Origin of the sequence: Larkinella insperata (genome assembly GCF_026248825.1) — a bacterium.
GTDB classification, from domain to species: Bacteria; Bacteroidota; Bacteroidia; order Cytophagales; family Spirosomataceae; genus Larkinella; species Larkinella insperata.
In genome coordinates, this window is sequence record NZ_CP110973.1 from 5,195,004 (window position 1) to 5,310,346 (window position 115,343).

At 52.6% G+C, this 115,343-nt stretch carries 97 protein-coding genes, 4 tRNA genes and 1 riboswitch (2 of these 102 cut by a window edge); of the genes, 42 read left to right on the forward strand and 59 right to left on the reverse strand.

What is annotated here, in order from left to right:
• The 4 genes from OQ371_RS20900 to OQ371_RS20915 all read right to left on the reverse strand — a co-directional run.
• Nucleotides 1-1,853 carry the 5' portion of a TonB-dependent receptor plug domain-containing protein gene (locus tag OQ371_RS20900; RefSeq protein ID WP_265990279.1) on the reverse strand. Its footprint begins 64 nt before the window's first position, so the window shows 1,853 of its 1,917 coding nt (coding positions 1-1,853); its start codon is at nt 1,851-1,853; its stop codon lies off the left edge, out of view.
• 97 nt (nt 1,854-1,950) lie between these two features.
• A riboswitch (cobalamin riboswitch) is annotated at nt 1,951-2,151 on the reverse strand.
• A gap of 103 nt (nt 2,152-2,254) precedes the next feature.
• Complete coding sequence (locus OQ371_RS20905; RefSeq protein ID WP_265990280.1) at nt 2,255-2,887, reverse strand: FISUMP domain-containing protein; 633 nt, start codon at nt 2,885-2,887, stop codon at nt 2,255-2,257.
• Nucleotides 2,888-3,016: 129 nt separating this feature from the next.
• The gene (locus OQ371_RS20910; RefSeq protein ID WP_265990281.1) at nt 3,017-3,436 is read right to left on the reverse strand and encodes a helix-turn-helix transcriptional regulator; all 420 of its coding nucleotides are present in this window, start codon (nt 3,434-3,436) and stop codon (nt 3,017-3,019) included.
• Nucleotides 3,437-3,613: 177 nt separating this feature from the next.
• Nucleotides 3,614-4,432 carry a 2,3,4,5-tetrahydropyridine-2,6-dicarboxylate N-succinyltransferase gene (locus tag OQ371_RS20915; RefSeq protein WP_265990282.1) on the reverse strand — a complete coding sequence of 273 codons (819 nt, stop codon included), beginning with the start codon at nt 4,430-4,432 and terminating at the stop codon, nt 3,614-3,616.
• 911 nt (nt 4,433-5,343) lie between these two features.
• Between OQ371_RS20915 and gap the strand changes: the two genes are divergently transcribed.
• The gene (gene gap, locus OQ371_RS20920) at nt 5,344-6,333 is read left to right on the forward strand and encodes a type I glyceraldehyde-3-phosphate dehydrogenase (RefSeq protein ID WP_265990283.1); all 990 of its coding nucleotides are present in this window, start codon (nt 5,344-5,346) and stop codon (nt 6,331-6,333) included.
• Nucleotides 6,334-6,364: 31 nt separating this feature from the next.
• On the opposite strand, the gene trmB is transcribed toward gap, so the two are convergent.
• From trmB to OQ371_RS20950, 6 genes are all read right to left on the reverse strand, one after another.
• Complete coding sequence (trmB, locus tag OQ371_RS20925; protein ID WP_265990284.1) at nt 6,365-7,027, reverse strand: tRNA (guanosine(46)-N7)-methyltransferase TrmB; 663 nt, start codon at nt 7,025-7,027, stop codon at nt 6,365-6,367.
• 4 nt (nt 7,028-7,031) lie between these two features.
• Nucleotides 7,032-8,348 (reverse strand): bifunctional folylpolyglutamate synthase/dihydrofolate synthase, encoded by a 1,317-nt coding sequence (locus OQ371_RS20930; RefSeq protein WP_265990285.1) that lies wholly within the window; start codon nt 8,346-8,348, stop codon nt 7,032-7,034.
• 6 nt (nt 8,349-8,354) lie between these two features.
• Nucleotides 8,355-9,290, reverse strand: a complete 936-nt coding sequence (locus tag OQ371_RS20935; protein WP_265990286.1) for a hypothetical protein — start codon at nt 9,288-9,290, stop codon at nt 8,355-8,357.
• A 157-nt stretch (nt 9,291-9,447) separates the two neighbouring features.
• Nucleotides 9,448-10,545: an HU domain-containing protein gene (locus OQ371_RS20940; RefSeq protein WP_265990287.1), complete on the reverse strand. Its 1,098-nt coding sequence runs from the start codon at nt 10,543-10,545 to the stop codon at nt 9,448-9,450.
• Nucleotides 10,546-10,566: 21 nt separating this feature from the next.
• Nucleotides 10,567-12,270 (reverse strand): TonB-dependent receptor, encoded by a 1,704-nt coding sequence (locus OQ371_RS20945; RefSeq protein ID WP_265990288.1) that lies wholly within the window; start codon nt 12,268-12,270, stop codon nt 10,567-10,569.
• A gap of 71 nt (nt 12,271-12,341) precedes the next feature.
• Complete coding sequence (locus tag OQ371_RS20950; protein WP_265990289.1) at nt 12,342-15,377, reverse strand: tetratricopeptide repeat protein; 3,036 nt, start codon at nt 15,375-15,377, stop codon at nt 12,342-12,344.
• Between the two features lie 235 nt (nt 15,378-15,612).
• Between OQ371_RS20950 and OQ371_RS20955 the strand changes: the two genes are divergently transcribed.
• On the forward strand, nt 15,613-17,337 hold the full coding sequence (locus OQ371_RS20955; protein WP_310586588.1) for a M61 family metallopeptidase: 1,725 nt from the start codon (nt 15,613-15,615) through the stop codon (nt 17,335-17,337).
• On the opposite strand, the gene OQ371_RS20960 is transcribed toward OQ371_RS20955, so the two are convergent.
• The gene (locus OQ371_RS20960; protein WP_265990291.1) at nt 17,334-17,582 is read right to left on the reverse strand and encodes a hypothetical protein; all 249 of its coding nucleotides are present in this window, start codon (nt 17,580-17,582) and stop codon (nt 17,334-17,336) included. The two genes, OQ371_RS20955 and OQ371_RS20960, sit on opposite strands and share 4 nt — an antisense overlap.
• A gap of 55 nt (nt 17,583-17,637) precedes the next feature.
• On the opposite strand from OQ371_RS20960, the gene OQ371_RS20965 reads away from it, so the two are divergent.
• A complete protein-coding gene (locus tag OQ371_RS20965; protein WP_265990292.1) occupies nt 17,638-18,684 on the forward strand; it encodes a tetratricopeptide repeat protein in 1,047 nt (348 codons plus the stop codon).
• A gap of 2 nt (nt 18,685-18,686) precedes the next feature.
• On the opposite strand, the gene menD is transcribed toward OQ371_RS20965, so the two are convergent.
• The 6 genes from menD to OQ371_RS20995 all read right to left on the reverse strand — a co-directional run bounded on the left by menD (nt 18,687) and on the right by OQ371_RS20995 (nt 26,185).
• Nucleotides 18,687-20,426: a 2-succinyl-5-enolpyruvyl-6-hydroxy-3-cyclohexene-1-carboxylic-acid synthase gene (gene menD, locus OQ371_RS20970; protein ID WP_265990293.1), complete on the reverse strand. Its 1,740-nt coding sequence runs from the start codon at nt 20,424-20,426 to the stop codon at nt 18,687-18,689.
• Between the two features lie 115 nt (nt 20,427-20,541).
• A complete protein-coding gene (locus OQ371_RS20975; RefSeq protein ID WP_038118528.1) occupies nt 20,542-21,405 on the reverse strand; it encodes a sigma-70 family RNA polymerase sigma factor in 864 nt (287 codons plus the stop codon).
• A 118-nt stretch (nt 21,406-21,523) separates the two neighbouring features.
• Nucleotides 21,524-23,665, reverse strand: a complete 2,142-nt coding sequence (gene pnp / locus OQ371_RS20980) for a polyribonucleotide nucleotidyltransferase (RefSeq protein WP_265990294.1) — start codon at nt 23,663-23,665, stop codon at nt 21,524-21,526.
• 198 nt (nt 23,666-23,863) lie between these two features.
• On the reverse strand, nt 23,864-24,139 hold the full coding sequence (gene rpsO, locus OQ371_RS20985; RefSeq protein WP_111628213.1) for a 30S ribosomal protein S15: 276 nt from the start codon (nt 24,137-24,139) through the stop codon (nt 23,864-23,866).
• A 90-nt stretch (nt 24,140-24,229) separates the two neighbouring features.
• Entirely contained in the window at nt 24,230-25,786 is a 1,557-nt protein-coding gene (locus OQ371_RS20990; RefSeq protein WP_265990295.1) for an LptF/LptG family permease, read from the reverse strand.
• Between the two features lie 6 nt (nt 25,787-25,792).
• Nucleotides 25,793-26,185, reverse strand: coding sequence for an START-like domain-containing protein (locus OQ371_RS20995; RefSeq protein WP_265990296.1), 393 nt, complete (start codon nt 26,183-26,185; stop codon nt 25,793-25,795).
• A 113-nt stretch (nt 26,186-26,298) separates the two neighbouring features.
• On the opposite strand from OQ371_RS20995, the gene OQ371_RS21000 reads away from it, so the two are divergent.
• Nucleotides 26,299-26,375 (forward strand) — tRNA-Met (locus OQ371_RS21000).
• Between the two features lie 78 nt (nt 26,376-26,453).
• On the opposite strand, the gene holA is transcribed toward OQ371_RS21000, so the two are convergent.
• The 10 genes from holA to OQ371_RS21050 all read right to left on the reverse strand — a co-directional run bounded on the left by holA (nt 26,454) and on the right by OQ371_RS21050 (nt 36,349).
• Nucleotides 26,454-27,473: a DNA polymerase III subunit delta gene (gene holA / locus OQ371_RS21005; protein WP_265990297.1), complete on the reverse strand. Its 1,020-nt coding sequence runs from the start codon at nt 27,471-27,473 to the stop codon at nt 26,454-26,456.
• Between the two features lie 46 nt (nt 27,474-27,519).
• Nucleotides 27,520-28,122 carry an acyl carrier protein phosphodiesterase gene (locus OQ371_RS21010; protein WP_265990298.1) on the reverse strand — a complete coding sequence of 201 codons (603 nt, stop codon included), beginning with the start codon at nt 28,120-28,122 and terminating at the stop codon, nt 27,520-27,522.
• Nucleotides 28,123-28,130: 8 nt separating this feature from the next.
• Nucleotides 28,131-28,631: a deoxycytidylate deaminase gene (locus OQ371_RS21015; protein ID WP_265990299.1), complete on the reverse strand. Its 501-nt coding sequence runs from the start codon at nt 28,629-28,631 to the stop codon at nt 28,131-28,133.
• Nucleotides 28,632-28,693: 62 nt separating this feature from the next.
• Nucleotides 28,694-30,037 (reverse strand): ABC1 kinase family protein, encoded by a 1,344-nt coding sequence (locus OQ371_RS21020; RefSeq protein ID WP_265990300.1) that lies wholly within the window; start codon nt 30,035-30,037, stop codon nt 28,694-28,696.
• A gap of 79 nt (nt 30,038-30,116) precedes the next feature.
• The gene (locus OQ371_RS21025; RefSeq protein ID WP_265990301.1) at nt 30,117-30,785 is read right to left on the reverse strand and encodes a TetR/AcrR family transcriptional regulator; all 669 of its coding nucleotides are present in this window, start codon (nt 30,783-30,785) and stop codon (nt 30,117-30,119) included.
• Between the two features lie 31 nt (nt 30,786-30,816).
• Nucleotides 30,817-31,308, reverse strand: coding sequence for a YajQ family cyclic di-GMP-binding protein (locus OQ371_RS21030; protein WP_265990302.1), 492 nt, complete (start codon nt 31,306-31,308; stop codon nt 30,817-30,819).
• A gap of 121 nt (nt 31,309-31,429) precedes the next feature.
• Nucleotides 31,430-33,523 carry a ComEC/Rec2 family competence protein gene (locus tag OQ371_RS21035; protein ID WP_265994342.1) on the reverse strand — a complete coding sequence of 698 codons (2,094 nt, stop codon included), beginning with the start codon at nt 33,521-33,523 and terminating at the stop codon, nt 31,430-31,432.
• Complete coding sequence (locus tag OQ371_RS21040) at nt 33,523-33,972, reverse strand: GNAT family N-acetyltransferase (RefSeq protein ID WP_265990303.1); 450 nt, start codon at nt 33,970-33,972, stop codon at nt 33,523-33,525. The genes OQ371_RS21035 and OQ371_RS21040 overlap by 1 nt, the downstream gene beginning before the upstream one ends.
• A gap of 114 nt (nt 33,973-34,086) precedes the next feature.
• Nucleotides 34,087-35,421, reverse strand: coding sequence for a M43 family zinc metalloprotease (locus tag OQ371_RS21045; protein ID WP_265990304.1), 1,335 nt, complete (start codon nt 35,419-35,421; stop codon nt 34,087-34,089).
• On the reverse strand, nt 35,402-36,349 hold the full coding sequence (locus OQ371_RS21050) for a PhoH family protein (RefSeq protein ID WP_265994343.1): 948 nt from the start codon (nt 36,347-36,349) through the stop codon (nt 35,402-35,404). The genes OQ371_RS21045 and OQ371_RS21050 overlap by 20 nt, the downstream gene beginning before the upstream one ends.
• Nucleotides 36,350-36,727: 378 nt before the next feature.
• Here OQ371_RS21050 and dnaB point away from each other — a divergent pair, with 378 nt between their 5' ends.
• Nucleotides 36,728-38,374, forward strand: coding sequence for a replicative DNA helicase (gene dnaB, locus OQ371_RS21055; protein ID WP_265990305.1), 1,647 nt, complete (start codon nt 36,728-36,730; stop codon nt 38,372-38,374).
• A 70-nt stretch (nt 38,375-38,444) separates the two neighbouring features.
• Here the strand turns inward: dnaB and rlmD are convergent, their stop codons facing one another.
• Nucleotides 38,445-39,890 (reverse strand): 23S rRNA (uracil(1939)-C(5))-methyltransferase RlmD, encoded by a 1,446-nt coding sequence (gene rlmD / locus OQ371_RS21060; RefSeq protein WP_265990306.1) that lies wholly within the window; start codon nt 39,888-39,890, stop codon nt 38,445-38,447.
• A gap of 68 nt (nt 39,891-39,958) precedes the next feature.
• Between rlmD and OQ371_RS21065 the strand changes: the two genes are divergently transcribed.
• Nucleotides 39,959-42,208: a T9SS type B sorting domain-containing protein gene (locus OQ371_RS21065; RefSeq protein WP_265990307.1), complete on the forward strand. Its 2,250-nt coding sequence runs from the start codon at nt 39,959-39,961 to the stop codon at nt 42,206-42,208.
• 131 nt (nt 42,209-42,339) lie between these two features.
• Here the strand turns inward: OQ371_RS21065 and OQ371_RS21070 are convergent, their stop codons facing one another.
• A complete protein-coding gene (locus OQ371_RS21070; protein ID WP_265990308.1) occupies nt 42,340-42,828 on the reverse strand; it encodes a CHRD domain-containing protein in 489 nt (162 codons plus the stop codon).
• Nucleotides 42,829-43,008: 180 nt separating this feature from the next.
• Here OQ371_RS21070 and OQ371_RS21075 point away from each other — a divergent pair, with 180 nt between their 5' ends.
• On the forward strand, nt 43,009-43,818 hold the full coding sequence (locus OQ371_RS21075) for an SDR family oxidoreductase (protein WP_265990309.1): 810 nt from the start codon (nt 43,009-43,011) through the stop codon (nt 43,816-43,818).
• A gap of 101 nt (nt 43,819-43,919) precedes the next feature.
• Here OQ371_RS21075 and OQ371_RS21080 read toward each other — a convergent pair whose 3' ends face one another.
• Nucleotides 43,920-44,654 (reverse strand): SH3 domain-containing protein, encoded by a 735-nt coding sequence (locus OQ371_RS21080; protein WP_265990310.1) that lies wholly within the window; start codon nt 44,652-44,654, stop codon nt 43,920-43,922.
• A gap of 116 nt (nt 44,655-44,770) precedes the next feature.
• On the opposite strand from OQ371_RS21080, the gene OQ371_RS21085 reads away from it, so the two are divergent.
• From OQ371_RS21085 to OQ371_RS21095, 3 genes are all read left to right on the forward strand, one after another.
• Nucleotides 44,771-44,846 (forward strand) — tRNA-Lys (locus tag OQ371_RS21085).
• A 66-nt stretch (nt 44,847-44,912) separates the two neighbouring features.
• Nucleotides 44,913-44,988 (forward strand) — tRNA-Lys (locus OQ371_RS21090).
• 160 nt (nt 44,989-45,148) lie between these two features.
• Nucleotides 45,149-45,691 (forward strand): DUF4136 domain-containing protein, encoded by a 543-nt coding sequence (locus OQ371_RS21095; RefSeq protein WP_265990311.1) that lies wholly within the window; start codon nt 45,149-45,151, stop codon nt 45,689-45,691.
• A gap of 49 nt (nt 45,692-45,740) precedes the next feature.
• Here the strand turns inward: OQ371_RS21095 and OQ371_RS21100 are convergent, their stop codons facing one another.
• On the reverse strand, nt 45,741-46,136 hold the full coding sequence (locus OQ371_RS21100) for a DUF3127 domain-containing protein (protein ID WP_265990312.1): 396 nt from the start codon (nt 46,134-46,136) through the stop codon (nt 45,741-45,743).
• Between the two features lie 137 nt (nt 46,137-46,273).
• On the opposite strand from OQ371_RS21100, the gene elbB reads away from it, so the two are divergent.
• The 3 genes from elbB to OQ371_RS21115 all read left to right on the forward strand — a co-directional run bounded on the left by elbB (nt 46,274) and on the right by OQ371_RS21115 (nt 48,767).
• Complete coding sequence (gene elbB, locus OQ371_RS21105; protein ID WP_265990313.1) at nt 46,274-46,966, forward strand: isoprenoid biosynthesis glyoxalase ElbB; 693 nt, start codon at nt 46,274-46,276, stop codon at nt 46,964-46,966.
• A gap of 359 nt (nt 46,967-47,325) precedes the next feature.
• Nucleotides 47,326-47,408 (forward strand) — tRNA-Leu (locus OQ371_RS21110).
• A gap of 216 nt (nt 47,409-47,624) precedes the next feature.
• Complete coding sequence (locus OQ371_RS21115) at nt 47,625-48,767, forward strand: alpha/beta hydrolase (protein ID WP_265990314.1); 1,143 nt, start codon at nt 47,625-47,627, stop codon at nt 48,765-48,767.
• A gap of 79 nt (nt 48,768-48,846) precedes the next feature.
• Here OQ371_RS21115 and OQ371_RS21120 read toward each other — a convergent pair whose 3' ends face one another.
• Entirely contained in the window at nt 48,847-53,010 is a 4,164-nt protein-coding gene (locus OQ371_RS21120) for a hybrid sensor histidine kinase/response regulator (protein ID WP_265990315.1), read from the reverse strand.
• Nucleotides 53,011-53,158: 148 nt separating this feature from the next.
• On the opposite strand from OQ371_RS21120, the gene OQ371_RS21125 reads away from it, so the two are divergent.
• Nucleotides 53,159-53,785, forward strand: a complete 627-nt coding sequence (locus OQ371_RS21125) for an SOS response-associated peptidase (RefSeq protein WP_265990316.1) — start codon at nt 53,159-53,161, stop codon at nt 53,783-53,785.
• Between the two features lie 84 nt (nt 53,786-53,869).
• Here OQ371_RS21125 and OQ371_RS21130 read toward each other — a convergent pair whose 3' ends face one another.
• Complete coding sequence (locus tag OQ371_RS21130) at nt 53,870-54,475, reverse strand: deoxynucleoside kinase (protein WP_265990317.1); 606 nt, start codon at nt 54,473-54,475, stop codon at nt 53,870-53,872.
• A gap of 85 nt (nt 54,476-54,560) precedes the next feature.
• On the opposite strand from OQ371_RS21130, the gene trhO reads away from it, so the two are divergent.
• Nucleotides 54,561-55,517, forward strand: coding sequence for an oxygen-dependent tRNA uridine(34) hydroxylase TrhO (gene trhO, locus OQ371_RS21135; protein WP_265990318.1), 957 nt, complete (start codon nt 54,561-54,563; stop codon nt 55,515-55,517).
• Here trhO and OQ371_RS21140 read toward each other — a convergent pair.
• On the reverse strand, nt 55,503-56,009 hold the full coding sequence (locus tag OQ371_RS21140) for a GNAT family N-acetyltransferase (RefSeq protein ID WP_265990319.1): 507 nt from the start codon (nt 56,007-56,009) through the stop codon (nt 55,503-55,505). The genes trhO and OQ371_RS21140 overlap by 15 nt on opposite strands.
• Before the next feature lie 120 nt (nt 56,010-56,129).
• Between OQ371_RS21140 and surE the strand changes: the two genes are divergently transcribed.
• Both surE and OQ371_RS21150 read left to right on the forward strand, forming a co-directional pair.
• On the forward strand, nt 56,130-56,963 hold the full coding sequence (surE, locus tag OQ371_RS21145; RefSeq protein WP_265990320.1) for a 5'/3'-nucleotidase SurE: 834 nt from the start codon (nt 56,130-56,132) through the stop codon (nt 56,961-56,963).
• A gap of 13 nt (nt 56,964-56,976) precedes the next feature.
• Entirely contained in the window at nt 56,977-58,551 is a 1,575-nt protein-coding gene (locus OQ371_RS21150) for a GH3 family acyl-acid amido synthetase (protein ID WP_265990321.1), read from the forward strand.
• Between the two features lie 113 nt (nt 58,552-58,664).
• On the opposite strand, the gene OQ371_RS21155 is transcribed toward OQ371_RS21150, so the two are convergent.
• Nucleotides 58,665-59,300 (reverse strand): LysE family translocator, encoded by a 636-nt coding sequence (locus OQ371_RS21155; RefSeq protein ID WP_265990322.1) that lies wholly within the window; start codon nt 59,298-59,300, stop codon nt 58,665-58,667.
• A gap of 7 nt (nt 59,301-59,307) precedes the next feature.
• Entirely contained in the window at nt 59,308-59,856 is a 549-nt protein-coding gene (locus tag OQ371_RS21160; protein WP_265990323.1) for an NUDIX domain-containing protein, read from the reverse strand.
• Nucleotides 59,857-59,927: 71 nt separating this feature from the next.
• On the opposite strand from OQ371_RS21160, the gene OQ371_RS21165 reads away from it, so the two are divergent.
• Nucleotides 59,928-60,926, forward strand: coding sequence for a cation diffusion facilitator family transporter (locus tag OQ371_RS21165; protein WP_265990324.1), 999 nt, complete (start codon nt 59,928-59,930; stop codon nt 60,924-60,926).
• A 245-nt stretch (nt 60,927-61,171) separates the two neighbouring features.
• Here OQ371_RS21165 and OQ371_RS21170 read toward each other — a convergent pair whose 3' ends face one another.
• Nucleotides 61,172-62,689, reverse strand: a complete 1,518-nt coding sequence (locus OQ371_RS21170) for a DUF4832 domain-containing protein (RefSeq protein WP_265990325.1) — start codon at nt 62,687-62,689, stop codon at nt 61,172-61,174.
• Nucleotides 62,690-62,924: 235 nt separating this feature from the next.
• Between OQ371_RS21170 and OQ371_RS21175 the strand changes: the two genes are divergently transcribed.
• A complete protein-coding gene (locus OQ371_RS21175) occupies nt 62,925-63,857 on the forward strand; it encodes a TIM barrel protein (RefSeq protein ID WP_265990326.1) in 933 nt (310 codons plus the stop codon).
• Between the two features lie 90 nt (nt 63,858-63,947).
• Here OQ371_RS21175 and folE read toward each other — a convergent pair whose 3' ends face one another.
• Together folE and OQ371_RS21185 are read right to left on the reverse strand one after the other, a co-directional pair.
• Nucleotides 63,948-64,682, reverse strand: coding sequence for a GTP cyclohydrolase I FolE (gene folE, locus OQ371_RS21180; RefSeq protein ID WP_265990327.1), 735 nt, complete (start codon nt 64,680-64,682; stop codon nt 63,948-63,950).
• The gene (locus OQ371_RS21185; protein ID WP_265990328.1) at nt 64,645-65,061 is read right to left on the reverse strand and encodes a 6-pyruvoyl trahydropterin synthase family protein; all 417 of its coding nucleotides are present in this window, start codon (nt 65,059-65,061) and stop codon (nt 64,645-64,647) included. Before OQ371_RS21185 ends, folE begins: the two co-directional genes overlap by 38 nt.
• A gap of 391 nt (nt 65,062-65,452) precedes the next feature.
• Between OQ371_RS21185 and OQ371_RS21190 the strand changes: the two genes are divergently transcribed.
• From OQ371_RS21190 to OQ371_RS21220, 7 genes are all read left to right on the forward strand, one after another.
• Nucleotides 65,453-66,751: a Gfo/Idh/MocA family protein gene (locus OQ371_RS21190; protein ID WP_374761456.1), complete on the forward strand. Its 1,299-nt coding sequence runs from the start codon at nt 65,453-65,455 to the stop codon at nt 66,749-66,751.
• Nucleotides 66,752-66,868: 117 nt separating this feature from the next.
• Entirely contained in the window at nt 66,869-68,098 is a 1,230-nt protein-coding gene (locus OQ371_RS21195; protein ID WP_265990330.1) for a sugar MFS transporter, read from the forward strand.
• Entirely contained in the window at nt 68,098-69,174 is a 1,077-nt protein-coding gene (locus tag OQ371_RS21200; RefSeq protein WP_265990331.1) for a mevalonate kinase family protein, read from the forward strand. The genes OQ371_RS21195 and OQ371_RS21200 overlap by 1 nt, the downstream gene beginning before the upstream one ends.
• Nucleotides 69,175-69,326: 152 nt before the next feature.
• Nucleotides 69,327-71,348: a (E)-4-hydroxy-3-methylbut-2-enyl-diphosphate synthase gene (gene ispG, locus OQ371_RS21205; protein WP_265990332.1), complete on the forward strand. Its 2,022-nt coding sequence runs from the start codon at nt 69,327-69,329 to the stop codon at nt 71,346-71,348.
• 101 nt (nt 71,349-71,449) lie between these two features.
• The gene (locus tag OQ371_RS21210; protein ID WP_265990333.1) at nt 71,450-71,638 is read left to right on the forward strand and encodes a DUF6728 family protein; all 189 of its coding nucleotides are present in this window, start codon (nt 71,450-71,452) and stop codon (nt 71,636-71,638) included.
• The gene (locus tag OQ371_RS21215) at nt 71,635-71,988 is read left to right on the forward strand and encodes an MmcQ/YjbR family DNA-binding protein (protein WP_265990334.1); all 354 of its coding nucleotides are present in this window, start codon (nt 71,635-71,637) and stop codon (nt 71,986-71,988) included. Before OQ371_RS21210 ends, OQ371_RS21215 begins: the two co-directional genes overlap by 4 nt.
• Nucleotides 71,989-72,053: 65 nt before the next feature.
• Nucleotides 72,054-72,602: a tetratricopeptide repeat protein gene (locus tag OQ371_RS21220; RefSeq protein WP_265990335.1), complete on the forward strand. Its 549-nt coding sequence runs from the start codon at nt 72,054-72,056 to the stop codon at nt 72,600-72,602.
• A gap of 10 nt (nt 72,603-72,612) precedes the next feature.
• Here OQ371_RS21220 and OQ371_RS21225 read toward each other — a convergent pair whose 3' ends face one another.
• From OQ371_RS21225 to OQ371_RS21235, 3 genes are all read right to left on the reverse strand, one after another.
• Nucleotides 72,613-73,806 (reverse strand): thioredoxin family protein, encoded by a 1,194-nt coding sequence (locus OQ371_RS21225; RefSeq protein ID WP_265990336.1) that lies wholly within the window; start codon nt 73,804-73,806, stop codon nt 72,613-72,615.
• Between the two features lie 115 nt (nt 73,807-73,921).
• A complete protein-coding gene (gene gldC / locus OQ371_RS21230) occupies nt 73,922-74,272 on the reverse strand; it encodes a gliding motility protein GldC (protein ID WP_265990337.1) in 351 nt (116 codons plus the stop codon).
• A 137-nt stretch (nt 74,273-74,409) separates the two neighbouring features.
• Nucleotides 74,410-75,171: a DUF4197 domain-containing protein gene (locus OQ371_RS21235; protein ID WP_374761457.1), complete on the reverse strand. Its 762-nt coding sequence runs from the start codon at nt 75,169-75,171 to the stop codon at nt 74,410-74,412.
• Nucleotides 75,172-75,363: 192 nt separating this feature from the next.
• On the opposite strand from OQ371_RS21235, the gene OQ371_RS21240 reads away from it, so the two are divergent.
• The 4 genes from OQ371_RS21240 (at nt 75,364) to OQ371_RS21255 (ending at nt 79,242) form a co-directional block, all read left to right on the forward strand.
• Nucleotides 75,364-76,617: a competence/damage-inducible protein A gene (locus OQ371_RS21240; RefSeq protein ID WP_265990338.1), complete on the forward strand. Its 1,254-nt coding sequence runs from the start codon at nt 75,364-75,366 to the stop codon at nt 76,615-76,617.
• Nucleotides 76,618-76,629: 12 nt separating this feature from the next.
• A complete protein-coding gene (locus OQ371_RS21245; protein WP_265990339.1) occupies nt 76,630-77,967 on the forward strand; it encodes a dihydrolipoamide acetyltransferase family protein in 1,338 nt (445 codons plus the stop codon).
• A 133-nt stretch (nt 77,968-78,100) separates the two neighbouring features.
• Nucleotides 78,101-78,718 (forward strand): hypothetical protein, encoded by a 618-nt coding sequence (locus OQ371_RS21250; protein WP_265990340.1) that lies wholly within the window; start codon nt 78,101-78,103, stop codon nt 78,716-78,718.
• Nucleotides 78,715-79,242 carry a 5' nucleotidase, NT5C type gene (locus OQ371_RS21255; RefSeq protein WP_265990341.1) on the forward strand — a complete coding sequence of 176 codons (528 nt, stop codon included), beginning with the start codon at nt 78,715-78,717 and terminating at the stop codon, nt 79,240-79,242. The genes OQ371_RS21250 and OQ371_RS21255 overlap by 4 nt, the downstream gene beginning before the upstream one ends.
• A 75-nt stretch (nt 79,243-79,317) precedes the next feature.
• On the opposite strand, the gene OQ371_RS21260 is transcribed toward OQ371_RS21255, so the two are convergent.
• From OQ371_RS21260 to OQ371_RS21285, 6 genes are all read right to left on the reverse strand, one after another.
• A complete protein-coding gene (locus OQ371_RS21260) occupies nt 79,318-80,130 on the reverse strand; it encodes an acyl-CoA desaturase (protein WP_265990342.1) in 813 nt (270 codons plus the stop codon).
• A gap of 126 nt (nt 80,131-80,256) precedes the next feature.
• The gene (locus tag OQ371_RS21265; protein WP_374761425.1) at nt 80,257-80,934 is read right to left on the reverse strand and encodes a DUF4159 domain-containing protein; all 678 of its coding nucleotides are present in this window, start codon (nt 80,932-80,934) and stop codon (nt 80,257-80,259) included.
• Nucleotides 80,931-81,629, reverse strand: a complete 699-nt coding sequence (locus OQ371_RS21270) for a 16S rRNA (uracil(1498)-N(3))-methyltransferase (RefSeq protein WP_265990343.1) — start codon at nt 81,627-81,629, stop codon at nt 80,931-80,933. The genes OQ371_RS21265 and OQ371_RS21270 overlap by 4 nt, the downstream gene beginning before the upstream one ends.
• A 67-nt stretch (nt 81,630-81,696) precedes the next feature.
• Complete coding sequence (locus tag OQ371_RS21275) at nt 81,697-82,266, reverse strand: hypothetical protein (protein WP_265990344.1); 570 nt, start codon at nt 82,264-82,266, stop codon at nt 81,697-81,699.
• Nucleotides 82,267-82,346: 80 nt separating this feature from the next.
• Nucleotides 82,347-83,555: a M20/M25/M40 family metallo-hydrolase gene (locus OQ371_RS21280; protein ID WP_265990345.1), complete on the reverse strand. Its 1,209-nt coding sequence runs from the start codon at nt 83,553-83,555 to the stop codon at nt 82,347-82,349.
• 201 nt (nt 83,556-83,756) lie between these two features.
• On the reverse strand, nt 83,757-85,946 hold the full coding sequence (locus OQ371_RS21285; protein WP_265990346.1) for a glutamine synthetase III family protein: 2,190 nt from the start codon (nt 85,944-85,946) through the stop codon (nt 83,757-83,759).
• A gap of 469 nt (nt 85,947-86,415) precedes the next feature.
• Between OQ371_RS21285 and OQ371_RS21290 the strand changes: the two genes are divergently transcribed.
• Both OQ371_RS21290 and mtaB read left to right on the forward strand, forming a co-directional pair.
• On the forward strand, nt 86,416-88,098 hold the full coding sequence (locus tag OQ371_RS21290; RefSeq protein ID WP_265990347.1) for an LTA synthase family protein: 1,683 nt from the start codon (nt 86,416-86,418) through the stop codon (nt 88,096-88,098).
• 67 nt (nt 88,099-88,165) lie between these two features.
• The gene (mtaB, locus tag OQ371_RS21295; RefSeq protein ID WP_265990348.1) at nt 88,166-89,527 is read left to right on the forward strand and encodes a tRNA (N(6)-L-threonylcarbamoyladenosine(37)-C(2))-methylthiotransferase MtaB; all 1,362 of its coding nucleotides are present in this window, start codon (nt 88,166-88,168) and stop codon (nt 89,525-89,527) included.
• A gap of 163 nt (nt 89,528-89,690) precedes the next feature.
• Here the strand turns inward: mtaB and OQ371_RS21300 are convergent, their stop codons facing one another.
• The 3 genes from OQ371_RS21300 to OQ371_RS21310 form a co-directional block, all read right to left on the reverse strand.
• Entirely contained in the window at nt 89,691-91,019 is a 1,329-nt protein-coding gene (locus OQ371_RS21300) for an ammonium transporter (protein WP_265990349.1), read from the reverse strand.
• Between the two features lie 72 nt (nt 91,020-91,091).
• Complete coding sequence (locus OQ371_RS21305) at nt 91,092-92,306, reverse strand: porin (RefSeq protein ID WP_265990350.1); 1,215 nt, start codon at nt 92,304-92,306, stop codon at nt 91,092-91,094.
• A 360-nt stretch (nt 92,307-92,666) separates the two neighbouring features.
• On the reverse strand, nt 92,667-93,020 hold the full coding sequence (locus OQ371_RS21310; protein ID WP_038117307.1) for a 4Fe-4S dicluster domain-containing protein: 354 nt from the start codon (nt 93,018-93,020) through the stop codon (nt 92,667-92,669).
• A gap of 185 nt (nt 93,021-93,205) precedes the next feature.
• Here OQ371_RS21310 and OQ371_RS21315 point away from each other — a divergent pair, with 185 nt between their 5' ends.
• Complete coding sequence (locus OQ371_RS21315) at nt 93,206-94,225, forward strand: acyl-CoA reductase (RefSeq protein WP_265990351.1); 1,020 nt, start codon at nt 93,206-93,208, stop codon at nt 94,223-94,225.
• A 65-nt stretch (nt 94,226-94,290) separates the two neighbouring features.
• Here the strand turns inward: OQ371_RS21315 and OQ371_RS21320 are convergent, their stop codons facing one another.
• Both OQ371_RS21320 and OQ371_RS21325 read right to left on the reverse strand, forming a co-directional pair.
• Nucleotides 94,291-95,088, reverse strand: a complete 798-nt coding sequence (locus OQ371_RS21320) for a glycoside hydrolase family 16 protein (protein WP_265990352.1) — start codon at nt 95,086-95,088, stop codon at nt 94,291-94,293.
• A gap of 37 nt (nt 95,089-95,125) precedes the next feature.
• Nucleotides 95,126-95,968 carry an alpha/beta hydrolase gene (locus OQ371_RS21325; RefSeq protein WP_265990353.1) on the reverse strand — a complete coding sequence of 281 codons (843 nt, stop codon included), beginning with the start codon at nt 95,966-95,968 and terminating at the stop codon, nt 95,126-95,128.
• Nucleotides 95,969-96,124: 156 nt separating this feature from the next.
• On the opposite strand from OQ371_RS21325, the gene OQ371_RS21330 reads away from it, so the two are divergent.
• From OQ371_RS21330 to OQ371_RS21355, 6 genes are read left to right on the forward strand one after another with little or no spacing between them, the layout of a single operon-like run.
• Nucleotides 96,125-96,829, forward strand: a complete 705-nt coding sequence (locus OQ371_RS21330; protein ID WP_265994346.1) for an esterase family protein — start codon at nt 96,125-96,127, stop codon at nt 96,827-96,829.
• 2 nt (nt 96,830-96,831) lie between these two features.
• Nucleotides 96,832-97,323, forward strand: coding sequence for a DinB family protein (locus OQ371_RS21335; RefSeq protein WP_265990354.1), 492 nt, complete (start codon nt 96,832-96,834; stop codon nt 97,321-97,323).
• Nucleotides 97,324-97,378: 55 nt separating this feature from the next.
• Entirely contained in the window at nt 97,379-98,497 is a 1,119-nt protein-coding gene (locus OQ371_RS21340; protein WP_265990355.1) for an ATP-grasp domain-containing protein, read from the forward strand.
• A gap of 26 nt (nt 98,498-98,523) precedes the next feature.
• Nucleotides 98,524-99,624 carry a carboxylate-amine ligase gene (locus OQ371_RS21345; RefSeq protein ID WP_265990356.1) on the forward strand — a complete coding sequence of 367 codons (1,101 nt, stop codon included), beginning with the start codon at nt 98,524-98,526 and terminating at the stop codon, nt 99,622-99,624.
• 58 nt (nt 99,625-99,682) lie between these two features.
• On the forward strand, nt 99,683-100,492 hold the full coding sequence (locus tag OQ371_RS21350; RefSeq protein WP_265990357.1) for a type 1 glutamine amidotransferase: 810 nt from the start codon (nt 99,683-99,685) through the stop codon (nt 100,490-100,492).
• A 46-nt stretch (nt 100,493-100,538) separates the two neighbouring features.
• A complete protein-coding gene (locus tag OQ371_RS21355) occupies nt 100,539-101,729 on the forward strand; it encodes a hypothetical protein (RefSeq protein ID WP_265990358.1) in 1,191 nt (396 codons plus the stop codon).
• A gap of 96 nt (nt 101,730-101,825) precedes the next feature.
• Here OQ371_RS21355 and OQ371_RS21360 read toward each other — a convergent pair whose 3' ends face one another.
• Entirely contained in the window at nt 101,826-102,725 is a 900-nt protein-coding gene (locus OQ371_RS21360) for a hypothetical protein (protein ID WP_265990359.1), read from the reverse strand.
• Nucleotides 102,726-102,825: 100 nt separating this feature from the next.
• Here OQ371_RS21360 and OQ371_RS21365 point away from each other — a divergent pair, with 100 nt between their 5' ends.
• On the forward strand, nt 102,826-104,013 hold the full coding sequence (locus tag OQ371_RS21365; RefSeq protein ID WP_265994347.1) for an aspartate aminotransferase family protein: 1,188 nt from the start codon (nt 102,826-102,828) through the stop codon (nt 104,011-104,013).
• Between the two features lie 75 nt (nt 104,014-104,088).
• Here OQ371_RS21365 and OQ371_RS21370 read toward each other — a convergent pair whose 3' ends face one another.
• The 3 genes from OQ371_RS21370 to OQ371_RS21380 are packed head-to-tail and all read right to left on the reverse strand — an operon-like array spanning nt 104,089 to nt 109,224.
• The gene (locus OQ371_RS21370; RefSeq protein WP_265990360.1) at nt 104,089-105,210 is read right to left on the reverse strand and encodes an efflux RND transporter periplasmic adaptor subunit; all 1,122 of its coding nucleotides are present in this window, start codon (nt 105,208-105,210) and stop codon (nt 104,089-104,091) included.
• Nucleotides 105,203-108,499, reverse strand: coding sequence for an efflux RND transporter permease subunit (locus OQ371_RS21375; protein WP_265990361.1), 3,297 nt, complete (start codon nt 108,497-108,499; stop codon nt 105,203-105,205). The genes OQ371_RS21370 and OQ371_RS21375 overlap by 8 nt, the downstream gene beginning before the upstream one ends.
• Nucleotides 108,500-108,549: 50 nt before the next feature.
• Nucleotides 108,550-109,224 (reverse strand): FadR/GntR family transcriptional regulator, encoded by a 675-nt coding sequence (locus OQ371_RS21380; protein ID WP_265990362.1) that lies wholly within the window; start codon nt 109,222-109,224, stop codon nt 108,550-108,552.
• 342 nt (nt 109,225-109,566) lie between these two features.
• Between OQ371_RS21380 and OQ371_RS21385 the strand changes: the two genes are divergently transcribed.
• The gene (locus OQ371_RS21385) at nt 109,567-112,011 is read left to right on the forward strand and encodes a helix-turn-helix domain-containing protein (protein ID WP_265990363.1); all 2,445 of its coding nucleotides are present in this window, start codon (nt 109,567-109,569) and stop codon (nt 112,009-112,011) included.
• Nucleotides 112,012-112,020: 9 nt separating this feature from the next.
• Here OQ371_RS21385 and OQ371_RS21390 read toward each other — a convergent pair whose 3' ends face one another.
• Together OQ371_RS21390 and trxA are read right to left on the reverse strand one after the other, a co-directional pair.
• A complete protein-coding gene (locus tag OQ371_RS21390) occupies nt 112,021-114,210 on the reverse strand; it encodes a penicillin acylase family protein (protein ID WP_265990364.1) in 2,190 nt (729 codons plus the stop codon).
• A 229-nt stretch (nt 114,211-114,439) separates the two neighbouring features.
• The gene (gene trxA, locus OQ371_RS21395) at nt 114,440-114,784 is read right to left on the reverse strand and encodes a thioredoxin (RefSeq protein ID WP_265990365.1); all 345 of its coding nucleotides are present in this window, start codon (nt 114,782-114,784) and stop codon (nt 114,440-114,442) included.
• Nucleotides 114,785-115,067: 283 nt separating this feature from the next.
• On the opposite strand from trxA, the gene OQ371_RS21400 reads away from it, so the two are divergent.
• Nucleotides 115,068-115,343 carry the 5' portion of a hypothetical protein gene (locus OQ371_RS21400; RefSeq protein ID WP_265990366.1) on the forward strand. The gene runs 150 nt beyond the window's last position, so the window shows 276 of its 426 coding nt (coding positions 1-276); it begins with the start codon at nt 115,068-115,070; the stop codon falls past the right edge of the window.

The following is a 115,343-nucleotide window of genomic DNA, read 5'->3' on the forward strand; positions in this document are numbered from 1 at the left end:
CGCTTAACGTTGAGGTAAACGGTATCAAAAAGGTTGTTGACCTGCCCCTGAATACGGGTGGCGACCGGCCCTAGTTTTACCTGCGTTTCCAGCAGCACGTTGGTCAGCATGTACCCGCGCAGAAACTGGATGTTGTCGAATGTAATGTACTGCCGGGAATTCACCTGATTCTGGAGCGTCAGGCGCATTTTTCCGCGGGATACGTAAGCCGATAGCCGCCCGACGTGCCTGGGCACGTAAACGAGCTGTTTCCCAATGATGTCCTGGGCAAATGCATTGTAAACGCGTTCCTGGCTGGAGCGGGTCAGGGCGTAGCTTACCGATAGCCCCGACTGCCAGGCCGGACCGGTGTACGCCAGCGAACCGGTCCATTCCAGCCCGCGGGCCACCACTAATTGAAGATTCTCGACCCGGTAGCCGTATTCGGGATTCCAGTACGACCAGTCGTCGATGCGGTTACGAAAAATCGTGGCTTCCGATGAAAGCGTGAGTCGGTCGCCCGGCAGCCAGCGGGCCGCTACACCGGCTTCCAGGTTAAAACCGTTTTCCGGCCGAAGATTCGGATTCCCCAATTCGCGCCAGTAGCGTTCATTCAAGGTTGGCACCCGGTAGCTGCGTCCCAGGGAGGCTTTGGCGGTCAGGCTGGTCTTAGTCGTCTGCAGAACGGAATATTCCGCCCCCACCGAGGGGGTAACGGGCGGATCAAAGCGGGTTACGAACGCCTGGCGGACATTTGCCGAGAACAGCCATTTTGCTAACTGAATTCGTAACAGAGCGAACAGATCGGCGCGGTCTTCCTGAATAAGCGACGAACCATAGCCGTCTACACGCGTCCAGTAGTGTGACCATTCGCCCCCTATCCGCAGCGTGGCAGGGCTAAATCCGAATGGTTTTATAAATTCGCGTTCCATTCGACTGACTAGTCGATCAGTTTCGGAATGGCTCGGATTACGCAAATTCCCGCGGGCGTAGTCGATGATGTCGCGGATATAGCCCAGCCGAACCGTCAATTTATCCGTTTCATAGGTAGACAGAAACCGGTACGACTGCGAACGGGTTTGTTCCCGCACCGTCGTATCGTACGGTGAGACAATCAGATTGTTGTCGGTTAGCCAGAGATTAAAGGAAAGCTGCTGATTTTCGGCGTTACGGAAATATAAATCCTGAATTAGCCCCTTCTGGCGCGTCGTCGAATGCTCAACAAAATAATGGCCCCGTTCGCGGTATGGGTAATCGTTGTTGTAATTAGCCAGGTTCAGAAAGGTTTTCCCGGCGATTTGCCACCGTTTTCCCGGTGGCGTAACAAACCGGATACCGGTCTGGGTGCCGTAGTTGCGGAAGCTGCCCACCTGCTGGCCCGCCGACGCCGAGAAACCAGGTTGCTGCCATTTGGGATTATTCATCAAGAGAATACTGCCGCCCACCGCATCCGACCCCACGCAACTGGCCGAGGAACCGTATTGAACGGCCAGCTGATCGAAACCGACGACGGGCAGCGTGGAAAAATCGGTCTGCCCCAGGGTGGGCTGGTTGATGTTGATCCCGTTCCAGAGCACGGCGGTGTGGTTGGACGAGGTGCCGCGAAACGAAACCGTCGCGAGTTGACCCGCTCCGTACACCTTAAAAGCAAGGGGTGTCGTGTACGTCAGAACATCCGTGAGCGTTTGAAACCGGAATTGCTCGAGCGTTACCGAATCGATTCGCTGTGTTTTTTGCCCGACCGAAAACCGTTCGGGCGTCGTGCCCCGAACCGTCACCGCAGGCAACATTTGGTCAGTACCACTCGTCTGTCCGTTCGCTGCGTAAAACGAACCGATCAGGAAGGACAGGAAAACCCCGTCTCTACACCGCATACAAAAGAAATTAAGTAAAGCAAAAGAACGGCCTTGCTCCCTTCGGTGCACCGGCCTCCGATCGCGCTTCCTTTACACCCGAAAGAAACGGCGTATCCTAATAAAGCAAACATAGGCAGGTCTCCTGGCTTACCCGCTGATTTCAGCCTTCCCATCCGGATAAACCGGGACAGTGGCGCGAAGAGGAAATCAGTTTTTCCGGGTTTACAGTTGCGGGGACAGCGTTGGTCTTGCACCAACTTCCCTATTAAGCCCTCGCTGACCAACGTCAGGCGGCACCTTTGCAGGGCAAAAGTAATGGATTGTGGAGGATTTTCAACCTGAAGAAGGAAGATCGGGAAAGAAAACCGGTGGCAGGACGCCGGAATCCTGCCAATTTGGGTGGTAAGCAGGAGAAAAAATTACTTGTTTCGGACAAACCGCAGCGTAAATCGGTAACCCGGGCCATTGGTGCCGTAGAACATCATAGTATATCCTTTGCCACTGGCGCTCTCCTGAATGCTGACGGTATTGCCATCGGCCAGCCAGAATTCGCTGATGTCGCCGTCCATTGGGGCGGAATTTTGGTAGATATAACCCGCCGGTTGGGCGTTAAAACCGGAGCTATTGGTGCCCGGCATCGTGCGCCAGTTGGTTTTTGACACCAGTTTTTTAAGAGCTTCCTGGCCGGTGGCGCGTTCTCCGGTAAAAAGAACGCCCTGACTTTCGGCCAGGGCTTTGTAATCCTGCAGCGTCGGAATCCGCCAGCCGGCGGGAACGGGAACGGCTTTGGCTTCGTCAAAAGTATAATACCGTCCGTACTCCGGTTTTTCGTCCCCGGTCCGGTACGGTGATCCCCCCGGTCCCCGGTAATTTTCGGCTGACCAGAGTTGATTGCCGATGGTTACAACGGAATAAGCTTTCTCATTAATCTGAACCGATGTCACCAGCGGAGCCGGATTATCGGTTTGGCTGTTCGATTCTTTTTTGCAACCGGAAAGAGTCAGCAAGGCACTCAAAAAAACTACGGGCCAATACGGTATGGTCCTTTTCATGATGCGTTTCATTAGGATGGTTATAGTGTGGAGAAACTATTGATTTTCTTCAGTGATCCCATCCGTCAACGCAGGGTTGCAATGAATTTATAAAAGATACAAACTTTTAAACAAACGGTATTCCGTAGCTTACGACGGAGAATACTCACGGAACGTACCGTCGGTGTAGAAGACGAGAATTCGTTCTATGGTTTTTTCTTCTTTCGATTTGTCTACAACTGGGTGTGTCGGCTGTAAAGTTGATGGTTGAGGAATTGAATTTTCAACAATTTCGGGTTGTTGAACGGTTTTTCGGGAAGTGGTCGGAGCAGTTATAGAAGTTCGTTGGTTTACATTTGTCAATGACGCCTGATCATCTTCAAGGATCCAATCGTAACCCAGCTCTGGAAAACGCCGTATAATTTTCTGAATAATATCAAAGCTAGGTCGGTTACGTCCCGAGAGAATATGGGAAATGCTAGAACGTTGAACACCAATCTCATCGGCAAAGTAAGAAGGTGTCATATTCTTGTCCTTCAACACCTGTTTAATTTTGTCATTTACATTCATAAATCAATATTTTTTACAAATATAAATTATACACGCAGATAAACAAATGTAAATGAATTTAAATTGGTAAATAGTTTCTTGTTGTAAATTGTGACAAAAGTAAATAGCATGTAAACAAAAAAGACCAACTCACAAATGTAAATTGGTCTTTGAGAAAGTGTAAACAAGGGTTTACATTTATACAGTTACGTTATTATCACGAAGCGCGTCGTTCAACGACGTTTTTAAATCGGTTGATTCTTTCCGCTGACCGATGATCAGTGCGCAGGGAACCTGATAAACGCCAGCCGGGAATTCTTTAGCAATGCTACCGGGGATGACCACGGAATTGGCCGGTACATAGCCCCGGTGTTCAACGGGTGAAGATCCGGTCACATCGATAATTTTAGAACTTCCTGTAATGGTTACGCCCGCTCCAAGCACCGCCCTTTTGCCGATATGAGCGCCTTCTACAACAATGCACCGTGAGCCAATAAAAGCGCCGTCTTCAACAATTACGGGTGAAGCCTGAGGTGGTTCCAGAACCCCGCCAATGCCGACACCGCCACTCAGATGAACGTCTTTTCCAATCTGCGCACAACTGCCTACCGTAGCCCAGGTATCAACCATAGTACGTTCATCTACATACGCACCGACGTTAACGTAAGACGGCATAAGGATAGCTCCAGCAGCAATGTAAGAACCGTAGCGGGCAACGGCTGGTGGGACAACCCGAACCCCCCTGCTTTTGTAGTCTTTTTTAAGAGGAATTTTGTCGTGAAATTCGAAAATCCCAACTTCCTCGGTCTGCATGGTTTGTGAGACAAAGTACAGCAAGATTGCTTTCTTCACCCATTCGTTGACAGTCCACTTCTCCCCTTCAGCACCCGGCTCTGCGACTCGTAATATACCTTTGTCGAGTTCATCAATCACCGACTTAATGGTTTGGATGGTTTGCGAATCCTTCAATAATGAGCGGTCATTCCAGCAATCTTCAATTACCTTATTGTACTCCATAATTAAAATTTTAAACGATACAGGTAGTTTATTTTGAAAAACATAAAAATCTGATTTTGAGGATGTTATATGACTCCAAATAAATTTCTTCTTCTTGATAATTTTATATTTTATACCCTCGTACTGGGCTTTATAATTTTAGATCGTAGTTTGGGGCTCTGTCTTCTGAAAATTAGCCCTTTCACCTATATACCATTCTTGTAATTATAGATAAATATAATACAGACGTATTATATAAAAAACATTTCAGAGCTATAATTTGCTCTCCCCCAATTCCAGATTACCTCTCCATATAACTCAGCCTCTGGGTAAGAACCACCAACCAAATCTTATGCGTATGAACAGGCTCACCACCAGGGTCAAACCTTAATCTACTCGTTGTCTGAATCAGACCAGTATTACAATCTTTAACTAGTCGTTGAAGAAACTTGTTTATCAAAAAATTGAATACAGCATTTGGCCAGATCTTAGATCCAAAGGAGTACGTTTGGTAAGAAGAATTCAGCGAGGGCAAATCGAATTGATGTTAATTTCTAGACCTTATTTGTAAATTTAATTAAGTAGGTCACGCTATAAAAATAATGAATAATGATTGAATTCCTAAGGGTTATATCCCCCTCCTTTATTATTTTATCTACAATGATCTAATATTGATGTAAGTCTAGAAAACAATAAAGCATTATACTACTAAAATTAGTAAAATCTCGAGTGGAATTAGCAAAATACTAAATTCAATACTAAAACATGTGTGCTATATTAGCATGCTCATTACTAATGCTGATTATATTTACTAAAAATACTATCTTACTCATATTGTCTTCCATTTAGATAAGTGTTTTCTCTTCCCCTTTTCCTTTCGAATTGTATTGATATCTTTGCAGCGTTCATGTTAACCAATTCTATTATATACAATGGGCAAAATTAAAGTCGCCATCAATGGGTTTGGCCGGATTGGCCGCCTGTCTTTCCGAAGACTTCTTGAAAAAGAAAATGTTGAAATTGTTGCCATCAATGATTTAACTGATAATGCAACACTGGCTCATTTGCTGAAATACGATTCGGTACACGGTAAATTCCAGGGCGAAATCACGTCCGATAGCGATAGCCTGACCATCAACGGTACACGTATCCACGCTTATGCGGAACGTGATCCCAAAGCCCTACCTTGGGGTGACCTCGGAGTTGATGTTGTACTGGAATCGACAGGACGTTTCGTCGATGAAGCCGGAGCTGGCCAACACCTGACTGCCGGAGCCAAAAAAGTAGTTATCTCAGCACCGGCGAAAGGAAACATTCCTACGGTCGTTTTGGGTGTAAATGAAGATACCCTGACGGGCAGCGAAACCATTCTCTCCAACGCATCATGTACGACCAACTGCTTGGCTCCGATGGCCAAAGTCCTCGACGATGTGTTTGGAATTGAGAAAGGTTACATGACTACGATTCACGCTTACACGGCGGACCAGAATCTGCAGGATGCTCCTCACTCCGACTTACGCCGGGCACGCGCAGCCGCTCTTTCCATCGTTCCGACGTCAACGGGGGCTGCTAAAGCGGTTGGTTTAGTACTACCGCAACTGAAAGGCAAACTGGATGGCTATGCGCTTCGTGTTCCCATCCCGGACGGTTCAGTTACAGATTTGACGGCCATTCTGAAACGCGAAGCCACGAAAGAGGAAATTAACGAAGCCATGAAAGCTGCCGCCGAAGGCCCGCTGAAAGGCATTCTGGAATACTGCGTTGATGAAATCGTGTCAACTGACATCGTAGGTAACCCGAGCTCGTGTATCTTCGATTCTAAGCTGACTTCCGCCAACGGCACGTTGGTGAAAATTGTAGGTTGGTATGATAACGAATTCGGCTACTCAAGCCGGATAGCTGACCTGATCGCTAAATTGTAATATTTAAAGTCAAGTCAACAAAAAAGGCGGGTTAATATCCCGCCTTTTTGCATTTTAAGTATTTTATCGAAAATCCCTTTCGGGTGAAGATCTCTTCGTATTTTGTTTTAATGCCCAGATGCAAATGATTCATGTCTGAGCGATACAGATCGTGGGTCGTGATCAAATCGTTGAATCCGTTGGCAGGCAGCGTCTGAACACTAAAATCAAAAAAGTCATCATGATCGGTCTTCAGGTGCAGAATCCCTTCATGGGTAAGTATTTCCCGGTACAACGCCAGATAACGCGGATCGGTCAGTCGGTTTTTTACCTGACTGATTCGAGGCTGGGGATCCGGAAAGGTAATCCAGATTTCATTAACCTCCTCTTTGCCAAAAAAATCCAGCAACTTGAACACATCGGTCCGCAGAAAGGCAACATTCGTTAAGCCTTCGTTAAGCGCCTGCTTACTCCCCTGGGCAATCCGGTCGCCCTTACGATCGATACCGATAAAGTTCAGCTCCGGATAATGACGGGCCAGTCCTACGGTGTATTCCCCCCGGCCGCAGCCAATTTCCAGCACGAGGGGGTTTGAATTCAGGAAATAGCGATCGCGCCAGTTTCCTTTAATGGTTTCGTAAATCTCTTTACCCGGTTCCAGCACGAGGGGACTTTCCCGGTTATGCTCAAAGCGGGGCAGTTTCTTTCTACTCACTTTTCTACAATTGATTTAATTCAGCCACAACGTACGTGCTACCGGTCACCAGGATGCAATCCTCCGGTTGCGCCCGGCTCAGCGCCGTTTCCAGGGCAAGATTTACTTCTTTTACTATTTCACCTACCAAACCGTGTAGCCGAAATTCCTCCGCCAGCACATCAGCGTCCAGAGCCCGCGGAATATCAGGCTGACAAAAATAATACCGAGCCTCTTTGGGAAACAACCGAATGACGCGCGACAGGTCCTTGTCATTCACAAAGCCCACCACCACATGCAACTGCTGGTAGGTAACCGTCTGTAAGGATTCCATGACATTCCGGATCCCCGGTTCGTTATGCCCCGTATCACAGATGACCGTCGGATTCCGCTGCAAAAATTGCCAGCGTCCTTTCAAACCCGTCAGTCCAACCACATTGGCCAAGCCGTCCTCCACGGCATCAGGGGAAATGCGAAGTTTCTCAAAGGAAGAACCAGAGTGAGAATATAAACCCGTAAGCACGTTCAGAACGCCCAAAACGCCGGCAATATTCTTTAACTGGTAAGTACCCAGTAAACCCAATGTCAAAGCAAGACTATTTTCAGTAAGCGTCTCAACAGATATCTCCCGCCCTTTCTCGCTGACGCCAAAATTATTCACCACGAATAAATCAGAACCAAACAAAAGCTGGCTTCCACACTCCTCCGCCCGCTTCCGAAATACGGCCTGCGTCTCGGGATCGTATTCGCTGACAACGACCGGCACACCGGGCTTGATGATTCCGGCTTTTTCAAACGCTATTTGCTCCAGGCTATCGCCCAGAATATCGCTATGGTCCCAGCCAATGTTGGTGATGAGCGAGACAAGCGGGGTAATGATGTTGGTGGAATCAAGACGCCCCCCGAGACCTACCTCTACAACGGCGATATCGACGTTCTGACGGGCGAAGTAGTCAAAAGCCATACCAACGGTTACTTCAAAGAAAGAAGGCTTTAAATCCTCGATAAACGCCCGGTGCTGAACCACAAAGTCCGCTACCTCCTCCTCGGGCACGGGAAAGCCGTCAATCCGGATTCGCTCCGTGAAGGATTTGAGGTGGGGCGAGGTATACAGCCCCGTCTTGTAGCCAGCCGACTGGAGCACGGCCGCCAGCATGTGCGAAGAGCTTCCCTTACCGTTGGTACCCGCAATGTGGATACTCCGAAATTTCTCCTGAGGATTTCCTAAATAATCGCAGAGTTTGATAACGTTATCGAGACCCGGTTTAATAGCCTTCGCTCCCACCCGGTGAAAAACCGGCAACTGCGCGTACAAATAATCAATGGCTTCCGAATACGTCATTCGGTACTAGTTTGAGCGGATATTAATGGTGTAGGTACCCGTTGAAATCGGCGGAGCGGCTGAGCCTTTGGCCACCAGCTGCAACTTGTACACCTGTTGTTTATAAAATTCGGTAACGGTCGGACTCAACCGGGTTTCTTTTACCCGTACGTAAGTTACATCGCCTTTATCGTCTACTTTAATTTCGAAAACGATTTTGCCGCTCTCGCCGGAATTATCCTGCGCAATCCGGGTGCTCGCCAGTCGCCAGCCCGCCATGTTCAGCGAAACGCCCGAGCCACTACCACCCGGGGTACCGTAAAACTGCTTGGCGTTAATATTTCCGTCGGGGTTTCCTTTGTCGCCTACACCCGAAGCATCATCTCCGTTGTTATTGCCTCCTTCGCCGGATGCTTTTCCCACGGTACCGTTCGAGCCACCCGAGCTCGAGCGTTTGTAGAGGGCATTGGCATCCACCTTCTTGGGTTCGGCCACCGGCTCGGCCTTCGGAGGGGCCGGCGTCGGTTTGGGCGTCGTGGAGGTTACTTTCTTCGGCTCGGCTTTTTCGGGAACCGTCACTGGACTCTCAAGCTTGCTGGCAATATCGGGTTTCTCAGTGACAACTTTGTCGGGCTTGGCATCAACAATCTTCGGAACCGGCGAGGTCGGTGTTTTTTCCACCCGCGAAGTGGTTGTCACCTTCGGATTGGGCCGGTCTTCTTCTTTCTTGACATCTTCCGTGTTTTTGGAGTCGCTGGCCTTGTTGTAGGTTTGAATCGACCCGCTGCCAATCAGGTCCGTCCCAAAGTTCACGTCCACGTACTGAATCGGCGGGGGCTCAGGAACCGATTGCCACAATCGGATATACAGCAGCAGAAAGAACAGCAGGGCACACACAGCGAACGAGCCGGCCAGCGCCGTAACCCGGTATTCATTCTCATTATCCAGCAACACGCGACTCATGGTTCAGAAGTTTAGCCAATTAACGGAAAAACCGGTGGACAGTATTGTTCTCCTGCCGGCAAAATTAAAACGATTTCACGAATAGTTCGGTTCACCAACGCAAAAAGGCAGCTACTGGCTGCCTTTTCACTATCATTTGCCTTTCCAAAAAGGCGACTTATTCCACTTTATGAACCCAGGCGCGTGCCCCCGAGACTTTGCTCACCTGATCAATGGCCTGCAGAATCTCGTTTTTGTCCGGCGAACCCAGCGCAGCCACTTTGACGAGTTCCTTTGCTTTGCGGGGCGGCAGGATATAGGCGGTTTCGAAACCACGGCGGTGCAACTGGCGCACCAGCTTCCGGGCATTGCCCCGGCTGGCGAAGCTGCCCGCAATTGCCAGGTAATAAACCGGCGACTTTTTCGGCTCTACCAGAACCGAGGTCGATACCGGTACAATGGGTGCCGTATGCTTTTCAACCAACGATGCTGTGACGGCTTCAGCCACCGGAAGCGTCGGTTCAGCCACCGGCTCGGCGGAAGGTGTTTCCGCCAACGGGATTATATCGGTTTTTACTGCTTGGGGCTTGATCTCCTCCTGCTTATCGCCCCGGAATAGTTCGAACGGGTTCAAACTACTAACCAGCTGCGAGGAAGATTGATTCACGGTGACGATGCCCAGCGTACAGACCAGAAGCACCGCAGCCGCCCAGGCCAGATACTGGCGACGGCTATGGGTACCGGGCAGTTCAACAACGCCATCGGCGGGCACTTCTTCGGCTTCCACGGCAATCGGCGCTTCTTTCGGCATTGGAATAACCGCAACCGGTGTCACCGCTTCCTGCTCCGCCGGGCTGTTTACCAACCGGGCCGCGACGGGTTGAAAACCGTACGATTCTCCCTGGAAGTTGTGCCGGATTTCGGGATCAAACTGGAGCTTACCTTCCTCATTTTCCGAGAATAAACCCAGCCCTTCTATCGCAAAGATTTGCTGCTGCCGGACCTGCTGCTTCAACTGGTCTACAAAGTGGCGGATAACCGGAACCACCTCATCGCGGCTGCAGCCTTCGTGCAACATCATGTAGTTGATCAGCAAACCATCGTCCAGCCGTAGCGCTTCGTTGAAGGCAATCTTTTTGCGGGGCGGCATGTATAATCCGGTATTCTCCACATACATAGCCGGAATATAGTGCAAAATGAAGCCCCCCAGTTCCGGAACAACGATGCAATCGTACTGAAAAAGCAGTTTTTTGATATAATCCGAGACAGGTACCATGGACATTTCGGTTATGCAGTGTCAGAAGCTGTACGACAATCCTCCGAGAAAGTTAAGTCCTTGTTGCGGATAATACAAATAGCGCTGATAATTACGGCCTATAATGTTATTCAACGAAACAAAAGCTGAAACCTGTTTGCCTAAAAAATAGTCAATTTTCAGGTTCACATCCCAGATCGGTTGCAGGGTGACTATCTGATTGGTAACGAAATTTTTTCCCTGCATTCCCTGATAATGGTACAAATCAGCCGTGATGAATAATTTTTTGTTCACAATAAACGAGTTCGACCACGACCCCGACAGGGTCGGCCGGTGCCAGGCGGCTTCCATCCGACTCAGGGTGTAATCGTAAAAATCAGCCCGCAGGGTCGAGCGGAAAACTTCTTTGTAGGTGTAGCCAATCTGTCCCGTTACGGTCAGCACATGGGTGCGGTTGCCATCGTACACCACAAAGAATCTGGAAGTGTCCGGCCAGGTGTTGTTAAACCCGTAGAAGTTGCGATACCGGGCGTACGAAACTTTGCCCTCGTAGGAAATGCCGCTGCCCAATTCTCCTTTGCTCCCGGCGTACAAATCCCAGGTCTTCTCGGTATTGGCCAGCGTCACCTGCGGAGCCAGCCAGCGGTTTTCACTCAGAAATGTCCGCAAAGTGTTCCGGTTGATGTCGCCGTCGACGCCCGCAAAAAAGTGAATATTCCCAGTTGGAACCACATCCAGGTCAACAACCGGAAAAGCGCGCGTGCGGTTGACATTCAAGCGCTTATCGGTTTCGCTAACAGCGTTAACCCCGAATGTTGCCGTCAGAAACGAATTAGAATATTTAAAGGTTGGCTTCACCCGGAACAAATTCCGGTTGTCCACCGGTCCATCAGACCGCTGCGTGATGTAAGCGTCAGCCGCCAGCAGGGCCACGAAGTTATCCGAAATGCCCACGGAAGCTTTCAGGTTGGTGCCCCAGTCCAATTCGGTAGCCTCGTAGTTATCGGCCAGATTCGTGACGCCGGTTTTCAGTGAATAGTCAATGTTTTTATCGGGGTCCACGTTTTCAATCCCAATGCGGAACTGGGTCGTCGTCAGTTTCTGGCGAATGGTTTGCCGATCAATCTCCTGCGGACGGCGGTAGCCGTAGAAGTAAAACGCTTCGCGGTCGTAACCCAAATTAGCCGAAAGCTTGAAGGCGTCGGTCTGGTAGTTACCGTTCAGCTTAATCCGGTTTTCGCTCGTGGCCGAGTTCTTGCCATCCACCGGGCCGATCGACGACGACAGGTGTTTAAACGACCCGTCAACCGAAACGTTGTCCAGCACCTGCCCGCTGCCGAAGGCTTCCCCATAAAACGAACCATAATTACCCGCCCCGGCCTTCACGTAGTTGTTGAACAGGTTCTGCTGCTCGGCCTGGGCAGCCGGCAGCGGTAAGGCCGTCGGCGACAGTTTCGGGTCACCCACCGACAGAGGCCGGTCGTTGAATTCGTACGTCAGCTTGCGCTGGCCGGTCGACGGTTTGATGGACGGTATTTTATTGAAAAGCCGGTTGGCCGGGGGCATTTCAATTTTCCGATTCTTCTCAATGGTAATTTCCTGGTTATCGATCTCGCCTTCGCGCACGGGCGGGGCCGTCGGACGCTGGGGTTGTTGGGCCCACGCGTTTACCGTGCCAAGCAACAGACTCCCCGTGACTACAGTAATCAAGGCGAGGTGATCGATGGAGGGTTTTGATAAGAACATGCAGTTATTCGGGTTGAACCGGTGCGATTCGAATAAAAGTTAGTTGAACAAGATGATAAACCAATCCGTGATTAGTTCTTGTTGTCAATAGCCGCCAGCTTTTGTTTGGCTTCGTTGACGATCTCCTGATTTTCCGCGTTTTCGATAATGGAATTCAGAACGGCCTTCGCCTGAGCAATTTCGTTCTGGGCCACGTTGTTGTCGGCCACCAGGATGAATCCTTTGCCTTTCCAGTATTCGTGGTCGGCAAAATCGGAGTTAAACCTCAGCAGCACGTCAATGGATTCCTTGTACTTCTTGGTCCGGTATAAAATTTCCGCAATCCAGTAGTTGGCCTCTGCGCCTTGTTCGTCTTTCGCCAGGGCAATCGTTTTTTCGAACTCCGTCGTTGCCTGCTTGTAATCGCCTTTCGCGTAGGCCACTTTACCCAGCGCCAGCTGCGCCCGGTTTTGCGCCCCCGGCACCACGTTACCCATCGACAGCGCTTCCCGCGCCAGCACCTGGGTCGAATCGTAGTTGCCCGTCGCGTAATACGTATCCATCAAACCCAGCACCGCCTGCGACTGCTCGTTCTTGCTTTTCGACTGCGCCAACACCGTACGGTAGTTCCGAACCGCGCGCGGGTAGTTTTTCTGCTGCCGTTCAATATCGGCCGCCCGGGAAGCCGCCCGCGTCACAAACTCGGACTTGTTATCGCCAATTACGGTATAGTAGTACTTGAGCGCGTTGGTCAGGTCGTTGGTGCGGTAATAGGAATCGGCCAGGTAAAACCGGGCTTCGTGGATCAGCGGGCTGCTCGGATTATCATCGATAAACTGCTGCAGCGTCGTGATAGCCTGTTGATATTTCTCGTTGAAATATAGCCCTTTGGCATTCTCGAACTCAACCTTTTGTAGATCCGTACTGCCGGGGTTGTTTTTCTTGTACGACGAAAGCGTACTGCTAAACTCATCGGCCCGGCCCGCATCGCTCAGGGCGTTTTGCAAACCCAGCAGGGCACCCGAAGCCGACGGGCTACCGCCGTACTGGTCCAAAATCCGCCGGTAATCCTGGATGGCGGGTTCGTATACCTGCAGGTTGGTGCTGGCCGTGGCCCGCTTGAGCAGAGCCGCCGGAATGAGGTAGCTTTTAGGTTTGTCGTTAATCAACCGGCTGAAGCCGCGAATCGAAGCCTGGTAGGCACCCTTCTCGAAATCGACGTTGGCCATCTGGAACAGGGCGTCATCGGCATACCGGGAGTTCGGAAACTGGCTCAGCACTTTTTCAAACTGCGCTTTGGCTTCCGTATCCCGCTCCATGAACGCCAGAATCATTCCCTTCTGGTAAGCCGCGTAATCGCGGTCGATGCGGCCCTGGGCAATGGCGTTATCGTAATACCGCATGGCCTCGTTGTAATTCTTGGTTGCAAAGTAGCTATCCGCCACCCGAACCGTCGCATCTTCCAGCGCCTGCTTATCCGACGTTCCGGATTTGGCGATAAAATCCCGGAAGTAGGTGATGGCCTGCGCGTAATTTTTCTTGTTGTAAGCCGCGTACCCCAGCGCATAGAGGCTTTTACCCTGCAATTCGGCGTTCGCGGCTCCGTTGCGGGTTACCTGCTGGTAAAGCGGAATCGCGTCGTCGTAATTGCGCTGGGCCGAGAAGGTTTCGGCTTTCCAGAAAAGTGCGCTGTTTTTGAGGTCAGCGTCGACGGGGTATTTCAGGGATTTGTCGAAATTGGCCAGCGCCTGCTCATACCGTTCGGCGTTAAAATCGTTTACCGCCTGGTTATACGTGATCCGCTGGTAAGACGCATTGATGCGCGGAGTCCGCCGTCGGAGTCCCTCAATGTAGGCAATGGCCGCGCCGTAATTATTGGAAGAGAAATACGCTTCGCTGAGCAGCTCGTTTGATTCGTTTTCAAATTTGCTGTCCGGGTAGCGTTTCAGAAAATCGGTGAACTCCTTGACGGCATCGCCCCCGTTGTTCAGGTCGAGCTGGAGTTTGGCGTGGTTAAACGCCGATTCTTCCTGAATCGCTTTGTTGAAGGCCAGCCGGGCCGACTGATCGAATGCGTTCAGGGCGAAATTTGCGTTCCCGGTTTGCAGGTAGCTAATGCCCATCCGGTACGCCGAATACTGCGCCAGGGTATCTTTTCCGGCGGCCACATTTTTGAGGGTTGCAATCGCCCCCTGGTAATCCCCGGTTTTGAACAGGGCATCTCCGTAGCGGAACTGAACGGCGGGCGGAACACTACGGCCTTTGGTGTTGCTGTACTGCTTATAATACGGGATTGCCTTGGCGTAATCACCTTTTTTATAGAATACCTCCGCCGTAAACAGCGCGACTTCCGTCAGTTGCGCGGCATTTCCCCGATTGCGTTGCAGCAGGGGTTGCGCGTACGCCAGCAGATCATCGTACCGACCCGCCTTGTACATCGACTGCACAATCCAGTTCGGCACCTCGTTCTGGTACGTCGGGTTTTTCTCAATCCGGCGGAAGTCGCCGATGGCTTCCTGGTAGTTGCCCTGCCGGAAATTAATGACTCCGGCGTAATACGAAGCCGCCGGAGCCTGCTCCAGCCCCGGGTCCTGCTTGATCTGGTTCAGCAGGGGGAGCGCCTGCCGCAAATCCTGCTTGGAGTAATAGGCCATCGCCAGCAGGTATTTGCTCTCGGCCTGTCCGTACGCGTTCTGGTTGTTGCGGATGGCTTTTTCCAGAAACGTGATGGCGCGGTCGTAGTCGCCCTTGTCGAAATAATACCGGCCCAGATCACCGTACAACAGCCCGGCTTTGGGGTGTTCGCGGTGGTTCTTCACAAACCGGTCCACCTGCACCTCCGCTTCCGGAATATCCAGGTAGAGTCCCGTCAGGGCGATGTAGTATTCGGCCGATACGGCGTTTTGGTCACTGATGTTGGTGATGGGCTTTTTGCGCTCCAGGTATTGCATGAATTCCTGACGGGCAGCCGCATAATTATTTTTCTCAAACCACTCCAGTCCATTGCGGTACAGGGCATCGGGTTCGGTATAACTAAGGGTTCTTTGGGCTGATACCGGGATTGATAACACCGAGCAGGTTACTAAAACCGATAATTGGAATGCCTTTCCAAACGGGTTCGGACGCATACGTTGGGGTTAAACAGATTTTATTTATCGTGGTTTCGTTAATACTTTTGGAAGTCGTAAGAACGGGTTTCCACCATCTGAAAACGAAAGTACACGCATTTTCCGTATGAAAAAAAATCATTGGCTTTTCTTTTTGCTCTGTTTTCCCTTCTGGGGGCTTGGGGCAAATACCACACTTCAATCAACTGAAATTTCTGCCGTCGTAGCTTCTCCGTCCATTACGTATATACTATCCATGCCCGAACCGCAAACCCATTATTTTGTGGTGGAAATGCGGATATCGGGCGCAGCCGCCGGGGCCAAAACCTCATCAAACGGCTATCTGGACGTTAAAATGCCGGTCTGGACGCCGGGCTCGTATTTGATTCGGGAGTACGCCAGGAACGTGGAAGGATTCCGGGCTACGGCGGGCAGCCAACCCGTGCGCTCCGAGAAGATTCGGAAAAATACCTGGCGGGTTTATTCGACCGCCGACCAGCTCTCTATTTATTATAAGGTATACGCGTACGAACTGAGCGTACGGACCAGCTTCATCGACGCTTCCCACGGCTACCTGAACGGCGCCAGCGTTTTTATGTACTTGGATCACCTCCGCAGCCAGCCCCACCGGCTGGTGATTCAGCCCTACAAAGACTGGAAAAAGATTGCGACCGGTCTGCCCGCCGTGCCGGACCAGTCGAATACCTATGAAGCCGCCGATTACGACGTGCTGGTGGACAGCCCCGTTGAAATTGGCAACCACCACACATTTTCGTTTACGGCCGCGGGCGTGCCGCATACCGTGGCGATGTACGGCGATAACGTATACGACGACGCCAAGCTGGCCGACGACATGAAACGGGTTTGCGAGGAAACGTACCGTGTCATTGGCGAGCACCCCTGCCAGGATTATACCTTTATCATTCACCAGACGCCCACGGGCGGGGGCGGTCTCGAACACGCCAACTCCACCACGCTGCAGGTAACCCGCAACGCGTTTCTGAACGGAAAACTCTACCAGGATTTTCTGAGTCTGGTGGCCCACGAGTATTTTCATCTCTGGAACGTCAAACGGATCCGGCCCAAAGCCCTCGGTCCGTTCGATTACGAAAACGAAAATTATACGCACCTGCTGTGGGTGGCCGAAGGCATCACCAGCTTCTACCAGACCGCCATTTTACAACGCAGCGGTTTGATGACGTCCGACGCCTACCTGCGCTCGTTTACGGGCGAGATTACCGGAATTGAGAATTTGCCCGGCAACCGGGTTCAGTCCGTCGCCGAATCAAGCCTGGACGCCTGGATTAAGTATTACCGTCCCAACGAAAACTCGGTCAACAGCACGGTTTCCTACTACAGCAAGGGCAGCGTTCTGGGTGGGCTGCTCAACCTGGCGATCCTGACCAGCACCAACGGACAGAAAAAACTCGACGATGTGCTGCGCCTATTATATATTACGTATTATAAAAAGGAAAAACGCGGCTTTACGGACGACGAATTTCAGGCCGCCGTTGAGAAAATAGCGGGCAAAAAAATGGATGATTTTTTCCAGAAGTACGTATTCGGTACCGAAAAAATCGACTACAACGGTTTTCTTAACCCGGTGGGCCTGCAATTGGTCGACGCCAGTGCCAGCAAACAGGATGCGTATCTGGGCGCAATGACCCGGTTTGCTGATGGAAGACTGACGGTTACCTCCGTCCGGCGGGACTCACCGGCCTGGACTAGCGGTCTCAACGTTAACGACGAGCTTATTTCCATCGACAACCTGCGGGTTAGCAACGACCTCGACCGGATGCTGGACAATTATCACCCGGGGCAAACCATTTCCGTGCTGGTTAGCCGCAGCGGGCAGACCAAAACCTTGTCCATGCAGCTCATCGGCAACCCGCTGGCCGCGTACCGGATTCAACCCGTTGCCAGCCCCACGCCGGAGCAGATGAGTCTGTATAAAAAATGGCTCCTGGTGGCGGGGAATTAATCAAACTCATGCCGCTCAAGGGTATTCATAAAATCTTCGTGCATCTGGGCGAACCGCTCGTTCACCCGTTGCAGGAAGGTTTCATCCACCAGCCGGGTTACCTCGTCTACGGAACTAACGTCCATTTCACTGATCTTATAGGTTTGTTCGTACATTCCTGCTTCAATTTTAATCAGGTATTTGTTATTCCAGGCGTACAGGCCAACTCGGAACGACGGATGCGGAATTTCTTTTATATAGCGCATTTTGTTACCATTTAACAGTGTTAGGTTGCATTTTAGTTGCCATTCTCTTAATTCGATGAACCGATCTACCTTTCAACAACTACTGTCTTTTTTCGTCCTGATGGCTTACGGCGGGTATTTCCTGGGCTGCTCAAACTCGGATAACAGCGAGGCAGTCGTGTTTTTTCAACGGGCAAATTTAGCGTTCAAATCCGGTGAACACCGGCAGGCCATCAAGTTTTACAACGAAGCCATCGAAAAAAATCCGGACTTCGCCGATGCCTACAACAACCGGGGGCTGGCCAAATACCGGCTCGGCAATGCCGAAGAAGCGCTGGCGGATTACGACCAGGCCATCGAAAAAGACGCCGAATTCTGGCAGGCTTACTTCAACCGGGCCGAAGTCCGGGCCGACCTGAACGACCTGAAAGGCAGTGCCGACGATTTGAAGAAAATTCAGACGGTTTACCGGGATTCGTCCTATTATTACGTCCGGTTGGGCAATCTCCAGATCAAGCAGGATGCCCAGTCGGCGGCCCAGGCTTCCTACGAGAAAGCCCTGGCGCTGGATCCGAAAAACGCCGAAGCCCTGACCAACCGGGGCGTCCTGTATTTTAATCAGAAGCAGTACGATCTGGCCAGGGCCGATTTTCAGCAGGCTACCCAACTAAATCCCAAGCAGCACTTCGCTTTCAACAACCTGGGAATCATTCTGGCTCGGGAAAAAAAATACGCCGAAGCCCTGGAACTGACGGACCGGGCTTTGGCGCTACAGCCGACCCAGCCGTATTACCTGAATAACAAAGGCTACCTCCTGCTCCAGTTGAATCGGCCGGAAGAAGCGCTCCGACTCATTGAGCAGTCCCTGAAGCTGGACGATCAAAACGGCTGGGCCCACCGCAATCTGGGGTTGTACTACCTAACCCAAAAGCAGAGTAATCAGGCGGTTATAGCTTTGAAGGAAGCCGAGCGGCTTGACCCGTCCATCGAAAACGTGTACGCTTATCTGGGCGGGGCCTACCAGCAATCCGGTGATTTAGCCCTGGCGTGTCAGGCCTGGAAACGCGGGGCCAACGCTGGTGACCCGCTGGCCCAAGAAGAATTAGCGCGTAATTGCCGGTAACCTTACGGGTTTAGCTCCTTGACTAATCGTTTGTAGCGGTCAAATTCTTCGGCGTTCGTGCGTCGATCGGTTTCGATTTCCAGTAACCTGGGCCGTTCACCGGGGGCAAAAAAATCCGGCAAAACGGCTTTCAATTCGGCGTACGAGGTTACTTTTTGGTAAACCATCCCTGCATCTTTGGCGGTATTTTCCGCCGACAGCGGCTGGCTGGTTTCAAAATACGCATCGAGCTCCGGCTGCCGGGAAGGCCCGTCGATAATCCGGAAGATATTTCCGCCGTGGTTGTTGAGTACAATCACGCGCAGGTTCTTTGGTACCAGATTGTTCCAGAGCGCGTTCCGGTCGTAGAAAAAAGCCACATCCCCAATCAGGGCCGTAACGGTTTTCGAGGTTGTTAAAGCCGCGCCCACCGCCGTGCTCAAACACCCGTCGATGCCGCTGGTACCGCGGTTGGCAAACACTTCAACCAGCTGATTTTCATCCAGTCCTGACAAATTGACGTACCGCACGGGCATGCTGTTGGCGACGTGAAGCTGGCTATCGGTCGGTAGCTGATCCAGCAGCCGCTGAACAACGGCCCACTCGTGAAAGACCGTCTCGTCTCGCAGAAACTGGCTCACCATTCGCGTCGCCTGGCGGTCCAGTGTCTGCCAAGTTTGCTGGTACCCATCATCCGAATCCGCTTCGTCGTCGTTACTCACAAACCGTTGATAATCAACATCCGAAAATAGTTTTTCGAAGAAAGCCGTCGGGTCATGCGGAATCAATCGGGTCAGCGACTGGAACGGATCGGCCAGACGGGTGTGCGGCTGAACCTGCCAATGCTGCCGGGGAGGGTGGCTGCGCAGGAAAAGCTTGAACTGCTTGGAGATAAACGACTGGCCGCAGGTTATCAACAGGTCGGGCCGGAGGTCTTCCCGGATTTGCTCATCCGACAGGTTCAGAAACACGTCGAGCTGGGTAATGAATTCACCGTTGCGCGGCAGGTTGGAAATCACATCACCCACGATGGGGGTCCGCCATTCTTCACTCATTTTTTTCAGAACCGCCAGCAGGGCCGGATCGTGCGGCCCCTGACCGATTGCAATCAGTTTTCGTTCCGCCGAATCCCAGTCGTCCTGCAACCGATGCCAGGTTTCGGGCGGGAGCGCCGGCATCGCCGGCAGTTGCTCAATCACCCGGACCGGACCAAACGCAAACGTTTCGTCGGCCGACGGATACAGTGGCTCGCGCAGGGGCAGGTTGATGTGAACGGGGCCCCGCGGTTCGGTGCGCGCCAGATCAACGGCTTCGTTGGCAATCCGTTCGGCAAACCAGCGGGCGTCGGGGTGCACAAAGTCGGCGGGCCATTCAAAGGACTGCTTGACGTGCTTACCGAAAATTTCGGTTTGGTAAATGGTCTGCCCGTCCAGTTGGTGCGTCCATTCCTTCGGGCGATCGGCGGTCAGGACCAGCAATGGGATTTCCTGAAAGTAGGCTTCGGCCACGGCGGGTGCCAGGTTGTACACCGCACTACCCGACGTGCAGACAACAACAACCGGTTTCCGGATTTGCTGGGCGATACCAAGCGCGATAAAACCGGCGGACCGCTCATCGGCCACCACCCGCGTTGTCACCTGCGGGTGACGCGCCAGGGCCAGGGTTAGGGGGGCGCTGCGCGAACCGGGTGAAATAACGGCCTGTCGGATTTCCTTCCGAACACACAATTCGACTAAATCAAGTAGATGCTGATGAATGGCCACGACGGTCTACCGGTTAATAAACACGAAGGTCGTCCGAAAAACCGTGGTAGCAGATGGACACTGCATTCCCGGTATTTTTCGGACGACCCCGGCATGTACTCTAACTAATACGTTACTACCCTAGATAAGTTTTCAGCGCTTTGGAACGAGACGTGTGGCGCAGCCGGCGAATGGCTTTCTCCTTAATTTGCCGGACCCGCTCGCGCGTCAAGTTAAATTTTTCACCAATTTCTTCCAGCGTCATGGCGTGTTCGCCATTGAGACCGAAATACAGGGTGATCACATCGGCTTCCCGTTGGGTCAGCGTCGACAGCGCCCTTTGCACTTCTTTCCGCAGCGAATCATTGATCAGGCCCGAATCGGGCTTATCTTCTCCGTCGTTTTCCAGTACATCGAGCAGGCTATTTTCTTCCCCCTGCACAAACGGCGCATCCATTGAAACGTGCCGACCCGAAATTTTCAGGGTATCCACTACCTCGGCGGCCGAAATCTCGAGCACCGCGGCCAGCTCTTCCGGCGACGGCTCCCGTTCGAATTTTTGCTCCAGGTCGGAGAACGTTTTTGAAATCTTGTTCAGCGAACCTACCCGGTTGAGCGGCAGACGAACAATCCGTGACTGCTCGGCCAGGGCCTGCAGAATCGACTGGCGAATCCACCAAACGGCGTAGGAAATAAATTTAAAACCCCGGGTTTCGTCAAACCGTTGGGCGGCTTTAATCAACCCCAGGTTTCCCTCGTTGATCAAATCGCCCAGCGACAAACCCTGGTTCTGGTATTGTTTTGCCACGGAGACGACAAACCGCAGGTTGGCTTTGGTCAGACGCTCGAGCGACAACTGATCGCCCTCGCGAATTTTCTGCGCCAACTGCACTTCCTCGTCCGGCGTAAGCAGGTCCACTTTACCAATCTCCTGCAAATACTTGTCAAGAGATTGGCTCTCGCGGTTGGTAATCTGTTTGGATATTTTTAGCTGTCTCATGTACGGAATACTGCCTTCCGGCGGTCCGGTTTTATTACTACTTCATCAGGCTGAAAGCCGTCCCAAGTCCAATTAGTAACGAAATCGTAATCTGATCTTATACATTAAAAGTAACAAATCAGGCTGGATTTTTGTTCACTGGCTTGGGAAGCAAAACTTTACGCGAAAGACGGTATTTTCCGGTCTTTTTGTCGATGTCGATCAGCTTAACCCGGACTTCTTCGCCGACTTCCAGAACGCCTTCCATGGTTTCCAAACGATCCCACTTAATCTCGGAAATGTGCAACAAACCATCCTTGCCCGGCAGGAACTCGACGAATGCCCCAAACGGCATGATGGTTTTAACTTTTCCGTCGTAAATCTCACCGACTTCCGGAACGGTCGCAATGCCTTTAATCCGGGAGACAGCTTTGTCCATGCTGGTTTGATTCGTCGCAAAGATATTGACGTAACCGGCATTGTCTTTTTCTTCGATAACGATGGTGGCGCCGGATTCTTTCTGAATTTCCTGAACCACTTTACCGCCCGGCCCGATAACGGCACCAATGAATTCGCGGTCGATTTTGATCGTAACCGCGCGGGGCGCGTGGGGTTTGAGATCCGGACGGGGAGCCGACAGCGTTTTGTTCATTTCGCCCAAAATGTGCAAACGGCCCGCCCGGGCCTGTTGCAGGGCTTCGGTCAACACATCGTACGACAAACCGTCCACCTTAATGTCCATCTGGCAGGCGGTAATTCCGGCCTCGGTTCCCGTTACTTTAAAGTCCATATCGCCCAGGTGATCTTCATCGCCCAGGATGTCGGACAGAACGGCGTATTTTCCGGCATTGTCGGTAATCAAACCCATGGCAATTCCGGCGACGGGTGCTTTGATTTTGACCCCGGCATCCATCAGCGCCAGCGTTCCGGCGCAAACGGTTGCCATCGACGACGAGCCGTTGGATTCCAGAATATCGGAAACCACCCGAATGGTGTACGGATTATCAGCGTCCGGCGGCATCACTTTTTTCAGGGCGCGGTGGGCCAAATTTCCGTGACCGATTTCCCGGCGACCCGCCCCCCGGTTTGGTTTGACTTCACCCGTTGAAAAACCGGGGAAATTGTAATGCAGCAAAAACTTGGCAAAACCCTGGTGCATTGCCTGATCCACAATCTGCTCGTCCATTTTCGTACCGAGCGTTACGGTGGTCAGCGATTGCGTTTCACCGCGGGTAAAAACGGCCGAACCGTGGGCCGAAGGCAGGTAATCGACCTCCGACGTGATTGTGCGGATTTCGTCCAGCTGACGGCCGTCGAGCCGGACCCGCTCGTCGAGTACCAGCCGGCGCGAAGCTTCCCACTGCACATCGTGGAAATAGGTTTTTGCCAGCGCCAGTTTCGCCGAATCTTCTTCCCCATTCGGGAACAGAATCGTTTTAAATTCTTCGAAAACCGCTTTAAACGACTCGCTGCGAACTTTCTTGTTTTTGTTGGCCAGCCGGGCCACCGCGTATACTTTGTCGTACGTTTGCTGGTGGACAAACTGACGCAGTTCTTCGTCGTGGGTTTCGTGGCTGTACACCCGCTTCTGCTGTTTGCCAACGGCGGCTTCCAGTTCTTTCTGCGCAGCGCACTGCACTTTAATCACTTCATGAGCCGCTTTCAGAGCTTCAACCACTTCTTCTTCCGAACATTCATTCATCTGGCCTTCCACCATACAAATGTCCTTCTCGGTAGCCGCTACGATCAAATCCAGCGTCGCCCGCTCCAGATCGGACGTGGTGGGGTTGATGCGGTATTCCCCGTCGACTTTTGCCACCCGTACTTCCGAAATCGGACCGTTGAACGGAATATCGGAAACGGCAAGCGCCGACGAAGCCGCCAGAGCCGCCAGGGCATCAGGCTGAACTTCCGGATCCGCCGAAATCAGGGTGATCATTACCTGGGTATCCGCATGGTAGTCGTCCGGAAAAATCGGGCGCAGCGCCCGGTCAACCAGCCGGCTAATTAATATCTCGTGATCGCCCAACCGACCCTCCCGGCGCTGAAAGCTGCCCGGAATGCGCCCGGCTGACGCAAATTTTTCCTGATAGTCAACCGAAAGTGGCAGAAAATCTGTGCCTTCTTTCGCTTCTTTGCTCGATACCACCGTTGCCAGCAACATGGTATCGCCCAGCCGAACGACTACGGCACCATCGGCCTGGCGGGCCAGCTTGCCCGTTTCGATGGTGATCGTACGTCCGTCAGGGAGGTTAATGGAGTGTGTGATGATTTGTGACATAATGAGAGAATAATACGCACAATAGCCGCTTTTTGAACTGATTGCTTCTCCTCAAAGACCGCAATAATTTTGACTACTCGCCGACCGCTCGTTCGGACCATCCGAACGGAAAGAACTCAATAAACGAAATCTACTCAACCAGGTAAACATGAAATCAGGGAACCTGTTTGAAAGATTCCCTGACCGACACTGAAGGTTTTACTTCCGAAGCCCTAGTTCAGCAATAATGGCCCGGTAACGAGTTATGTCTTTCTTTATCAGATAGTCCAGCAACCGCCGGCGCTTACCGACTAGTTTGAGCAGGCCCAGCCGGGTGCCATAATCGTGTTTGTGAGTTTTCAGGTGCTCTGTCAGGTGGTTAATCCGGAATGTAAACAGAGCGATCTGAGATTCAGCCGACCCAGAGTCTTCCGTGGTTCTTTTGAACCCCTGAGCAGCAAAGATTTCTTGCTTTTTTTCGGTATTTAAATACATCGTCAGACAGCTAAAATTTAACAAAAAATTGAATGAAATGCAAAATTACACTTTTTTTCTGTATGGTTGGAAAATCAACCGCAGTTTTTTTCAGGCCATCTTGGCCTGAATCCGCCCCGTCCGCCAGTCCACATACCGTTTTTTCATCCGGCCCCACCAGATGATGTATACATCCTTATCAAATAAGCGCGAATCGTTACGGGCCTGTTTCATGAGGTACAACCCGATCGGCAGCAGAATAACGTTGGCCATCCAGGCCCCGGCGGGCACCCAGATTAAGCCGTCTTTGGCGTATTTATCGCCCGTCAGGGTCAGCACGTACAGCAGGATAAAGAACAGAATCGACACCAGCACCGGAACCCCGAAACCGCCTTTTTTGATGATGGCCCCCAGCGGAGCCCCGATCAGAAACATAATAAAGCAGGAAATGGCCTGCGTAAATTTATGGTGGCTTTCCAGTTCGTAGCGGTTGACGGTTTTGGCCTTTTCTTTTAAATAGGTCTGGTTCGACTCCGCGTACGAGAGCATGTTGCGGGCCTGCGAAAGGGCCATGTCCTGAATTTCCCCCTGGTACCGGGCATCTACGGGCCGGGCCAGCAACGAATCGATCCACTTGCCCGCCCGTACTGCGGTCGGAGTTGCCGGAGCTGTTACCGCTGCGGTCCCAGACGACGGAACTGACGCGGTGCCGGACGTTACGGCAGATACAACGGGTTGCTTAAACTGGTAGCTGTAGTATTGCCGGGAGGTATTGGCCGTATTGGCCAGGCTCGTCTTGAGTTCTTGCTTCAACGAATCGGTCAGCGTGGCCAGTTCGCTCAGGTTTTTCATGTATTCGTGGTACTCAAACTGCTGCTCATCCGTCCGTTTTAACCCAAACGACTCCAGACTGATTCGCAGTTTGTAATGTTCAAAGCCGTTCCGCATAAACTTGCCCAGCGAATTTTGCGAACCGTTGCTGGCGTACGAAACGTTCGACGAATTATCGGTGTACTCGGTGTAATCGTTGCCGTTGTAAAGCTCAAAAATCAGGTATTGCTTGTCGGAGGTAGTAAACATCCGGCCCGAATCAGCCAGAATGATTTCCCGGTTACCGGTTTCCAGCCCGTTTTCCTGGTGCTTGTAAATGACCAGCCCGCGCAGCGTTTCGCCGTCTTTCTTGTCGGCTTTGATGCTGTAGCCCGGCAGGTCGTTGTAAAAAATACCTTCCTTAATACTTAAGGTGGCTTTGGACGATTTGATATCCCACAATAAACTGTAGCCTTTCAGGTTGGCCCAGGGAGCAACTTTATTGTTGAACCAGAAAGAAAAGATGGCTATGCCCGTGGCAACAATCAGCAGCGGGCGCATGGCCCGGGTCAGGGAAATTCCCGCGCTTTTCAGGGCGGTCAGCTCGAAAAATTCTCCGAGGTTTCCGTAGGTCATCAGCGAAGACAGCAGGATGGCCAGCGGCAGCGCAATTGGAATGGTGATCAGGCTGAAATAAAAAATAATCTTCCCAAAAACCGCAAATTCAACGTCTTTTGATACAAACTGATCAATGTAAAACATCATCAGGCGCATCAGGAATATAAACACAACTACACAAAGCGTCAATACAAAGGGGCCCCAGAACGACTTCAGTACGAGCTTGTCAATTTTTTTCATCGGCAATCAACTTCCCACGATTTCTTTCAACTTTTCAATTAAACTGTTCCAAAGCGATTTAAGTTCGTCGGCATCGGTATTGGACGAATAATCGATGATCCGCAAAAAAGTCGATTGGGTGAGTTCGCTGACATCCACGCGGAAATCGATGTAGTTATGCTCGTCGGCCGTTCCGGTTCCATTTAAAAACTCGAAACGGACGCTTTTATTCTGCCGGATGGAAACCTGCCGGGCGAGGTGACTTTCGTTATCCCAGAAAAAATCGTACTGCTGATCCGGACGGACGTTGACCTTGTTGGCAAACCATTGAGAAAGCCCGGAAGCGGTGCTGATATAGGGAAAAAGGACTTTCGGAGAGGCCCGAAGTTCGTATTCCGCAACAAATTTATATTTTTCCATATCAGTGAGTTTTAATGGGTAACGGGGCAAAGTTAGCAGAATTTTAACACGGTGCTTAAAAAGGTGATTTGGAGTCAAAGTTTTTTTTCTTACTTTTGTGGCACGAAAAATCTGGCGGGGTAGCTCAGTTGGTTAGAGCACAGGATTCATAACCCTGAGGCCACGAGTTCAAATCTCGTCCCCGCTACCAGATAAAAAAACCGCCCGGTAAAGGCGGTTTTTTGTTTTATATCCTGACAATGACTCACTCCGTCTCAAAGGCCCCGGTCTAGTGAAGAATTTCGTACACGAGTTGTTTTAAGATGGCTCCCTCGTTTAGGGTCGGAGAATCGATGCCTTTGGAAAGCGCGTCGGCCCGGCGGATGGACTTGATGATACCGGCCACCTTCCACAACGGATACGCCCGGGCGGTTTGCAGGTAATCTTTGATAAAAAAGGTGTGAACGCCCAACAAAGCCGATAATCCCTTCTCCGACTGGTCGCGGGACGCCTGCACCATCAGGACTTTCGTAAAAAACTGGTAGAGAATGATCAGCATAGGCGGCAGCGGATTGTCCTTTGGATTGCGGCTGAAATAATCGGCGATCCGGTTGGCTTTCACCACATCCCGCAACGTGAGCGCTTTTTGAAGTTCAAACACATTGTACTCCTTGCTGATGCCCACCAGGCGCTCGACGGTATCGGCGCTGATTTCCTCACCGGCTTTGAGGTTGATCATAATTTTATCGATCTCCCCCGACAACCGCTTTAGGTCGTTGCCAATGTAGTCAAACAGCATCTGAATGGCTTTCAGGCTGATTTTAGCATTCTGGTTCCGGCAATATTCCCCGATCCAGTCGGGCACCTTGTTTTCGTAGAGCTTCTTGGAGTTCAGCAAAACTCCTTTCTGCCCGATGGATTTCGCCAGGGCCTTCCGCTCATCGAAGGCGCCGGAGTGGCACAACACCAGCACTGTCGACGATAAAGGGGTCTTACTATATTCCTCCAGCAGCGCCTGGTTGGCTTTTTCGCCCAACCCGCCCAATTGCTGGGCTTCCTTGACCAGTACCAACTGACGGTCTGCCATAAACGGATACCGCCGGGCCATATTAATCACCGCGCCCACCTGCGTATCCTTCCCAAAAACCACAAACTGATTAAAGCCCTTTTCGTGCTCGGGCACAACGGATTTTTCGATTTCTTCGGCAATCAGGTCAACAAAGTACGGTTCTTCACCGTGCAGCAAATACACCGGAGCGTAGTTTTTCTTTCGAATATCCTTCAGAATCTGATCAACAGCCGGAGTCATAACGATACCATCTATACGTCAATTCAATCAAAACAAAATACCTTAGTCAATTCCACTGGTTATCAGTCAGAAAATCACGGACGTGCTGCTGTAACGCGGGAAAAAAAAGACGGAAATACTGCTCAAAACTACGGTAATTGGCGTTTAAATCCTCAATCGCCGTATCGAGATTCGACTCGAAAACCGTCCGGCGCGCGATGCCTTTCAGGCTCCGGTCGATGCCTTCCCGAAACTGATAGCCCGTCAGCCAATCGTACTGAATCATGTAATCGCTCATGCGCCGGGCGCCGTCCGGCAACTGGTCCCGGTTGTAGCGGATGATCTGGTAGAAATTCCGGACAAAGGCGGGCAACGGCTGGCGGGCGATTTCAACAAACTGAACGGCCAGAAAATGGTCGAGAAAGACATCGATGGCCGCTCCGGCGTATTTGTGGCAACGGGGCCGCACCAGAACCCGCATCTCTTCCACCAGCGGATGCTGGTCGGTAAAGGTATCAATCTGCCGGTGCAGCCAGATGCCGCGCTGCACGGCCTCAGACAACCCGTGCCGGGGATGTGCGGGATTTCCCTTGATGAAATCGGCGATAAAATTACCAATAATCAGGCCCTCGTCGTCGCCAGCCAGGTACGCATGTGCTAGAATATTCATGGATTCGCCTACAAATGCGGGTCGCCCTGCGCAAACGCAGCTTCGAATCCTTCGCTTGGCTGGTATTGAACAGTTTCGACCCCAAATTTACGCAAAAACTCCACGCCCTCGTCGGTTGGGATTCCCTTGTAGCGGGCGTACGAATGCAGAAAAACCACCTTGGCGATTTTCATGCTGAAAATAATGCGGGCGCAGGCGATGCAGGGCGACAGCGTAACGTAGATCGTCGCTCCTTCGACTACCGCGCCGTTTTTGGCGGCATACAGAATGGCATTCTGCTCGGCGTGAAGCGCCAGGGAGCAGCTGCCTTTGGAATCACGCGGGCACCCCACGCCCGGAAACTCCTCGTCGCAGTTGTGGGTGCCGGACGGTGGTCCGTTGTAACCGATGGAAATAATCCGGGTGTCTTTCGTCAGTACCGCGCCCACCTGCGCCTTGATGCAATGCGACCGTCTGGAAAGATTAACGGCCAGTTCCATAAAAATATCGTCAAAACGCGGTTTACTCATCGAGCTAAGTGAAGCGGATACAACCTCAAAGGTACACGAAAATACCGCATCATCCGCCCTCCTTACCCCGCCTTTTGCATTTCCAACCGCAGCTTTTTCGAAACCAGCCAGTCCGGTTTGTTTGTCACTACCTTGGCTTTCAACTCATTCAGCATCGAATAAAGACCAAAATAGGTCCGGTTGATGTACAAACCATGCTGCGAGCCGCGGGCAACTTTCGAATTTTTCAACTCATCGACGTTGGCCAGATCCTCCGCAAAGGCATACACCGTATCGAAATAGGTGTTATCGCCAAAATCAAACGTCTGGGTGGCAAACGGCTTGCCGAGCAGAACAATCATTTTCTTGAACAGATCGGCAAAAAACGCCCTTTCTTTCGGCGAATCTTCGGCAACAATAAACTCCAGGTTCTGGAAAATCTCCATCGTGGCCCGGTTGTCATCAAGTGTATCGAAATTAATAAGCCGGAAGTAGTTGTCGTAGAAAAAGTCCGGAATCACCTTTACGCAGCCGAAGTCAATGACGCCCATCGTCCCGTCCGCACGCATCAGAAAATTGCCGGGATGCGGGTCGGCGTGAACCTGCCGCAGGTCGTGAATCTGGAAGTTGTAAAAGTCCCACAACGACTGTCCAATGCGGTCTCGGATCTCCTGCGACGGGTTGGTTTTCAGAAAGTCTTTCAGGTGAAAACCGTCCAGCCAATCCATCGTCAGAATGCGCTTGCTCGACAATTCCGGGTAATACGTCGGGAAAACCAGGTTGGGAATGGACGAACACCGCTCCGAAATATAAATCGAGCGGTTCAGCTCGAGTTCATAGTCGGTTTCTTCCAGCAGCTTCGACTCCACCTCGCCCATGTAGCGGTTGATGTCCTTTTCGTTCAGATTCAGCAACCGGATGGCCAGCGGTTTGGCAATTCGCAAATCGGAACTGACGCTGTCGGCCACGCCAGGGTACTGCACCTTCACGGCCAGCTTCTTGCCATCTTTCCAGGCCTGGTGGACCTGCCCGATGGAAGCCGCGTTAACGGCATTCATGTCGAACTGCTCGTAAATCTGCTGCGGAGTTTTGCCAAAATACGTACGGAACAGCTTGACTACCAGCGGTCCCGACAACGGCGGAGCCGAATACTGCGACATGGCAAACTGATCAATGTAAGCCCGGGGCAGTATGCTGCGGTCCATGCTCAGCATCTGCGCCATTTTCAGGGCGCTCCCTTTCAATTCGCTCAGCGCCTTGTAAATATCCGTCGCATTATCCTGGTGGAGTTCCTCCTTAGTTAATTCCGGGTCCAGCAGTTTTTTTCCGTAATGCTTCAGGTAATTTCCGCCCACCTTCACCCCTGCTTTGACAAACTGACTAGCCCGGGCCACTTTGCTGGTCGGAATATGGTTTTGCGTCTTCATCTATAAAGGATGAATGATGACTCAGAAACGTTGAAGGATGCGAACCGCAGCCGTTGACCGTTTCTGAGTCATCATTCCATTACCGGTTGTGATAAATAAATTTGGCCAGATCAAATAGTGAATCCAGCGGGGAGCGGCCGATCAGGTCGAATGCGGTGTTAACCGACTTTTCAATCGCCGTATCGGTCTTCTCAAAATTCTTGCTGACATCGTTGATCCAGAAACGGAGAATAAACAGGGTCTGCGTCCACAAGCCGTCGGCGTACCGGTCGGCCAGGTAAGGCCGTGGTTCCACTTCCTTGCTTTCCCGACCTTCGGCCAGTAAGTCACGAACGTAATCGTAAAAGGCTTCTTTGAACGGCTGCAACAGGCGGGGTGCTTGCCGGTTCATCCGAACTTTGGCCACGGGAGACATAGAAGCGGTTGCTTCACGCAGACGGTTGTAGCTAAAGACCGCAAAACTGCGCTGCGCTCTCAATGCCTCAATCCAGGTATAGTAAAAGGCCAGAAGCTTTTCGCGAACGGAATAGGTCTGGTAAACCGGATCCGCTTCGAGCGTGTCGAGCGCCTGCCTGAAAAAGCTCAGCCAGATGTCGGCTTCAATGGATTCGAAGGAAGTATACTCCTGGTAAAAATCTGCTTCAGAGACCTTTAACTTCTTGGCAAATTGAAAAACACTCGTCGGTGGGGCTCCGTTTTCCAGCACGAATTCGGCGTAGGCTTTCCGGATTTTTTCCTGTTTCTCCATACGTTGCAAACGTTGCGTTCAGTAAAAAAGTTTAGCTTTTCATGTTTACAAATTGCAGCGAAACATCCAGTTCGGACCGGCGGAGCATGGCAATAACGGCCTGGAGGTCATCAATTTTTTTGCTCGTTACCCGGACCTGGTCGTCCATGGCCTGAGCCGTTATCTTAGGGAAGCTGTCTTTGATCAGTTTGAGAATCTTGCGCTGCTGGTCTTTGTCGAGCCCCTGCCGAACTTTCAACTCGCGACGGAGCCGGTTTCCCGAAGGCTGGGGTTCGGCCGAAAAATCCAGGCTGCGTCCGTCAACGCCCTGCTTGACCATCCGGGCCAGCAAAATATCCTCCACCGACTTCAAGCTCATGTCGTTATCGGTTTCGATCCGTACGTTCAGGTCTTTTTTGTTCAGGTCAACGCTGGTTTTGCTGTTGCGCAAATCATAACGATTCGCAATTTCCTTGATGGCGACATTAATGGCGTTGTCCAGGGTTTGCATGTCCACTTTGCTGACTATATCGAAAGAAGCCATAGGTGCTGTCCGTTAAAATAGTAATGAATGGTGATTTTGGGGTAAATGTCGCAAAACTAAACCCATTTCCAAACCCGGTAAATTAGTTGATAAACGGCAAGACAGCGCCAGCCCGGCTGATTCAGAAGTTGAGCACGAAAGCGCCCTGCTGCCGGACGGAATGACACGGGATACCTCGTTGGCGGGCTTCGGCCAGCAACCGATCCGTCAGCGGAGTTTTGTTGGAGTCGTCAAAAATGATGCGCCGGGCGGCCAGGCGTCCTTTCAGGTCGCTCCACGACTGGACGGCATTGCGGCTGACGATGGCCACATCCACCACCGCTGGCAGGCGCCAGGGCTCCCGCTTCGGGATCCGGTTGACAATCACTACGCTTTTTCCCTGCCACGAGAGCAACGCCACGGCCGGGTTTTGGAAGAACGGAATCCTCCGGGGCATCCGGTCCGGCTGCGCGTAGGTGATCCGGCTCACCCCCAGACTGTCCCAGGTGTTGCGGACGTAGAAAGTCACTTCCCGGCTGGTGTCGTTGAACGCTTCCCGGGTCAGAAAAACCGCCGATCCGCCCTCAACCAGACTAATGGCCGACGTGTGCGGGACAAAATGCACGATAAGCAACCGCTGTTTTTTACGGTGCAGGGTGGTCCAGCCGACCGATGCGGTTAACAATAGCATACTGACTACCATGACCCGGCCATACCGCCCTTCCCGGCTGACCAGCCAGGCAATCCCGAACAGGATAACCCCGTACAGCACCAGAAGCTCCCAGGCGGTTAGCATAAGGGGTTTGACCATCGAAAACGGCAACTTTTCCGTCCATAAAATGGCTTGGTTCAGGAGCCACATCGAACCGAACAGCAGTTTTCCGACCCCGAAACCCACGTACGGGATCCACCCCACCACCAGCACGCCCATCGCCAGAATCAGCACCAGCGAAGAAAGCGGAATCACCACCGGATTGGCTAGCCAGAAGTAGGTCGGAAACTGGTGAAAGTAAAAGACGCCCAACGGAAACGTCAGCAACTGGGCCACCAGGGCTACGGCCGTGAGTTGCCAAAGCCAGTCGGACCAGCGGTAGCGGAAGGTGTAGCTCTGATAAAGGCTGCGGTGCCAGAGGATCAGACCGCACACGGCCAAGTACGAAAGCTGGAAACCGGCGGTCATAAGGGCGTACGGATCGATCAGCAGTATCAGGAACGCGGATGCCGCCAGGGTATTCAACGGGTTGTTGGCCCGGCCGATGGTTTGCCCGATCAGCAGCAGCGAAAACATGAAGGCCGAGCGCAGCACCGGGGCCGAAAAACCGGTCATCAGCGCATAAAACCAGAGTAGCCCCAGCATCAGAACCGCGAACAGAAACTTTCCGTGGCGGTTTCGCTTCAGGAAAGCCAGCGCAAAACTCAGGGCCGCAAACAAAACGCCTACGTGCAGTCCCGAAACGGATAAAACGTGCACCGCTCCCGCGGCTGAATACGCCTGCTGCAGGTCGGTATCAATCCCGTCGCGGACGCCCAAGATCATGGCTTTGACGATGGCGAACTCCGGCCCGCGCCCCAGGTGACCGGTAAAAACGCTGTCGGCCCAGTCGTTGACCCCGTAAGCCAGCGCCGTTAGCCGGTTTTCGGGGTGATACCCCACCACCACGCGGTCCGTTGATCGCAGGTATTGCTGGTGGTAAATGCCCCGGTTAGCCAGGTGCCGTTTGTAATTAAATTCGCCCGGGTTCAGAGGAGGGTCAATGGTTCGGGGCGCCCCCCGAACGAGCCAGAGGTCGCCGTACCGTGGCTTTTTAGGAACCGTCTTGTCGAGGTAGACGATCAGCCGACCGCTCGCCGGTTGCCAGGCGCTGTCGGTCAGCACGGTCTTCACCTCCAGTTCCAGCCGGAAGGTCTTCGCCCGGTTTTCGGCCTGCGAACTGACTACCGCCCGGTAAGCCCGGACCGGTTGCTGAAGGTGAATCAAATTGGTTGGCGCGTTAGCCGCCGTGTGCAACGCCGTAACCAGCCAGCCCATTCCACTCAGGATCAGCAAGCCACTTACACCCTTTATAATCGCGAACGGTTTTCTTTTCCACAAAAAGGAAATCAAAAATACATTTGTGACGACAAACAAATATAAGACTACAAAATGTCCTGACTGTGGAAATTGAAGATACGCCAGAATACCGCCCATCAGGGCAAGCACGTAGCGAACAAACGGAAATGCGTTCCAGCGGAGCATCAGGCAGGAAATGAAGAAGGTGGTAAAACCATCTTGTAGTGCTGAATGCCGCACTCGTCAAACATCGGTCCGACGGCTTTGAAACCAAATTTGGCGTACAGCGGCATGGCGGTGACCTGCGAATTCAGGTAAACGGATTCGATGGGTTCCGGCTGCTGGCTGAACACATCGTCGAGCACGGCCTGCACCAGCGCCTGCCCGACTCCTTTTCCGCGAAACGGGGCGCGCACGGCAAACCGTTCCAGCTTGATGCCGTTCGAGGTTTTGCGCCACCGGGCCGTTCCGCAGGGTGTTCCGTCGCAAAGGGCCATAAAATGACGGCTTATCGACTCGAACTCATCGTACTCATCTTCGGCCGGTACGTTCTGTTCCCGAACAAACACCTCCTCGCGAATGGCAAAGACCTGCTGCATTGCAGTCGGGTTGTTTATTTGAATAACTTCAATCATACGGCGGATAGGTTCAGTTTCACCGAATTCAGTTTACGATCTCAGCAGGTAAGCGCTCCGTTTTTCCGGCACCGCCCCCTTGCCCGAAAGGCTATATACTGACCGGTAAAAGTACTAATGAATCAGCAACCGTTTTCCAACAGTTTCTTTATCGGTATGCACTTTCACAAAATAAATACCCGGAATCAGCGTGTGCACCGGGAAGGCAATGGAAGAACTTGGGTAGTCTTTAAACTGCTGCGTGCGGATGATCCGTCCGGCCGGGTCGATCAGATCAACCTGAAACGTTTGAAAGCCGGTCAGTAAAACCTTCACCGTCAATGCCGATGCATTACTGATCGGGTTCGGCGACACGGTAACGGTCAGTGTTTCGGTCTGTGGCAACGTTTCCGTCGACCGCACCAGCCGCTGCCGCCGGGTGCTGGTTTCAATCACGGCCCGCATCCGCGCCTTTTGGTCCAGCGTAAACAGGTTCATGCAGGCGTCAGGCGTATAATCGAGGTAATTCTCGATCAGGTTGCGGGTGCGGGTGCCGCGGCAATTCGAATACTGATCCACACATTGGGTGGATTGGTTGGCTTCGGCGGTTGGTGGCGTATCGTCGCAATAGTCATCCCCGCAGTAGGTGTCGCCCCAAGTGTGGATCAACCCCAGCCAGTGCCCAACCTCGTGCGTGGTTGTCCGCCCATACCGGTAGATGGAGCTGGTTACCGCGCCGATGTCGCTGCCAAAATAACGGTAGTCGATAATGACCCCGTCCGTCCGCTCGTTTTCCTGCGGATTCAAACCGGGAATGTTGTCGGCTTCCGGGAACTGGGAATAGCCCAGGTAATCGTTTCGCAGCGTCGTTACCCAGATGTTCAGGTACTTGTCGCTGGGCCAGTAGGCAATTTCGGAGAGCAGCACATCGTCCCCGCTGTTGCCATCGTACACGTTAAAACTGGTTTTATCCGAATAATTCCGGGTAATACCGGTGGTTTGAAAACCGTCGGGGTCCACGCCGGCCAGGTAAAATTCAATTCCCGTATCGGCGCCGATGGGATCGGTGTTAAATCCCCGGGTATTGGGCAACCGGCGGTAGTCTTCGTTCAGAACCCGGATCTGGGAAGCAATCTGCTCATCGGAAATGTTGGGGTTATTCGCCCCGCCAATGAAGCCCGACGAGTTGTTATGCACTACGTGCACCACCACCGGGATGCGGTAAATCACTTCGCTGATCCGGGCCGAATTGGGTTTGTTTTTCTGGTGGCTGATAACCTCCTGAATCTGTTCGTTAAGCTTTTGGCGCCTGGCGAGCCGTTGCGGATCGCGTTGCTGGAGGATTTTCTCCCGCTGCTCAATGCCACAACGCTGGGGAAGCCCGGGCGTTTGGGCCCGGGCTTCCAGCAGCCCAAAACTAAGCCAGAGCCCCAGTGCAGCAAGCAGGGGGTTATTTTTCAGCCCGTTCATACGCCGTGATGATTTCTTTAACCAATCGGTGGCGTACCACGTCGCTGCCGTCGAGTACAACGCACTCAATTCCTTTGATATCCCGCAAAAGATCAACGGCCTCGATCAAACCCGAACGCTGGTTTTTGGGCAAGTCAATCTGCGAACGGTCGCCTGTAATCATGGCTTTTGAGTTCGGCCCCATCCGCGTCAGAAACATTTTCATCTGCATCGGCGTCGTGTTCTGCGCTTCGTCCAGCAAAATAAAAGCATTGTTGAGCGTCCGTCCGCGCATGTAGGCCAGCGGAGCAATTTCAATGGTCCGATTTTCTATGTACGTTTTCAGCTTTTCGGCCGGAATCATGTCGTCCAGGGCGTCGTAAATCGGCCGCAGATACGGATCGATTTTCTCCTTCAGATCGCCGGGCAAAAAGCCGAGGTTTTCACCGGCTTCAACGGCCGGACGGGTTATGATGATTTTTTTAACTTCCTTGTTTTTCAGGGCCCGCACCGCAATGGCCACCGCCGTGTAGGTTTTCCCCGTTCCGGCCGGACCAATCGCAAACACCAGATCAAACTTTTCGGACGCGTCCACCAGCCGTTGCTGATTGGCGGTTTTGGCCCGGACAATCACGCCTTTGGTGCCGTAAACCAGCACATTGTCATCCGGTTGCACAACTGCGGCCGGATCGCGTTCCGTATTTTTCAGAAAGCTTTTTACGTTTTCGTGGGTTAACTTGCCGTACCGCTGGTAGTGCTCAATGAGCGAATCCAGAATGTCAGTAATGCGGGAAATTTCCGGGGTCGTTCCTTTAATGCGGATTTCGTTACCACGGGAAATTATCTTGCTCATCGGAAAGGCGGCCGCAACTTCCTTAATATTGTTGTTTTCAACGCCCAGAAAGTCGATGAGCGAAACATTGTCAAGCGTTATTACTTTTTCTACCAAATCTTCCTGCATATTTTAGGGGGTGAATAATCGAATTCCCTTCTAAATTTAGAAGTTCATACGTACTAAACAACAAAAATTATCATTAATTATCTCCCAAACGTGCCAAATTTATGCAATCTCTTCATGATTAATCAGTTGCATATTTCAGCCATCTTTTTCCGGAAGATGCGCTAAAAGCAGAATTGCACATCGGACAGATTCACCGCTAACCGTACGCTAAAACGACCATCTTTTTTTCTTTTTTTTTCAGACAGGCCGTTAAGAATATGTACTTTAGAGCCAAGAACTTACTATTCCCGTTTCCCGCCACACCTTCGCTGAGGACCGACCAGTTGCCTTTTCATTCTACCAAGGATTGGCTATACTTGCAGTGCAATGGAGAACGAACGTCCTACCAACTCTAATTTCCGGAAGACCCCTTACATGGGCAATCGGCGCAGTATGTCCGATGGTGTAAACCACATGCTCACGCCCACGGGTCTGGGAAAATTGCCACCGCAGGCCGTCGATCTGGAAGAGGCTGTGCTGGGCGCCCTGATGATCGAGAAAGATGCTCTTTCCGCCGTAATTGACATCCTAAAGCCGGAAAGTTTTTACAAAGAAGCCAATCAACGAATTTATAACGCCATCGTCACGCTGTTTGGCAACGCCGAACCGGTTGATATGCTGACGGTTACGCAGCAACTGCGTAAAAATGGCGAGATCGAAATAGTTGGCGGTGGCGGTTACATTACCGACCTCACGACCCGGGTAACCTCAGCGGCCAACATCGAATACCACGCCCGCGTCATCGCGGAAGCCTCCATCAAACGGGCGCTCATTACCGTGGCCAACGAAATCCAGCGGGACGCCTACGAGGACACTACCGACGTTTTTAACCTGCTCGACCGGATTGAACAGTCGATGTTCCGAATTTCGGAGTCCAACATCCGGAAGAACTACGCCGACATGGGCACCATCATGCGGCAGGCGCTGGACGAACTGGAGCAGAAGAAAAACATGAAGGATGGCCTGACGGGAGTTCCGTCCGGCTTCAGTGCCCTCGACCGGCTAACCTCCGGCTGGCAACGTTCGGAATTGATCATTCTGGCCGCCCGTCCCGGTATGGGTAAAACGGCCTTCGTCGTCAGCGCACTCCGCAATGCCGCCGTCGATTTCGGGCAGGCCGTCGCCATTTTCTCGCTCGAGATGTCGTCGGTGCAGCTGGTCAACCGGCTTATCTCGGCCGAAGCCGAAATTGACAGCGAAAAAATCAAGAAAGGAAACCTGGCCCCGCACGAGTGGGCGCAGCTCCACCATAAAATTCAGCGGCTGACCGAAGCCCCCATCTTTATCGACGACACCCCCGCCCTTTCGATTCTGGAAATGCGGGCCAAGTGCCGCCGGTTGAAAGCCCAGCACGACATTCAGATGGTCGTTATCGACTACCTCCAGCTCATGTCGGGCGATACCTCCGGGAAGATGGGTGGAAACCGGGAGCAGGAAATTGCCTCGATTTCTCGGGCGATGAAGAACCTCGCCAAAGAACTGAACGTGCCGGTAATCGCGCTCTCGCAGTTGAGCCGGGCCGTCGAAACCCGGGGTGGCGACAAGAAACCGCAACTCTCCGACCTTCGGGAATCCGGTTCTATCGAGCAGGATGCCGACATGGTAATCTTTTTGTACCGCCCAGAATACTACGGCATTACCGCCGATGAAAACGGCAACTCGGTTTCGGGCGTGGGTGAAGTGATTATTGCGAAAAACCGGAGTGGCTCGCTGGACACCGTTCAGCTGCGCTTCGTGGGCAAATACACCAAGTTTGCCGACCTGGACTCGTTCTTTATGCCGCAACAGTCACCGGCTCCGTTCAGCGGTCCGTCGGCGGGCTTTGATCCCAAGCTTTCCGGCGCCCAATCCTTCGAAAGTCAGGGCGGCATCGTCAAGAGCAAAGCCAACAACCTCAATTCGCCCAACCCGGGCGGGGGCGGCTTCACCAACTTCGGCTTCGTCGATCCCTCCCAACAGGAAACACCGTTTTGAGTTAAGAATTAAGAGTTAAAAGTGAAGAATTGGCTGACGCATTTAACTCTTCACTTTTAACTCTTAATTCTTAATTCCTCTTTTCCAGCTTCACGACATTCTCGACGTGATGCGTGTGCGGAAACATGTCAACGGGCTGCACGGCTTTTACTTCGTACAATTCATCCAGAATGGCCAGGTCGCGGGCCTGCGTGGCGGTGTTGCAACTCACGTACACAATGCGCTGGGGAGCCGCCTGAAGCAGGTTTCGGGTGACGGCTTCGTCCATTCCGGCGCGGGGCGGGTCAGTAATCACCACATCCGGTTTGCCGTACTGATCAAACAGCGCCGGGGTCAGGATTTTCCCCATATCTCCCGCCAGAAATTCCGCGTTCTGAATGCCGTTGATCGAAGCATTGACGCGGGCATCTTCCACCGCCGACTCCACGTACTCGATACCGAGCACCTGACGGGCCTGGCGGGCCACAAACAACGCAATGGTGCCAGTGCCGGTATACAGGTCATAGACCCGCTCCGAACCCGTCAGTCCCGCCCATTCCCGCGTAATCTTGTACAGTTCGAACGCCTGGCCGGCGTTGGTCTGGTAGAACGATTTCGGCCCCACCCGAAACGTTAAGGGTTGGCCGCTGCCTGCGTCCATCTGTTCCTCGATGTAGGGTTTGCCCCAATACGGGATCACTTCCTGATCCTGGTAAGAGTCGTTCAGCTTTTGGTTCAGGATGTAATTCAGCGAGGTAATCTGCGGGAAAGTCTGTTTCAACATCTCCATCAGCCCCTTGAGTTCTTCCGGACGGTCTTCGGCCACCTGCACGTTCACCATCACCTGCCCCGTCGATGCCGTGCGAATAATCACCGTGCGCAGAAAACCGACGTGTGTGTTCAGGTTGTACATCGTCAGCCCGTGCTCAAAAGCATACGCTGCCACCGCCAGCCGAATAGCGTTCGACGGGTCGGGCTGGAGGAAACAATGCACAATGGGTAAAATTTTATCAAAACGCTTCGGAATGTGGAAGCCAACCGCCCGTTTGTCGACCGATGTACCCGAACGAATTTCATCTTCCGTAATCCAGCGGCCGTCGGCGCAGGTAAATTCGAGTTTGTTGCGGTAATACCGGGTCTCGGCGGACGCCAGCGTTGGCAGTACCGGCGGCAACTGCACCTTACCGATGCGGCTCAGGTGGTCGGCGGCCTGCTGGCCCTTGAAACGCAATTGTTCGTCGTACCGGATGTGCTGCCACTTGCAGCCTCCGCAGGTGCCAAAGTGTGGGCAGAACGGCTCGGCCCTGCTGGGTCCGTAACTGTGTATTTTTTCAACGACGGCTTCCCGGTACTGCTTTTTCTGTTTGACAATCCGCAGATCGACCACGTCGCCCGGCGCGGCTACCGGCCCACCCAGGCGACCTTCTACAAATATGACTCCTTCTTCCGTACGAACCAGACACTTTCCCTCGGCGGCAACGTCATCAATGCGAACAGCTTGCAACCGTTGTGTCTTCTTTTGGGTCTTTCCTGACATAATAAACTCTAATAAATTCTGTAAATTAAGCACCGTATTTTGGTTTCAACAACCCTATTCGTATTTGAATGAAACAGTTTTATCGGAAGACAGTCTGGTGGAGTTGGCTTGTGTGGTGCTGGTTTGGGCTGGCTTTAACGGCTTCGGCCACGCACATCGTTGGTGGAGAATTGGAGTTGAAACGGCTCACCAACCAAAATCCGTATACCCATCAAATCAACCTTAACCTCTACTTCGACGATCTGAACGGCAACCCGGGTGCCGAAGACCCTTTCGTTTCCGTCTTCATTTACCGCAAGAGCGACAATGCCTTTATCGGGGTAGTTGACCTGCCCATGGTGTCGTCGCAGTACGTCAATTACACCAAACCCGAATGCGCCCTGCCGACCCTCCGGACCCGGCTGCTGAAATATTCCGGGCTGGTGATTTTTACGTTAAACGCTTTTAACGATCCCCGCGGGTATTACATGGTCTGGGAGCGCTGCTGCCGCAACAACTCCATCAGCAACATTCAGAACCCCGGCAACGCCGGTTCTACTTTTTACCTGGAATTTCCGGCCCAGCGAACCGGCAATGGAGCCGACTTTATCAACTCATCGCCCTCCTTCCGTACCGTCCAGGGCGATTACATCTGCATCAACCAACCTTTTTCGTTTGATTTCGGAGCATCCGATGCCGATGGCGACAGCCTGGCGTACCGGCTCGTCACCCCGCTAAACGGCTTTAGCACGGCGGGCAATCCGCGCCCCCAGGTGGCCATGCCCAGTTCGGCGTATCCGGAAGTTCGCTGGACGAGCGGCCTCAACCAGGACCGGGCCATTCCGGGACCGGCCCCGTTGCGGGTCAATCCGCGAACCGGAATGCTGACGGTCACGGCGGGCGAGGTGGGCTTGTTCGCCTTTTGCGTGCTGGTGGAGGAATACCGCAAAAATGCCTCGGGCAACTGGCAGCGCATCGGGATGGTCCGGCGCGATTTCCAGCTTAAAGTTATCGACTGCCAGAAAAACAACCCGCCCGCACTGGCCATGCGGCCCACCGGTCAGGTCGATTTTTACCAAGAAGGCACGGTATTAAAAATAAACGACAAAAACGCCAACTGCCTCGACCTGTTCATCACCGACCTGGATCCGAACCAACGGGTCAAGATGTCGGTTCTGGAGGGGCCCGCGCAGGGAATCACGTTTTCACCCGCCGAAGTTCTGATCCGGTTTAAGGGGGATACCGTGAAAACCAAAGTCTGTTTCGATCAGTGCCTGGCCGACGGAAAACAGTTGAAGCTGGCCATTCTGGCCACCGACGAAGGCTGTCCGCAGGGGTTGAAAGACACCTTGACCATTACGGTGGAAATGGCCCCGGAGCTGAACCGAAAACCGGATGTGCAGACTACCCTGCCGGGCAACCAGACTGCCGTACAGACCGGAAAACCGCTTCAGTTTCGGGTTAACGGCACCGACCCGGATCAGGACATGCTTACCCTGACGGCCGTTGGGCGGGGCTTTAACCTGGCTCAGGTCGGCATGAGCTTTGCCGCCGTTTCGGGTCAGGGTTCGGTGAGTCAGGTGTTCAACTGGACCCCGCAGTGCGATCAGGTCAGAAACCAGGAGTACGTCGTTGATTTCATTGTGACCGACACCCGCTGCAACCGCAACCAGCGCGATACGGTGACGGTGCGGCTCAAGGCAACGCCGGAACCCAACCGACCTCCCACCGTCAAAACCACCCTGGATCAGCCCGTGATTGAACTTACCATGACCCACGGCGATACGCTGCCGGCCTCCGTTCGCTTTGACGTGATTGGGGAAGACCCCGACCCGGGTGTTCTGAAGCTTACGGCCGTTGGCAATAACTTTGACTGGAAAAGCCTGGGGATGCAGTTTGAAGAAAAAACCGGTCCGAGTCCGCTGACCTCATCGTTTGCCTGGCAGCCCACCTGTCCGGTTTTACAGGGCCAGGAAAAAGCCACCTACGAACTCGATTTCATTTCGCAGGACAGCAGTTGCCCAACGCAGTACGACACCACCCGCGTTACGTTCGTGGTCAAGGACATTCCCGTGGATTACAACATCACGATCACCAACGTCATTACGCCCAACGAAGACGGTAAAAACGACTTTTTCAGCGTTCCGAACCTGCCGCTGGACAATTGCGCCGACCAGTTTCGCCGGGTCGACATTATGAATCGCTGGGGCAAAGCGGTGTTTTCCTCCACCGACCGGAATTTTCAGTGGGATGCGGGGCACTATCCGCCGGGCCAATATTACTACCTGATCAAATACACGAACCGATCCTACAAAGGCCTGGTTACGGTCCTGCGGTAAGCGGTAAAAGCAACGAAACCAAAAAAGCGACCCAGTTGAGGTCGCTTTTTTGATGGTGCTTATCTGGAAGGTTAAAATGTCCTAGTAGCAGGGTTGAACCGTCCGTTAAAATCTGATCGAATGGCTCCAAATTAGTCGTTGGAAATCGGAGCGCGCATGATGTTACCCCGGATTTCACCCGCCGGATACTGCGTAGTTGTCAGGTTTACATACATCCGTTCTTCCATCAACGCGTTTTCCCAAGCCTGGGCTTGTTCCGAGCTTTGGTTTTGGGTGAAGTTAATCGTTCCGCTGATCGGACTGTTCAATGACGTAAACGTAGCGATGCTGGCCCCGTTGGTTCCCGGGCCACCGGGTGCAAGGTTTATGCTACCGCCGGTGGGCGTAATTCCTGTATAATTGATGGTATAACTCAGTGACTTAGTGACTTTATTATACGTTCCGGTAAAGGTTCCGGTCGCTGATGAACCGTTGCTGGGAAGTACCCAATTACCGGCCAATGCTCCCTCAAACTCAACGGTATCTTTCTTGTCAGGCGCATCTTTAATTGGTGAGCAGGATGTCACTGCCAGGGCCGTTGCCAGAAAAGCCGTCATCAGATACGCAAATGTTCTTTTCATAAATCGTGAATGTTGAATGGTCCAGATTGCACCGCAATAATACTAACTTTGCCGTAATTCTCTACAAAATCAGACAGGCAATAGACACATAACTTTTTTAGTAGCCAAGTTTCTTATAAAAGCAGCAAATAATCATCCAACGGTCTTTCCCGTTCTTACCAAAGCATTTTTTCGTCGTTCATGAAAGATAAAGTAGTACTGATCACCGGGGCTTCATCGGGTATTGGCCGGGCGCTGGCTTTTGCGTTTGGTCGCCAACAGGCCATTATCGTCATCTGCGCCCGGCGCGTTGAATCGCTCGAAACGGTCAGCCAGGAATTAACCCAAAGCGGTATTAAGAATGTAAGTCTCCAGGCCGACGTGAGCGTGGAAGCAGACGTCCGAGCGCTCATCGATACCACCATTCAGCGGTACGGCCGGCTGGACATTCTGATCAACAACGCGGGCATCACGATGCGCTCGATGGTGCTGGACATGGAACCCGACGTTATCCGTAAAGTGATGGATATCAACTTCATGGGAACGGTATATGCGACTCGTTACGCCCTGCCCCATATCCTGAAAACCAAGGGATCCATTGTCGGGATTTCGTCCATCGCGGGCTACCGGGGGTTACCGGTCCGGAGTGGTTACTCGGCCTCGAAGTTTGCCATGAACGGCTTTCTGGAAGCGCTCCGCACCGAAATACTGGATTCGGGGGTTCACGTGCTGGTGGCCTGTCCGGGGTTCACCACGTCAAACATCCGGTACTCGGCCCTCAACAGCGAAGGCCAGGTTGCGGGTGAAACGGTCCGTGACGAAAGCAAAATGATGAGCGCGGAAGAATGTGCCGACCACATTTTAAAAGCCGTCAGACGCCGGAAACGGGACCTTATACTGACGACCCAGGGAAAACTGGTTGTTTTCCTGAATAAACTCTTCCCCGCCTTCACCGACCGCATGGTCTACAAAACCTTGGCGAAAGAAAAAGATTCTCCGCTCAACCGGTAAAAGACGTTGGTAGCGGGATGGTTTCCGGGGTGACACGGATCGGTATCACCCCGGAAACCATCCCGTTTTTTGTCTCCTTTCAGGCCGACTCTCCGCCGATTTCAGATTTCCCAAACGGCATCCCGGCGGATGTAATACAGCCCGTCGTTCCAGAAGACGCGGAGCCAGATGTCCTGGCTGCCGAGGATGTTGACCTTATTGCCCCGCTGAATAACGTCGGCTACCGGCGCAGCGGCTGATGGGTCGCGCCGGAGCAGAACCCGGTCGCGGTTGACAATACCGGACTGATACCCTTCCGGCAGGTTGATCAGCAGCAGCAAGGCCGTCAGATACGCCAGCACAATAACCTTATGCCGACGCCGGGAAGCTTCGCGGTTGCGGTGCTTCATCCAGAATATCCCGAACGCGTACGTGCCCAGCAGGACCAGTCCGACGGTCAGGTACAGACCGTACTGCTTGTAGAAAAGGTAAAAATAGTTCAGGTCGTCGGTTTCGTAGCCCCGCAAATTGTTTTGGATGGCCACCTCGTGCATCTTTTTTAGAACGGCTTCGTCGGGCCGGCGGTCGAAATACACCTGCAGATAATAGAGCATTCTGGCCACGTCCCCCTGCTTTTCCCAGCCGTAAGCCAGCTTCAGCAGCATCGGATCGGTCGGTTTGTAGCCATTTTTTAAATGAAATTCGTACGCATTTACGGCGGGCTCATAGCGACCGGCAGCAAACAGAGAATCAGCCTGATAGAGGCTCACCGAACCCGTTCCGGCGAGGCTGGTTAGACCCCCCAGCAGGAACACCAGTGAAAAAAAATAGGCCAATTTTAGAGCAGAACCTTGCATTTTCGTATTAGAACAGGTACTTTTGCATCGCAATTTTGGGAAGCAGCTCAAAATTACAAAAGGCAAAAGTAGAAAGGTTACGGTATATATCATTTCTTTTCATCTTCTCCTTTTTCGATCTGGTAGCTCAGCTGGTAGAGCAATACACTTTTAATGTATGGGTCCTGGGTTCGAATCCCAGCCGGATCACCAAAAAATAACTGTCTGGCCATTTCTGCTGTCCTGCGTGTACCGCGCCGGACGATGGCTCCGACAACCGATCTGGTAGCTCAGCTGGTAGAGCAATACACTTTTAATGTATGGGTCCTGGGTTCGAATCCCAGCCGGATCACCAAAATAAAACCCCGTTGTAGCTTCATCCATTACACCGGCCAAGCATCAAACCCGCAGCCTTTATAGGAGCGGGATTTTTTGTTTTCAGGCCATTGCCGTACCTCCTCCAACCTTTTGCCGGCGAAACCGTTGTTGTAACGAATCATTGTGAAGCCGACTCCATGAAAATACTTCATTATCTGGGCCTGATTGGCCTGCTGCTGGCAACGGGCGGCTGCAGTTCGGTCCGGGTTGTTAAAACCGAACCTGCTCCAAATTTCACCCTAACCAATTACCGCACCTTTGCCTTTTCGGACATCGAATCGACGGGTGATATTCCGCAGAGCGGTTTTTACCGGTCGCAGATTGATGCACTTAAAAAGTCCATTGAATCCGAACTGGTGCGCAAGGGCCTCCGCCGGGTCGATACGCAGCCGGATTTAATGATGAACATCGGCATTGCCGTTGATGAGAAAACGCAAACCCGCGAAACCAACATCCGAACTGATCCGCCGTTTTACATCGGGCAACGGCGCTACAGCTGGCGCAGTCAGGAGGTTCCGGTCGGCCAGTACCGGCAGGGAACGGTGGATGTCCACCTGGTCGATCCCAAGCGGAATGAAATGGTCTGGCAGGGCGTGGTGGAGGGGATTCTTCCCAAAAAGCCGGAGAAGCTTCAGAAGGTAATCAACGAGGGCATGGCCAAGCTATTTGACCATCTATAATTCGGGCGGTTGTTCTTCCGAATCAACCGCCCGAACGGGTTTTCCGTTCTTAGAACGGCAAGGCATTATCATCATCTTCAAAGGAAGTCAGCGGCTGGCTGCTAGCGGCCGGACGGGCCGGGGCTTCCGAACGACGCGGAGCCGCCGTTGGGGCCGGCATGGCTTCTCCTCCTTCGGCCGGCTCAATCCGCCAGGCCCGCACATCGGTATACCACCGATCGTTGTATTCCCGGGATTCAATGCTAATGGCAACGCGCAGGGTGTCGCCGGGGGCAAATTGGGCCAGATCACCGGTTTTGTCGCCCCAGGCCATCAGACAGATCTGCTTGGGAAACTGATCGATGGTTTCAATTACAAATTGTTGTTTGGTCCAGGTCCCGTTCTTTCCCTGCCCCGACTGTTCGGGCAGAACTTTTAGCAGCTTCCCAGTTAATTCCAGTGCCATATTACGATTTAGCTTTCTATTAAATAAGTGTTCCGACGAATCAGTTTCGCCAAAACGAAGGTTGAAATGAATCGTTGAAGTTACAACTTTTTAGCTAAATTTCCCCCAAAAATCGACGAATTAAGATCCCCGAATCCATGAAAATTGGCGTTTTATTGCACGGCAACGGCGTTTATGACGGTACCGAAATCCACGAAGCCGTCCTGACCCTGCTGGCCCTGGCGGAAGTGGGTGCCGAAACCATTTGTTTTGCGCCGGACGTTGACCAGCACCATGTTATCAACCACCTGACGGGCGAAGAAATGCCGGAAACCCGCAATGTTCTGGTCGAATCGGCCCGGATTGCGCGCGGCAACATCCGAAACCTGGCCAGCCTAACCATCGACGAACTGGATGCGCTGGTGATGCCGGGCGGTTTTGGGACGGCCAAAAACATTACAAAGTGGGCGTTTGAGGGGCCGCAGGGCGACATTCTGGAACCCGTTAAACAACTGATTATTGACCTGGTCGAACAGAAAAAACCGATTGTCGGCCTGTGCATGAGCCCCACCACCATCGCCAAGGCGCTGGAAGGAAGCGGAATCAGCGCCACCCTGACTGTCGGCACTAACGAAGAGAACAGCCCCTACGAAATCAGCGGGATTGCGGCCGGTATTACCTCGCTGGGCCAGCGGGCCGAAATGAAAACCGTCCGGGAAATTGCGGTGGATCGCGAAAACCGGATCATTACCGCCCCCTGCTACATGATGGAAGCGTCCATTCTGGACGTTCGAGACAACATCCGCGCAGCCATTGACGAGCTGGTTGTTCTGCTGAAAGAAGAGGAATAGTCGGCCGGGGTGCGAATCAGGCAAGAGAACGGGCCGAAAAGCGGCGCTTTCGGGTCGAAAATGAGTTCTGTTCTCTTGTTGCTTCCGCTCCGTCCGTAAAAAAAACACTGGCTCCTCTGTCGGGAGAAGAGCCAGGTTCAGTGCTAACCTATGATGAACGAGCCGGTTTCTATGGACCGGAACCACGGGAAAACCAGCGTGTTACGCGCCGGGTTGTCCGCTATACGTCCATGGGTTAAAGCAAATTACCCCGGCGTCCTTACTCATGCGTTTTTTCATTTTTTAGGGAATCTGAGGACGATCTTTGTTTTTTTCGGGCAAATCTCTACTTTTGCAACCACAAAAAACGCCGTATACTTGTCCATGTGGTGGAATTGGTAGACACGCCATCTTGAGGGGGTGGTGCCGTAAAGGTGTGAGGGTTCGAATCCCTCCGTGGACACAAAAATAATCTTCCCTCATTCCAAAGTGACCCGCAACCGCCCCGCAAAGGCGGTTTCTGTTTTTTGCACCACCGGGATCAGTCGTCCGTTCAACCGCTTTTTCGTTATTTTGTTTGTTTATGGGCCATAGCCTCATTCAGCCGGATTTTTAAATCCGTCGACCGGTGCTACTACGTAGATAGGGCAAATTCAATTACAACCCGTCACAACTATCTATGAAGCGATTCACACCCTTTCTGCTGTGGTTACAAAAATCCGGAATGAACTGGAAACTCTTTTCTAAACATACCCACCCTTTTTTGGCGTACCTGCTGGTTGTGGCCCTGCTGGATTCGCTCAGCTCCTGCCTGAGAGATCACGACATTACCCCCCCGCCCGAAACACCGACGGACTGGATGGCCAAGCTTGATCCGCAAATGAAGGAAGTGATCGATGAACTGACCCTGCTGAACCCCACTCCGCTTTGGCAGCTATCGGTCGAGGAAGCCCGTAAAAAACCGACCGTAAAAGACGCGGTCCTGTCGTTGCTGGCGAAGAAAGGCCAGCAGCCGCCCATGCCCAACGTGACCACCAGCGAAATCACGGTTCCCGGTTCGGGCGCTACGCAGGTACGGGCGGTGGTTTATAAACCAGCCAACGCGGCCGGAATGTTGCCGGTGATTGTGTATTACCACGGAGGTGGCTGGGTGCTCGCCAGCCCGGAAGTGTACGAATCATCGGCCAAGGCCCTGGCGGAGAAAGTGGGCGCCCTGGTGGTTTCGGTAGATTATCACTTGTCTCCCGAAAATAAATTTGCCACGGCGCACGTGGATTGCTACAAAGCCTACGAGTGGGTACTGAACAATGCCGCTTCCATCGGCGGGGATGCATCGAGAATTGCCGTTGCGGGCGAAAGCGCCGGGGGGAATATGTCGGTGGGGGTTTGCATGATGGCCCGCAACAACGGCATTGCCCTGCCCAAACACCAGTTGCTGGTTTATCCGGTTGCCAACAACGACCTGAACACGCCTTCCTACATCGACTACGCCAACGCCAAGCCGCTGGACAAACCGCTGATCGAGTGGTTCGTGGATAAATACTTCAAAACGCCCGCGGACGGCGATACGCCCTGGATTTCGCTCGTAGATGTTGCCGATCTGAGCGGTTTACCGCCCGCTACCATCATTGCCGCAGAGATCGATCCACTGCAAACGGAAGGAAAACTGCTCTACGAAAAATTCCTGAGCGTGGGCGTAAAAGCAAAATACGAGTTTTACGCAGGCACCACCCACGAGTTTTTCGGAACGAACGCGGTGGTGCAGAAAGCCGAACAGGCGCAGAATTTTGCCGCTGCCGAGTTGAAAGAAGCCCTGAAGTAATCCGGAATCCTTTTCCCCTGATACCAAGAAAGCCGCTGATGCGTGTTGCATCAGCGGCTTTCTTGGTATCAGGACGACCTTACCGCCGGGATGCGGCCTGTTCCAGGGCGGTTTTCAACACATCCAGCCGGATGGGTTTGGAGATGTAATCGTCCATACCGGCCTGCAGACACTCTTCCCGGTCTTCGGCCATCGCGTTGGCGGTCATGGCAATGATAACCGGCTGGCGACCCGTTTGCCGACGGATGTGGCGGGTGGCATCCAACCCGTTCATTTCGGGCATCTGCACGTCCATCAGAATCGCATCGTACGGTTGCTGGCTGAGCATGGAAATCGCTTCAGCTCCATTCTGGGCTAGATGCGGCTGGTACCCCAACCGGTGCAGCACGCTGAGAATGAGCTTTTGATTGGCCGGATAATCTTCGGCAATCAGAATGTCCAGCGGATGCTGCACGGCAAACGTATTGCTCAACTGTTGCTGCGACGGGCGGGAAACCGAGGGTGGATTTTCGCCGGGGTGTTTAAGTTGCTGCTGGACCAGGTCAAAAAGCTGCTGCTGGCGGATGGGCTTGGTAACGATGGCCGAAAAGAGTCCCGGATGCGCTTTACGGGTTTCTTCACCGATGGAACTCAGCAGGATAATCGGAAGCCGGGGGTGACGACCGCGGATGTTGCGGGCCAGTTCAACACCGTTCATCTCCGGCATCTGCATATCGGTTATGACCAATTGGAAGAACGAATTTTCCGCCAGAAGGGTCAGCGCCTGCCGACCCGACGAGGCTGTAACGGGTTGCAGCTTCCACTGTTCGAGCTGCGTCTTCAAAATCACCAGATTGGTTTGATTGTCGTCGACCACCAGCACCCGCTTCCCGTCGTTATCGTTGGTATTCAACAGGATGTAATGCCGTTTTGACTGCTGGCTGATCTGGCAGCGAATGGTAAAGGAAAACGTCGTTCCCCAGCCTTCCTGGCTTTCGACGCTGATTTGCCCGCCCATTAGTTTGACCAGCCGCTCGCTGATGGCCAGCCCCAGGCCGGTGCCGCCGTACTTGCGCGTCATGGACGAATCAACTTGGGAAAAGGCCTTGAAAAGCCGCTGTATTTTGTCCTCCGAAATTCCGATACCCGTATCACGTACCTGAAACACCAGTTCCAGTTCCTGGTCGCTGATCCGCTGCTGAACGTCAACCCGGATAAAAACCTCGCCTTTATGGGTGAATTTCACCGCGTTACCCACCAGGTTGACCAGAACCTGGCGGAGCCGCAAGCCGTCGGTAACTATTTGCAACGGAACCTGGGACTCAAACTGATACACCAGATCCAGCCCGGTTTCGGCGGCTTTGCTGGCGAACAGATCAAGCACATCTTCCACGCAATGCCGCAAATCGACATCGCTCGACTCCAGTTCCATACTCCCGGATTCGATCTTTGAAAAATCAAGAATGTCGTTGATCACTCCCAGCAAATTGACCCCGCACTGGAGTATGGTTTCCACGTATTCAACCTGATCGTCGTGCAGGTCGGTTTCCTTCAACAGGTACGCCATCCCCAGCACCCCATTCATGGGCGTCCGGATCTCGTGGCTCATCGTAGCCAGAAAGACACTCTTGGCTTTGTTGGCCTTTTCAGCTTCTTCCCGGGCTTTCTGTTCCTGCACGCGTTGCTCGTGGAGTTCTTCGATCAGGGCCTGCAGGTGCTCCGATTGGGTTTGCAGTTCTTCTTTCTGAAGATGAACCTTCGCCGTCTGATTCCTGACAATTTTCTCAAGTTTCCTTTTCTGGACTTTCAACGACTGGGTCCGCAGCCGGAAAAAGGCATAGACACCCGCCACCAGGAGCCCCCCCGCCGTGATCCGGAACCACCAGGTTTGCCAGAACGGCGGCTTGATGATGATCCGGAAAACCGTCCCCTGCTCGTTCCAGATGCCGTCGTTGTTGGACGCTTTCACCCGAAAGCTGTATTCGCCCGGGTCCAGGTTGGTGTAGGTAACCGTACGTTTATGGGATTTGCTGCTCCAGTGCCGGTCGAATCCTTCCAGCTTGTAGGTGTACAGGTTTTTTTCGGGCAGGGAATAGTTTAAAGCCGCAAATTCAAACGTAACCGTCGATTGATCGTGCGCCAGCGTCATCCGACTGGACCGCAGCAGCACGGGCTGATCGAAGACCTGTAAGCTGGTAATGTACACCGGTGGGATGATTGGGTTGTCCCGGATTCGGCCGGGGTTGAAGTAATTCAGGCCGTTGATGCCACCAAAGTACAGCACCCCACGGTCGGATTGGTAAACGGCCATCCGGTTGAAAGCTCCTTCCTGCAAGCCGTCGCCTGCGTTGTAATTCCGGAACGTTTCCGTTTTCGGATTGAAACGCGATAACCCGCTGTTGGTGCTGAGCCAGATGTTGCCCTGCCCGTCGCGGCTGATGGCCTGAATGACGTCGTTGGCTAGGCCGTTCTTCTGCCGGTACGCGGTAAACAAGCGGGTTTTGGGGTCAAAGCGGTTCAAGCCGCCGTTGGTTCCAACCCACAACAGACCCTGGGGATCTTCGTAAAGACAGTTGATGAAGTTATGACTTAAGCTCTTCGGATCGGTGCGACTTTGTTTGAAGGCAGTGAAGGTGCCCGTTTCGTCGTGAAACCAGTTCAGGCCGCCCCCTTCGGTTCCAACCCACAAAATCCCGCTGCGATCGTAGCACAGCGAACTGATGTACTGCTGGCTGATGCTTCCGGGCCGCGATGGATCGGGGCGAAAATGGGTGAACTGGCCCGTTTGTTTGTCGTACCGGCTGATGCCCGCGCCCAACGTTCCGAGCCAGATCTGGCCTTTTTTCCCCTCCGTAATGGTGCAAACCGTTTCATGGCTGAGACCGTCGGCCCGGTTGGTGAGGGTAAAGTTGGTAAACCGGCCGGTTGCTTTCTGCCACCGACTGAGCCCGCCTTTGTAGGTTCCCACCCAGATGTCGCCGTCGCTGTCCTGATAAACGCTCATTACAAAGTTGCTGCCCAGGCTCCCCGGATCTGTCTGGCTGTGTTTGTAGCGAACAAATTGCCCGGTTGCTTTCATCAGGACGTTCAGGCCGCCCCCGTCGGTCCCCATCCACAGGTTTCCTTCCCGATCTTCCAGAATCGCCATCACATTTTTGTTGTTCAGGCTGTTGGGGTTGTTGATTTCCCGCTGGTAAAGGCCAAATGCATCCGGTACGCGGTCCACGAAATTGATGCCCCGGTTGTAGGTCCCAATCCACAGGTTTCCGCTGCGGTCCCGGTAGATGGCGTAAATGGATGCGTCGTTGACACCGTGCGGATTGTTTTCGTCGTACTGGTACCGCGTGAAGGTGCCGTCTGCGTGGAGAACACTGATCCCGCCATTTTCCGTACCAACCCACAGATTGCCGTTGACATCTTCGCCCAGCGAATTCAGGTCGTTGTGGCTGATGGAAGAAGGCTCCCCCGGCTGGTGAAGATACCGGGTAAACGTTTGCTGATCGGGATTCAACCGGTTGAGTCCTCCCCCCTCGGTGGCAATCCAGAGCCGCCCTTTCGAATCTTCAAACAGCTTTTTCAGGGTGTTGTGGCTCAGCGACGTTTGATTGTCTGTTCGGTTTTCAAACCGGTGGAACCGGCCGGTTTTGGCATTAAACCGGTTCAGGCCACCTCCGAATGTAGCCACCCACAACTGCCCGGTACGGTCGACCAGCACATCCCGAATAACCCCGTTGCTCAGGCCTCCGGGTTTGCCGGGCTGCGGGGGGTAGTGCACAAACGTCCGACTGTCGGGGTTAAACCGGTCCAGGCCGTTGTCGGTTCCGAGCCAGAGGGTGCCTTGCTGGTCCTCCGTAATGGCCATTATGCTGTTGCTGCCCAGACTCTGGGGACGGTTTTTATCGTGCCGGTAGATGATGAAGCGCCCGGTTGCTTTGTCCAGCATGCACAGCCCGCCGTTGTCGGTCCCAATCCACAGCCTCCCTTTGCGGTCTTCGTAAAGGGTTCGGACGTAATTATCGCTCAGGCTGGCGGGCCGGGCCGGGTCATTGCGGTAAATTGTAAACGAATAGCCGTCGTAGCGGTTTAATCCATCGACCGTACCAAACCACATGAACCCTTGTCGATCCTGGAGAATACTGGTAACATTGCTCTGCGAAAGCCCTTCATTCGTTGTAATGTGCCTGAAACGCACAGAACCACGCTGAGCCTCAGCAGAATGGTACAACAGCAGGATGGACAGCAGCGCGGTAAAAAGTGATTTCATGAAAGGGCCGACAATTCGTTTGACACAACTTTTATTCACGCCCCTTGCCAATGGGAATGTGAATAATTACTAGGTCATGGCTAACAAAAATTGGTCCTAACTGCTCATTTTTTCGTATTTTAGTTTACATAACCCCCTGATCCACATTATGTGCTATTCTGTTAATGTAATTTCTGAAATTAGCCAACTGGCAAAAGCATTTAAGGTGTCCAACAAAGACCCGCAAAATGAAGGGTATACTCCTTCCGCAAAAATCTCCGGATTCGCGCATCCCCTGCTGCCCGTCATTTCGCAGGAAAATCCGGACGAAATTCAGCTTTTCAAATGGGGGTTGATTCCAACCTGGGCCAAAGAGGATAAGGCCGACGAACTGGCGAAAATGACGCTGAACGCCCGCGAAGAGTCTATTTTTGAAAAACCTTCGTTCAAAGACAGCATCGGGTCCAGACGTTGTCTGCTGCTGGTGGACGGTTTTTACGAGTGGCGGCACGAAAAAAAGGAGAAAATACCGTATTTCATCACGATGGCGGACGGCAAACCGTTTGCGCTGGGCTGTATTTACTCGGTCTGGAAAGGGCAGCACACGTTTTCCATTGTGACCACCCCGGCCAACCCGCTCATGGAATACATTCACAACACCAAAAAGCGGATGCCGCTGATGATCAGCCACGCGGAAGAACGACGCTGGATCAACCCGGAACTGACCAAAGCAGAGATCCAGGAATTGATGCAGCCGCTGGACGAAAACGAAATGAAAGCGGAGGTCTTGGGGTAAAGCGGCTTCTTGCTGATTGACAAACTGATTACGGGTGGGCGGGCCACCATTTTTCGGGGATAGAACCGGCCCACCCGTCCGGTTTTACAACACAAACCGGTCTACCTCGGCAATAACCGATTTCAAGTCAGCCGGGTTGTTGACGTAATCCAGGGTGTCCACCTCGAGAATCAGCAGCTTCCCAGCGGTGTATTCCCCCACGAAGGCTTCGTAATGCTGGTTCAGACTGGCCAGGTAATCCGGGCTGATGGATTGTTCGTACGCCCGCCCCCGCATCCGAATCCGCTCCTGGAGTTTCGGCAGCCCGGCGCGGAGGTAAATCATCAGGTCGGGTGGGTGCACCAGGGCCAGCATGTTTTCAAACACCCGCCGGTAGGTCTGGTAATCCCGCGGGCTCATCAGGCCGCTTTCGTGCAGATTCCGGGCAAAAATGTGGGCATCCTCGTAGATGGTCCGGTCCTGCACCACCGACCCCCGGCCTTCGTTAATGACCAGCATCTGCTCAAACCGGCTGTTGAGGAAAAAGATTTGCAGATTAAACGACCAGCGGGCCATATCTTCATAAAAATCAACCAAATACGGATTCCCTTCAACGGCTTCCTTCAAAACATCCCAGCCGTAATGAGCGGCCAGTAGTGTGGCCAGCGTGGTTTTGCCGGCCCCGATATTACCCGTGATCGCAATGTGCATAAGCGCCTGATTTAAACCCAACGTGCTCGTCAGGGATACTTTTTGTATCTTTGTGTGTTTACCGAAGACAGGCATCCATTACCTTATGAAGCCCTATCGCGTTTTATTATACTACTGCTATACAACCATTGAAAACCCCGAGCAGTTTCGGGATGAACACCACCAGCTCTGCATTCGCCTGAATTTGCTGGGCCGAATCATCGTGGCCCCTGAAGGATTGAACGGCACGGTATCGGGTTCGCCCGCCGACTGCGAGGAATACATGCGGATTGTCAAAGCCGACCCGCGCTTTGACAGTCTGGAGTTTAAAGTGGACGAATCCGACGAACACGCCTTCCAGAAACTGAACGTTCGGCTGAAAAACGAGATCGTCAACTCCGATCTGCCGGTTGATCCGCTCGTCCGCACGGGTATTCACCTCGAACCCGAAGATTTTAAAAAACTGAAGGACGAGGAGGATGTTGTGCTGATCGACATGCGGTCGAACTACGAGCATTCCGTCGGGAAATTCAAGGGTGCCATTACCTTCGACATGGAGAACCTGCGGGAGCTACCCCAGCACATGGAAGAAATCAAGCACCTCAAAAAGAAGAAGGTGATTACCTACTGCACGGGCGGCATCAAGTGCGAAAAAGCCAGCGCCTACCTGATCGATCAGGGTTTCGAGAACGTCTACCAGCTGCACGGCGGCATCATCAAATACGGGCTTGAAGCCGGTGGGGAAGATTTCGACGGCAAATGCTACGTGTTCGACAACCGGGTGGCGGTGGAGGTCAACCAGGTAAATCCGGTCGTTATTGCGACCTGTTACCGCTGCGGTTCCCCCACCGACCGGATGATCAACTGCGCCAGCCCGGCCTGCAACAACCACGTGACGCTCTGCGAAAACTGCGGAGACGAACACCAGGGCACCTGCCGGAACGAATGCAAGGCCGACCCGAATCTGCGCCCGTACGACGGTACCGGGTATTACGCCAAAGAAACCCGCGGCTACTCGCCCTTGCTGGGTTACCGGAGCCAGCAGGCGTCAATGAGCCACTAATTCTTTTTCCATTACAAAGTCATTCATCCAATAGGGTCCGATGGGAATGTCTTCCTCCCGGATCACCCGAAAGCCCAGCCGTTCGTAGAACTGCCGGGCTTTATTGTACCGGTTTACGTTCAGGTACAGCCGATCGGCCCCAGCCGCCCGGCACCGGCGAACGACTTCATCCAGCAAAAGCCGCCCGGTTCCCTTGCCCTGCTCGGAGGGCAGCACGTAGATTTTGTGCAGCTTAAACCCGCTGGGCTCGGCGGTATTCTGAGAATACGAAGCAAAACCGGTCAACTGCCCATCGGAATAGACCAGCACAAATTCGTGCTGCTGGTTTTCCATCTGATCCCGCAGCGCTTCCTCAGCATAAATGGCCTGAAACATGAATTGAATCTGTTCCGGATCGAGAATGGCGCGGTAGGTAGGCTCCCAGATTTTTTCCTGCAAGGCAATAATGGCATTAATATCGGCCACGGTGGCCGTCCGCAATTCATGCAACATAGAATGAACAAGTTAGTACGGCAAAAGTAGTTTACCGGAGCGATAAAAGCCGCAAACAGGCTATTCCCATTTCATTATTGCTTACCTTTGACATTCAGTAAACACGCAAACACGATTACCATGCCGGAACAAAAACCGTTGATTTTGGTATCGAATGACGACGGCATCAATGCCCCCGGCATTCGAACCTTAGTAACATTGATGAAACAACTGGGTGACGTTGTGGTGGTTGCCCCCAGCAGCCCGCAGTCGGGAATGGGACACGCCATTACCATTGCTTCCCCCCTACGCCTATACGAAGTCGACCTGTTTCCGGGTACGCCCGCTTACGAATGTTCCGGTACGCCCGCCGACTGCGTAAAACTGGCCAAGCATTACGTCCTCAAAGAGCGGGTTCCGGATCTGGTGGTGAGCGGCATCAACCACGGCAGCAATACCTCGATCAGTGTCCTTTATTCGGGTACCATGTCGGCGGCCATCGAAGCGGCCATTGAGGGCATTCCGGCCATCGGTTTTTCGCTGTGCGATTATGCCCACGACGCCGATTTTACGCACACGCACGATCATATCCTGAAAATTGCCGGTCACGCGCTCGAAAACGGCATTCCGAAGGGCGTAGCGCTGAATGTCAACTTCCCGGCCAAATCCGACCAGCCCCTGCGCGAAATCCGGGTGTGCCGGCAAGCCGACGCCCGCTGGCTGGAAGAGTTCGACGAGCGCAAAGACCCCTACGGCCGGAATTATTTCTGGATGGCGGGTAAGTTCGTCAACAACGATACCGGTGAGGACACCGACGAATACGCCTTGTCGCAAAACTGTACGTCCGTAGTGCCCTGCCAGCTCGATCTGACAGATTACAAAAACATAGAGACGCTCAAAGGCTGGAACATCAACGAGCGTGCGCAGACGCTTCAGGATTCGCCAGCCGCCGAACCTACCCACCCATCATCCTAAATCCACTTGACCGATGGCCTTTTTAGGAAGCTTATTGAAACGAGGAATTTCGCTGACCAACGTGGTCCGACGGAAAAAACTGAATCCTCTGAAATTACAGAAGAAAACCTTTATCAAACTGATCGGCAAAGCCCGCTACACGCAGTTTGGGCAGGCGTTTCAGTTTGAAGACATAGAAAATGCCGCCTTCTTCGACGAGAGCAAGGAGTTTTACCGGAAGTTTCAGGAGAACGTTCCCATCTACGATTACAACAAGATTTACAAAGACTGGTGGCACCGCTCGATCAAGGGCGAAAAAAACGTCTGCTGGCCCGGACGGGTTACCTATTTCGCGCTGAGTTCCGGCACCTCGGAAGCGGCCTCGAAATCCATTCCGGTGACCAAAGCCATGACCAAAGCGATTCAGAAGACCAGCATTCGGCAAATTCTGAGCCTGAGCCGCTACCAGCACCTCCCCTCTCAGCTCTACGAAAAAGGAATGCTGATGCTGGGCGGCAGCACCCGGCTCAGCTACCGGGATAACCATTTCGAGGGCGACCTGAGCGGTATTCAGGCCAAACAGATTCCGTTCTGGTTTCAGAAATTCTACAAACCGGGCAAAGAAATTGCCCAGGAACAGGACTGGGCGCTGAAACTGGACGAAATTACGGAGCAGGCTTCACAGTGGGACATTGGTTTTGTGGTGGGTGTGCCGGCCTGGATTCAGTTACTGATGGAGAAAATCATTGACCACTACAAGGTCAAGACCATTCACGACATCTGGCCGAACCTGATGGTGTTTTGCCACGGTGGGGTTTCGTTCGAACCGTACCGCAAGGGCTTTGAACGGTTGCTGGCCCACCCGATTACCTACATCGAGACCTACCTGGCCTCGGAAGGCTTCATTGCCTACCAGAGCCACCCCGATGCGGAAGGGATGCAACTGGTGCTGGACAACGGCATTTTCTTTGAATTTATTCCTTTCAACGACGAAAACTTCAACGCCGACGGCGAGGTGGTGGCCAAACCGCAGACGCTGATGATCGACGAAGTGGAAGAGGGGAAGGAATACGCCCTGCTGATTTCGACGGTTTCGGGGGCCTGGCGGTATTTGATTGGTGACACCATCCGGTTTGTTTCCAAAAAACGCTGCGAGATTGTCATAACCGGCCGGACCAAACACTTCCTTAGTCTGTGCGGGGAACACCTCTCGGTTGACAACATGAACAAAGCCGTCGAATTGGCCTCACGCGAACTAAAAATAAACGTTCGGGAATTTACCGTGGCCGGTATTTCGCACGACAACCTGTTTGCCCACCACTGGTACATTGGCACCGACGAGTCGGTCGATGAAACGGTTTTAAAAAGCCTGATCGACGCCAAACTGAAGGAACTGAACGACGACTACGCCGTTGAACGCCGGCACGCTCTCAAGGACGTTTTCGTGACGGTATTGCCTTCGTCGACCTTTTACAAATGGATGGAAACGAAGGGCAAGCTGGGCGGCCAGAACAAATTCCCACGGGTCTTGAAGAAGAACCTGGTTGGCGATTGGGAAGGCTTCCTCAACACCCAGGGCATTGAACCCCAGACCATTCGGGAACTGTAGGCAGCGCGGTCCGCTAGTCAGGTTTCCCTTCACCCCTCCAAGATGTGCTTTTGCTAGCCCCGCACTACGTGCGGGGCTAGCTACCATACTGGCCTTTGCCAATAGCGAACCGCCTACTTCAGAAGCGCAACCAGCGGATCGTAGAGCCGGGTCCAGGCCAGTTGCAAAGCGATAAAGATAAAGACAATGCCGGTTACCCGGTTGAAAGTCAGCACCACTCTGGGGGTAAAAAACCGTTTGAGCTTGTGCGCAAAGACGGCCAAGGCTGATTCTGTGGAAAAAATTCCGACCAGACTAGCCATCATAAAGACATACCGCTCGACCGGGCTGTAGTGCAGGGAGTTGGTCAGGTAAGCCGCCAGGGTAACCCAGGTGATAAAATTGATCGGGTTGATGGCATTCAGGACAAAACCCGTCGAGAAATAATAGAGAAAATTACCAAACCGGGTTTTGGGGTACGCCAAACGCGGAGTTCCTTTAAATAGATTGGCAACCCCCATCGCCAGGAGCAGCACGACGCCGAACAGCGTCAGGTAAATCTCAAATCCCTCAACTTTGGGTAGAAAGGCCGTGCCAAACAGGGCGCAGACGACAAAAATGGCATCGCACACCACCACGCCGAAGGCAATCTTGATGCCGGACCGATAGCCGTTGTCAACGCTGTTTTGCAGGAGTGAAAAAAATACGGTTCCAAACGTCAGACAAAGTAAAATTCCCGCAATTAAACCGTAAAGGATCGCTAAAATCATTGTACTCTCAAATCTGTTTCAACCGCGCCACTTTCAGCAGGGCGCAGACACTGAGTGCGTCGGTTATCTGGTTGTCCATCACCATCTGAACGGCATCTGCCAGTAAAACCCGCCGGATTTGCAATTGTTCAGTTTCTTCGGGTTCGTGCTGCCCCTGTTTGAGGTCTTCGGCCACGTAGAGAAACCCTTCTTCGTCGGTCGCCGAATTAGACGTGTGAATCCGGCCAATCATTGTCCATTTTTCGGCTTCCAGCCCGGTTTCTTCCTTGAGTTCACGCCGGGCCGATTCGAGCATGTCCGTACCGATGGGCGCTCCTCCTTCCGGAACTTCCCAGGAATACTCTTCAAGCGGATACCGGTATTGACCCACCAGGTAGGTGTACCCTTCCTGATCAATGGGCACCACCACAACGGCCTTGTTCTTGAAACTGACAACCCCGTAGATTCCGGGCGTATTCGACGGCGTTACGACTTCCTCGTGTCTGATTTTCAGCCAATTATTTTCGTAAGCAATCGTTGAAGTAAGTGTTTTCCAGGGATTTTCGGTAAACTCCATAACGACAAAGGTAACGAGAAATCCTTTACACTTTGCTACCTTTGCAGGCTATTACCCACCATGAAGACTTCATGCAAGCCCGTCAGCGCACGAAATACAAATGGATGACCATCTCGCTGGGTCTGAGCGTTGCCCTGATGCTGCTCAAGTTTGCGGCCTGGTGGCTGACCTCCTCGACGGCGGTGCTGACCGATGCGCTGGAGTCCATCATCAACGTCATCGCCAGCGGATTCGCCCTTTACAGCATTTACCTGTCGGGCCTGCCCCGGGATCGGAATCACCCCTACGGCCACGGTAAAATCGAGTTTTTTTCGTCTGGATTTGAAGGTGCCCTGATTCTGTCGGCGGGTGGGTTTATTATCTTTCAGGCCATAGAATCGTTTTCCAACCCCCAGCCCATTACGTCCGTCGGGTGGGGTGTCGCGTTGATTGGGCTTACCGCCGTCGCCAACGCGCTGGTGGGCTGGCTGCTCATCCGGAACGGGCGCTTCACCAATTCGATCACGCTCATTGCCGACGGCCGACACCTGCTCATTGATAGCCTGAGCAGTTTGATGGTTCTGGCGGGCCTGGGCTTTATTCAATTAACTGGTCTGACCTGGCTGGACGGCGTCCTGTCGCTGATTCTGTCGGCGGTGATCATCTGGAACGGTCTCGGCCTGATTCGGCATTCGGTGGCGGGTTTGATGGACGAAACCGACCTGCCGTTGCTCCGGCGCATTCTGACTATTCTAAACCAGCACAAAAGCCGCTACTGGATTGATGTGCACAACATGCGCGCCCAGCGCTACGGGTCCGATCTGCACATCGATTGCCACCTGACGCTGCCTTACTACTGGACGCTGGCGCAGGTCCATCAGGAAGTCCATGAATATGAGGAACTTCTTAAGCAGGAAATTGCCAGCGAGGTGGAGATCTTCGTTCACGCGGATCCTTGTCTACCCGAATGCTGCCACTACTGCCGGATTACCGATTGTCCGGTGCGGGCGCACACTTTTTCCGGCGATGTGGTGTGGACAATTGCGAACATCTCCACCAATCAGAAACATTTTGTCACCGAAGCTGCCTAGTTTTTCACCAATCTGATTTCAAAAAAATCACAAAATTCCTTCTAAAAAGCTTGGTGAATATTTTCTTTTTTGTAATTTTCGGAGAGAATTTAGTGCTCAAACGAGATACTTAATTCAGGTTGTATTCATATCCCGGTTAAAAAGGGCCCCGCATTCGCTGCTGAGGCCCTTTTTCCTGTTTAGACAATTCAGCAAACAAATCGTGCGGGTCTTCAGGCGGTTTTAGTCCCCACTTCCGGCTTGGCTCAGGGCCTGACCACGACTACGTGATTCAGACGGTTGTAACCGGTAGCGGCCTCCCAGGTTGTTTCGTTGGCCAGACGGATGCTGTACTCGGGTCGGTGGGCCAATGACGCGTGGGCATCCGGTAAATTGACCAGAACCTCGTAACGACCCGCCTTCAAACCCGGCGGAACACGGAAGTCTTCTTGCCAGTTAACGGGGCCGCTAAACCACTGCCGCACGTCGGCCTGACTGGCCAAAACCGTCACCGCTCCGGTCGTCGTGTGCCGCAGTAAAAGCTGCACCGGCCGCGGGTTGTACGGCGAAGCGTAGCCCACATTTTTGAGGTTAATCTGGCAGGTAAGTGTTTGACCCGCCCGTACCTGCGAGGGCAGAATGGCCTGCTCCAGCACGAACCGATACCCCAGTTTCCGGCGGATCTTGGCCATACATCCGCCGGTCTGCCAGTCGTTGTTGACGTTGTTGTTGTAACCGGCGTTCAGGTAACTGTAGTGCATGGCGGCCATTTCCTGCTCCGCCCGACCCGCCGGGGCACAATCATTCTGGGGGCTAAACGCGTCATCGCAGGTTTCTCCACCAACGGCGGTAAACCGGCTCTCCTGCTCAAAATACCGGCGTAGCACCTCGTTGGCCGGTCCGCGTTTGGTCGACGAATTCCCGTAGTCATAAAAAGTACCGTAATCGTCGGCGCTCGCCAGGAAGCAGTCGTTGTGAAACCCAATGCGCGCCTTGTCCGACTGGCGGAAGGCGTCCCGGGCGGTCATAGCCGGTGTCGTGACCGGCGCCTGGGGTCCGTTTACAAACCGCTGCTTGATCTGGGGCGTCCGGACCTGCACCATGCGGTCACGGGGAAGCGCATCCAACAGGGCGCTCAGCACGGTGTTTCGGGCTTGCCAGCTGCTGTCAGGCACAATCCCGAGGTGGTTCATCGAAGCGTCGCCGAAGTAATCTGTGTAGTAATTTTCGCCCCAGATGCCAATAAACCCCATTTGCAGCACCGCAATAACGTCCGAATTTTTCTGCCACAGCGGTTTAAGCTGGGCAATGTGCTGCAACACCACCGGCTTGCTGGCATCACCGTAGGGCGGGCAGATTTTAGCCTCGTCGGGGCAATCGCCGGAATGGGTTTTGTCGGTGTACGAAAAACGCAAAATCAGTTTAACCCCGGCCGAGCGGGCGGTATTGAAATCAGCCTGAATATTCTGCAGGAATTCGGGGGTGATGGGGGCGGTTTTAAAGCGTTCGAGCCGGTAGGCCCGGTACACCAGCGAGCAGAAAAACGAGTAATTGGCTTTGCCCGTCTGCTGGGGTTCGTTCCGGTACTTGAGAAGAACGGCCTGGTCCAGCGGCTTGAAATTTTCCGTACTGGTGCCGAAAGGGATGTAAAAGCCGCGCTCCGGGTTCGGAAAATCCTCTATGCTTTCCCGGTAGACAAGCTGTTTGGTTTGCGAACAGACGGGTTGAAGGGTCAGTAACAGCCCCAGGCAAAGCAGGCTGCAGATCGGTATGAGTCGGATCATCGAAGAAGGGAGTAAGGTGTTGGAAGCTGAGCGTTCACGGAATTCTTCCCAATTTACTGCCTGTCAGTTAACATCAACCGCTTTCCCCGAAAAAGTACGAGCAAGCTGAGCCGTATTGCCCTTTTTCTGACCCTTAAATAGTGATTTGCCGGGAAGTCATCAAGCCAAGCTTTTTCGCTATCTTGCCGGCCAACTTCATCCCCGCGTTGGGAGCCACTAACCTCTATAGTATTTTATGTTTTCACGTCGCAACTTTTTAAAACAACTCGGCGCTCTGACGGCCGCTTCGGCTGCCCTGCCCGTGCTGGCCGAGACAGCCGCCAAAAAACCGTTCTACGAAATTTCTCTGGCCGAATGGTCACTGCACAAAGCCCTGTTTGAAAAGAAATTTACGAACCTCGACTTCCCGGGTCTTGCCAAAAAGGAATTTGGTATTGAAATCGTTGAATACGTCAACCAGTTTTTCAAAGACAAAGCGCAGGATGCCACGTACCTCAAGGAATTGATGATGCGCTGCAAGGACAACGGCGTCCGGAACCACCTGATCATGATTGATGGCGAGGGGTACCTGGGTGAAACCGATGCCGCCAAACGGAACGAAGCCGTCGAAAAACACAAACCCTGGGTTGAATGCGCCAAAACGCTGGGCTGCAAAACCATCCGGGTCAACGCATTCGGGCGGGGTACGGAAGAAGAAGTTGCCAAAGCCGCCGTGGAAGGACTCGGCAAACTGGGCGAATTTGCTAAAACCATGAACATCAACGTCATCGTTGAAAACCACGGTAGTTACTCCTCCAACGGCCAATGGCTAACAGGTGTAATGAAGCAGGTCAACATGAAAAACGTCGGTATTTTGCCGGATTTTGGCAACTTCTGCATCAAACGCAACAACGGGGCGGAATGGGGCGGTCAGTGCGTGGAAGAATACGACCGTTACAAAGGCGTGGCTGAAATGATGCCCTATGCCAAGGGGGTCAGCGCCAAAACGCACGACTTCGATGCCAACGGCAATTGCACCGACATCGATTACATGCGTATGATGAAAATCGTGAAAGACAGCGGTTTCAAGGGCATCGCCGGAATCGAATACGAAGGCTCAAACCTGAGCGAATTCGAAGGCATCAAAAAAACAAAAGCGCTCCTGGAGCGCGTAGGAAGCCTTATTTAGAATTAAAAGTGAAGAGTTAAAAATTAAAAGTAGGCTGACGCATGTTCAACTTTATTTTTAATTTTTAACTCTTCACTTTTAACTCTCCACTCAAAGCGCAGCGGTGGGTTCGCTGACGTGGCGCAGGAACTCCTGCCGGGTGGCTTCGTCTTCTTTGAACTTGCCGCCGTAGTGAGCGGTCACCGTCGAGCTGTTGACGTCCTGCACCCCGCGCATGGAAACGCACAAGTGCCGGGCGTCGATAATTATGGCCACATCTTCGGTTTGCAACACTTCTTTCAGTTCGTTGGCGATCTGAACCGTTAGTCGCTCCTGCACCTGCGGACGTTTGGCAAAATACTGCACAATCCGGTTCAGCTTCGAAAGTCCAATCACTTTTCCGCTCGAAATATAGGCCACGTGCGCCCGGCCAATGATGGGCACAAAGTGGTGCTCACAGTGCGACTGAACGGTAATGTTTTTCTCAACCAGCATTTCGTTGTACTGGTATTTATTCTCAAACAGGGCCGCTTTCGGCTTATTATCCGGGTTGAGGCCGCTAAAAATCTCTTTAACGTACATCTTGGCCACCCGCCGGGGCGTTCCTTTCAGGCTGTCGTCGGTCAGGTCGAGGCCCAGAATGTTCATGATCTGGCGGAAATGATCCTCAATCTGTTCGATCTTGGCGTCGTCGGTCAGGTCAAACGCATCTTCACGCAACGGAGTTTCGAGGGAAGACGCCACGTGGTCATCACCAATCTCCTCAACCGTCAACTCATTCAATAAGTCATAATTCAGATGATGGCCGTTAGACCGGGTATTCAACGAAGTTCCGTTCGGTTTCATAGAGTCTAATTTTCAAATCCAGGGATGAATCAAGCTGGCTGCGCAGCGAATCGTAAATAACTATGGCAATATTTTCGGCGGAAGGATTGAGGTGTTTAAATTCTTCGGTGTCCAGATTGAGGTTTTTGTGATCGAACCGGTCGGTTACCTGCTCCTTTACCAGGTCGCTCAGCACCTTCATATCCATCACGTAGCCCGTTACCGGATTAACTTCGCCGATTACCTGAACAACAAGCTCGTAGTTGTGGCCGTGGTAGTTCGGATTGTTGCATTTGCCAAACACCCGTTGGTTCTCCTCCTCCGACCATTCCGGATTATGGAGACGATGAGCCGCATTAAAGTGTTCTTTTCGGAACACCGCCACCCGTTTTTTATCCATTCTGTCAGCACCGGTCTCCCGGATTTACGATTGTTAAACTTCTCGACCAAAATGTCGTCAGAAAGGTTGTCTGCAACACATTTAAGCCGTCAAGCGGTGGGACGATCCGCTTTCTGGAGAAATTTCAGTGAGTTTTCGAGTCTATAACAGCCCGGTTCCGGTTTTGGTTCATACGTCCGTCCGAATAGCCCGAATTATCCCGAATCCGTATCTTTACCGGTAAGTTGCTTTTTTTAGCAGCCATCTAATATTCGGGTCATTTCTTGGCTCTACGGATATTTTCCGTTTTTTTTACAAGTGAGACTTATTCCAACCCAGATACTCCTTACTCTTGAAAACAAATCGACGTTATTTCCTGCGCTCCGCAGCCGCAACGGTTTCCTCTGCCCATCTGTTTCCAGCCATCCTGACCGGCGCCCCGCAACAGGACAAGAAAGTCCGGCTGGCTTATATCGGAGTGGGCGGGCGCGGGCGCAGCCACGTTGAACAGGCGCTGTACCGGGACGATGTGCTGATCACGGCGATCTGCGACATTGACCCCGAAGCCATCAACCGCACCCAAGCGATGATCCGCAAGGCCGGGCGTCCGGAAGCGGCCGTTTACGGTAAATCGGATGAAGATTTTTTAAACATGCTTAAACGCGACGACATCGACGGGGTGGTGATTTCGACGCCCTGGGAATGGCACGTTCCGATGGCCGTTGCCACCATGAAGGCCGGGAAATACGCGGGCGTCGAGGTATCAGCCACGGTGACGCTCAAGGAATCCTGGGACCTGATTGACGCGTCCGAAAAAAGCGGTTCGCCGTGTATGATCCTGGAAAACGTTTGCTACCGCCGGGATGTCATGGCCGTGCTGAACATGATTCGGCAGGGCATGTTTGGCGAGATGCTCTACGCTCACTGCGGCTACCAGCACGATTTGCGTAACATCAAGTTCAACGACGGCACCGTAAATCAGGGTGTCGGTGCCGAATTTGGGGCTAAGGGTTATTCGGAAGCCCGCTGGCGTACCCAGCACTCGGTCGACCGCAACGGTGATTTGTATCCGACGCACGGTCTGGGGCCCGTCGCCCACTGGCTCAACATCAACCGGGGCAACCGCTTCATGCACCTTACTTCCACGGCCACCAAAGCGCGCGGGCTGCACAAATACGTTGTCGATAAAGGCGGAAAAGACCACCCCAACGCCAAAGTCAATTTCAAACTGGGTGATATTGTGACGACGGTGATTCAGTGTGCCAACGGCGAAAACATCGTCATCATGCACGACACCAACTCCCCCCGCCCCTACTCGCTGGGCTTCCGGGCGCAGGGCACGCAGGGCATTTGGATGGACGACGGCAAAACGATTTACCTGGAAGGCACCAGCCCAAAACCTCACGAGTGGGAGCCGTTTGATTCGTACCAGAAAAAGTACGACCATCCCATCTGGAAGCGCCACGCTTCGGCGGCCGAGAAAGCCGGGCACGGCGGTATCGACTTTTTTGTAATTCGGGCGTTTATTGAATCGGTCAAACGCAAGGTGCCGCCCCCGATCGACGTGTATGATGCCGCCGTCTGGAGTGCCATCAGTCCGCTGTCGGAAGAATCCATTGCCAAGGGCAGCAAACCCGTTGAGATTCCGGACTTCACCCGCGGGAAATGGAAAACCAACAAGCCGATATTCGCCCTGACTGACGAGTATTAATACGGTTTTTTTTGCAGGAATCGAAATAAAATACGCATTAATAAAAAAATTTAAAATATCTTGTACGGCCGTTCTTACGTACTTGTACACTAAATACTTTTTTACAACCTCTTTCCAATGACACCTTCTGCAACCCAGAATTCTACCAAAAACTACCTCGGACCGCTGCTGATTGTCGGCATGTTATTTTTCATTTTCGGATTTGTCACCTGGGTGAATGGGGTCCTCATTGCGTTTTTCAAGCAGGCCTTTCAGCTCAGTACGGTAGGTTCCAACCTGGTCGCTTTTGCATTTTTCATTTCCTACACCCTGATGGCTATCCCTTCGTCCTGGCTGCTGCGCAAAACCGGTTTCAAAAATGGCATGTCGATGGGCCTGCTCATCATGGCAGTTGGCACCATGATCTTTGTTCCGGCGGCTAAAGTGGTTTCCTACCCGTTGTTTCTGGTGGGGTTATTCCTAATTGGTATCGGCTTGACGGTTTTGCAAACCGCATCCAACCCCTACGTGACCATTCTGGGCCCCCGTGAAAGTGCCGCCCAGCGCATCAGCTTCATGGGTGTTGCCAACAAAATGGCGGGAATCATCAGCCAATTTATTTTTGGCGGAATCCTGCTGACCGGAGCCAATACGCTTTCAGCTGCCGAAACCCTCGACAAAGTGGTGACGCCTTATATGATTCTGACGGGTGTTTTGATTGTACTGGCCCTGCTGATCCGGTTTTCGACGCTGCCGGAAGTTTCTGAAGAACAGGATGACGATGCGACGGCAACGACCAAAGTAACCACGAACAGCATCTGGGAACACGCCAACCTGGTGCTGGGCGTTCTGGCCATCTTTTGCTACGTGGGCGTGGAAGTGATTTCGGGCGATACGATCATCAACTACGGGGTGGCGCTGGGCTTCTCGAACGACGAAGCCAAGTATTTTACGGCTTACACGCTCTACGGCATGCTGGCGGGTTATATTTTGTGTATTATCCTGATTCCGCGCTTTCTTTCCCAGCAAAAAGCCCTGATGCTGGGAACGATTCTCGGTATCATTCTGACGGTGGGCGCCCTGCTGACCGACGGGTTTGCGTCGGTTCTGTGCATTGCGTTGCTGGGCTTTGCCATCGCTCCCATCTGGGGGGCGCTCTGGCCGCTGTCGCTCGACCGGCTTGGTCGGTTTACCAAACTGGGTTCCGCGTTGCTGATCATGGGTATTTCCGGCGGTGCGATGCTGCCCCTGTTGCACGGCTACCTGACCGATACCGTGAGCCCCAAAATGGCCTACGCCCTCATTTTGCCCCTGCTCGGGTACATTCTGTATTACGCAACCGTTGGCAGCAAAAAAACAAACTGGTGATGAGTCCACTAAGCGTTTCTACACCCGGCCGAATCTGTTTGTTCGGTGAACACCTGGATTACCTGGGCCTGCCGGTCATTGCCGCGGCCATCAACCGGCGCATCCGCATTACCGGCTCGCACCGCCCTGATAGCAAGGTCATCATCAATCTGCCGGACATTAACGAACGGGAAGAATTTGATCTGACGGGTTCGAGCCTGATTTACACCAAACCGCGCGATTATTTCCGGAGCAGTTACAATGTACTGGTCCGGCACGGCTACCGGTTTTCGAAAGGCGTGGAATGTGAGGTACGCGGTAACATTCCCATCAATTCCGGCACCTCCAGTTCGTCGGCCCTGGTGGCGTCGTGGCTGCACTTTCTAATGCGCCTGAGCGACCGTCCCCGGCTGCTGAGTCGGCAGGAAATCGGGCAACTGGCCAACGAAGCGGAAACCGCCGAATTTGGCGAACCGGGCGGCATGATGGACCATTATTCCACGGCCATCGGCGATGTAATCTACCTGGAATCGGAGCCGAACATTGTTATTGAGGAACTGCGCCCGAAGCTGGGTGCGTTCGTGCTGGGCGATTCGCTGGAAGCTAAAGATACGCTGGACATTCTGGGACGGATTCGGTCGGGCGTCACCGGCATTGTCGAGAAAATTACGGCCGTTAACCCGGAGTTTTCGCTGCAAACGGCCGACGTGCTGGAAATTGACGACTACCGGCCCTATTTATCCGGGGGCGAAAACACGCTGCTCGAAGGCACCATTTCCAACCGGGACATCCTGCGGGAAGCCCGGCAGGTGCTCGAAGCGGCCGATCTGGATCACATTCGCCTGGGCGATTTGCTGAACCGTCACCACGCCAACCTGCGGGACGCCCAACGGATCTCAACGCCCAAAATCGATCGGATGCTGGAAGCCGCCCTGAATGCCGGAGCCCTGGGCGGTAAAATCAACGGCTCGGGCGGGGGCGGCTGCATGTTTGCCTACGCTCCCGGCCATGCCGGAGCGGTTGCCGAAGCCATCGAGCGCCAGGGTGGCCAGGCCTACATCATTCGAATCGACGAAGGCACCAAGGTCGAAGAATAAACAATCCGCTGTTAATCAGCAGTTTTATCCATCCAGAACCCGCTTTCCGAAATTGAACATTTTCGGCAAAAAGCGGGTTCTATTGTTAGCGTTAGCGGGGATAACGCGGGGGTTTTGTACCTTTGTATTTCTTCCGCACACGCTGTTTAGCTATGCTTGACTTCGCAACACCGTCTATCATTCCTTCCGCCGACAACCCGGCTTCCTATTGCAACTCGCTTACTGAGTATTCCCGTCGCAAAACCATCACGGTTCCCATTGGTTCGGTTCCGCTGGGCTCCGATTATCCCATCCGGGTGCAGTCGATGACTACCGTCGATACGATGGATACGCGGGGTTCGGTTGAGCAGACGATCCGCATGATCGAAGCGGGTTGTGAATACATCAGGATTACGGCGCCGAGCGTTAAGGAAGCCCAGAATCTGGAAAATATCCGCAAGGAACTGCGGGCCCGGGGCTACGATACCCCGCTCGTGGCCGATATTCACTTCACGCCCAATGCCGCCGAACTGGCCGCCCGGATTGTCGAGAAAGTCCGGATCAACCCCGGCAACTACGCCGACCGCAAACGCTTCGAGGTAATTGATTACACGGATGCTTCGTATGCCGCCGAGTTGGAGCGGATTCGGGATAAATTTCGGCCTCTGATTCGGATTTGTAAGGAATACGGCACCGCCATGCGCATCGGGACCAACCACGGTTCGCTCTCCGACCGGATTTTGAGCCGCTACGGTGATACGCCCCTGGGCATGGTGGAATCCGCCCTGGAGTTTCTGCGCATCTGTGAAGACGAAAAGTATTACCGCATCGTGCTGTCGATGAAATCCAGCAACCCGCAGGTGATGGTGGAAGCCTACCGCCTGCTGGTCCACCGGCTGGATGCCGAAGGGCTCAAACCGTATCCCCTGCACCTGGGTGTAACCGAAGCCGGTGAGGCCGAGGATGGCCGGATCAAATCCGCCGTGGGCATCGGAACGCTGCTGGAAGACGGGCTGGGCGATACCGTCCGCGTTTCGCTGACCGAAGACCCGGAACTGGAAGCGCCCGTGGCGCAGGCCCTGATCGACCGCTACACCAAGCGGGCGGAGCACGCACCCATTCCGGCCATCAGCCAGTATCCCATCGATCCCTTTCAGTATACCCGTCGGAAATCGCACGAAGTGGCCAATTTTGGCGGCATCAACGTACCACGCGTCATTGCTGATTACGCACAAATACCGGTGACCGAGCACGAGCAATTGCGGTCGATCGGTCATTTTTACCTGCCCGTTCCCGATAAGTGGCGAATGAACGACCTGGGTGCTGATTATCTCTATACCGGCTCCCGCCCGGCGTCATTTATGTTGCCAAACGGTTTAAAGGAAATTCTGGATTACGAAACCTGGCTCACTACGGGCGATCCGGTTCACAAATTCCCCCTGCTGAGCACGGCTGCTTATCTGAACTTACGGCAAAAACCAGAAGCGCTCAACCCGACCCTCAATTTTGTGGAAACGCGATTGGGTGACTGGTCCGAAGAACTGGCGGTTGCCCTGGCTGCCGACCTAAACGTGGTGCTGGTGGTCCGGACGGAAAACCCCCACGCGCTGGCCGAACTTCGCCGGTTGTACGTTCATCTGATCAACCATGACCTGACTTGCCCGGTCGTCACCCTGCGCAGCTTCCCAGACCGTCAGGGCGACATGCTGCAATTGTACGCGGCCACGGACCTCGGCGGTTTACTCGTTGACGGCCTGGGCGATGGCGTCTGGCTAGCCACGGACTTGCTGCCCGACCTGTCGGTTGAGGAGCGGCTGGCGACGGCCAGCCGGTACAATTCCATTGCGTTCGGTATTTTGCAGGCCGCCCGCACCCGAATGTCAAAAACCGAATACATTTCGTGCCCTTCCTGCGGTCGCACTCTTTTTGATCTGCAGGAAACCACCGCCATGATTCGCAAACGAACCGATCACCTGAAAGGCATCAAAATCGGTATCATGGGCTGTATCGTCAACGGCCCGGGCGAAATGGCCGACGCCGATTATGGGTACGTGGGAATCGGAAAAGATAAAATTTCGTTATACCGGGGGCAGCAGGTCGTTAAAAAATCGGTTCATGCCGACCACGCCGTTGATGAGTTGATCGAGCTGATTAAAGAAGACGGGCGCTGGAACGAACCCGAAGCCATTGACTAATTAAACCTTAAAAATTAAGAGTTAGCAGCCAATCATCCGCTTTTTAAGTTCAGGATTTCCGGTTTAACTGTTAATTTTTAATTCATAACTTTTAACTCTTTATGTCCCGTATTGGAGATTATTTCAAACTGGGTGACGTGTTCCGGTATTTTTACCAAGTGTTTCGAAAACCCGATCCCAGCCGCCCCACCAACGCGAACATCCGCATGATGCACGGGATCAACCGCATTTCTATCATCATGTTCCTGATTTGCGTTATTGTCATGATTGTCAGAGCCATTCTTCGATGAACATTGAATCACTGCGGGAGTATTGCCTGAGTAAAACCAGCGCGACGGAATCCATGCCTTTTGGTGACGAAACGCTGGTCTTTAAAGTGGGTGGAAAAATCTTTGCCTTGACCTCGCTGGATACCGAGCCGCTGTCGGTTAATCTGAAATGCGATCCCGAGTATGCCGTTGAGCTTCGGGAGCAGTTCGATGCCGTGCAGCCCGGTTACCACATGAATAAAAAACACTGGAATACCGTTCTCATCAACAGTTCGATCCGGGAAAGTGACCTGAAAAACTGGATTGATCACTCCTACGAACTAATTGTAAAAAGTTTGCCGAAAGCCGCCCGTCAGGAACTCGGAAAATAGGCAAGCAGTTGGACAAACCGGTTTTTTCCGTTATTTTACAGTAGCTTTTTGAAAGGCTTCAGACTATGGAAGTTGCGCTCATAGGAATTTGCTTTATCCTGTACCTGACCATCCGGTATTTTGTCATTGATCACGATACCCAGGCAGACAAAGACCGAATTCGTTTTGCCCAGGGCATTCGGCTCGTCGACCTTCATCAGTACGACGATGCCTTCAGCTATTTCGACGAAGCCGTCAAAGCGCACCCCAAATCCGCCATTGCCTTTGCCTACCGCGCCAAGTGCCATCTGCGCAACCAGAACGCGTATTCAGCCCTGTTTGATCTCACCAGCGCCTTGAGCCTGGACAATACCATTGCCGACGCGTATCTGGATAAGGGAATCGCGCTTTTCCAGCTTAATCTGTACGGCGAAGCGTTTAAGGAGTTCGACAAAGCCGTGTGGTACTTCCGGGGGCAGCAGCCCGACGCCATGCGCTGGCGGGCGCTCTCGCGCATGAAGCTCGAACAGTACAGCCAGGCTCAGAAAGACCTGATTCGCGCCATTGAACTGGGCGACGAAAACTCGGCCTACCTGCTGAAGCAACCCCCGTTTTCCGACGTCATTTACTCTTAATTGCCTTCGATTATTTCATGCGGGCCAACTGGGCGGTATTGCGCCGGGTGTCTAGCTTGGCGGTTTTTGCCAGATCCATCGACTTCTGGGCCGCTTTTAAGCCTTCCCCCATTTTCCCGCCCCGCCGGTACACTTCGGCCAGTTCGTAATATAAATCGGCCTGCTCAGCGGGTGTTTTTGCCTGCGGAATGGCTTTGTTGGCCCAACGGGCTACCGTCGGTGCATCGCTGGCGTCCGGGCTTTTCCGATTGAACAACCGGATAACATACAGGTATTCAGGGGTCGAAAATTGGCTCTGGGCGATGTGGTCGTCCATGCGGGAAGCGGCTTTGGCGGTTTGCCCCGAGCGGAAATACGCGTTAACTTCCGGCAGCAGCGTGCGGTTGCTGGCGACCCTTCCTTCGATGCCGATCTGCTGAAGCTGGTTGCGAATGGTGATGATTTTGGCAGCCGGATACTGATTGCCCCGGCTGCTGTACAGGGAAGACATCAGAATGTTTTCCGCCACTTGCTTGACCTGCTCGGCGCCGTGGGCTTTCACGTACGGATCCAGATGACTGATCAGGTGCTGAAACATCGGGTTGTCGACATCCAGAATCAGCCGTTGCAGCACGAGCCAGTTGGTGGGGCTGTTGTAGGTGCTGGCGTTTTGCCGGGATGCGTAGTCGTTCATCACCCGCATGTTGGTCACCGTATCGCGCGTCACCCGGGCCAGCATGGCGTAGTCAATCAGAAAATTATCGGACCGTTCCCCCGCTTCGTAGCGTTTCCGCATGGCCGACGACCGCATGGTTGGGTTCAGGGCCGTCATCCCGTGCCGGATGACTTCGTCCGCCGTGTTGTTACTCATCGCCATGTGCATCATATTGCCCTGGCCGTCAAAGTAGAGAAACAACGGCAGCGACGGCACAAAAAGGTGGTTCTTCTCCAGAAAGGCAGTGGCCTCCTTTGTACTGATATCAATTTTGGTGTTGACGAAGCGGCTGTTGTAATACTTCCCGACCCGCGCGTCGGCAAATGTTGGAATAAAGCTCTGGCAAACGTGGCAGGTCGCCGAGTATACCTCAACAAAGACGGGTTTCTTGGTCTTGCGGGCCGCATCAAATACCGAGCTGAGAGTCCCCGAGCGGAACTGAACTCCCTGTGCTCCTGCCGCACCAATCGTCAGCCAAACAACAATCAAAAAGCAATGAATTAGTTTCATATCGACAAATTAAAGTAGATACATGAAGGGTGTATGCCAGTTAGTTAACGGTGGAACGTGCCATTCTAGCGTCCACCAACTATTCAGCATACACCCCTCTTAAACCGTAGAGCCCCTACGACTGCTCCGCCTGTTCGCGGTATTCCTGCTCTATTTTTTTGCTGAGCGACCGGCAAACGTTATCAATCTCGTCGGCCATTTTCTGGTCCCCCGTCGCGGTAACAATGGTGTCGGCCAGGCTACCGAGTACTTCCACGCAAAAACGCTTCATATCGGTAACGGGCATGTCTTTGGTCCACAGGTTGAGCCGCAGCGTTCCCTGGTTGTAATGATCCCAGATGGACACCACCACGGCTTTGGCATCGCTCAGCCCTTCATTCGGGTTATCGGTGGCATTCCAGAAAATCTTTTCCGGAATATTCTGGTCGTCTAGTTCAACCGAAAAGTTAATGTCTGATTTTTTCATTGCTTTCTTCTCCATAAATAAAAACTCCGCTCATCCAACCGAAGCCGTCAGCGAACGGTTCCGGTTCTTGCGGAGTTTTTCGACTTCAAAGGTAAACATTTGTGGGTTTGCAATCCTACAGCCCCCCCAAATTCCGGTTACTGTTGACCAAACACTTTTTTCAGCAGGTCGTTTACGCGGGCGGCCGGGTTTTCCCGAATGCGAATTTCCTCCTGCTCAACCAGCGTGAAGATGCCGTCCGTGGCTTTCGTGGCCGCATAATTCGTCAGGTCGGGATCGATTTTTTTAGTGGCAATCGGCAGCTTATTGTACGTGCGAACCAGGTCGCCGTAGTAGCGGGTTGCGTTGTTTTTCTTCAAAGTGCTGTCGATGACCGGTGTAAAGGCGGCCATGAGCTGATCCGACGTGGTCCGTTTCAGGTACTGGGTGGCGGCATTTTTCTCTCCGCGCAGAATGCCGACGGCATCCTGAATGGTCATCGACGTCAGGGCGTTCAGGAAGATGGGCTTGGCTTCTTTGGCGGCATCTTCCGCCGAGCGGTTTAGCGACAGGATAAACTGATCGACCTGCTTGCCCAGACCAATTTTGCGCAAAGCCGACTCCACTTTCTGCGCTTCGGGCGGCATCAGAATCTTGATGAGCGCATTTTTATAATAACCGTCTTTGGCCGATGCCTGGTCGGACCCTTTGCTGATCCCGATTCGAAGGGCTTCTTTCAGACCGCTCGCAATTTCGCTGTTGGTCAGTGAGCCGCTGGTTGTCACCTCGCTAACTTTTTCCAGAATCTGACCAAATACCGTTTTCTTTTTGGGCTGTTCCGACTGGCTTGAGTCGGTCTGGGCGCTGGCAACCCCCGAAAAGGTGGTCAGGAGCAGGCCCAGGATTACCGTTTTTTTCATCATAATTTCAGGTTGCTATGTAAGTTGTAACGCTGGCCGACCGGTGACCGACAAAAGAAAAATCGTTTTTTTACGTACTTTTGGCGCCAAACACCGCATTCGGTTGTTGTTCTGTCAATCGGCCTTTTTGATAAGACAGGAAATCTGGGTAAAAGTCAAAGGCCGAACCACAAAAATTCGTAATTCCTTTTCATGAAACCCATTCTGGCCGAAGTCATAACGATTGGTGATGAAATTCTGTTTGGACAAATTACCGACACCAACACCCAATGGATCGGGGCCGAATTAACAAAGATAGGTATCCGGACGGTGCGCAAATCGTCGGTCGGCGACAACCGGGAAGCCATTTTAGATGTGCTGAACGAGGCCACTCAACGCGTCGACCTAGTTATTTTGACCGGGGGGCTGGGGCCAACCAAAGACGACATCACCAAAGTAACCCTTTGCGACTTTTTCAATACCACCCTCGAACGCAATCCCGAAGCGCTGGCGTTTGTGACGAAGTTTTTTGAAAGCCGCGGCCGTCAGATCACCGAAATTAACGCCCGCCAGGCCGATCTGCCCCTCAATTGCACCTACGTAGCCAACGACTGGGGAACGGCGCCGGGCATGTGGTTTCACGAAAACGGAACGGTGTATGTGTCGCTGCCGGGCGTGCCCTTCGAAATGAAAAACCTGATGCAGTACCGGATTATCCCGATGCTGCAAAAGCATTTTGAAACGCCGGTCATTGTGCACAAAATGATCCGGACGGTGGGCATCGGGGAGTCGTTTCTGGCCGAAACCATCGCCGACTGGGAAAACAACCTGCCTGCACACATCAAACTGGCTTATCTCCCCCATTTTGGCCAGGTTCGTCTCCGGCTGACCGGAACCGGCACCGACTCCATTCGCCTGAAAGAAGAGATAGACGCCCTGGTGCAGGCCGTTTTGCCCCTGATTCAGCCGTACGTCTTTGGCTACGACGACGACGAACTGGAAACCGTGGTGGCGAAACTGTTATCCGAAAAAAGCTGGATGCTGGCGACGGCCGAGAGCTGCACGGGCGGCTTTGTGGCCAGCCAGATCACGAAATATTCCGGTTCCTCGGCTTATTTCGTCGGTGGCGTCGTGAGCTACAGCAACACCGTTAAGGTTAGTCAGTTGGGCGTTAAACCCGAAACCATCAGCCAGTTTGGGGCCGTCAGCGAACAAACCGTGCGGGAAATGGCGGAGGGTGCGCGAACGGTGCTGGGTGCGAACGTCGGCATTGCTACCAGCGGCATTGCCGGACCCAACGGCGGAACGCCCGAAAAGCCGGTTGGCACGATCTGGATTGCCTGCTCCACCGAAAAGCAAACCGTCGCCCGGCTGCTCAAGCTCGGGCCTTTCCGGGAGCAAAACATCCAATTAACCAGTGTTTATGTCTTGAATCTCCTGCGGCAGACGCTGCTGGACGAACTATAAAACCACCCATCAATGGCACTCGTTGACATGGTTATGCCCAAAATGGGCGAAAGCATTATTGAATGTACGGTTATTTCCTGGCTCAAAAAGCCCGGCGACCGCATTGAAGCCGACGACTCGATTCTGGAAGTAGCGACCGATAAAGTGGATACCGACGTTCCGGCTTCGCACTCCGGCATTTTAAAAGAGGTTCTGGTCAAAGACGGTGACGTGGTCGCTATCGGCAGTCCGGTTGCCCGCATTGAAGTGGAGCAGGATGAACCGGCTGCTGCCCCCGCACCGACCGCTACGCAACCCGATGCGCCGGTGGCCGGGGAAACCGAAGAACATGACGTAGCCAGCGTAGCGGCAAAACTCGAAACGGACGTGGCCCGGCTTTCCACAAGCAACCCCTCCATCCGTACCGACGCCGAAAGCAGTACTAACAACGCTAATAAAGGGTTTCTTTCCCCCCTCGTCCAAAGCATCATCAAGGCTGAAGGCATTTCAGAATCCGAACTTGCGACTATTACCGGCACCGGGGCCGAAAACCGCATTACCAAAAACGATATTCTGGCCTTCGTCGAAAAACGAAAAGCCGGGCCCGTGGCTCCCCCCGCACCACCCAAACCGGTATCCGTTGCACCGTCCGTTTCGGGGCAGCAGGATATTATTCAAATGGACCGGATGCGGAAAATGATTGCCGAGCGCATGGTCGAATCAAAGCGAATTTCGCCCCACGTTTCCTCGTTCGTCGAGACGGACATGACGGTGATCGTGCAGTGGCGGGAGCGCAACAAGAAACTGTTTCAGCAGCAATACGGCGAAAATATCACCTACACGCCCCTGTTGATCGAAGCCCTGGTGAAAGCCATTCGGGATTTTCCACTAATTAATGTCTCGGTGGATGGCGATCGGATTCTGGTCAAAAAAAGCATTAATGTCGGCATGGCGGTGGCTCTGCCGAGCGGCAATCTGATCGTGCCGGTGATTCATGATGCGGATCAGTACAACCTGGTGGGCCTGACGAAAAAAGTAAATGACTTGAGCCGACGGGCCCGCGAAAGCAAACTCACGGCGGATGACCTGGCGAACGGCACATACACGGTTTCCAACATTGGCACGTTCGGCAACGTCATGGGAACGCCCATCATTGTTCAGCCCCAGGTGGCCATTATGGCATTCGGTGCCATCGAGAAAAAACCGGCGGTGATTGAAACTCCGCAGGGCGATCTGATCGGCATTCGGCACAAAATGTTTATTTCCCACAGCTACGACCACCGGGTGGTGGATGGTTCATTGGGTGGTCAGTTTGTCAAACGGGTTTCCGATTACCTGGAAGGGTTCGATCCGGAACGCAAGCTGGTCTAAAAACCGTTCAGCTGCGGTTCAGCAACTCGAATTTACAGTTCAGGGCGCGAAAGAAACAACCCGTGGCGGATGGGTTGCAGTTTCTTTGCGCCGTCCTTAGCTTCGAGCGTTTTATACTAAAACATCAAATCCTATGAACGTTAAGCAACTAGTTGCCGGTCTTTTCTGTGCCTTTCTAACGCTACCATCCGCTTTCGCGCAAAATCAGGCGCGGGTTGAAAAAATTCAGGGTGTTGAAACCTACGTCCTGTGCGAACCCCTACAGGCTTATGAAACTGTTTTTGAAGTAGCAACGGGCGCCAAAGCAGCTTCGTTACTAACGGGCGGTGTCGTCAACGAAGGCGTCTCCGATAAAGTCTCCCAGTTTGTCCGGCGGGCAACCAAAGACGCCAAATCCAAAAATCAGGAATTCGATGCGGTTGTAATTTCAGGGTCGAAAACCGCCATTGCCATCAAATTTAAAGGCAACGGGGGCAACGACAAGGGGCTGGCCAAGGTTCGCAAAATCGATGGACTGGCCGTGTACGTCATGAACGAACCCGTTAAGGATTACGAAACTGTCGTCGACGCATCCGGCGGTGTCAAAGCGAAATCGTATTTTACGAGCGGCCTGGTGAATAATTCCATTGAAGAAGACATGGAGCAATTTGTCCGGCGGGTGAAAAAAGAAGCCGAGGAAGCCAAGAAACCAATTGACGCCGTTGTATATTCAAGCGGAAAAAGAGCTATTGGTGTAAAATTCAAAGGATGAAACCTCGCATTGCCATTGACATGGACGACGTGCTGGCGGACACCGTCGGCAAATTTATTGCCATCTACCGCCGTGATTTCGACACAAACGCCCTTCCCGACGTCTTTCGGGAAAATTCCTTTCATGAGGTACTGGAGAAGGATATTTCCCAGCGGTTGTCCGACTATGTTCATCAGCCGGGTTTCTTCGCCGATATTGAAGTGATGCCGGGGGCACCGGAAATCACCCGGGCTTTAGCTGAAAAGTACGATCTGTTCGTAACCTCAGCAGCAATGGAATTCCGCAACTCGCTGGCGGAAAAATACGACTGGCTGGATCGCCACTTCCCGCACATTCACTGGAAAAACCGGGTTTTCTGCGGAGATAAAAGTATCATCCGGGCCGACGTCATGATCGACGATATGCCGTATAATCTGGTGAGTTTCCAGGGGAAAGGCTTGCTGTTTGATGCCCCCCACAATCAAGACAACGAACTATTTCAACGGGTTTTCTCCTGGGAAGAAATCGCGAAAGTACTGCTGTAGCGGTTCCGGTTTTCCCGTAAACAAAAATTCCCGCCAGTTAGACTGGCGGGAATTTTTGTTATGTATTAAAAGCTATTAGGCTGAAATCTGCTCACTCTTTTCAACCAGCCGATCGTGGCCCGTCTCAAATTCGGCGCTGGTTACTTTAGCAGGACGCATTTTAATAATACCAGTCCAAGCTAAAAACTTAATCACCGGGTAAGTGGGGTCAAGCTCCCACCATTTCGCCCCGAAGTTGGCGGCATTGGGGCGTTTGTGGTGGTTGTTCTGGAACAACTCGCCCATCATCAGCCAATCGAAGAACAGCGAGTTTTTCGATTTATCGTGGTTGTCAAAATTGGCGTATCCGTACTTGTGACCGCTCCAGTTAACAATAGCGCCGTGGATAGGCCCCATCAGGAAGTGAATAGGCAGCAGGAAGAAAAACGCCCAGTGCATATCCAGATAAATGAAGGCAAAAATATAGAACAGGGAATAAGCCGTTCCCCAGGCAACGCGCGAAATCCAGGAATCTCCCACTTTCTCCAGCGCGTACCATTCCGGATAGTTGCGGTCAAATTTCGCTTCGATAGGCCGAACCCGATTCAGGACGGCATTATAAATATCTTTTGTTTTCCACATCATCGTAAATACGTTCTTCGTATGGTGCGGTGAGTGGGGGTCTTTCGGCGTATCACTGAATGCATGGTGCATCCGGTGCAAAACCGCATAAGCCCGTGGGCTTAAATACGATGATCCTTGCGAAACATAGGTCAGGAAAAAGAAAAAGCGTTCCCAAACCTTGCTCATCGTGAACATCTTGTGTGCCGAGTACCGGTGTAGAAAAAAGGTCTGGCAGAAAAGCGACACGTACCAGTGTACAACAAAGGCAATAAGGATTATTACCACAGGCGTAATTTTGTTAAAGGTGAATGGCTAAAACCAACTTCAGTGCAATTGATTTATACAAATCTACAACAATTAAGCCGATTGTTAACCGAATAAGACAAATTTTTATTTTTTCTAAAATTTAATTCAGTACGCGGTTGTCGAATACTGTAACAGGTTGGCACCCATCCGTAAAGCCTGCTGACGGGCCTCCTCCGGATCATTATAAACAGATTGATCCTCCCATCCGTTCCCTAAATCGCACTCATAACTGTAAAAACAAACCAGACGTCCTTCCCAGATTAATCCAAATCCCTGCGGGGCTTTTCCGTCGTGTTCGTGCACCTTGGGCAGCCCGCTGGTGAAATTAAACTTCTGGTGATAAACGGGATGGTTATAAGGCAACTCAATAAACGTCAGCTCCGGAAATACTTTTTTCATCTCCCGGCGAATGAATTTATCCAGCCCGTAATTATCATCGATGTGCAAAAATCCGCCCGACATCAGATACCGTCTCAGGTTCTGCGCTTCGGCATCCGTAAACACCACGTTTCCGTGACCGGTCATGTGAACAAACGGGTACGAAAACAACTCGGGACTGCCGACCTCCACAATATCTTCCTCCGGAAAAATATTCATTCGCAGGTTTGTGTTGCAAAACTTGATCAGGTTGGGAATGGATGTTTTGTTGGCGTACCAGTCGCCCCCACCGTTGTACTTGAGTTTGGCAATTTTGTAGGAGTATTGCGCCCGAACGGCCGTTGTGGTCAGCACCGTGATTACCAACACCGTTTGCAGAATGTACGTAAGCCGTTTCGTCATCATATCGTATTTATCAGATGTAGGGTATGACAGGCTGCCAAAGCCGCCGTTTCGGTGCGCAGCCGCGTCGCTCCGAGCGTCGCCATGCTGAATCCGCTGGAAAGGGCCGAGTCGAGCTCCGGTTTGGCGAAATCACCCTCTGGCCCGATCAAGACCAGCGTGGTCCCGCCCGGCCGGGCCGACTTCCACAACGGTGCGGCCGATCCGTCCTCCGGTAGATGCGCAATAAACCGCTGATCGGCCGGTTGAGTAAGCACGCTGGCAAAGTCCAGCAGGGGATCGATCACCGGCAGAAACAACTGCAACGACTGCTTCATGGCGGCCACGGCAATTTTTTCCAGTCGATCGATCTTAAGCAAACGCCGTTCCGAATGTTTACTAACGAAAAAACTCAGGTGATCGATGCCCAGTTCGACCGTTTTTTCAACCAGCCATTCGATTCGGTCGCTATTTTTGGTCGGTGCCACGGCCAGGTGGATGCGGTACGGCCGCGGTATTTCGGTTGTCGTTTCCTGAATGCGAAAAGTACACCGGCGCGGATCGGCGGTTTCGATGACGCTTTTGTAACGGCTTCCCCGCCCATCGGTAACATCGATGCTGTCACCCTTCGTTAAGCGCAGGGTTTTGACGCAATGCCGGGATTCCTCCTCACTCAGAAACGGAAATGCTCCTGCATCAGGCTGATAAAACAAATGCATAAATACGGGTGAATGAGCCCCAAAACGGCTCCTCAACTGGCTTCCTTACCTTCTAAACGAAAAAGAATCAACTTTCGGATTCATCACTCGAAAATGAATACATCGTCTTGTCAAGCTCCAGGGAGTTCGAATTGAAGCGGGCAATAAAGTCTTCGATGACATCATCGGTGATTTCGTCCACATTCAGACAAACGTCGAGGCTGATGCCGTATTCAAAATCCGGATCAACTTCGATGTGTTCCTGCACTTTAACCGCTTCCGTTTCTTCAATTTCCTCAATCAATTCGGTCAGGAACAACTCAATTTCTTCTTCCAGTTCCGGGTCAATGCGGTAATCGGCTTTCCGCTCCTCTACCGGCACATAACTCGGAAAGGATTTCTTTACCTTTTCCATGGCCATTTCGTACACCAGACTGCTATGGTGCAGCCGCAGCGTGTAGATGATGGCGTCATAGATTACTTCAGATTCTCTGTATTTTCCTACAAACTGAACATGAACACATTCACCCGAGTTCAGCACCTCGAAATCGTCTTCGTCGTCCTCAACATAAATGAATGAGCTGCCCTCCTGGGTATACTGTTCCTTGAGACTTCGGATCACCGCCGGATCAAATCCTTCGTTTTTATACGTCCCCATTTAAATAATCAATTAACTATAACGAATTTGTTTCTTTGTGAGACTCCTTCTTGCTGCCGTTTGGGGCTAGCTCCATTCAATTAGAATCGTTCGGCTGTCACTTCATAAGTCTGGTAACTCCGAACAATGGTTTGAATGGCAAAATCAACCGCGACCGGAATGGCGGATACATCCGTCAGAACCAGCTGGTCCTCCATTCGGTGGATGTTTGGCATCCGGCCCCGCGCATCCATCGCGGTCAAGGTCATAACCGGTATGTTCCGGCGAACAAACCATACGCTGTCGAAATCGGCCGTATGCCAGCGATCGGGTTTAACAACCCCCAGAAACGGCTTTTCTTCCAGCAGGCTTTCGGCCGAATTCATGAGTTCATTGGTATACTCAATAACTTCAATTGTGCCGGTATGTTTAATAACCCGCAGGGTTCCGTTCCCCAACGTATCAAAATTGACGACAACGGTCCGCCCTTTGGGCCAGCTATCGATGTGTTTTTCCAGGTACGCCCGCGAACCCATCATACCCGCTTCTTCGGCCCCCGTCAAAACCACCTCAACGTCCATACCCGGCAAATATACTTGTTGCAACCGTTCGGCGGTAGCCAGGGCCGCAGCCACACCAGTCGCATTATCGCTGGCTCCGTTGGAATATCCATACAGCCAGTAGCCCAAGGTGCCCAGCAGTGCCTGAAGAACGAAATAGGCAATTAAACCGTTCCGAAACAAGACCAGCCACCGCGTTCCTAACCCGGCCTGTTCCAGGATCATCAATAATCCGGCCACCAGCATCAAGACCAGCGACATAACGATCGACAGGTGAAAACTGCCAACCCGGTCGTTGCGGTACAGCAGTGAAATGGGCGCGGTATCATAATGAGCCATTAAAATCACTTTCATGATGGGGGCGTTGCGTTCTTTGCGCCCCCCGTCTTCTTTCTCACGCCAGTGGCCGATCACATTGTGGGAGGTCACCTGCGGTGGCAGCCGGGTTACGGGTGAATAACGCCAGTTGAAAAACAGCCAGTTCATGACGATCCAGCACCAGGTCCAGCCGACGGATACCCAACCCAGCCAGGGCAAGGTAAATAACCCCACAACGACGCTACCAATCAGCCAGTAAATAACCGGAACATACGTGGGGGGCGTCCGAAAGGGTTCGACTAACACCGTAGCCTGAAGTTCGCGCAGGGCTGCCGTCAGCAAATCGATGGCCGAAGCTTCGTTGACCGTGGCCGCACCCCGATGCGGTAAGCGGCACAAATCGCGCATAAAGGTTGCTACGGTAAAGGGCATTTTTGCTCAGAATTTGAAAGTCAATTAGTTGCTTTTTACGCCGGGATGCCAGTTTTGGTTTAGCAGAACGAAAATACAAATAAGCGTATTTTTAACTAAAAATTTACGGGAATACCAGAAACTAATCCTGAGCTTTCGAAAAACAAAAGCCCGCGCCAATTGGCGCGGGCTTTATGTAGCGATATGGTTGGAAAAACTTTATTATTTTACAAAAAGCAGTTCACGGTATTTCACCAAAGGCCAGTCTTCATCGTCGATAATCAATTCCAGTTTATCAACTTCGTAGCGGATAACATCGAAGTAGTCTTTCACTTCGGTTGCGTACACCTTCGCCATCTCGGCGGCCGTCGGCAAGGCATTGGCCCGCTTGCGGGTTTCGGTCATGTCTTCAACACCTTTCTTGATGTTGCTGACGCGGGCCGAAATTTCGGCGATCATCGCTTTGATCGGCTCGGCTTCGCTGTTCATACCCAGATCAACCAGTGACTTCGCCGTTTCAGCCAGTTTGTTCAGGTATTTTAAAGCCGTTGAGATGATGTGGTTCAGCGCCAGATCACCAATCACGCGCGATTCGATCTGCACTTTCTTCACGTATTTTTCCAGCTCGATTTCGTAGCGGGATTCCACCTCGGTGTGGCTCAGAACGCCCGTACGCTCGAAGAGGTCCAGCGACTCGGGTTTCAGGTAAACGCCCAGGGCTTCCGGCGAAGATTTGATGTTCGACAAACCACGTTGTGCCGCTTCTTCAACCCACTCATCCGAATACCCGTTTCCTTCAAACAGGATGCGTTTTGAATCAGCGTAGTAGGCTTTCAGAATATCAACAATCGCCAGTTCTTTCTTCTCTCCGTTGGCCAGACGAGCATCCAGATCCTGCTTGAATTTGTTTAACTGATCGGCTACGATTGCGTTCAGCACCGTCATGGTCGAAGCGGAGTTGGCACCACCACCGACGGCCCGGAATTCAAATTTGTTACCGGTGAAGGCAAACGGTGAAGTGCGGTTCCGGTCGGTATTATCGCGGAGCAGCGACGGGATCCGGTTGATACCCAGTTTGTAATAAACGTTATCGCCTTTGTTTACGATTACTTCCGACTTGGTTTCGAGGTCTTCCAGCGCCTTCGTCAGCGACTCGCCCAGGAAGATAGAAACAATAGCCGGGGGAGCTTCGTTGGCCCCCAGACGGTATTCGTTACCGGCGGAAGCGATGCTGGCGCGCAGCAGATCGGCATGATCGTGTACGGCTTTCACCACGTTGACCAGGAAGGTCAGAAAACGCAGGCTTTCTTTTGGCTTCGAGCTGGGAGCCAGCAGGTTAACGCCGGTGTTAGTACCCAGCGACCAGTTGTTGTGCTTTCCGCTTCCGTTGATACCGGCAAACGGTTTTTCGTGGAACAGAATCTTGAAGTTGTGTTTTTCGGCAACTTTTTCCATCAGGTCCATCAACAGGGCATTGTGGTCGATGGCCAGGTTCACTTCTTCAAAAGTTGGAGCCACTTCAAACTGACCGGGAGCTACCTCGTTGTGACGCGTCCGAACCGGCATACCGAGTTTCATGGCTTCGAATTCGAAATCAACCATGAACGCGTTCACGCGCGGGGGAATCGTACCGAAATAGTGGTCTTCCAGCTGCTGGCCACGGGCGGGCGAATGTCCGAATACCGTGCGTCCGGCCATTACCAGGTCCGGGCGGGCGTAGAAAAGGGCTTTATCAACGACGAAATACTCCTGCTCGGGTCCGAGCGTCGGGGTTACTTTCGTGACATTGCGATCGAAATATTGGCAAACGGCCGTTGCTGCTTTATCAACCGCCGACAGGGCTTTCAGCAAAGGCGTTTTGTAGTCAAGAGCTTCTCCGGTATACGAAATAAATACGGAAGGGATACAAAGTGTTTTACCACCCGCACCGTTGTCCATCAGGAAAGCCGGCGAGCTGGGGTCCCACCCCGTGTAACCGCGGGCTTCAAACGTATTCCGCAGACCGCCGTTGGGGAACGACGAAGCGTCGGGTTCCTGCTGAACCAGGGCGCTTCCTTTGAACTTTTCGATGGCTTTTCCTTCTATCGTTACATCAAAGAATGCATCGTGTTTTTCGGCTGTATCACCCGTCAGTGGCTGGAACCAGTGCGTGTAGTGGGTAGCTCCTTTAGCCAGCGCCCAGGATTTCATGGCATTCGCCACTTCATCCGCAATGTCCCGGTCTATTTTACCGCCGGTTTCGATGGCCTGAGTAATTTTGAGGTACGCTTCCGGCGACAGCAGGGAGCGCATCACTTCGTTATTAAAAGTGTAGGATCCATAGAATTCCGACACCTTCTCGGCGGGAGGAGCTACGGCCAACGCTTGCCGACTTTGTGCAATTTCGAGAGCTTTAAACCGAAAGTTAGACATATTAGGTTCGAGGTGGTTTTTGAATTAAAAACAGCCAAAAATACAGATAATTTGATTTCATTTCCAAAAATTCAGCTTCATTTTAAGCACTTTTTCACAAAAAAATGCCCAAATCGCCAAAACTGAGTTTCAAGCGAAACAGTTGGGCAGATCTAAGAAAAGAACTATTTCCGAACCATATTAGATTCATTAAAGATTAAATTAGACAAATAAAAGATCGACTTTTCCATCTTTCTCATACCGTTCACGCAATAACTCGCAAGACCGATCTAAAATGGCCTTATCTTTGTTAAAGAAATACCGATTATTACGTAAGTAGATGAAGAGTCGTTCTTTATTAATTGTGACTTATTTGCTAGGCTGGTCGAGCTGGTTGGCCCTTAATCGTGTTTTGTTTCTCTGGTATCAACCGCAAACCCATCAACTGGACTTCTCTACCCTGCTGGGGATATTTGCACACGGCTTTCGCATGGATCTGTCGACGGCGGGATACCTCACGGCGCTTCCGGCTCTGCTGATTGCATTCCTTCCCAATTGGTCGACCCGAAAACTGGCCACGACACTCCGCCTGCTGACGTTCGTTGAACTGATCCTGGTGGCGCTGATTGGTGTGGCGGATCTGGAGGTTTTCCGGACCTGGGGTTTTCACCTGGACATTACTCCGCTGCATTACCTGAAATCCCCCCGCGAGGCTGCGGCTTCGGTGGCTTCATCCCCCATTTTCTTATTGATCACGGTCTTTCTGGCCCTGCTGCTGGTTGGCGATTACGCGTTTAACCGGCTTATTCAATGGAGTGTTAAACCGTTACAACCCGTCAGACTCTGGCTTGCAACCCCGGCCCTCCTGGGCGTCACCGCTGCGCTGATTATCCCCATCCGGGGCGGCACCCAGTTGGCGCCCATGAACGTGAGTGCGGTATATTTTTCCCCAACGGCTTTTGCCAATTACGCAGCCGTCACACCGCAGTGGAACTTCATTCACTCCTGCCTTGAAAGCAATAAATTCGGCAGTAACCCTTATAACTTCTTCCCGAAAGGGCAGGCCGACCAAGCCTTACAGGCGCTGTATCAACCCGTCTCCCAGACCCAATCACTGCTTGCGGTTCCGAAGCCTAACGTTATTTTTATTATCTGGGAAAGCTTCACGGCCAAATCCGTGGCGGCTCTGGGCGGTCGAACGGGCGTTACCCCCCAATTTGAAAAATTAACCCACGAAGGTTTGCTCTTCAATCAGGTTTACGCCAGTGGCGACCGCAGTGAAAAAGGCTTGATTGCGCTGCTCAGCGGATTTCCGGCCCAGGCAACGGCTTCGATCATGACGCTACCCTCCAAGGCCGCCAAACTGCCCACCCTGGGCCAGGCGATGAAAAAAGCCGGTTACCAAACCTCTTTTTATTACGGTGGGGAAACCGAATTTGCTAATATTAAATCGTACCTCTACCACAATCAGTTCGACCGGATTGTAGCCAAAAGCGATTTTGAGCGCAGCGACTGGAATTCCAAATGGGGCGCCCACGACCATGTTGTTTACAACCGGATTTTATCGGATCTAAACGCCACTAAACAGCCGTTTTTCACGACGTTTTTCACCCTGAGCAGCCACGAACCATTCGAGGTTCCAATGCCGACGGTATTTCCGGGCGACGACGAAGAGTCCCTGTTTTTGAACGCCATGTATTATGCCGACCGCAGCCTGGGTGAGTTTATTGCCCAGGCTAAAAAGCAGCCCTGGTGGTCGAATACGCTGATTATCGTTACGGCTGACCACGGTCACCGGCTGCCGGCAATGGCGGCCGACAAAATGCGGGACTTCCACATTCCCATGCTCTGGCTGGGGGGCGCCTTAAAAAGTAAACCGCAAACCATTGATCGCATCGGATCGCAGACCGATCTGCCGGCCACGTTGCTTCACCAACTGAGTCTCAACGCAACGGACTTTAAATGGAGTCGAGATATTCTGAATCCCAACAACCGCTCGTTTGCCTATTTTGCTTTCAACAACGGTTTCGGCGTTATTCAACCCAGGCGGCATTTCGTGTACGACAACACCAGCCGTCGGCTGATTTCTTCGGAAGGCCAAATCGATCAGCAGGATATTGAGCTGGGGGAAGCCTACGAGGAGGAATCGTACCAGGATTTTCTGGATAAATAAGGTAGCCCAGCGGTCGGCCGGGCAACTCGCAAGTTCGTTTGGGATAGTTTTCGTACCTTTGTATTTAATGAAAAAGATTGCATTCTATACACTCGGCTGCAAACTGAACTTCTCCGAAACATCGACCCTGTCCCGGATGCTGGAACAGAAGGGGTATGAACGGGTGGAATTCAACCAAAAGCCGGATATATTCATCATCAACACCTGCTCGGTAACGGACAATGCGGATAAAAAATGCCGGAAAATTGTCCGTGAAGCGCAACACATCAATCCGGACGGCTACGTGGCCATTGTTGGTTGTTATGCCCAGTTGAAACCCGAAGAGATTGCTTCCATTCCGGGCGTTGATGCGGTGCTGGGCGCTTCCGAAAAATTCCGGCTGGCCGAACTCCTGGGTGGCTTCGTAAAGGAAACCTCCGGCAAAGCGGTGGTGTACAACTCGCCCATTGAAAACGCCATCGATTACCATGCCTCCTATTCGCTCAACGACCGCACCCGTACGTTTCTGAAAGTGCAGGATGGTTGTGATTATCCTTGCTCCTACTGCACCATCCCGCTCGCCCGCGGCAACAGCCGAAGCGACACCATCGACAACGTGGTGCGCATGGCGCGCGACATTGCGGCCCGGGGTGTTAAGGAAATTGTCCTGACCGGCGTTAACATCGGCGACTTTGGCTTACGCCCCCAATCCGGCCAGACGAACCAGCGGCAGGAAACCTTCCTGCAACTAATTCAGGCGCTGGACGAGGTAGACGGGATTGAACGGTTTCGGATTTCTTCCATTGAGCCTAATCTGCTGACCGACGAGATCATTGCTTTCGTGGCTGGGTCCAAGCGTTTTGTGCCGCACTTTCACGTACCGCTGCAATCGGGTTCCAATGCGGTGCTGGCCTTCATGCGTCGCCGGTACAAGCGCGAACTTTACGCCGAGCGGGTGACCAAAATCAAGGAACTGATGCCCCATGCCTGCATCGGTGTGGACGTTATCGTGGGGCACCCCGGCGAAACCGACGAGGCTTTTCTGGAAACCTGCCACTTCCTGAACGAACTCCCCGTATCATACCTCCACGTTTTTACGTATTCCGAACGCCCGAACACCCACGCCCTGACCATCAAGCCGGTGGTCAACCCTTCAAAGCGCGCAGAACGGTCAAAAATGCTGCACAGTCTTTCGGAGAAAAAAAGACGGTATTTCTATGAGCAGCAAGTGAGTCGGGAAGCGACGGTACTGTTTGAAGAAGATATTGAAAATGGGCAGATGCAGGGGTTTACCGAAAATTACGTTCGGGTAACGGCCCAGTACGATCCGCTGCTGATCAATGAAACCAAACGGGTGCTGCTCACGGGTTTGAACCCAGCGGGTTTGATGGAAATTACCGAGTGTGAATTGGAAGTACAGCCGCTGGTTCATCATTCATCGCGATTCTAACATTCCTGGTTTAGTGATTCTGAGCCCACTGATTTTACCAGTGGGCTTTTTTGTCCGGTCCATCGCTTCAGCAAAAAAAGAAGGTATCCGTCAAAGACAGATACCTTCATCGAGTACAACAAAACCACAGGCAACCCCTGTGGCTCTGTCATAATATCTTAAACTAAGCGTCTACCAGGAATTCATCGTGCTGGCTGACATCCAGACCAACTTTTTCGTCGTCTTCGCTGACACGAAGGGGCAGAATCGCGTTTGTAACAATCAGAAGCAGGTACGACATACCAAAGGCAAAAACCGATACCAGTACGAGGGCCAGCATGTGCGTCAGGAACAGTTTGGTGTCTCCGAAAGCCAGACCTTCGTCGGCCACTGCAGAGTTAACGCCTTTTGTAGCGAAGATACCCGTCATGACCATACCAACCATACCACCAACACCGTGGCAGGGGAATACGTCCAGCGTATCATCCAGGGTTGATTTAGCCCGCAGGTGTGCCACAAAGTTACTGATCATACCGGCCACGGTACCAATGAAGATCGAAGTAGGAATGGTCACAAAACCAGCCGCCGGGGTGATGGCCACCAGACCAACAACGGCACCAATGGCGAAGCCCAGGGCCGACACTTTTTTGCCTTTTGATGCGTCGAACAGCACCCAGCCCAAACCAGCCGCAGCCGCAGCCGTGTTGGTGGTTGCAAATGCACTGGCGGCCAGCGCGGAAGCTCCTACGGCCGAACCGGCGTTGAAACCAAACCAGCCGAACCACAGCAGACCGGTACCCAACAAGACAAACGGGATGTTGGCCGGTGGGAAGTAAGCCGCTTCCGCGTGTGATTTACGGCGCTTCAGGTAAAGCGCACCCGCCAGGGCCGCCCAGCCAGCCGACATGTGTACGACCGTGCCACCCGCGAAATCCAGAACGCCCATTTTGAACAGGTAACCATCCGGATGCCAGGTCATGTGGGCCAGCGGAGTGTAAACCAGCAGACTGAACAGGATCATGAACAACACGTACGATTTGAAATTGATCCGTTCGGCCATTGAACCCGTCACCAGGGCCGGGGTAATCATGGCGAATTTCAACTGGAAGAAAGCAAACACCACCAGAGGAACCGTTGCGGCCAGCGGCCAGGGTTTGCCATCAAGTACGCCGTTGAACATGAAGAACGTGGTCGGGTTGCCAATGAAGCCACCGATATCTTCACCGAACGCGAGGCTAAAACCGACTACGACCCAGAGAATGCTGATGACGCCCATCGCAATGAAGCTTTGCAGCATCGTCGAAATAACGTTTTTGTTGTTTACCATACCCCCGTAGAAGTACGCCAGACCGGGCGTCATCAACAGAACAAGGGCAGCCGAAACGAGCATCCAGGCCGTGTCACCGGTATCGATACCTTCGGTGACAATTGTTGTCGGGACAGACGGAAAAACGACTCCCAACACACTGACAATCAGCAAGAGGGCAAGCGGTAAATAAGATGGTTTTTGCATGGTACCAAAAAATGGTTTAGTTGTACATTAGTCAATATCGGTCTTGAAAGACGACCGGTGTGGGGTTGCTTATTAAAACTTGTAGATGAGTGCCAGGCCAAGGGTTGCCTGCGAAGATTTGGTAAAGTTTCCGTCGCTGTCTTCAAATTGCAGCTGTCTTTCCGCACCGCTCACGGTTGGTTTGGCGTAGCTGTCGAGCCGGAATTCCGGTTTAATCAACAGGTTACCATCGGCGGCTGTGATGTTACCCGTAACGGTGATTGAGTTGACGCTCGTTCCCTGTTCATTGAAGTTACGCAGCCCCCGCGCTCCGTCGGTGTTGTCAAAGTATTCGTACCGGGCACCCAGGCCGAACTTGCTGGTAAGGGCGTAATTGGTGTAGAGCGCCACACCTCCCCAATTCGATTTGCCGGCTTTCAGCGGCTCGAAGCCCTGAAAATCTTTTTCCTGAGAACCGATGGCTGCGTTTAAACCCAGGTAAAACCGCTCGGTAACCTGGTAGGTAGTGGTCAAATCGAATACCGAATACGATCCTTTCACCTGGTTACCCAGCGAATCCGGGTTGGCTTCGTTGCTGACGATACCGTTCAGGTACACGTTCCAGCCCGCAGCTGGCGAGAAGAAAAACTGACCGATGATGCCTTTCGCTTTGTTGTTGTCTTTCCAGCTATCGACGTTGTTGACGACACCGAGCATCAACGAAGCCCGGTCGCTGAAGGCATACGTCCCTTTGATGCCGGTATGGTAGAAAGGACCGTTGTTGAATAGATTCGAGAGAGAGTAGTTGTAGTTAACCGGAGCGTCAATGACTTCGTAACCGATGTGCGTTCCAAACTGACCGGCCATCACTGCAAATTTGTCTGACACCTTCCAGTTGATATACGCCTGTTTGATGGCAGCCAGTGAGGTTCCCCCCTCCAAGGGCCCAATAATGTTACCGTAGTTTCCAAGATCAGCGTTTGGACCAAAGGTCAGGTCGATCACCGCATCGACTTTATCGGTGCTGTAACCGATTTTAGTTTGAATCAGACCGAGAAGAATTTGTCCGGAACGTTGGTCGAATACCCGGGCGGTCTTGGCAGCGCCGAGGTTGCTGCTTGATTTGGGGTTGTTGAAGTTACCGGTGTAATATGTATCGATGTAGCCAGAGAACGTGAACTTACCTTTGTTTTCGCTTCCCGTCTCCAGGGGGGCCGCCACAACCTGGGGCTTTGTAGAAGTGCTATCCTGCGCTTTAGACAATAAGACAGAGAACGAACAACATACCAACAATAAAGTTTTCTTCATAATTTTCTTTGGTTTGTTCGATTACTAGTGGGACAATTGAATAGTTTCACAAATATTAACGGCAGATATATTATTTGCAAGTTTTTACAAAAATTTAATGCATTTTTCACTAAAACACACCTATTTACTCCGTATTATCTTGATATTTAAACCTAATTTTAGCTTTTCTGACTTAATTTTACAAATACACTATATTTTGCAATCCTAAAGAAATTTAAAATATTCTGTAACTAACCCACAACACAGCTATTCAATTTAATAGCAGAATAGTTACATTTTTTACGGAGTGGCTAAACCGTATGGACAAAAAAAATCCCGGATTTTAAAATCCGGGATTTCATAAGAAAATCAGCTTTTCTGTCAAACGGCCTCAGCGTGGAGCCAGGCCTTCTTGGCGAGTAATGTTTCTTCGTCTTCCACGACATCGGGGTCGGGTACGCAGCAATCAACAGGACAAACGGCTGCACATTGTGGTTCCTCATGGAAACCAACGCATTCCGTACATTTATCTGAAACGATATAGTAAAACTCGTCGGATACCGGGGTTTGTGGATCTTTTCCGTTGACTACCGTACCATCACCAAAATCGACAACATCTAATTCCGTTCCTCCGCTCCAGGTCCATTCAACACCGCCTTCGTAAATTGCCGTGTTGGGGCATTCGGGTTCGCAGGCACCACAATTGATGCACTCGTCTGTGATCATGATTGCCATTTTGCAGGTAGATTTAAGTTGTTTGCGTGCCAGTCTGCCACCTTGAATGAGCTCCCAACACAACAAACCAGTTGCTTGATAGAATGAAACGATAATTTAACAACAAATATAATTATTTAAAGGTTGGCGCCAAACTATAATTTATTTTTGGCGGTTCAATAGAAATATACGTTACCCAAGCTACGATGAATTTAACGGATCGAATGAATACGTTTGTCCAGTTGGGCAATTTCCTGAAAAACCCCGAAAACAGCGCAGAAATTCAGGAAATAGCCCAGAGAGCTTACGCTTCCAATCATTGGTTTACTCCCGAGTACGCGTCCAAAGCCCTGCTCGCCCTTGCCGATGAATACCTGAATGAAGAAAAGTTATCGGCATGGATAAAAGGTTATAACGTTACGGTTGAAACACCTAAAAATGTGGGCGTTGTTATGGCCGGTAACATTCCGGCGGTTGGCTTCCACGATCTGCTGTGCGTGCTCCTGACCGGCCACCGGCTTTTAGCCAAGCTGAGTACACCTGATTTTGTACTAATCAGTTATTTAATAAAAAAAATCATTGATATCAACCCGGCGTTTGCCCCGTTTATTCAGATCAGCGAGCGTCTGAATCAGGCAGATGCCTTCATTGCGACGGGCAGTTCCAATTCAGCCCGCTACTTTGAGTACTATTTTTCCAAGAAACCGCACATCATTCGTCGAAACCGGTCTTCAGTGGCCGTGCTGACCGGCGATGAAACAGACGATGACCTGCAAGCCCTTGGACACGATGTGCTGGATTACTTCGGGTTGGGATGCCGCAACGTTTCCACCCTGTTTGTGCCGCAGGAATACGATTTCATCCCGCTCCTGAAGCTGCTCGAACCGCAGTCATTTCAGTTCACCAGCCACCACAAGTACAACAACAATTACGATTATAATAAGTCGATTTATCTCATCAACGGCGTCCCGCATTACGACAACGGCTTTCTGCTGCTGACGGAAAACGAGGGCCTTGTTTCCCCCATCTCAACCCTGTATTTCCAACGGTATTTCGACCAGGAAGATCTAACTTCGAAGTTATCGCAGCTCTCGGGCCGGATTCAGGTGGTGGCTTCCAAAGACGGTTTTTACCCGGGCAGCGTGGCCCTCGGTCAGACGCAGCACCCCGGCTTGGCCGATTACGCCGATGGTGTAGACACCATGGCTTTTCTGCTCTCCCTGTAAGAACAGATCGCCCTTTATCACCAAAGGTCCGAACGAGTCTGCCTTGTTCGGACCTTTCTTTTGCTTTACTGGTACACGCGCACGTAGTCGATCTCCAACCGCTGCGGCCAGATGGATTCATCGACTCCTTTCTGCCCCCCCCAGTTACCGCCCACGGCCACGTTCAAAATCAGGTAAAACGGTTGGTCGAGCGGCCACTCTTCGTAGCTACTGCCGGTTTCCTGCTTGGTGATGGTGCAGTATGGCTGGTTATCAATCAGAAAATCAATTTTCTCGGCGCTCCAGTCGATGGAATACGTGTGAAAATTCTGCGTAGCCCCCGGCACTTTCTTAATCCCCGTTTTCTCGGTGTGTTTGGTGTGGTTGTAAGCCTGGGTGTGAATCGTGCCGTGAATCTGGTCTTCATTAAAACCCACGTGTTCCATGATGTCGATTTCACCGTCGAGTGGCCACTTTAACGGTGTTTTCGCACTCAGCATCCAGATGGCGGGCCAGGTCCCCCGGCCTTTCGGCAGTTTGGCCCGCACGTCAATCCGCCCGTATTTCCATTCGGCCAGCCCCTGGGTGGTTAGTTTAGCGGACGTATAATCACGGTTTTCGTGTTTTTCTTTTCGGGCTTCAATGATCAGCAGGCCATTCTCGATGCGGGCGTTTTCCTTCCGGGGACCGAGGTAATACTGTAACTCATTGTTCCCGAATCCGTGACCGCCCACATCGTATTTCCATTTAGCCGGATCGGGCAGACCGGATTGATCAAACTCGTCGGACCAAACCAGTTTGCGGTCGGCAATGGGTAGGGTCGGCGCTGAAAAACGACAGGCCAGCAAAACGGCCAGCGAAGTCAAAGACAGTAAGGTTTTCATGGTTTGGGTCGGATTAATACCATCGTAGTCAACTCGTTCAGGTACGGTTTTTCGGCGGTGGAAACGCCCAGTGTAGAAACTGCGGCATTACCTGGCTCCAGGTTTCCGGTTCATGCCGTCCGTCCTGGACCTCAACGTACTTGACGTGCTGGCCCCAGCGAAAACCTTTGCGTTCGAGTTCCGCAATTAGGTCAAGCGTATCGTCGATGGAGTCAATGATGCCGTCGTTGTCGCGGTCGTCGGTTTCGTCCAGTGTGCCGGTTTGCAACCAGAAGGCCGAATCTGTGGGCGGTTGGGTTTTTCGGATGTGGGCGTGCATGATCCGGTCGGCATCGGAATAACCTTCGTTTAGGCCGCGCTGCCGCCACCAGAACGACCCGGAGAAAACGCCCGCTTTCCGAAACAGATCCGGATGATTCCAGACCAGATCAAAAGCCGACAGCCCGCCGAGCGAAAACCCGGCAAAAACCGCTTCCGTGGGCTGCTGGCTTACCCGGTACTGCTTCTGCACGTAGGGCACTAATTCGTGCTTCACAAATTCGGTATAAACCCCGGCTTTGGCCCCCCGATGGAGGTAATCGGCCTGCGCGGCCACCCCGTACTCCTGAATCCGGTCGCCCGCGTGAATGGCCACCAGAACAAACGGCCGGACGGTTTGCTGCGCATCCAGCGCATCCAGCACCTGCGTCATCCGGAGCCGTTCCAGATCCTGGCCGTCATTCAGATACAGCACCGGAAAGGGGTCGGGTGCGGTTTCGTACTCTCTCGGGAAAATCACATCCAGCCGAACCGCCCGGTTCAGATACACCGATACCAGCCCGGTATCGGTTTTCGTCGCTACACCGCCGGCCCAACTATTCGTAGTCGAAAATAAACTCATCAGCAATCAGTTACAAAAAAACTACCCGTTACTCGGGCTGTTCAGCACGGTAGCGCTACCCCCGGAAATCGCCCAAATTTACGGAGAGATTTCTTGGAAATTCGTAAATATGGTTATCTTTCCTCCCGAATCATCAACAAAAAACCAAACGATATTTTGCAGGAGAGCTACAGAAAATGGTACTCGCACCACCTCGGTCGCGACATTGAAATGCTGGTGTTTGGCGAGTGGGGCTACCCGGTTTTGCTGTTTCCCACCACCATGGGACGGTATTACGAAGCGAAGGATTTTGGGCTCATTGAATCCGCCCGCTGGTTTATCGAAAACCGCAAGATTAAAATCTACTGCATCGACAGCATCGACCGCGATAGCTGGTACGCCAAGCACCTTCCCCCTTCCATCCGGGTCCAGAACCATAACTGGTACGACCGGATGGTCAACGAAGAACTGGTTCCCTGGATTCAGCACGAATGCCACGTCGACAAAATTGCGGTCGGTGGGTGTAGTTTTGGCGGTTTTCAGGCGCTCAACTTTGCCTTTCGTCATCCCGAGCGGGTGGCTTATCTCTGGTCAATGGGTGCTAAGTTCGATATCAGGTCGTTCATGGACGGTTACTACGACGACAATGTTTATTTCAACAACCCCCCGGATTACATGCCCAACGCTCACAACGACCATTTTTACCGCATGCAAATCGTGTTGGGCACGTCGGAATACGATTTTTGCAAACCCGAAAACTACCGGATGTCGGAAATTCTGAACCGCAAAGGCATCCAGCATTGGCTCGATGTCCGGCCCTGGGGTGAACACGACTGGCCGGTCTGGCGCGAGATGTTTCCGCATTATTTATCAATGGTTTAGCCATGACGCCCCCGAAGAAATACGGATACGAGGATTTACACCTCCCCTACGCCGATTCCATTCAGCAGCTACGGACTTACATGGAGGAGTTGCCGGAACAGTTCGTTCTTTTTTCGGCGGAGGAGCTGACGGCCCGGAAACCTGGCAAATGGTCGCGGAAGGAAGTCCTGGGGCATCTGATCGACTCGGGGCTGAACAACCTGAAACGGTTTACGGATGCGCAGTTTATGCCGTCGCCGTTTGTGGTTCAGCGCTACGACATGAACCAGTCGGTGATCCACAACCGGTATCAGGACCTGCCCATCGACCACCTGCTGGCCCTCTGGCAATCGCTCAACCAACAGATCGTATACGTTACCGAGGCCCTTCCCGAAACGGTCCTGCAAAACCCCGTGCTGCCGCCGGATACCGCCGAAACCGTCCCTCTTTCGTGGTTGATTATCGACTATGTGGCGCACATGGGCCATCATTTTAAACAATTTGAGTTTAAATAGAATTAACCACTCATCCATTCAATCACAACCGCAACGGTTGAGCTTTGCAACCACTATGAAGAAAATTGGTATCCTTTTCGGGCAGGAAAATTCATTTCCGCAAGCCTTTGTCGACCGGGTCAACAGCAAGAAGGAGAGCGGCATTCTGGCCGAATTCGTCAGCATTGACAAAGTGGTTCAGGGCGACCCCACGGAATACGCCGTGATCATCGACCGGATTTCGCAGGACGTACCGTTTTACCGCGCTTACCTGAAAAACGCAGCCCTGACCGGCACGGCCGTCATCAACAACCCCTTCTGGTGGAGCGCCGACGAGAAGTTTTTCAACAACTGCCTGGCCACCAAACTAAACGTACCGGTTCCGAATACCGTCCTGCTGCCGTCGAAGGAACGCCCCGACGACACCAACGAAAACTCGTTCCGGAACCTGAAAATGATGGATTGGGACGCTATTTTCAAGTACATCGGTTTTCCGGCTTACATGAAACCCCACTCCGGCGGTGGCTGGAAAAGCGTTTATAAGGTGTACAACCCCGACGATCTGTGGCAGAAATTTGCCGAAACCGGCCAGTTGGTGATGATGCTGCAGGAAGAAATTGTGTTCGACGATTACTTCCGCTGTTACTGCATCGGGGGCACGGATGTCCGGATTATGCCCTACGAACCCCGTAACCCCCATCACCTTCGCTACGCAGCCGAGCCCCAGACTTCCGGCGAAGCCTACAAAAAACTGACGACGACGGTGCGCAACTACGTCATCGCCCTCAACCAGGCCCTGGGCTACGATTTCAATACCGTTGAGTTTGCCGTCCGCGACGGGATTCCCTACGCCATTGACTTCTGCAACCCCGCTCCGGATGCGGATATTTATTCGGTCGGTCAGGAAAACTTTGAATGGGTGGTGGAAGCGGCCGCCAACATGGCCATCGCGCGGGCGAAAGCGCAGGTGCCGGGCCAAGACAACCTGACCTGGGGTTCGTACGTGAAGAGTTCGGCGCACGGACGGCCCGCAACGCCTGCCGCCGAGTCCGAAGAGGCCGTTGAACCAACCGCAGAACCGGTGAAATCAAAAAAAGCGGAGAAAAAAATGGCCGAGTCTCCAAAGAAAAAAGAAGGGGCCAAAGCCGGCTCTGACGAGAAGCCGAAAGCGAAAAAAGAAAAAAAGGCCAAATAAATCACGCTATTCCGATCGCTCCGTTCATGCCAGTTTTCACCCTAGGAATCGAAGAAGAATTTCAGACCATCGACCCCGTGACGCGGGAGTTGCGTTCGCACATGTCGAAAATTGTGGAGGGCGGCCAGATCACGCTTCAGGAACGGGTCAAAGCCGAGATGCACCAGGCCGTGGTGGAAGTGGGCACCAACATCTGCACCAACATTCACGAAGCGCGCGAGGAGGTGACGTACCTGCGCAAGATGGTGCTCGATCTGGCCGAAAAGCAGAATCTGAAAATCGCAGCTGCCGGAACGCACCCCATCTCCGACTGGCAGGATCAGCTCATTACCGACAACGAACGCTACGACAAGCTCATCGATGAGATGCGTGATGTGGCCCGCTCGAACCTGATTTTTGGCCTGCACGTACACGTGGGCATCGAAAACCGTAACGACGGCCTGCACATCATGAATGCCGTGCGGTATTTTCTGCCCCACGTCTACGCCCTGTCGACCAATTCACCGTTCTGGTGCGGCCGCAACACGGGGTTCAAATCTTACCGCTCGAAGGTGTTTGACAAGTTTCCGCGCACCGGTATTCCCGACTATTTTGCCTCGGCGGCCGAGTACGACGATTACATCAACCTGCTGGTGAAAACCAACTGCATCGACAACGGCAAGAAAATCTGGTGGGACATTCGGCTGCACCCGTTCTTCAACACCATTGAATTCCGGATTTGCGACGTGCCCATGCGGGTCGATGAAACCATTTGCCTGGCGGCCGTGATGCAGGCGCTAATTGCCAAGATTCACAAATTACACAAGCAAAACCTGAATTTTCGGCCGTACCGGAAAATCCTGATCAACGAAAATAAGTGGCGGGCGGCCCGCTACGGCATCGAAGGCAAGCTGATCGATTTTGGCAAGCAGGAGGAAGTACCCTACCACACGCTGGCCCAGGAATTGCTAGAATTCATCGACGATGTAGTGGACGAGCTCGGCAGCCGCAAAGAAATTGAATATGTTAAAACCATTCTTGAAATGGGCACCGGAGCCGACCGGCAACTGGCGGTTTTCCGGCAAACCAATGACTTGAAGCGGGTTGTGGATTACATCGTTGAGGAAACTTCTCACGGCTTGATCTAGTTAATCAAGGAGACGTGTCATCGTCTGACCCATAAACTGTAGCTTTGAATTTAACGGAATGGAATCAATGAAAGTGGCGGTTCTGGACTTGTACAACAACGTCCCGAACGAAGGAATGCGCTGTATTCTGCAACTTATTCGGAATATGAGCGGCCAGATGGAAGTGGAATTGACGCATACAATTTTCGACGTGCGGGGCAAAAACGAAGTCCCGGGCCTGGACTATGACATTTATATTTCAACCGGTGGGCCGGGTAGTCCGTTGCCGAGCGATGAGCCGTGGGAAGCGCCCTATTTTCGGTTGATCGACCAGCTATTTGAGCACAACAGAATCCACGAGCAAAAGAAATACCTGTTTCTGATCTGCCACTCCTTCCAGCTCGTGTCCCGGCACCTGGGCCTCGGAACCATCAGCAAACGCAAATCGACGTCCTTTGGCATTTTCCCGATGCACAAAACCGACGACGGCCTGACCGATCCGCTGTTTGAAGGGTTGCCCGATCCGTTTTTCGCGGTCGATTCGCGGGATTATCAACTGACGGAACCCAACTGGGACCGCATCAACGAACTGAACGTTAAAGTGCTGTGTCTGGAGAAAATCCGCCCCCACGTTCCGCTGGAACGGGCCATCATGGCGGTGCGGTTCACCGACGAAATTTTTGGTACGCAGTTTCACCCGGAAGCCGATGGCGAGGGCATGTTGCGGTATTTCATGACCGACGAGAAGAAACAGCAAATCGTTGAAAATCACGGCGAAGACAAGTACAACGAAATGGTGGCCTACCTGCAGGATCCGGAAAAAATTGCCCTGACGGAGTCGGTCATCATACCGGGTTTTCTGCGCCAGTCAAGTTTGGTTAAACTTTAAAAACAAAACCGGCCGGCCAAGCCGGCCGGTTTTGAACCGTATTGTTATGATTCAATCGATTCGACAGGCTTACAACCAAGCATTCAGCCCGGAACAGTACCGGGCTTTTTTGGATCAGATTCACCGCGATTATCCGGATCAACTGGACTTTCGGGTGGCCGAAACGCCGGTTTTTGTGCCCCTTGCGCTGAAAGACCGTATCCTGGAAGCCTGCGAGTCGATTATCGACACCATCACCCGGCACGATTTCAAGGAGTTGTCGGAAGCGGCCATTCCGCCGGGCCAGCGGGTGCCAAACGAAAACGATCATACCTCTTTTCTAGCCATCGATTTCGCCATTTGCCAAGACGAAAACGGCGAGCTGGTCCCGCAGTTAATTGAATTGCAGGGTTTTCCCTCGCTGTTCGGCTTTCAGTCGTACCTCTCGGAGAACTACCGGCAGCATTTTCCCATTCCGGACGGTTTCAGTCACCTGTTCAACGTGGATTCCGACGAAACCTACCGCCAGCACCTCCGACGGCTCATCGTTGGCCTTGAGCAACCCGAACAGGTAATTTTGCTGGAGATTTTTCCGGAAAAGCAGAAAACCCGCGTCGATTTTGCCATTACGAACGAGATGCTGGGCATTGAAGCCGTTTGCCTGACCAAAATTCAGAAGGAAGGCCGGAAACTTTTTTATGAGAAAGACGGCCAGCGGTACCACATCAAGCGGATTTATAACCGGTTGATTTTCGATGAACTGGAAAGTCTACCGGACTTGAAAACGGATTTTACACTGACCGACGACGTGGACGTGGAATGGATTGGGCACCCCAATTGGTTTTTCCGCATCAGCAAACACACGCTACCGCTTTTGAAGAGCCCGTACGTTCCGGAAAGTCACTATCTGAACACGCTCGGGACGTACCCGGAAGACCTGGAGAATTACGTCTTGAAACCGTTGTTTTCCTTCGCCGGTAGCGGGGTTAAGCTGTCGGTCACCCGGGAAGATCTGGACGCGATTCCCGACAAAGAAAACTTTCTGCTGCAGCGAAAAGTCAAGTACGAACCGGTTATTCAGTCGCCCGACGGTTTGGTAAAGTGTGAAATTCGGATGCTCTACCTCTGGCACGAACAAGACCCCCGCCCGATCCTGCTGACCAATCTGGCCCGACTAAGCCGGGGTGAAATGATCGGCGTCCGCTTCAACAAGGATTTTGACTGGGTTGGCGGCACAATCTGTTTTTTTGAGCAGTAACGGGGATGACAGAGAATACACAAGAGAGCAAAGGTTACTTCACAGAGGGGATGTCTTTACTCTCTTGTATTTACTCTCATGTCTATCCACTTAGCTTCACTTTCCGATCCGGACCTGGTAGCTCAAATACGGCAACGGACTGGTGCGCATCAGGCCCTGTTCGTTGTAAACCGGCAACAACAGGGCGGTATCAAACGAGTGGCGACGGCGGTTGAACCGAAACCCCGCGGAAGTCAAACCGGCGAGGTAGGTGTACTGCGGCTCGATGGCCTCCCCGATCAGGATGTTGTTCTGGCTGATAAACGTAAGGTCCGGGGTGATTTTTCGCACATAACCGATGGTTACGACGCCCGACGACGCTAGGCCCTGCCGGGAGAACGTGACACCCGCACCCACAGTGATGTTTCGCTCCTCGTCGCCCACCGTGACCAAGCCCTGTGCCAGCCCCATCCGGGTTAACAAGCGTTCGTTCAGACGAATACCGATATACTGCACGCTTAGCGCGGCCCGGGTTCGGGTGGTTAGTTTGGCGCCGAATTTGGTTGAAAACGTGTGAAAATTCTGCGGGCTCAGGGTTTGAAACGTAGACCCGACGCTCCAGTGTTTGGTGACGCCCACGTCGATGCGGCTGAACAGAACGTAACTGTTTTGAAGGTAGAGGCTACGTTTCTCGGGCATGTAAGCCGTCGGCATAAAATAAAGCCGGAAGGGAAAACCGTTGGGAAAATCGGGACCGCTGCGCAGAGTTCCGCCCACCAGATCGGCCCGAACAATGTCGTTTACCGCCAGCAGCTGGTCACCGTCTTTTTTGGTACGAATCAGGTAAGAAGCGCTGTCCCGCCGGACGAATTGCCCCCGCAGGATGGTGCCATTTTTAAGCACAAAATTGTAGGTTCCGGGAATGCGGGCGTGGCCGGGTTCGTAATACACATCCTGCGCCCGCACTTTCGACGCCCCTAAAATTCCTAGACACACACACAGGTAGAGTAGCTTCATAGGCGCCAAAATTGAGTCACAACGAAAGTTAAGAAACTTACCGCTTCCACCCAAGCGTTAAATACGTGTATTTTTGTATCCGTTAATAACGATTTGCTTGATAACCAACCCCATTTTAACGCACCGGCAACTTTTTTTCCAACACGTTGCCCAAACGTCTGACTTTCCACTGGCGCTCGAAATTGAGCGGGCCGAAGGCGTTTACCTGTACAGCAAAGACAACCGGTACCTGGATCTGATTTCCGGTATTGGGGTCAGCAATGTCGGTCACCGGCATCCGCGCGTTCTGGCGGCCATTCAGGAACAGCTCGACAAATACCTGCACCTGATGGTGTACGGCGAATTCGTGCAGTCGCCCCAGGTAGAACTGGCGCACGCCCTGGCCCAAACCCTGCCGCAGCCGCTGACCAACGTCTATTTTACCAACTCGGGCACGGAAGCCATTGAAGGCACCATGAAACTGGCGAAACGATTTACGGGCCGCACGGAAATCATTTCGTGTTTCAATGCCTACCACGGCGCCACGCAGGGGGCGCTTTCGTTGTCGGGCAGTGAGCATTTCAAACAAAACTTCCGCCCGTTGCTGCCCGACATCCGGCACATCCAGCACGGCGACTGGCAGCATTTGGAGCAGATTACCCAACGTACGGCGGCCGTCATTATGGAGGTCGTGCAGGGCGAAGCGGGCGTACGGGTGCCGGAAGCCGCCTATTTGCAGGCGGTGCGCAAACGGTGTACGGAAGTGGGTGCGCTGCTGGTTTTTGACGAAATCCAAACCGGTTTTGGCCGCACCGGTACCTTCTGGGCATTCGAGGCTTTTGACGTAGTGCCGGATGTGGTCGTCTGCGCCAAGGGCATGGGGGGCGGTATGCCCATCGGCGCGTTCATCAGCTCAGCCGACATCATGGGCGTTTTTAAAAATAACCCCATTCTGGGCCACATCACCACATTTGGCGGTCACCCGGTCAGTGCCGCGGCTTCGCTGGCAACCCTGCGCGTGATTCAGGACGATCAGCTTCCTCAGCAGGTTGAGGCCAAAGGCGAGTTGTTCCGCCAATTGCTGGTGCACCCGGCCATCCGGGAGGTGCGCGGCAAGGGGCTGATGCTGGCGGCTGAGTTCGATTCGTTCGACCGGCTCAAACCAGTGATCGACCGGGCCATCCTCAACGGCGTGATCACCGACTGGTTTCTGTTCTGCGACAATTCCATGCGGATTGCCCCGCCCCTGATTATAACCGAAGAGCAGATCCGGACGGCCTGCGCGGTCATTCTGGATGCCATTGCTTAATTCCATCCATCACGGATTAACAAAAAAGACCCCGGCTTAGCCGGGGTCTTTTCTTAAAATCTCAAGCAGAAGCTATTACGTGGTTTGTTTTACCGATCGAATGGGTGAGCCGTTGCGGACCTCCTCCGTGGCGGTTGTAATGATCTGATCGCCGTCTTTCAGATCGCCGAACACTTCGATTTTGTCGCCGTCCTCCATGCCTTTCTGCACGGCTACCCACTCCGCTTTCTGATTAACGACTTTCACGATAAATACGCCCGTCGTGGAGTTGATCACGGCGGATTTGGGCACCACAAACGTATTGTTTTTTGTAGGCAGCGGAATGGTTACTTCGGCAATCATTCCCGGCAGCAATTTCCGGTCGTTGTTGGCAACATCCACCTCCGTACGCTCCGAACGCAGCCGTTTGTCCAGCGCTCCCGCCAGCCGCTGCACTTTGCCAGTGAACTTCCGATCCGGGAACGCCTTTACCGTAAAGCTAACCTCGTCGCCCTGATCCACGTAACCCGTGTAGGCTTCCGGAACGGACACCACCAAACGGAGTTTTTTCTGTTCGGTCAGGACAAAAAGCGGCAACTCCGATCCTTTGCCCGACGGCCCGATATAAGCTCCGGTGCTGACGTTCCGCAGGCTGATCACCCCGCTGAAAGGCGCCCGGATTTCCAGGTATTTTCGCATATCAGCAATCTCCTTATAGGAAGCTTTTGCCGCCTGCAACTGGGCGTAATCCGATTCTTTTTTGGCCAGTGTCTGCTCAATCATTGACTGTGCCACGGTTCCCGGCGTTTTGGCAGCATCCACGTAGCGGTCGTAATTGGCTTTGCTGGCGATGTACAGGGCCTCCTGCGACTTCAGCCGCGACTCGGCCGCCGACAACTGGGCATTCAACTCGGGCGCTTCAGCCAGAGCCAATAGTTGTCCTGCTTTCACTTCGGTACCCACATCAGCGTGAATGGATTTAACAAACCCGCTTACTTTGGCGTACATGTCCACATCCCGGTAGGCCACCAGTTCACCGGGTATTCGCAGGTTCGACGATAGTTTGCCCTTTTGGAGCGAAAACACTTCGGTCGGCTCGGGCTCTTCCGCCACCGCCACTTTGTCGGCTTTACTATCCGACGAATGGCACCCGTTCAGGGCACTAATCACCAGAATGCCGGAAAATACCGCCAGCAGCGGGGACGCTACGCTATTCATTAACCGATTCATATACGCCGGGAATATAATGTTTACTTTCTTTATCTTCAGGATCAAGCGATACCGACTGCACCGACGCATTGCCTTGTACCCAGGCAAACACGAGCGGTAAAATGTGCAAAGCCGCAAACGTGGAAGCGATCAGCCCGCCAATTACCGCCCGACCCAGCGGAGCCGTCTGCGAACCTCCTTCACCAAATCCCAGCGCCATCGGAAGCATACCGACAACCATCGCCACGCTGGTCATTACGATGGGCCGCATCCGCAACGAAGCCGATTCTTTGGCCGCCAGCAGGGCATTATGATTTTTCATCCGCAGTTGCTCGGCGTTGGTCACCAGCAGCACCGCGTTGGAAATCGACACCCCTACCGACATAATCATGCCCATGTACGACTGCAAATTAAGCGTCGAACCCGTCAGCAGCAGCAGGCCCAGGGAACCCGCCAACACCGCCGGAACCGTACACAGCACCACCAGCGACACCTTGAACGACTGGAAATTGGCCGCCAGCATGAGGAAAATCACGATGATGGCCGTCAGCAGACCGGTTTGCAAACTATCCAGCGTTTCGGTCAATACCTGCGTCAGACCGCGGGTCTCGATGGTTAAACCGCGCGGCAGTTCACCAAGTTCGGCAATGGCCCTGTTCACATCGGTGTTGGCCGTTCCCAAATCCATGTCGTACAGATTCGCCGTAACGGACAGCACCGGAACCGCCCCGATGTTGTCGTTTTCGCCGTAGGTCTTGCCGGTGCTAATCGTTGCGACATCGCTCAAAACCGGCCGGTTGGTGTTGGGCAGCACCGGGATTTCGCCAATGTCGCTGACGGTTTTCATCTGATTCTCCGGTACCTGCACTTGCACGCTGTACATCTGGGCGCTTTTTGGGTCAATCCAGACGCTTTTTTCCGTCAGACGGGAGGAAGAAGTAGAAGCCGTTAACGAGCGCGAAATGGCCGAAATATCCGTGCCCAACTGCGCGGCCCGCTCCCGGTCAATGTCGATGTTGATCGCCGGGTATTTGATGGCCGATCCCAGTTGAACATCGCGCAGATACGGGATTTGTTTTAGCTTGGCAATGACCTTGTTGGCGTACTCTTCGTTCTGCTCTTTATTCTTTCCAATGACCTTGACTTCAACGGGCGTTGGTGATCCCTGACTCAGAATTTTATCCGTCAGTTCGAGCGGTTCAAACGAAAGTTTTACTTCCGGTAATGCCGCTTTCATGTTCGCCCGAAACTGATCTTTTAAGACATCCAGATCAACGTCGTAATCATGTTTTAAACTGACCTGTAAAACTCCTTCGTGCGGACCCGCCATAAAGAGATAAATCGGGCTGGTTGAAAATTGCGAACCGTGCATCCCCACCATTGCCGAAGTAATTTCCACGTTTTCTTTCCCCACCAGTTGATTTAGTACGTCCAGCGCTTTCAACATGGTTGTTTCGGTTTTTTCCAGTCGCGTACCGTCCGGGGCCCGAAGCCGGACCTGAAACTGACCGCCGTTGACGCGGGGCAGTACATCGCGTCCAATGATGCTGATAAAGAAAGCCGTTAATCCGATAGCGACCGCAAAATAAGCCAGCGTAATTACTTTTTTGTGCGGAATAGTCAGCTCAATAAACCGTACGAAGGCCAGACGAAAACGCTCAAACAAGCCAATCTTCCCGTCGTTATTCAGATCGGCCTGCCGGGCCAATTGGTGCTTTCCGTTTAAAACCTTGCCTTCCGACGCAGCACCGTTGCCGTTTAACCCGGTGCCTTTGTGCGTTACTACGTCGTGTTTCCCGCCCTTCCCATTGGATTTGTGGGCGTGGCTTTTCATCAACCAGTTGGCCAACACCGGCACCAGCGTTTGGGCCATGATGTAGGAGGTAATCATCGAAAACGCGATGGCTAATGAGAGCGGCAGAAACAACGCCCCCGGAATCCCCTTCATCGTAAACGCCGGTGCAAACACCGCCAGAATACAGAATAAAATCAGCAGTTTCGAGAACGCAATTTCTTTACAGGCATCCCAGATGGCCAACGCTTTCGGTTTCCCCATGTCGAGGTGCTGGTGTATATTTTCAATCGTTACCGTCGACTCATCCACCAGAATACCGATGGCCAGCGACAGTCCGCTCAGCGTCATAATGTTGATCGTCTGCCCGAATAACGAAAGAAATAAAACGCCGGAAATGATACAGATCGGGATGGTGATGATTACGATCAGGGCACCCCGCGGATCACCCAGAAACAGCAGGACCATCAACCCCGTCAAAATGGCCCCAATGACGCCTTCCTCAATCAGACTTTCAACCGAATTAATGACGTAAACCGACTGGTCGAACTCATAAGAAAGCTTCACATCTTCGGGCAACTGGGCCTGAAAGGTAGGCAATTGCTTCTTCAGGTTCTGCACCACTTCCCAGGTGGAGGCATCCGATGACTTGGTAATTGGTAAATACACGGACCGGCGCCCGTTGACCAGCACGTAGCCCGACGTAATATCAGCCCCGTCTTCTACCGTCGCCACATCCCGCAGGTAGATGTTTTGCACGGTTCCGGTGTAGATCGGAATTTTCTCAAAATCCTTGACGGTTTTGATTGTGGTGTTAGCCGGGGTAAAGTAATTCAGATCCCCCACCCGCACGTTCCCCGCCGGCGTTGCCTGGTTGTTGATGCGCAGGGCGGCCACCAACTGATCGGGGGTTAGGTTGTGGGATCGCAGCAGTTCCGGATCGGCTTTGATGACCACCGTCCGGGAGTTTCCCCCGAACGGAGCCGGGGCCACCAGACCGGGAATGGAGCTGAACCGCGCCCGGACGTAAACGTTGGCCAAGTCCTGTAATTCGTTGTTTGTCCGGATCGGGCTGCTCAACACCAACTGCCCCACCGGCAGGGTCGACGCATCGAACCGGAGAATGAAAGGCGGTTGCGATCCAGGCGGAAAAATGGCCTGGGCCCTGTTCGTGTACGACGACACCTCGGCGGCCGCCTGGGCCATGTTCGTGCCTTCGTAGAAACTGAGCTTGATCAGCGTCAGGCCCTGAATGTTTTTGGTTTCAATGCTTTTGACCCCCGATACGTAAAGCAGCAGGTTGACGTACTGTTTCCCGAAAAACGACTCCATCTGGTTGGGAGTGAAGCCGCCGTAGGGGTGGGAAATGTAAATAACGGGCAAATCCAGGTTCGGGAAGATGTCGATTTTGATCGTGCGGATGGCACCGATCCCGAAATAAAACAAGCCCGCGACCAACACCAGAACGGTAATGGGTTTGCGTAAGGCTGCGCGGATTAAATCCATAAGGGGTTACTCGGTTTAATTGAGTTTAGGCGGTACGACGAAGCAACGGGTTACTGAATTTGCCCGGTGATCTTAGCCGCCCAATACCAGGCTTTTTTAGGATCGCGGTCTGCAACGCTCTGCAGAAGAGATGTGTGCATACTCTGCTTGCTCAGCAGGGTTTCCGTCGTAATGAAGACTTCCATGAAGGATTTCTTCATCTTGTCGGCGATGATCTTGTACAAATCGGCCAGAACTTCGTTTTTGGAGGCCATCGCCAACCGGATGTGAAACTGAATGTCGGCTTCGATGCAGGCTTCGGGCTGGTTTTGCAGGGCGGCATCGTGCCGTTTTTGCAGCAGGACCGTCATCACCTCAACGTCCTCCGGTGTCCGGTTCAAGGCGGCTTTCTCGGCGATTTTCAGTTCGAGCAACTGCCGGACTTCGTTTACTTCGGGTCCCTCGGCCCGCAGCAGACTCTGGTGAAAAGGCTCGACGTTGGTTTGCTGCAATTCCACAAACGTACCCAGCCCCTGCTGAACCCGGATCAGCCCTTTGTTGGTCAGAATCCGGATGGCTTCGCGGACGGTTGAACGCCCCACCCCAAACTGCTGCATCAGCTCGGGTTCGGAAGGTAACTTTTCCCCAATTTTGTACTGGCTGGAAGCGATTTGCTCCTGGAGTTTGCCGACCACCGCATCGGCCAGGCTTTCGCGTTTGATGAATATTGGTTCTGTAGTCATCATATCATCTGATGAGTAAAGATACAAATCTTGATCAGCATACTCATCCCTCCGTAAAAATTTATGATTATTTTACTATGACTTTAAAAGTGACTGCACTTATAAGCAATTATTTTGTATTTTATTTATTTACCCGTTGTACTTCCTTCTGAACAGATTGTTAAGAAATGGTCGCCGGGTTTTGCGATCCGTCATCTCCGCGTGGAATACGAGAAACTCGGTTTGCGGAAAATTTAATGGTCCGTGATCTTTCCTTTCCGTATTTTGTTCTTTTTACGGCGGTACGTAGTCCGGAACCGTTCATTTGTAACTCCTTATCGAGACTCGCTGATTTGTTGTTGCTTTATGCCCACCCTTGTTAACGAAAAACTTCAACTCGCCCACGACTTTGTTCTGCACACGAATCGCAACGTGTTTCTGACGGGGAAAGCCGGTACGGGAAAAACGACTTTTTTGCACCAGGTTAAAAACACCTCGTCCAAACGACTGGCGGTAGTAGCCCCGACGGGGGTAGCCGCCATCAATGCCGGGGGTGTTACCATCCATTCTTTGTTTCAGTTGCCATTCGGGCCGCTGGTGCCGGGCGCCCTGAACCGGGAAACCCGGAAATTCACCCGCGAAAAGATCAACCTGCTGCGGACGCTCGATCTGCTCATTGTGGACGAAATCAGCATGGTCCGGGCCGACGTGCTCGACGGGATTGATGCGGTCCTGCGCCGGTTTCGTTACCGACCCGAACCGTTCGGCGGGGTGCAGTTGTTGCTCATTGGCGACATGCAGCAATTGCCCCCCGTCATCCGCGATGAGGACTGGGCCTTGCTGAGACCGTACTACGACACCGGGTATTTTTTCGGAAGCCGGGCTCTGCAAAAAACACCGTACATCAGCCTCGAACTGGATCACATCTACCGGCAGGCCGACCAACGGTTTATCGAGATTTTGAACAGCGTCCGGGAAAAACGGATAACGCGCGCGCAGCTCGACGACCTGAACCAGCGGTTCATCCCGAATTTTACGCCCCAGGACGACGAAGGATACATTACTCTGACGACCCACAACCAGGCCGCCCTGCAACTGAACAGCCAGAAGCTGCAATCGCTGACTACTCAACTTCACACGTTCGAAGCCACGATTGAAGGCGACTTTCCCGCCCACGCCTACCCAACTGAAGCCAGCCTGGAACTGAAAGTGGGCGCGCAGGTGATGTTTAACAAGAACGATGCATCGCGCGAAAAACTGTTTTACAACGGCAAGATCGGGCAGATTACGGATATTGACGACGATGTGATTTACGTAAAATGCCCGCACGATCCGGACACACTGACCGTTAGCCCCATGGAATGGGTCAACATCCGGTACACGCTGGATCCGCAAACCAACGAAATCAAGGAGGAGCCCATTGGCAAGTTTGTTCAGTATCCGCTGAAGCTGGCCTGGGCCATCACCATTCATAAAAGTCAGGGACTGACGTTTGAAAAAGCCATCATCGACGCGGCTTCGGCCTTTGCCCACGGGCAGGTTTACGTGGCCCTAAGCCGGTGTAAAACCCTGGAGGGGCTGGTGCTGCGGGAACCAATTCCGTCGCACAGCATCAAAACCGAGTTGCTGCTGGAAGAATTTCACGAGCAGGTGCAGCAGCAAACGCCCGATGATCAGGAGCTTTGGCACTCGAAACAACTGAATCAGGAACAGTTGCTGCTGGATTTGTTTTCGTTTGAACGAACGCACTACCTGATCAACCGCTGCCGCCGAACCGGAGCCGAACACGCAGGAAGTCTGGACGAGGGCCTTGAACCGGCGCTGAATCAGTTCAATGCCGTGTTTCAGGAAAAGGTCCGTGACGTGACCGAACGGTTTCGTCAGCAGCTTCCCCGGTATTTCGCCGGGGATTTGTTGGCGGAAGAAAACCAGCCGTTGCAGGAGCGTGTTCGCAAAGCCGGGGTCTACTTCAAAGATTTGATTCGTAACGAACTACAGCCCATGCTGGCTTCTGTTCCGACCGAGACGGACAACAAGCAGGTACGGGAAGCGCTGCACGAGTCGCTGGACGAGCTGGAAAAAGAGCTTTTCATCAAACTCCACTGCTTCGAGGCTACGCTGGACGGTTTTGAGGCCCTGGTGTATCAGAAGACGCGAAACCATGCCGAACTGGAGTTTCAGTCCATCCGGAAGCAGGCAAGTCGGAAAAGCGATGAGGGACGATCCGGCCACGAAAAGCCCCGGACGCTTTACGACGCACTGGCGAAGTGGCGGCAGGATCTGGCGGGCGAACTGGATACCGTGGCGCATACCATCCTACCCCGCAAAACGCTGGCCGAACTCGCCCGCTCCAAACCGTCGACCCTCGATGAACTCCTGAAAATAAAGGGATTCGGCAAGGTAAAAGCCCGCATGATCGGCGAAGACGTTCTGACCATCATTCGGTCTTTCCTTGAAAATGAATCCGCGACAAAAGCTTCGTCAGCCCCGGAAAAACCAAACAAAACGCCATCGCCCGCCCTGAGCCTGGCGCTCTTTCGGCAGGGGAAAACCGTCACCGACATTGCCCAGGAGCGAAACATTGCGGCTTCGACGGTGGAAGGCCACCTGGCGCAGTTTATCAGTTCCGGCCAGCTATCGGTGTATGAATTGGTGCCCGCCGAAAAAGTCGAAACCATCCGGACTTACCTGGAAAAACACACGCCCAAAACCCTGACGGAAGCCAAAGCCGGTCTGGGCGACGGGGTGACGTTTGCGGAGATCCGGATGGTTTACAATTCCATGCTGGCGGGTACGGCGCAGACGGACTAAACGGCAGACTTACTCGCCCGGGTGGTAGGTTCGTCCGACGTGCTGCTGAACGTCTTCGGGATAAAACCAGATATCTTTAAACTTTCCTTCGCTGAACAGTTTTGCCTGGTCATTGAAGTGCGGTGACCTCGGATCGCTGCTGTGCCCGCCGTTGACCACGGTCCGGGCCCTGACGCGGTCGCCGAACTCAACGACGGCTACAAAGCTGTTGCCCACGTAACCGTACCGTTTTTTAGTGTTGGGATAGGTCCGCGCCCCGAAAGACGCCAGAGAACCCCAGGTTGAAGGGGTAAAGCCCACCGGAAAGCTTGGTTTGGAATCATCGTAGGTTTCCTGAATTTTTCCGGTCAGGCGCTGAAACCGATTGATTTCGCCCCAGCCGGTTTTCCAGGTGCCAAAATCCCGGTTCAGCTCGTCAATGACCTCAGCCAGCAGCTTCACTTTTTCCTCCGAACTGGTTTTCTCGATCACGAAAGCCGTAAACGTCAGAAAGTCGAACCGTTCGTTGGCCGGAAACCGGGTTCGGGCCAACCGCTGAATTTTTTCGCCCCAATGCACCGCCAGCGTGGTGGCCACTGAGTTGACGCCGTAAGTTTTGTCCCAGGCCCGTAAGATTTCGATGGCTTCGGCCACGGCCTCGGGCTGCGTTTCCGACTGTTTTCCGACGATTTCGTAGGCTTTTACCAGGGCCGGGATCAGGTCGTCAAAACCGGGCAGGTGCGGATCGTTGGCGGCCGCAATGAGGGTATCGAGCGTAAAAATGGATTTTTTACTTAACGTCCGAACGGCATTGATGCCCCGGTAGTTCTCGCCGTCGGGTGCCATGTAAGCCGGATACTTGTTGCGGTCCGGACTGTCAGGCCCCGAAACTGTGAACGGTGTCGAATTGCAGTTCTGAATCCAGCCAACCGCCGGATTTTTCACCTGTACAATGTCGTCGATGCCGTGCAGCCCCTTCCAGTCGGTTTCCGGATCGCTGCCATCAACGGGATTGTTCCAGTCAAATTTCGGGTTGCGCTTCGGAATAAAGTTACCGTGCCAGTAGGCAATGGTGCCTTTTCGGTCGGCATAAACCGTGTTGTTGGTCGCGTTTCCGTTCAGCTTCATTACTTTTTTATAACTCTCGTAATCCTTCGCTTTCGTGCGCAGGTACGATTGGGCGAGCGCGTTCAGCGGATCGTTCATCATATTGATAGTGATCCACTTATCCCCCAACTGACCGGCTACGGGGCCGTGGTGCGTGCGGTAAAGCGTAACTTCTCTGAACTGAATACCGTTGGCCGTTTTGTAGGGAAACTTTACCGTTTGGGTTTGCACGGGTTTCCACTCGCTGCCGTGTTTGTAGTAATACGTTCCGTCGCGCTTTTCGACGGTTTCCAGGTATTCATCCACCGAATCGGAATTTCCGGAGGTGTGCATCCAGCCGCAGTTTTCGTTGAAGCCCTGATACACAAAAAACTGCCCCCAGGTAACGGCTCCGTAGGCATTCAAGCCTTTTTTGCTCGCCAGGTGCACTTCCGAGCGAAAGTAAAAGGAGGTGTGCGGGTTGATCAGCAGCATGGCATTTTTGCTGGCGGTTTTAGACGGTGCAATGGCAAAACCGTTGGAGCCGGTGGGTTCGCGCTCGTGCTTTTCAAAATCGTAACGATGCGACGACCATTTTGAGTTGGTGTAAAACGCCTTGATCCGGTCGGTGGAAATGACGCTGATGTTACCGCCAATGCTGCCTTCGCTGAACATCAACGGCATCCAGGGCTGAAACCGGGTCAGCAGCCGCGGCTTGACGTTTGGGTGGGTGTAGAGGTAATAGTTCGTGCCATCGGCAAAAGCATCCATCAACTCCCGCATCCAGGATGGCGATTTTTTGTAGAGTGCAATGGCCTGTGTGGTGTCCATAAAAAGCCGCGCTCGGATGTCGTGGTACAATGCCTCTTCGCCCTCCACTTCCGCCATGCGCCCAATGGCGTCGATGTAGTTTTCCTCCACACGCGCGAAATCATCCTCGCACTGCGTGTACAACAGCCCGAAAACCACATCCGCGTCGGTTTTGCCGTAAATGTGCGGGATGTCCCAGGTATCGCGGGTGATGGTGATGGTTCGGGCGCGCTTTTGCCAGCGAGCAATTTCGTCCGGTGTAAAGGGTTGTGCCAGGACCGGCAGCGTGAGGAGAGAAGAAATCAGCAGGAGAAGTTGTTTCATCGTTTGGGCCGTATTCGGTGTACGGTAATATAGACCAAAAGACGAAACTGGACAAGTCCTGAAAGGCAGTTTATGGACTTACCCGTCAACAAAAAAGCCAGACTGGCAGCCCGGCTTTTTTGTAAATAGATAATGGGGTTGGAAACAAAGTAACCTCTTCCCAAAACAGGTACCTTTTTCGGCGAAAACGATCAGAATTAGGAATTATCTAACCATTTGCCGGTATGAGTTACTCGTGTTTGCTATGATCATGCTCCAGATGGGCAACTAATTTCTGTTCCAGAACAGCTTTCGGAACGGCACCGATTACTTTATCAACCATTTTACCGTTTTTGAAAACCATCAGGGTCGGGATGCTGCGGATACCGAATTGCGCCGGAACCTGGGCGTTCATATCAACGTCCATTTTGGCGACAACGGCTTTGCCTTCGTACTCGCCGGCCAGTTGCTCCACAACGGGTCCGATCATTTTACAGGGTCCACACCATTCGGCCCAAAAATCTACTAAGACAGGTTTATCGGAATTGATTACATCTGCGAAGTTAGCGTCGGTTATTTCAATCGCTTTTGCCATGACTATGTCTCGGTTATATATAGTATTTTAACTCATCTGTACGTACAATGTTTTGGATTTGAAAAAAGTTCATCCAATTGTTTGAATGCAATGGACCTTTCGGCGACAACGCAACCTCCGAAAGCTTATTCCGCTCTACGGGCTTTATGCTAAATCGCTAGCATCCTTCTGTCCAGGCAGTTAACCGCTCGTCAAATAAATTACAATGCAAGCTACTAGGTTTTGCAAAGTAGCTCATAAGATTTTACTTTTGACTAGATTCACCTTAATCCAACGACAACTAATGAAAAAGCTCCTCCTGCTTCCCCTGCTCCTGGGCAGCCTTTTACCCGCTTACGCGCAATGTGACAAAGATCTGGCGCTGGCCGTTTCCAACACCGAATACCTCAGCGCAACCGGTGCTGTGGAGCGAACCGTGGATGAAAAAAGCACCATTGAGATCAACAAAACGGACGTGGTGATTAGGCCCGGAAATGAGGACCGCAAAATGAACGGAAAAATTCAATCCAACACCTGTACTTGGAGCGTTCCCTACAAGGAAGGAAAATCGGTGATCAAA

Coding starts and splice junctions, on each gene's coding strand:
- ispG (WP_265990332.1), top strand. CDS start 69,327: ATGCTTGACTTCGCAACACCGTCTATCATTCCTTCCGCCGACAACCCG.
- OQ371_RS21080 (WP_265990310.1), bottom strand. CDS start 44,654: ATGCAAGGTTCTGCTCTAAAATTGGCCTATTTTTTTTCACTGGTGTTC.
- OQ371_RS21075 (WP_265990309.1), top strand. CDS start 43,009: ATGAAAGATAAAGTAGTACTGATCACCGGGGCTTCATCGGGTATTGGC.
- rlmD (WP_265990306.1), bottom strand. CDS start 39,890: ATGTCAGGAAAGACCCAAAAGAAGACACAACGGTTGCAAGCTGTTCGC.
- trhO (WP_265990318.1), top strand. CDS start 54,561: ATGAAGCCCTATCGCGTTTTATTATACTACTGCTATACAACCATTGAA.
- OQ371_RS21290 (WP_265990347.1), top strand. CDS start 86,416: ATGGATCTGTCGACGGCGGGATACCTCACGGCGCTTCCGGCTCTGCTG.
- OQ371_RS21070 (WP_265990308.1), bottom strand. CDS start 42,828: ATGAAAAGAACATTTGCGTATCTGATGACGGCTTTTCTGGCAACGGCC.
- OQ371_RS21175 (WP_265990326.1), top strand. CDS start 62,925: ATGTTTTCACGTCGCAACTTTTTAAAACAACTCGGCGCTCTGACGGCC.
- OQ371_RS21345 (WP_265990356.1), top strand. CDS start 98,524: ATGCCAGTTTTCACCCTAGGAATCGAAGAAGAATTTCAGACCATCGAC.
- OQ371_RS21305 (WP_265990350.1), bottom strand. CDS start 92,306: ATGAAGAAAACTTTATTGTTGGTATGTTGTTCGTTCTCTGTCTTATTG.
- OQ371_RS21320 (WP_265990352.1), bottom strand. CDS start 95,088: ATGAAAACCTTACTGTCTTTGACTTCGCTGGCCGTTTTGCTGGCCTGT.
- OQ371_RS21030 (WP_265990302.1), bottom strand. CDS start 31,308: ATGGCTTCTTTCGATATAGTCAGCAAAGTGGACATGCAAACCCTGGAC.
- OQ371_RS21255 (WP_265990341.1), top strand. CDS start 78,715: ATGAAACCTCGCATTGCCATTGACATGGACGACGTGCTGGCGGACACC.
- OQ371_RS21165 (WP_265990324.1), top strand. CDS start 59,928: ATGCAAGCCCGTCAGCGCACGAAATACAAATGGATGACCATCTCGCTG.
- OQ371_RS21015 (WP_265990299.1), bottom strand. CDS start 28,631: ATGAGTAAACCGCGTTTTGACGATATTTTTATGGAACTGGCCGTTAAT.
- OQ371_RS21355 (WP_265990358.1), top strand. CDS start 100,539: ATGATTCAATCGATTCGACAGGCTTACAACCAAGCATTCAGCCCGGAA.
- OQ371_RS21185 (WP_265990328.1), bottom strand. CDS start 65,061: ATGGATAAAAAACGGGTGGCGGTGTTCCGAAAAGAACACTTTAATGCG.
- OQ371_RS20990 (WP_265990295.1), bottom strand. CDS start 25,786: ATGAAAAAAATTGACAAGCTCGTACTGAAGTCGTTCTGGGGCCCCTTT.
- OQ371_RS21265 (WP_374761425.1), bottom strand. CDS start 80,934: ATGATGACGAAACGGCTTACGTACATTCTGCAAACGGTGTTGGTAATC.
- OQ371_RS21360 (WP_265990359.1), bottom strand. CDS start 102,725: ATGAAGCTACTCTACCTGTGTGTGTGTCTAGGAATTTTAGGGGCGTCG.
- OQ371_RS21225 (WP_265990336.1), bottom strand. CDS start 73,806: ATGAAACTAATTCATTGCTTTTTGATTGTTGTTTGGCTGACGATTGGT.
- OQ371_RS21215 (WP_265990334.1), top strand. CDS start 71,635: ATGAACATTGAATCACTGCGGGAGTATTGCCTGAGTAAAACCAGCGCG.
- pnp (WP_265990294.1), bottom strand. CDS start 23,665: ATGTCACAAATCATCACACACTCCATTAACCTCCCTGACGGACGTACG.
- OQ371_RS21315 (WP_265990351.1), top strand. CDS start 93,206: ATGAATTTAACGGATCGAATGAATACGTTTGTCCAGTTGGGCAATTTC.
- OQ371_RS21275 (WP_265990344.1), bottom strand. CDS start 82,266: ATGGGGACGTATAAAAACGAAGGATTTGATCCGGCGGTGATCCGAAGT.
- gldC (WP_265990337.1), bottom strand. CDS start 74,272: ATGAAAAAATCAGACATTAACTTTTCGGTTGAACTAGACGACCAGAAT.
- OQ371_RS21370 (WP_265990360.1), bottom strand. CDS start 105,210: ATGAATAGCGTAGCGTCCCCGCTGCTGGCGGTATTTTCCGGCATTCTG.
- OQ371_RS21385 (WP_265990363.1), top strand. CDS start 109,567: ATGCCCACCCTTGTTAACGAAAAACTTCAACTCGCCCACGACTTTGTT.
- OQ371_RS21195 (WP_265990330.1), top strand. CDS start 66,869: ATGACACCTTCTGCAACCCAGAATTCTACCAAAAACTACCTCGGACCG.
- rpsO (WP_111628213.1), bottom strand. CDS start 24,139: ATGTATTTAAATACCGAAAAAAAGCAAGAAATCTTTGCTGCTCAGGGG.
- OQ371_RS21115 (WP_265990314.1), top strand. CDS start 47,625: ATGAAGCGATTCACACCCTTTCTGCTGTGGTTACAAAAATCCGGAATG.
- OQ371_RS21140 (WP_265990319.1), bottom strand. CDS start 56,009: ATGTTGCATGAATTGCGGACGGCCACCGTGGCCGATATTAATGCCATT.
- dnaB (WP_265990305.1), top strand. CDS start 36,728: ATGGAGAACGAACGTCCTACCAACTCTAATTTCCGGAAGACCCCTTAC.
- OQ371_RS21150 (WP_265990321.1), top strand. CDS start 56,977: ATGGCCTTTTTAGGAAGCTTATTGAAACGAGGAATTTCGCTGACCAAC.
- OQ371_RS20965 (WP_265990292.1), top strand. CDS start 17,638: ATGAACCGATCTACCTTTCAACAACTACTGTCTTTTTTCGTCCTGATG.
- surE (WP_265990320.1), top strand. CDS start 56,130: ATGCCGGAACAAAAACCGTTGATTTTGGTATCGAATGACGACGGCATC.
- OQ371_RS20960 (WP_265990291.1), bottom strand. CDS start 17,582: ATGCGCTATATAAAAGAAATTCCGCATCCGTCGTTCCGAGTTGGCCTG.
- OQ371_RS21240 (WP_265990338.1), top strand. CDS start 75,364: ATGAAACCCATTCTGGCCGAAGTCATAACGATTGGTGATGAAATTCTG.
- elbB (WP_265990313.1), top strand. CDS start 46,274: ATGAAAATTGGCGTTTTATTGCACGGCAACGGCGTTTATGACGGTACC.
- OQ371_RS21325 (WP_265990353.1), bottom strand. CDS start 95,968: ATGAGTTTATTTTCGACTACGAATAGTTGGGCCGGCGGTGTAGCGACG.
- OQ371_RS21120 (WP_265990315.1), bottom strand. CDS start 53,010: ATGAAATCACTTTTTACCGCGCTGCTGTCCATCCTGCTGTTGTACCAT.
- OQ371_RS21065 (WP_265990307.1), top strand. CDS start 39,959: ATGAAACAGTTTTATCGGAAGACAGTCTGGTGGAGTTGGCTTGTGTGG.
- OQ371_RS21045 (WP_265990304.1), bottom strand. CDS start 35,421: ATGAACGGGCTGAAAAATAACCCCCTGCTTGCTGCACTGGGGCTCTGG.
- OQ371_RS20935 (WP_265990286.1), bottom strand. CDS start 9,290: ATGAGTCGCGTGTTGCTGGATAATGAGAATGAATACCGGGTTACGGCG.
- OQ371_RS21020 (WP_265990300.1), bottom strand. CDS start 30,037: ATGAAGACGCAAAACCATATTCCGACCAGCAAAGTGGCCCGGGCTAGT.
- OQ371_RS20995 (WP_265990296.1), bottom strand. CDS start 26,185: ATGGAAAAATATAAATTTGTTGCGGAATACGAACTTCGGGCCTCTCCG.
- OQ371_RS20945 (WP_265990288.1), bottom strand. CDS start 12,270: ATGTTCTTATCAAAACCCTCCATCGATCACCTCGCCTTGATTACTGTA.
- folE (WP_265990327.1), bottom strand. CDS start 64,682: ATGAAACCGAACGGAACTTCGTTGAATACCCGGTCTAACGGCCATCAT.
- holA (WP_265990297.1), bottom strand. CDS start 27,473: ATGACTCCGGCTGTTGATCAGATTCTGAAGGATATTCGAAAGAAAAAC.
- OQ371_RS21040 (WP_265990303.1), bottom strand. CDS start 33,972: ATGATTGAAGTTATTCAAATAAACAACCCGACTGCAATGCAGCAGGTC.
- OQ371_RS20915 (WP_265990282.1), bottom strand. CDS start 4,432: ATGGAGTACAATAAGGTAATTGAAGATTGCTGGAATGACCGCTCATTA.
- OQ371_RS20930 (WP_265990285.1), bottom strand. CDS start 8,348: ATGACGTATTCGGAAGCCATTGATTATTTGTACGCGCAGTTGCCGGTT.
- OQ371_RS20955 (WP_310586588.1), top strand. CDS start 15,613: ATGCCCGAACCGCAAACCCATTATTTTGTGGTGGAAATGCGGATATCG.
- OQ371_RS21270 (WP_265990343.1), bottom strand. CDS start 81,629: ATGCATTTGTTTTATCAGCCTGATGCAGGAGCATTTCCGTTTCTGAGT.
- OQ371_RS21380 (WP_265990362.1), bottom strand. CDS start 109,224: ATGATGACTACAGAACCAATATTCATCAAACGCGAAAGCCTGGCCGAT.
- OQ371_RS21245 (WP_265990339.1), top strand. CDS start 76,630: ATGGCACTCGTTGACATGGTTATGCCCAAAATGGGCGAAAGCATTATT.
- OQ371_RS21200 (WP_265990331.1), top strand. CDS start 68,098: ATGAGTCCACTAAGCGTTTCTACACCCGGCCGAATCTGTTTGTTCGGT.
- OQ371_RS21010 (WP_265990298.1), bottom strand. CDS start 28,122: ATGAATATTCTAGCACATGCGTACCTGGCTGGCGACGACGAGGGCCTG.
- OQ371_RS21300 (WP_265990349.1), bottom strand. CDS start 91,019: ATGCAAAAACCATCTTATTTACCGCTTGCCCTCTTGCTGATTGTCAGT.
- OQ371_RS21220 (WP_265990335.1), top strand. CDS start 72,054: ATGGAAGTTGCGCTCATAGGAATTTGCTTTATCCTGTACCTGACCATC.
- OQ371_RS21100 (WP_265990312.1), bottom strand. CDS start 46,136: ATGGCACTGGAATTAACTGGGAAGCTGCTAAAAGTTCTGCCCGAACAG.
- OQ371_RS21095 (WP_265990311.1), top strand. CDS start 45,149: ATGAAAATACTTCATTATCTGGGCCTGATTGGCCTGCTGCTGGCAACG.
- OQ371_RS20950 (WP_265990289.1), bottom strand. CDS start 15,377: ATGCGTCCGAACCCGTTTGGAAAGGCATTCCAATTATCGGTTTTAGTA.
- OQ371_RS21130 (WP_265990317.1), bottom strand. CDS start 54,475: ATGCACATTGCGATCACGGGTAATATCGGGGCCGGCAAAACCACGCTG.
- OQ371_RS21390 (WP_265990364.1), bottom strand. CDS start 114,210: ATGAAACAACTTCTCCTGCTGATTTCTTCTCTCCTCACGCTGCCGGTC.
- OQ371_RS21235 (WP_374761457.1), bottom strand. CDS start 75,171: ATGAAAAAAACGGTAATCCTGGGCCTGCTCCTGACCACCTTTTCGGGG.
- OQ371_RS20975 (WP_038118528.1), bottom strand. CDS start 21,405: ATGAGACAGCTAAAAATATCCAAACAGATTACCAACCGCGAGAGCCAA.
- OQ371_RS21335 (WP_265990354.1), top strand. CDS start 96,832: ATGACGCCCCCGAAGAAATACGGATACGAGGATTTACACCTCCCCTAC.
- OQ371_RS20905 (WP_265990280.1), bottom strand. CDS start 2,887: ATGAAAAGGACCATACCGTATTGGCCCGTAGTTTTTTTGAGTGCCTTG.
- OQ371_RS20940 (WP_265990287.1), bottom strand. CDS start 10,545: ATGGTACCTGTCTCGGATTATATCAAAAAACTGCTTTTTCAGTACGAT.
- OQ371_RS21350 (WP_265990357.1), top strand. CDS start 99,683: ATGGAATCAATGAAAGTGGCGGTTCTGGACTTGTACAACAACGTCCCG.
- mtaB (WP_265990348.1), top strand. CDS start 88,166: ATGAAAAAGATTGCATTCTATACACTCGGCTGCAAACTGAACTTCTCC.
- gap (WP_265990283.1), top strand. CDS start 5,344: ATGGGCAAAATTAAAGTCGCCATCAATGGGTTTGGCCGGATTGGCCGC.
- trxA (WP_265990365.1), bottom strand. CDS start 114,784: ATGGCAAAAGCGATTGAAATAACCGACGCTAACTTCGCAGATGTAATC.
- OQ371_RS21310 (WP_038117307.1), bottom strand. CDS start 93,020: ATGGCAATCATGATCACAGACGAGTGCATCAATTGTGGTGCCTGCGAA.
- OQ371_RS21160 (WP_265990323.1), bottom strand. CDS start 59,856: ATGGAGTTTACCGAAAATCCCTGGAAAACACTTACTTCAACGATTGCT.
- OQ371_RS21035 (WP_265994342.1), bottom strand. CDS start 33,523: ATGCTCCGCTGGAACGCATTTCCGTTTGTTCGCTACGTGCTTGCCCTG.
- OQ371_RS21375 (WP_265990361.1), bottom strand. CDS start 108,499: ATGGATTTAATCCGCGCAGCCTTACGCAAACCCATTACCGTTCTGGTG.
- OQ371_RS21170 (WP_265990325.1), bottom strand. CDS start 62,689: ATGATCCGACTCATACCGATCTGCAGCCTGCTTTGCCTGGGGCTGTTA.
- OQ371_RS21285 (WP_265990346.1), bottom strand. CDS start 85,946: ATGTCTAACTTTCGGTTTAAAGCTCTCGAAATTGCACAAAGTCGGCAA.
- OQ371_RS21125 (WP_265990316.1), top strand. CDS start 53,159: ATGTGCTATTCTGTTAATGTAATTTCTGAAATTAGCCAACTGGCAAAA.
- OQ371_RS21340 (WP_265990355.1), top strand. CDS start 97,379: ATGAAGAAAATTGGTATCCTTTTCGGGCAGGAAAATTCATTTCCGCAA.
- OQ371_RS20910 (WP_265990281.1), bottom strand. CDS start 3,436: ATGAATGTAAATGACAAAATTAAACAGGTGTTGAAGGACAAGAATATG.
- OQ371_RS21280 (WP_265990345.1), bottom strand. CDS start 83,555: ATGCCCTTTACCGTAGCAACCTTTATGCGCGATTTGTGCCGCTTACCG.
- OQ371_RS21025 (WP_265990301.1), bottom strand. CDS start 30,785: ATGGAGAAACAGGAAAAAATCCGGAAAGCCTACGCCGAATTCGTGCTG.
- OQ371_RS21155 (WP_265990322.1), bottom strand. CDS start 59,300: ATGATTTTAGCGATCCTTTACGGTTTAATTGCGGGAATTTTACTTTGT.
- OQ371_RS21210 (WP_265990333.1), top strand. CDS start 71,450: ATGTCCCGTATTGGAGATTATTTCAAACTGGGTGACGTGTTCCGGTAT.
- OQ371_RS21250 (WP_265990340.1), top strand. CDS start 78,101: ATGAACGTTAAGCAACTAGTTGCCGGTCTTTTCTGTGCCTTTCTAACG.